Genomic DNA, 115,343 nt, shown 5'->3' on the forward strand with positions numbered 1-115,343 from the left:
TCGCCTGCTGCGACCGCCGCCAGCTCGTCCAGGGCGGCTTCGACTGCGGCCGAGTCGCGGCCTCGACGGTGGGCGGCGACCGCCGCTGCCTGCGCGTTCTCCAGCGACCGGTCCACGGACATGGCCGGGGTGTCGCCGCCGCCGTCGTCGGTGAACCGGTTCACTCCGACCACCACCGACTCCCCCGACTCCACCCGCCGCGCCTCGCGGTACGCCGAGTCCTCGATCATCCGTTGCACCACGCCCTCCTCCACGGCGGCCACCGCCCCGCCGGCGGCGTCGATCTCGGCCATCACTCGCCGGGCCCCCGCCTCGACGGCGTCGGTCAGCGACTCCACGAAGTAGGACCCGGCCAACGGATCGGCGGTGGCACCGACGCCCGACTCGAAGGCGATCACCTGCTGGGTCCGCAGGGCGAGGAGGGCGGCATGCTCGGTGGGAAGGCCCAGGGCCTCGTCGTAGGAGTTGGTGTGGAGCGACTGGGTCCCACCGAGCACGGCGGCGAGCGCCTGCAACGTGGTGCGCACCACGTTGTTGTCCGGCTGCTGGGCGGTGAGGCTGCTCCCGGCGGTCTGGGTGTGGAACCGCATCCGCCACGAGTCGGGGTTCGTGGCCCCGAAACGATTTCTCATCTCGGTCGCCCAGATGCGCCGGGCCGCCCTGAACTTGGCCACCTCCTCGAAGAACTCCCTGTGCGAGTTCCAGAAGAAGGAGATCCGCGGAGCCAGATCGTCGACGCCCAACCCGACCTGGCGGGCCGCTTCGACGTACGCCAGGCCGTTGCTGATCGTGATGCCGATCTCCTCGGCAGCGGTGGAGCCCGCCTCGCGCACGTGGTACCCGCTGACCGAGATCGTGTTCCAGGCCGGGAGCTCCGAGCGGCAGTAGGCGAACAGATCGGTGACCAGGCGCATCGAGGGACGCGGCGGGTAGATGTAGGTGCCCCGTGCGGCGTACTCCTTCAGGATGTCGTTCTGCACGGTTCCCCGGATGCGATCGGCCGGGACCCCGGACTCCTCGGCCACCAGCTGGTAGAGCAGCAACAAGATGGCGGCGGTGGCGTTGATCGTCATCGAAGTGGACACCTCGTCGAGCGGTATCCCGGCCAGAAGCACCCTCATGTCGTCGATCGAGTCGACGGCGACCCCTACCTTCCCCACCTCGCCTGCAGCCGCCGGGTCGTCGGAGTCGAGGCCCATCTGGGTGGGGAGGTCGAATGCGATCGAGAGCCCGGTCTGCCCGGCCTCGAGAAGACTGCGGAACCGAGCGTTGGTGGCGGCGGCGTCGCCGAATCCGGCGTACTGGCGCATCGTCCACAGCCGACCGCGGTACATGTCCCGGTGAGGACCGCGGGTGAAGGGGAACTCACCGGGCAGCCCGAGGGCGGTCGCCGGGTTCCAGTGTTCGAGATGGGAGGGCCCATAGACGGGCTCGATCTCGATGCCACTTGAGGTTTCGTATGGGTTGTCGGGGGGCATCGGTACACTCGCCGGGGTCGGGGGGATGCTACCCGGGGGAACCCCACCCGACCCCGGGACGTCTGTGAGGACGCGGTATGGGGACATCCATCCACGAAGCCGAGCATCTCGAACGGCAGGGTCGAAGGCTTCCCGCCGCCCTGATCCTGGTGGCGATCGCCGTCGTCGCCGGATCCTGGCTCTCGCTGTTCCTCTTTCTCGGAGCCAACACCGCCAACGGCACGCTCCAGGACCTGAAGCGTGCCTGGATCCCGGACGTCGCCTCGATGGACCTCGACCTGCCCGACCTCTCCCGGCTCTCCTCGGTGTACACCGCCGACGGGGTGCTCCTCGGCCAGCTCACCGAACGCAACAGCCAGCCGGTGACGCTCGACGAGATCCCCAACCTCGTCATCGGGGCGGTCCTCTCCGCCGAAGACGACGACTTCATGGAGCACGGGGGGATCGACTTCACCTCCGTGGCGCGGGCCCTGATACAGGACCTGGGCGGCGGCCCGACCCAGGGCGGCTCCACGATCACGCAACAGGTGGTCAAGCAGAACTTCGTGGGGTCCGAGCAGACGCTGGAGCGCAAGGTCGCCGAGGCGGCGATCGCCATCGAGATGGAGCGCCGCTACTCCAAGGAGCAGATCCTCGAGTACTACCTGAACTCGGTGTACTTCGGTTCCAACGCCTACGGGGTCAAGGCGGCTGCCCAGGAGTACTTCGGAAAGGAACTAGACGAGCTGACCATCGCCGAGGCCGCCGCCCTTCCGGTTCCGATCCGCAACCCATCCCTGTACGACCTCCGGCAGGAGGCGCTCCCGCTGAAGGCGCGCAACGCCGTGATCGACAACATGGTCGAGGAGGGGTACATCACGGCGGCCGAGGGTGAGGCCGCCCAGGCGGAGCCCTTGGTGACCATCGATCGCGTGGAGTTCCAGGATCCGGCCCCGCAGGTGCTGATCGCCGCCCGCGACGCCCTGCTCAACGACCCGAAGTACGGGCTCGGCGCCACCTACCTGCAGCGCAAGCGAGCCGTGTTCGGCTGCCCGGCCCACGACACCGAATGCTCCGGTGGGGGCGGCCTCAAGATCTACACGACCGTCGATCACGGCCTGCAGCAGGAGGCGCGCCGGATCCTGCAGGAGTGGTTCCCACCGGGGACCGACCTGCCGACCGGTGCCATCGCCATGGTGGACAATCGGACAGGGGCGATCGTGGTCATGGCATCCGGCCTCGACTTCGGCACCGACCTCGAGGCCGGACAGCGCCAGTACGACCTGGCGACCAAGGGACGCCGCAACCCAGGCTCCGCCTTCAAGCCTTTCGGCCTGGTGGCGGCCCTGGAACAGGGCATCACGCTGCGTTCATGGTGGGACTACACGACCCCGCAGGAGCTCGAGTTCGGCGGCGTCGAACCCTGGAACTGTTCCAACGCCGGCGACAACGAGCCGGGGATCCGGACCCTGGAGGAGGCCCTCTACCGCTCCACGAACACCGTGTTCTGCCAGGTGTCGATCGCCGTCGGGCCGGAGCAGATCGTCGAGGTGGCCCATCGCATGGGGATCCGGTCACCGCTCGGAGCCGTACCCGCCATCGTGCTCGGAGCCCAGGCGGTGAGCCCGCTGGAGATGGCGTCGGCGTACTCGACGATCGCCAACACCGGGCTGCGCGTGGACAACTTCCTGATCGAGCGGATCGAGGACGCCGACGGGAACGTGATCTACCAGCACCAGGTGGAGTCCGAGCAGGTGCTGGAACCGGCCCTCGCCGCGGCGGTGGTCAACACGATGGAGAAGGTGGTCACCTCGGGAACCGGCAGAGTCGCCGCTATCGGCCGGCCGGCGATCGGCAAGACCGGAACCCACGAGACCTACCGCGATGCCTGGTACGTGGGGGCCATCCCGCAGTACACCACCTCGGTATGGGTCGGCTACCCCGACGAGCAGCGGGAGATGCGGGGACTGGTGGTGAAGCCCAATCGAACGGACAAGGAGACGATCGCCCGCATGTTCGGATCGAGTGCCCCGGCGCCGATCTGGAAGGAGTTCATGCTCATCGTCACCGAAGACCTCCCGGTCGCCGACTTCCTGCCCGACCCGCCCGGGATCGATGCCTACTACGCCACCCCGCGGGTCGACATGCCCGAGGTCGTCGGCCTCGAGCTCGAGGAGGCCACCGAGGCGATCTACAAGTCGGGCCTCGACTTCGAGGTGGAGTTGGTGAACTCCGATGAGCCCATCGACATCGTCGTCGCCTCCGACCCCGAGGCCGGACAGAAGGTCCGACAGGGCACCACGATCAAGATCGAGGTCTCCAACGGGCTGTCTCCGACGACTCCGCTGCCCGATCTCGTGGGATCCACACAGGTCGTGGCGGAAAACACCCTCGCCGCATTGCGCGACACGACCCAGATCGCCTTCACCTGGGTGATCGAGGATGCAGTCACCGCGGTCGAGGCCGACGACGGGCTGGTGCGGGCCACGGCGCCGACGGCCGGTTCGGTGATCGATGCCGAGACCGTGATCGTGATCTCGGTGTGGCGCTACGAGGCGCCTGAACCCTGAGGAATTCTTCGCGATCTGATTGCATCCAATTGATCTCAACTGGGGCTTGCTGTATGTAGATCGCATGACCGCAGCGGTGCCCGGGAGTCTCCGTCGAGATGCCCGTCCTCCCATCGAGATGGATGCCGCGCCAGCCCCGGGCACCGATGCGGCCACTCGACCCACGGTGCGCCGTCGCCCCTGGATCACCGTCGTGAAGACGGCCGGCGACGCCGACGGCCACCACCCCACCGATCCCGCCGTGCGACGCTTCTGGACGGCCGTGGTCGGTCCCGGAGCGGTCGCCGACCTGCTGCGCCTGGTGGCCGCCGCTTCCAGTGGCAGACCCCTAAGGCGTCCCCTGCACCTCGACACCCTGATCGCCGAAGGTCTGGTCACCGCCGCCGCCGGTGTGGTCGCCGCTCCGACGACCATCCCGCTCCTCGATGCCGGACAGCGCCGCCGCCTGCATCCGGCGCTGCGCGCCGAGTACTGCGCTCTTCTCGCCGCCACCGGCACCGTCGGCTAAACCGCCGCCACTTCCCGCCGATGGGGAAGGTGATGCCCTCATCGCCTGCCCGTCGACCGCTTCTGGCACTCTCCGGACTCGCCCTGGCGCTCGCCCTGCTGCCCGCCTTGCCGGCCTCCGCCGGCGGCGAATGGACCTTCTCGGGCGGCGGGTTCGGCCACTCGGTGGGGATGAGCCAGTTCGGTGCCTACGGAATGGCGCGGGGCGGCGCCACCTGGCAGGAGATCACCGGCCACTACTACACCGGCTCCACGGCGGGCCCGGTTCGACCCGAGCTGGCGGAGAGTCCCCTGTGGGTCAACCTGGTCACCGAGAAGAGCACGCTGACCTTCACGGTGCGCACCACCGGGAGCGCGCCCGGCGTTCCGGCACGGTTCGCTTCGAGTGCAGGAGCGCTCGAAGCCGGGACCGGCGACTCGGTGACCATCGGTCGCAACCCCGACGGAACCTGCACCACCTCTGCTCCTTCGGGGTCGTTCACCGGCGACTGTGTCATCGACGCCGAGTGGGACGGCTGGTCGGGGGCGCCAACCACGGCATTGGTGCTGGCAGGATGCTCCCTGACCAACTGGAACCTGACCTCGGGGAGCCGTTCGCAGCCCTGCACCTACGCCCGCGGATCGCTGCGGCTGCGTCCCGACAACAACACCAACACGATCGATGCCTCGGTCGAGATCGGCATGGAGGACTATCTGCTCGGGATCTCCGAGATGCCCTACTACTGGGGGCAGACCGGAGGCATGGCCGCCCTGGAGGCCCAGGTGGTCGCCGCCCGCTCATACGCATACGCCCGGGTCATCTCGCGCGGAGCGCCCGAGAGACGGCCCTGGTGCTGGTGCCACCTCTACGACACGCCCGTCGACCAGAGCTACGTCGGCTGGGGTCACGGGACCCAGGAGTGGATCGACGCCGTGCGCAACACCGCAGATCAGGTGCTGTACCACCCGGCGATCACCCGTGACGGCGCCCCCACCCCTCTGAACGCCTTCTACTCGTCGAGCACCTTCGGGCGCACCGAGAACTCGGAAGACGCCTTCACCGCCACACTGCCCTACCTGAGGGGTGTCGACGATCACTACGCCGGCATCCCCGAGGTCTTCAACGGCAACTTCAGGTGGACGACGACCTTCACCTCATCCCAGCTGGCGGCGCGCCTGCCAGGAATGAGCACGGTCACCGGCGCCACGATCACGAGGTGCTCCGCTTCGGGCGCCGCACTCGAGGTGACGTTCGACGGCAGCGGTGGGCCCCGGACCTTCCACGCCCGCCAGCTTCGCTCCTACCTGGGACTGAGATCGCAGCAGATCTTCGCCATCGGCGGCTCCGTCCCGACCGCGTCCGGCTGCACCGAGGCACCGCCCTCCCCCACGACGACGACCACGACCGCACCCACCACCACCACCACCACCGTCCCCGACACCGCCACCACGACCACGGTCCCCGTCACGACAACGAGCACGACCACGACCACCGTCCCCGCCACCACGACCACCACCACCACCACCGTCCCCGCCACCACGACCACCACCACCACCACCGTCCCCGCCACCACGACCACCACCACCGTCCCCGCCACCACGACCACCACCACCGTCCCCGCCACCACGACCACGACCACCACGACCACACCCGGTCGGACCGGGGCGTGCTCCCTGCCGGAGACCCCGATCGACGCCCTGGTGACCGGCGGCCGGACGCTGCGGTTCGGCGCCACCGGAGGCGACGTGGCCGAGCTCCAGCAGGTGCTGGCGGCACTGGGGATCTATGCCGGGCCGATCGACGGGGCCTTTGGCAGTGCCACCCTGAGTGCGGTCAAGACCTTCCAGAGAGGGCGCGGCCTGGTCGCAGACGGAATCGTGGGTGGGGTCACCCGCAGCACCCTGGTCGCCCTCCGTGAGGCGATCGGCAACGGCCTGGCGCTGGGTGGCGACCCGAGCCTGCTGCGTCGCGGGTCCCGCGGCGACTCGGTGAAGGCCCTCCAGCACCTGCTGTCGTTCCTGGGCTACGGGCCGGGACCTGTCGATGGATCCTTCGGTCTGCGCACCGACCTGGCCGTCACCGCGTTCCAGCGGGCCCGGAGCCTCGCCGTCGACGGCGTGATCGGGGGAGCCACCCGGGCCGCAATCGCCAACGCTCTCGGGATCGGTGACTGCCGCTGACCGGCGGTCAGCGACCCGATGCGGATAGGACGGTCCAGATCGACCGCCCCAAGATCTCCAGGTCGAGCCACAACGACAGGTGCTTCACGTAGTACAGGTCGTAGGACAGCTTCTCCACCGTGTCGGCCTCGCTGTCGGCGTATCCGAAGTTGACCTGCGCCCATCCGGTGATTCCCGGGCGTACCAGGTGCCGCTGCGAGTAGAACGGGATCGTGGAGGCGAACACCTGGGCGAAAGCTCCCTGCTCCGGCCGGGGACCGACCAGGCTGAGATCGCCCTTGAGCACGTTCCACAACTGGGGCAGCTCGTCGAGTCGCAGACGCCTCAGCAGCCGGCCGACGCGGGTGAGCCGGCCGTCGTCGAGCGCGGCGAAGCGAGCCTCGCGGTCCGGCTCGGATCGCATCGTGCGGAACTTGTACAGGGTGAAGGCACGGCCGTTTCGTCCCACCCGGCTCTGCCGGAACACCACGGGGCCCCTCGAGTCGATGGCGATCGCCGCCGCGATCAACACTCCCAACACCAAGGCCACCGGGGACACCACCACGGTGAGAGCGGTGTCCAGCACCCGCTTCACCCGCACATACGACGAACGGTCCTCGAGCGGGACCGTGATCTCCCATCCCTCCTGGATGTGGACGATGGGGAGCTTTCCGGTGTGGTCCTCGTACGCCGACACCAGCGATCGCATCGGGTATCCGGCCAGGTTGCACGAGGAGACGAAGCGCGCCATCCCGTCGCTGAGGACGGACCGCAGGTCCACGGCGATCGTCGTCCCCGGGCGGACCAGATCGACCGGAGGCCGGCCGGAGGCGGGGAGCACGGCGACCACGTCGGCGTGGGGCGATGCCAGCAGGTCTTCCACCAGCAGCTTCTCGTCGGTTATCACCACGAGTGGCTCCGTCCACGGTCGCATCCTGCGCAGGAACCGCTGCACCAGACCGATCCCCAACCAGGCGAGCGTGGTCACCAGGACGTAGCGGCGGGACCAGAACACGCGGGAGAACACCAGGGTCACCGAGGTCACCGCCAGCATCACCGTCGACATGGTGAGGGCGCGCCCGTACGAGGGACGCCTGACCGAGGCCGCTCCTGGCCGGAAGGCGAGGAAGAGACCGGCGGCAGCGCCGAAGGCGATCGACCACAACATCGGCCAGGCCTGAGTTCGGGCCACCCAGGGCAGCGGGTGGCTGAACACCGTCAGGGAGGCGACCTCGAGGGCGAGCAGCAGCCCGAGGACGTCGAGCAGCACCGCACTCGCCAGCCTTCGGCGGGCCATGGGGTGATCAGGGTACCCGTGAGCGTTTCCCCTGGGTTTCACGCCATGCGCCGCGCCAGCTCGACGATGGTGCGCACCCCGAAACCGGTGCCGCCCTTGGGGAGGTAGTGCTCCGCCTCGGTGGACCTGGCGGTGCCGGCGATGTCGAGGTGGGCCCAGGGCACGTCGCCGACGAACTCCTTGAGGAGGATGGCGGCGTTGATGGCACCACCCTGGCGCGGTCCGGTGTTCTTCATGTCGGCCACGTCGGAGTCGATGTTCTTGCGGTAGTCGTCGGGCAGCGGCATCCGCCACACCCGCTCGCCGGCGGCCGCGGCCGCCGCCGCCACCTGCTCGGTGGCGCCGTCGCTGCCGAAGAGCCCGGCGATCTTGTTGCCCAGGGCGACGCCGATGGCCCCGGTCAACGTCGCCAGGTCGACGATCAGGTCGGGGCCGTGCTCGACGGCGAGGGAGAGGCCGTCGGCGAGTACCAGCCTCCCCTCGGCGTCGGTGTTGAGCACCTCAATGGTCTTTCCATTGCGGATCCGCAGCACGTCGCCCGGGCGCAGCGCAGAACCGCTGGGCATGTTCTCGGTGAGCGGAGTGATGCCCACCACCTTCACCGGCAGACCCAAGGCGGCTATCGCCTTCATGGCGGCGAACACGGCGGCCGCCCCCGACATGTCGGTCTTCATGGTCTCCATGCCATCCGACGGCTTGATGGAAAGCCCGCCCGAGTCGAAGACGATGCCCTTGCCCACCAGCGCCAGGAAGCCCTTCGCTCCCTCGGGGGCGTAGGTGAGCTCCACCATCCGAGGCGGGTTGGCGGCGCCGAGCGATACCCCGCGCAGGCCCCCGAATCCTTCGGCCTCGATCTGGTGCTCGTCGAAGACCCTCACCCCGAGACCCTGGGCTGCGGCGATCTCGCCGGCGATCGCCGCCAGTGCCTCGGGCGACTTCCCCATCGCCGGCTCGTTCACCAGGTCCCGCGCCAGGCACACGGCGTCGCCGATCACGGCGCCGGTTGCCGTGGCGGACAGGTCGTCATCCGAGGCCCCGAGCAACACCACCCGGGCGATACGCGACGGCTTCTTCTCGGTCTTGTGCCGGTCGAAGGTGTAGGCGCCGAGCACGAAGCCGAGACCCACCGCCTCGGCCGATCCCGAGCCGTTGGCGGTGTGCAGGCTGGTGGCCACCGTCTCCATCCGGCTGCACTTGCCTGCAGCGACGCCGGCGGCCCGCCGGACCTGCTCGATGTCGGATGGGTCGCCCAGGCCGACCATGACCACCCGCCGGTACGGGATCGACCCGCCACCGGGCACCGAGACCGACTGCCCCGCCTTCCCGGTGAACTCGGCGTCGTCGAGGTGGGAGCCCAGCCACGGGAGTCGCTCCATCACCCAGGCGGCGGCGTCGTCGAAGGATCGATCCGATCCCACTCCGACGACTATGGCATCCGCCTCGCCTCCGATCTCTCCGGTGACGAACTCGATCATCGATCCTCCTCGGTCTTGGTCGGCGTCCACGTGCCCTCGGAGGCGCGTGCCAGTGCGTACAGGTAGTCGGCGAGGCGGTTCAGGTACGGAACCACCAGAGATCCCTCGATGCCGGCGGCGGCCGTGTGGGTCACGGCACGCCGCTCCGCCCGCCGCACGATCGTCCTCGCCAGGTCGATCGCCGCCGCAACCGGGTCGCCGCCAGGCACCACGAACTCGTTGGGCAGGCCCCCTGCGGCCTCGATGGCGTCGATCTGCGACTCGAGGGCGGCCACCATCTCGGTGGTGACCAGAGTGGAGCCGGCCTGCAGCCGGTCCCGCTTGGCTGGTGCGGTCGCCAACTCGGCGGCGACCACGAAGAGGTCGCGCTGCACTGCGAGCAGGTCCTGCGCCAGGTCGGGGTCGGCGGCGGCCCGGGCGATCCCGATGGCGGAGACCGCCTCGTCGACGGTGCCGTACGCCTCGGGCCCGGTGTCGTCCTTGGCGACCCGTCCCCCGTGGAACAAGCCTGTGGAGCCGTCGTCGCCGCGGCGGGTGTAGATCTTCACGGCAGAAAGTGTAAGGCCGTCACCGCAGAGGCCGGAAGGCTCCCGTCAGGCGCCGAGGGTGAGGCGCCCGGCGACGACCGCCCCCGCCCCGGTGAGGACCGCCAGATAGGACAGCCCGGTTGCGGCCATGACCGCCGGGTAGCCCCGCTCCCCCAGCGCCAGCCACACGCCGGCCATGAGCAGCGCCGTGGTCGCCGAGAGCGCCGCCCATCCCGGGCCGATGAAACCTTCGCCGGCGAGCGAGGCGCCGGCCACCAGGAGCACGCCGAAGTCGGCGGCCGCCCCGACCAGCCCGACCAGCGCCAGTGTCCGCAGCGACCGCCGGGGCAGCGAAGGGTCGACCAGGTACCAGTGCCCGAGCATCATCTCGGAGGTCACCCCCCCGAGCAGCACCGCCCCGGTGATCACCGACCACGGCGCCTCGCCCGAGCCGAGAGCAGCCACGACCAGGGCCGCACCGGCGAGGCCGGCCGCACCGGCGCGCAGAAGCGGCCGCCGCACCCCGACGAGGCCGACGACCAGGAGCCCGACTCCCGCCCAGGCCGCGGCGCCGCCACCGGCGGCCGCCGACGGGGCCGCGAAGAGCAAGGAGGCGCCGAGTGCCAGCCATGCGTATCCGACCCCGCCGATCCCCCAGCGGAAGACGAGCACCGCACCGCCGGCGAGACCGGCCGCCCAGGTGGCGAGCAGTGCCGCCGGCTCCACGCCGTCAGCGCCCCGAGAGCCAGTGCTCGATCCGGGAGGCGACGGCGGGCGAGGTCAGGCCCATCTCTTCGGCGATCCGCTCCCAGGGGGCCGACGCCCCGAAACGGTCGATCCCGATGCGCAGCCCGTCGATGCCGACGAAACGCTCCCACCCGAACGGGGAGGCGGCCTCCAGAGACACCCGCGGGAGGCCGTCGCCGAGCACCGCCGTCCGGTACTCGTCGTCCTGTTCGAGGAACGCCTCCCAGCAGGGAAGGGAGACCACCTGCGCCGAGACGCCACCGGCGGCGAGCAGGTCGGCCGCTTCCAGCGCCACCCACACCTCGGAGCCGGTGGCGATCAGGACCAGGTCGGTGCCCGGGCGCAGCACGTAGCCGCCCCGATGGGCCGCCCCCTCCAGCCCGGTGCGATCGAGCACGGGGACTGCTTGCCTAGTGAGCACCAGGGCCGTCGGGCCCTCGGTGCGTTCCAGGGCCATCTCCCACGCCTCGGCGGTCTCGCCGGCGTCGGCGGGCCGCACCACGTGGAGCCCGGGGATCGCCCGGAGGGACGCCAGGTGCTCGATCGGCTGGTGTGTGGGACCGTCCTCGCCGAGGAACACCGAGTCGTGGGTGAACACGAAGATCGACGGCGCCCCCATGAGGGCGGCCAGGCGGATCGACGGCCTCATGTAGTCGCTGAAGACGAGAAAGGTCGCCCCGAAGGGCCTCAGGCCGCCGTGGATGGCGATCCCGTTGACGGCCGCTCCCATGGCGTGCTCCCGCACCCCGAACCGGAGATTGTGGCCCGAGGGGCTGTCCTGGAACTCTCCCGCCTCGGCGATCAAGGTGTTGGTGGAGGGGGCAAGGTCGGCGGAGCCACCGATCAACCCGGGCATCTCGGAGGAGATCCTGTTGATCGCCCTGCCCGAGGCCTTGCGGGTCTCCACCCGCTCCCCCGGTTGGTATCCCAGGTCGCCGATCTCGATGGTGGGCGCCTGGAAGTGCCGCTCCCAGGCGGCGCGCCGTTCGGGGTCAGCGAAGGCCTTCTGGCTCCTCTCCAGCCATGCCTGGCGGGCGGCGCGCCCCCGATCCATCGCCGCCGCGAAGAACTCACGCACCTCGTCGGGAACCTCGAATTGGGGCAGGTCCCATCCGATCGACTCCTTGTAGGCGGTGATCTCGGCCGCTCCGAGGGGACTGCCGTGGGATGCGGCGGTGCCTTCGAGGGTCGGAGCGCCGTAGGCGATCCTGGTGTGGCAGGCGATCAGCGAGGGCCGGGGGTCGGCGGCGGCAGCCGTGATCGCCTGATCCACCGCCTGGCGGTCGTGCCCGTCGACGTCCAGGGTGTGCCAGCCGAAGGAGGTGAAGCGGGCGAGGACGTCTTCGGTGAAGGCGAGGTCGGTGCTCCCTTCGATCGATATCTCGTTGTCGTCGTACAGGAAGGTGATCCTCCCCAGGACGAGCCGCCCGGCCAGGGACGCCGCCTCGGAGGAGATGCCCTCCATGAGATCGCCGTCGCCGACGAAGGCGTAGGTGCGATGGTCGACCAGGTCTTCGCCGAGCGTGGCCCGCAGGTGCGCCTCGGCGATGGCCATGCCCACAGCGGTACCGAGACCCTGGCCCAAGGGACCGGTGGTCGTCTCGATCCCGAGGTGTGGCTCCCGCTCCGGGTGGCCGGGCGTCGCCGAACCCCACTGCCGGAATGCGGTGATGTCGTCCATCGTCACCGGGAACCCGCTCAGGTGGAGCAGCGAGTAGAGCAGCATCGAGCCGTGACCGTTGGAGAGGACGAACCGATCGCGGTCGGGCCAGAGCGGGTCGGAGGGGTCGACCCGAAGGTGGCGGCCCCACAGGACCACGGCGATGTCGGCCATGCCCATCGGCATCCCGGGATGGCCACTGTCGGCCCTCTGGATGGCGTCGATGCTGAGGACGCGCAGGGTGTCGACCGCTCGTTGCTCCGGGCTCACGCCCGGCAGGCTAACGAAACCCCACCCGGAGACTCACTCCACGACCACCAGACCGCGCGGGGAACGGTTGAGCTCGTCGATCCCATCGGCGGTGCACACGACGATGTCCTCGATGCGCAGCCCGAACTCGCCGGGGACGTAGATGCCGGGTTCGATGGAGAAAGCCATTCCCGGTTCGAGGGGGATCCGGTTGCCGGCGACGATGAAGGGGTGCTCGTGCACCTCCAGGCCGATCCCGTGGCCGGTGCGATGGATGAACCGCTCACCGAGCCCGGCGGCGTCGATCACCTGGCGGGCGGCGGCGTCGATGCTCTCGGCGGTGACTCCGGGCCGCACCGCGGAGCGTGCCGCCTCCTGGGCCTCCTCGAGCACGGCGTGGGCGGCCGCCACCGGCTCCCGGGGCGGGCCCATCGCGAAGGTCCGGGTGGTGTCCGAGTGGTATCCCCCCACTGTGCCGCCGAAGTCGACCACCACGGCGTCGCCCTCCACGATGGGGCGGCCACCGGGCTCGTGGTGGGGCGACGCCCCGTTGGGGCCGGCGGCGACGATCGCCGACCAGGCATGATCGTGGCCCTCTTCGACCGCCATCGCCTCCACCTTCGCTGCCAGCTGCCTCTCGGTGAGGCCGGAGAACCGGGTGGTCGCCAGGCGGACCGCCACCCGGTCGGCGGCGGCTCCCGCAGCGCGCAGCAGGTCGATCTCGGCGGGCTCCTTGCGCATGCGGAGCTCGCGGGTCAGCGGCGACGCCGGGGCGAATCCGGTGGCGGGCATCGCCTCCTGCAGGGAGAGCAGGAACACCGACCAGGTGTTGTCTCCGACGAGTGCTCGCCCAGGCGTACCCGCCAGGTCGACGACGATCTCCACCGGGTCCTCGGTCTCGTCCCAGGGCCGCACGGCGAACGCATCGCCCGGCACCTCCACCCGGGGCGCCTCCAGCCGAGGCACGACCAGGGTCGCCGGGCCGTCGGCGGGCACCACGAGCATTGTGAGCCGCTCCAGCTGGGGAGCGCTGTACCCGCTGAAGTAAGGGAGGTCGGCGCCGACGGACAGCAACAACAGGTCGATGCTGCGCTCCCCCATCAGGGTCCGAGCACGGTCGAGGCGGGCGGCGTAATCCATGGGGAGAGGCTAGATGCGCGCTCCCGCTGGCGGTGTCACGGGGCGGGCGTCCCTGCCTGGGGAGGGGATTGCGAGGGTGGTCTGGGTTCTCGGTCCCCCACTCCTACCCCGCTGTCAGCACGCTGGCCGAGGCCAGTGCTCGCCAATGTCACCCGACAACCAGACCACGACGAAGGGAAGACGACGGCCTCCCGAGCAGTCGGGTACGACCTCACAAGGTAGGTGGTGGCCATGACCAGGAGCAGCAGAAGCGACAGTTCGAGCGCATGACCCGAGACGCTACGACGAGGGTGTGACAGAACCCGGTATTTCCGACCCCACCACCAGCACCGCCCCCGTGGGGTCACAGGGGCGGACGGCTGGCCGATCTACCTGGCGGCTGTCGGTATGCGCTCGCTCAGGTCGCTTACTCCTGGCGGCAACACCGACTCTACAACGACACCACGACACGACCAGGGATCACCATCACCGTCCTCGAGGAGTCGGTCAGCAGCACCCAACCGGCATCGAGCCGGTCGGCCGCAGTCCCCCCCCCCACTTGAATGGGGCGTTGACTCCCAGGATCGAGACGCACTCTCCGACTTGCACCCGGAGACAGCCCGCCGCTCGGAATCCTGATGGTCATCGGCAGACCGACGACCACTCCCAGAAGGTCGCCATCACAGCCCCATGACCTTCCGCCAGCACCGATCACAGACCCACCACAAACCATCATCGAGCAGAACCATCTCGCACCCGAGAGGCTGGAACCTCTCGCACAACTCGCACCGACGACGAGACCGCCGAGGGGAGGGCGCCGTCCCCCGCCTCCGGCGGATGGCCGGCACCCCCTCACCCTTCGGAGATCCCCGCCGACCCTTGCGCCTACTCATGCCGCCTCCCATGCCAGCCAACACGCATCACCACCCCGCTCAGAATCCCGCAGATCGAACGCCGACACCACCTCCACACCCGACGAGCCCGCCCACGACCTCGCCGCCTCCACAGCCGAGTTGTGAGGGTCTGGAACCTCCACCTCCACCCGGGCAGGCTGGAAGCCCTGAGCCACCGAGTACGCCTGCTCGCCACGACCAGCAGACCCCAGCCCCTTCGAGGCGTACGCATGAAGCGCCTTCGACGCATACCCCGAGGCCCCACGAGGGGAGTCCCACCGCTGCCAATCGAACCCCCGATAACCACCACCGCCGCCGAACGACCAGGAGTCCTTCAGAGCCAGGAGCACCGACCGGGGGAGCACCGGGACGAGCACCATCCCGTTGTAGACCTCGAAGCCCATCCGCTCCGACCTCCGAGGCTGAACCTCCGGCATGAACGCATACGGCACCGCATCACCCATCGCCCGCTTCAGCCGACGAGCGAGGTTCGCCAAGTCGCCCTTCACCGCACCCCGATCCGACGCCCGATCCAGGTAGTCGTCGGAGTAGGTAGGCGACAACAGCACCCGCAGATCGTTCGCCACCACGAACCTCCGAAGCCGCCCCACCGACCGCTTCACATTGTCACGCCGCCGGTCGTCGTGGTCGAGTTGTGAGGGTGTATCAAGAACAGGGGAGGCAGCCCGATCGGGTGTGCTTAGCGCACGCTGGCCGAGGGGACGGCGACGTCTTCAGTGCCTCAGCACCCCTGTCGGGACTTCGCCATCAGCTTCTGCCTCACGCTGTGACGACTCGGCCCCGCGCGATGTCGGAAATGCTGTGCACGCGCCATTACGAACGGACGGGACTTCCACTTCGACCCCGGTCGGAGGCCGTGGATCAGTGCGTCTCGGGTCCCGTCACGTGTTGTTTGCGACGGGTCGAAGACAGGCCCGCGGCTACCAGAACTCCGACCGCAGCGCCTACGCCTACGTTCGCTGCACTAATCACCACCGCGCTCACCCCGGTCCACAGACCCTCTCCCGCTTCGGCCGCGTAGTAGATGCCGGCCGCAGCGGCGACCATCGCCGTAGAGGCCCATAAGCCTCGCCTGTGGCGATGCAGGACTGCTCCCACCAGGACACCGACGATCAGGAGTGTGGGGTTCATGACTTCTTCCTCCGCTCGGTAACACTCAATAGGGGTCGTACCAGTGCCCTGTGGACAACAGCCAACTGCATCCACCCCACTTGTACAGAGCCCACGATGCCCACGAGGCAGGATCACCTGTTGCCTTGAACTCGACAGTATGTTCGGTCCACGCGTCGATGGACAGGCAGAAGGTGCCATTGCGATACAGCCCATATGTGTGGAGACCCCGGTCGCACGACCCTGTGAAGTAGTACGAGGATGAGTAGGTGGACCAACCGGAAGGGATGAACGGGGTCCACGACGACCACCGATTCCACGCCGTGGCGCAGGAGCCAGACCAACTCCATTGCTCATTGCTGTATGTCTTCGCGACGTAGATGCCCACGGGGTCAGTGGTGTGACCTCGCATGAACCCCCGGTACTCGTAAGACGTGGCCGCAGCCGGCCCGGCTAGTGACTCCGATGTAGATGAAGCGTGTTCATCTACCAGGCCGGCGTCGGTCGCTACTCCCACCGGCAGCCAAGCACCTTCGAGCGTCTGGGAGCACTTGTCGAAGAAGAATCCGATCTCGCGCTCAACGTAGATCACCCCATCGAGCTTTGGTGCCTGAGCCGAGTCCACTGATCCCGAGAACTCGCACCCCGCCTCGCCATCTCGCCACACTCGCTCTCCCAGGACCTCGGTCACCGAGTACTGGGGGTCGTAGTCGAGCAGGGCTGCTGACTGCGTGGCTGCGTCGAACATCGAATCGTGATACCGATATTCGACCCGTCCGTCCGCGAACTTGACCGCGTCGAACATGACGCCTGCGACGAACGTGTCTACGGTTCCTGCGACAGCGTCACCGCCCAGCGACTCGCTTCCACCTGCGACGCCTACCGCGGCCGTACCGAGCGCTGTCAGTATCAGCACCGCCCCAACCAACAGCTTCGGAGGAACCATGGCAACTCCTTTCCTCGGCATGGGTACCTCTCGGGTTCCTGGACTGCCCCCTCAGCCTTGGGTGATCCCAAGTTCTGCTAGGTTTGCCCAGAGTTTACCACACCGTTCGAATGTTGCCAGGGCAACTCTGACCCATCAGGTGTTGGCAGGGCCGCTTCGGGACCCCCGACCTCACCGTCGAGCCTCGGATGACGCTTTCGGACGCTTTCGCGGCGAGGGCGGCCCGCCGGAGTTCGACGACCTTCACGCATTCTCACCCACTGATTCCGAGAGAGGACACCCATCCGATCAACGCGACTGACGGCTTCGTCCGTGTGGTACCCGATGTGAATTCGTCGGCAACCGGTAGGTTCGAATCGGTGGTGACCAAGACACCGGTCCACGGTGGTCGTGCCGTCGCTGACGGCGCCAGACGGACGGTGACGGTCGCTCGGCCCTAGCCGGGGAACAGCGTGGCGGTGTCGGCGAGCTCACCGGTCGAGTACGACCAGTCGTAACGGAGCGAACTCTCGGATCGGATCAGGTGCACCAGGCCGTCGTCGGAGCAGATGTCCCCGGGGTTCACGATGATGGTCTCTCGGGCCGTGACCGACACTCCGTCGATCTCGAGGAGGGTCAGGGTGCCGGCACAGTCGTATCCGGGGTAGCTGATCTCGGCAAAGACTTCGCCGACGGAGGAACTGCCGTTGAAGGCGATCCGGACACCGTATGACCGGCTGTCGACCTGGGCAGCCGACCATTCGGATGCGAGGTCCTGGAAGAAGACTTCGGAGGAGACCTCGCTGGAATCCGGGGTGCTGACCGCCGGCGCATCATCGCCTCCGCAAGCTGAAACGGCGAGGATCACCGCGACGACCGACAAGAGCCTGGCGTACCTCACGCTCCCCCTCTCGGTGTTGCTGCCAGGACGATACTCCGCTCCCCGTCTCGGCGGCGACCGCCAAGAGGATCCGGTCGGTTGGGATCACCGCTTGTGGGGGTGATCGCCGGCCGGTGTCCTCGGGCAACCTCCCCATGCCGTGGCTGAGAGGCAGGACACCATCACTCCGCCGAGCGCCGCATCAGCGTGTGACTCGCCAACGCCTTGACCGCGTCGAAGCCGCGGGCGTCGTACATCGAGCGAGTGCCTCGGAAGTGACGCGCCTCTGCGGCCTGCACGGCGTCGGAGTGGGGGTAGGCCTCGATCCATGCCACGCCGCGCCGGGCGGCATCGGCGATCACGCGGTCGAGAAGCACCCCGGCGACACCGTGCCGACGGTACGGCGGTGCGACCACGTAACAGGAGACGCCGATCACGCTCTCCGGGACGGGACCCTCGGGATCGACGTGGCGCAACGCCAACGGCGAGTCGGAGCCGGGCAGATCCGCGTAGTTGGCGCGAATCGAGGCATTGACCCATCCTGCCGGCCTGCCGTCCACGTAGGCCAGGTAGCCGAAGGTGCCGCCGCTGCGGAGGCGCTCGATCATCACCTGCCTGGTGGTACGCCACGGCGCCTCAGGTTCCTCGTCGGTCGGCGGTCGGTGGGGTGACAGGCAGTAACAGGATGCCCAGTCGGGATCGCCGGCGAAGCCGTCGTGGTCGAAGAGCTGCAACCAGTCGTCGATCCGGTCGCTCGACACCGGATGGACGGTGATCTCCCCGATCGCCTCGAGGCGTTCGGTGCTTCCGGTGAGCCGCTCGGTCGCCTCGGCGTAGTTGCGTGCGAAGTTGCGCAGCGCCTCCTCGGGATACTGCGTCTGGTGATCGGCGCGCACATGGGCGACGAAGGCGTCGGCGATCGCCTCTACATCGTCCCCCTCGAATGTCCCGTCGCCGGCGTAACACACCACCTGCATCACGGACTCCTCGGCCGAGGGGCCGATGCTATTCGGATGAGCCGCTCGAATCTGGAGACGGAGGGCACCGCTCCAGTTTCGAAGTCCTCGGACGTCCACGACGCTCCCCGGGCGAGGGTGTGGCTCCCCAGTCCTCCTGCAGGGATCCGTCTCGACACGAAACACGCCACGTCGAAGACAAGGACCGGCCCACTTCGGGGTGGCTCGACGACGATGGCCCGAGCGCCTCCACGACGCGTCGAGGGACCGGACCGACTCGATCCGAGACAATCAGGGCAGCCCTCGTCGCTGGGGTATCGCGGTCCCATGACGCAGGGAGCATGCCGCTGAGGTCGCCCCATCACAGGCCGCCGACGGAGACGAACTGCTTGTCGCGTCGATCTGATCGAACGCCTTGGTGCACCGGGGTGAATTCTTCGAGCTCCGGTCAGGGGGTTCCGGCTACTGCGATTGCACCTAGCCGGTAGGACGCCTCTTGCCGCGCCTCTGTGGCTAGCCGTGAGGAAGCCCGAGGACACGATCCTTGCCTACCCGCACAGCGCGGCGAGTGCCGGCTCGCAGAAGGCGACCTGGCCGCCGACGATGGTCGCCAGCACATCGATCCCGAGCAGGCCGTCGGCCTCCACCTCGAGGGGGTTCTCCGACAGCACCACCAGGTCCGCCAACTTTCCGGGAGCGAGGCTGCCCTTGACGTCCTCGTCGAACGTTCCGTATGCGGCCTCGATGGTGATGAGGCGAAGTGCCTCTTCGACGGTGATCCGCTGATCGAGCATCCAGGGTGCAGGGGCCACACCGCTCTCGCCGATTCGGGTCGCCGCCTCGTACAACCCCCCGACCGAGGATGCGGGCGTCCATGGCATGTCCGTCCCTCCGATCACCTTGACGCCGGCGTCGAGCAAGTCTCGCCAGCGGCCGAGCCAAGCGACCCGGTCGGGTCCCACGGCTGCCGCAGCGCGGCCCCAGAACTCGTTGCCAAGCCAATCGGAGGTGAACCAGGTGAGCTGGATAGAAGCGATGATCCCGAGATCGCTCATCCGCTGGATCTGGTCGTCGCGCAGCACCATGGCGTGTTCGATTCGGTGACGGTGAGAGATGTTCGACTCGCCGTCGAGCGCGGACTCGAAGGCATTGAGGACCAGATCGTGGGCTCCGTCACCCGAGGTGTGGATCGCTATCTGCCACCCGGCGGCATGGAGGTCGCCCACCATCGCCGTCAGCTCTTCCTGGGTCCACGAGGCATGCCCGAAGTAGCCGGGCTCGTCGGAGTACTGCTCACCGAGGAGGAACATCGACGGGCTTGCCCGGTCGACGAACACCTTGGCCCCTGCGATCCGGAGGTGGGGGCTGTACTCGTCGCGCGGGGTGTAGCCGGCGAACCACATCCCGTAGTGATCGTCGTGGAAGTTGACCGGGAGGTAGGCGTTCACCCGTATCGGGAGTTCCCCCGCTTCGTCGAGTCGAACCAGCTCGTCGAGTCGCTCCTGGTTCACGAACATCTCGGAGATGCTCGTCCAGCCACCTTGCAGGACGGCTGCGATCGCCTCCTGGGGCTCTTCCAGGCCCTCCATCACCCGGTCGCCGATCCAGTGGGCGTGCGAGTCGATGAAGCCGGGGAGGAGGGCGCGGCCTTCGAGATCGATCATGACCGTGGAGGGCCCCTGGACGGCCAGCGCGTCGTCGACAGAGCCCACGACGGTGATCACTCCCCCGGTTACGGCGAGCGCCTCCGCCACGGGGATCTCCGCCTCCATCGTGATGACCGGACCGTTGATGAAGATCATGTCGGCCTCTGGGGGAGGCGGCGCAGTCGTGGACGATGAAGTCGAAGTCGTGGCGGGAGTCTGCGTCGGCTCCGGCGGAGGCGACGTCGTGGTCGCAGGTTTGGTGGTCGTGGTGTTCGAAGCCGTGGTCACGGCCGCGTCGTCCCCACAGCCGAAGGCGACCACCACCAGCAGTCCCGCGATCGCCACCAGCTTTCGCGTGGGCATGTCCATGAGGTCCTCCCCCGCCTCGAGTGCCGATCCACGCTCGCAGTCGTCGAGCGACGAGTCAAGCGGTGTCGCCAGTGAACCTAGAGGATCCCCCAGGCATGAGGACGACGCAGCGCAGACGGCCTCGGCTGACGGTTCCGCACCCTGACGGACGAAGTCGCTACTGCTCCCAGCCGTCCACCCGGGGCGCTGGTGGCATGGTCCGCTCCGCTCGACCGGGCATCATCACTTCTGCTGTGGCTGCCAGGAGCCGCAGGCAGCCGCCGTACCCAAGGGCAGTCGGACGGTATCGGCCCGAGGCCTCGGCCCATGTGACAACTGCGAGCCCTGGGGTTGCGCGTCGCAATCTCGTCCCTCCGGATGGCAACCCGGAACCGTTGAACCGGCCACCCCAATGCTGTATGTTCTGATGTATGTCGGCGACGCGGACCCAGATCTATCTCACGGAGGAGCAACGGCGGCGGGTAGACGCTCTCGTAGAGGCCGAGGGAGTCACGATGGCCGAGGTCGTCCGGAGAGCGCTCGACGCCTACCTCGAGGACGAGAACCCGGACCCCCGGCCTGCGCTGGCGGCCACCTACGGTGCCGATCCCACACTGGTCGCACCGAGCAGAGACGAGTGGAATCGTGGCTGATCTGCTCGTCGACACGGATGTGTTCGTCGATCACCTGAGGGGTGCTCGTGAGTTCGCCCCTCGCAATCACCGGATTCACTACTCCGTGATCACACGTGCCGAACTCCTCGCCGGCACCGCGGCGAGCGACTCCGTGAACATCCTCCTCGGGCCCTTCCGCGAGATCGCCGTCGACCGCGGAGTCGCTGAGCGTGCCGGGCGCATTCGACGCGAGACGGGCGTACGCCTTCCCGATGCACTGATCGCCGCCACGGCCATCGAAGGTGGTCTCGGACTGGTGACCCGCAACCGGGGCGACTTCGATCGAATCCGCGGACTCCGAGTTCGGACTCCGTAGGCCACTGACGGCCGACACCCCGGGCGAGGCCAACGCCACCTCAGTCGCGAGAATGAGGTTGACCTCATATCGGTTGAGGCTTATATCGTCCTAGTGGGGGAGGTCGGGTACACCGATGAGTTCGAGGGTTGGTGCAACAAGTTCTCCCCTGACCAACAGGAGGCACGGGCCTGATGCACGATGCCCGGGGGAGGCGGATACACGACCAGATTTCAAGAGGCGTACGATCAGGCGGGAACGACTCGGCAGATCCAGTACTTCCTAGAAGCCGCGAGTCAGAACGCGGGCGACAACCGATGGATCAAGCTGATCTACTTCAACGATCCCTACGTCATCGGACTGTACGGACCCAAGGTTCGCTCGTATTCGGGACACGACGACCACTTCCACGTGCTCTTCTGCGGTGCGTACTACCCAGGAGATGCAAGCTATGACTGTTAGCACACGACGGGGGCTTCTCTATTCAGGGCTTGCAGCACTCGCCGCGGTCGGATTGACCCTGACTGTCGTGCTGGCCTCGCTCGGCGAGAAGGTCGGTGGAGGGACCGACACGACACCGCCCGGCGACCTGTCCACTGCCTCGAGCTCAACCAGTACAGCACCCACGGCGGAGACGACTATGGCCGGTGGTCTGGTCGACTTGTTGGTGATCAGTGGGCATTCCGTCATCGACTCCGAGTTCAGGGTCGACTTCGTCTTGTCCTACTCGGGTGACTACTGGTTCAAGGACCCGCGTGGGATGGCGGCGTTCGACGCATCAACCCTTACTCTGCAGAGCTCGTCGGAGCTCGGCGACGTGATCGTCCAGGGCGTTTCGCCGGCGGGGCCTGATTTCGACCACGCACACCTTTCATACGTCCGGGCTGACACGATGGCTTGGTCCATCGAGGTGTTGACAAGCGGCTTGGGAACACCGACGGAATACCTGGGTGAGCATGAAACGCTTTGGGTGGCGCAGTCCCTCGGTGACAGCCCAGGAGCTGAGGTTACCGTGATCGCCGATTCGGAGACCGGCCTCCCCCTCCTCGTGTCGGAGGCCGGGGAGCACGGTTCCACCTGGGAGATGACCTACAACGGGACCGCTTTGGTTCCTAAGACCACGTTCGACCTCGGCATCCGCCCGGAAGGTGCAGACCACCGGCGTGACATGGGATTCCGCCTGGTGGGCCTGGAGTCGCTCGACGCATCGGCGGGATACCTGGTCCCGCTTCCGAAGTGGCTGCCTCCGGGATTCGAGGTCTCCAGTGTCGCCTTTGCCGAGGCACCGATCACTGGGGTCTCCATCTACAACCCGCCCTCGGAGAAGGTCGCCGTCGTCACCTACCGCAATGGGCTGCGCGCGTTGACAGTGACGACCCGGCTGGCCACCGAGGAGTACCTCTATGAGCCGACAGGGGAGAAGCTTGCCTGGACGGACCCCTACTGCACGTGGCCGCCATGTTCGGCCACACTCAGCGTGTCCACGGCCGGGACCGAGTTTCTTGTGAGCGCAGGCCCGTACCAGCCCACCCACGCCTGGGGATTGCTCAACGGGCTGATCGTGACCGTTGGCGGGGACGTGTCGATCGCTGACCTGGAGGCGATTCTGGCGAGCATGTAGCGAGTGGCCTCCTTTCTTCTCACATGCCATTCCCGCACCCTGGCCGGGGGAGTGCCCTCACACTCGAGCTGGTCAGGCGTACCCTGGCGATCCGAAGGATCCCACCGTGATACCGACCGTCTTGCTGATCGCGTTGGTCGGGGCGATCTTGATTCCTCGTCACTCGCTTTGGGTTGGGCTTGGAGCGACCATCGCCTGGGCCGTGATCGTTCTCTTCGAGGACTCGTCCGAGTCGCTGGTCGGGCTCCTCGGGATGGTCGCTCTCGGGGCAGCGAACGCTGCGGTGGCGGTGGCCGGTGTGTGGGTCGTTCGCAGGGCGGCCCTCACCAATTGAAATCACGTGGTGACATCCCCGGCGGCAGCCCGACAGGCCCGTCATCGCCCTTCGTGGAGCCAGCGGGCGGTCTCCAGATGGCGTGGCAGCAGGCGGCGACCTTCGAACGCCCAGGCCAGCGTCTGGCCCATTGCCCAGCCCCGGGCACGCTCCGGATCGAACCCGAACCGGTCGACCAGGAAGTCGAGACGGTGCCACACCTCCCGCCGGGAGTGCCCGAACTCGTAGGACCTCACCACCGGAGCCACGGCGAAGGCGGGATCTCCGACCAGCGGCTTGGGATCGATCGCCAGCCAGGGCCGGCGCTCGGCCGACAACACGTTGTCGCCATGGAGGTCCTGATGGAGCAGCACCGGCTCCGCAACCGGTGCCCGGGCCAACTCGAGCAGCACACCGACGGCGCCGTCGATGAGCATGACCTCGAACGGTCGTCCGGCGGCCTCCCACATCCCGCGGAGGCCGTTCGCCCAATCCAGCGCCTCGTCGGCCAGTGACCGGAACGGAACACCTGCCGGTATGGAGAGGCGCGCGATGAGACCGGCCATCACCTCCAATCCGGCCTGAGGGTCGATCGTGGAGAGGGCGACACCCGTCCGGCAGCGTTCCAGGAGGAGGGCGTGGCGTTCGGCGTCGTGATCCAGCAGGCGAACCGCCCCGTCACCGTCCCATGCCGCCAGTGCCGCCGCCTCGTGCTCGCTCTCCGGATGCGGCCACTGGATCTTGAGCACCGCCTCGTCGCCCCCGGGCAGGGACGCCGGAAGCACCAGCGACACGAAAGACCCCGGAAACGGTTCCCCCAGCGTCAGCGACCACCGTTCGGCACAGGCGGCGGCCACCGCCGGCACCGCCTCCCGCCACTCCCTGGCGGCGGGGTCCCGGGTCATCCAGTCGAGGGAGACGGGCACCTGCATGCCCCCAAGGATGACAGCCCGGCGAAGCCGTGGCCGCGGCGACACCCGGCCTTCGGGTAGCTTGCCGTCCCATGGAGCACTGGGCGCTCGCCATCGATCTGGGCACCGGCGGACCCAAGGTCGGCCTGGTGTCGAACACCGGCCGGATCCTGGGGGGCGAGTTCGAGCCGGTGCCGCTGCATCTGCTTCCCGACGGGGGCGCCGAGCAGGACCCGGACGACTGGTGGCGGGCCATCTCCATCGCCGCCACCCGGGTCACCGCAGCCCATCCGCGAGAGGCGGAGAGGGTCTCCGTTGTCGGGGTGACCGCCCAGTGGTCGGGCACGGTTCCGGTCGACGACCAAGGTGCCCCGGTGGGCAGGGCCATCCTGTGGCTCGATCACCGGGGCAGCCGCCACGTGGGGCGCATGATCCGGGGCCCGATCCGCGTGCAGGGGTACGGCATCGGCAAGCTGATGCGCTGGATCCGGCTCACCGGCGGCGCCCCCGGGAGGTCGGGAAAGGACCCTGTGGCCCACATCGCCTGGATGAAGGCGGAGCGTCCCGACCTCTACGCCGCCACCGCCACCTTCCTCGAGCCGAAGGACTACCTCAACCTGCGCCTCACAGGCCGGGCCGTCGCCACCCACGACTCGATCACGCTGCACTGGGTGACCGACAACCGCAACCCGGCTGCGGTCACCTACGACGACGGGCTGCTCAGGACCGCCGGCGTCGACCGGGGCAAGCTCCCAGACCTGATCGGCGCCCTCGACGTCGTCGGGCCACTCACCGCCGCGGCGGCGTCCGCCCTGGGCGTGCCCCCCGGAATCCCCGTCATCGGCGGCACACCGGACGTCCACTCGGCGGCGGTGGGCGCCGGGGCTGTGGCCGACTTCGCCGCCTTCCTCTACCTGGGCACCTCGGGGTGGATCTCGTGCCATGTCCCGTTCAAGAAGACCGACCTGATGCGGAACCTGGCCTCGATCCCTTCACCGGTCCCGGGCCGCTACCTGATCGCCGACGAGCAGGAGACCGCTGGGGCCTGCCTCGACCACCTGGCCGGCCTGCTCCACGGCGCCCCGACCCGCGACCCCGAGGTGTTCGCCCGTTTCGACGAGGCGGCGGCACGAGCGCCGGCCGGAGCCAACGGCCTGATCTTCACCCCCTGGCTCAACGGGGAGCGCTCCCCGGTTGAGGACTCCTCGCTTCGGGGTGGCTTCTTCAACCAGTCGCTGCGCCACGACCGCGACGACCTGATCCGCGCCGTGTTCGAAGGCGTGGCCCACAACGCCCGGTGGCTGCTCGGCGCCGTGGAGCGCTTCGCCGGGCGCAGGCTGGATCCGATCACCGTGGTCGGCGGCGGGGGGCGCAGCGACGTCTGGTGTCAGATCCACGCCGACGTCCTCGGCCGCACCGTGCGGCAGGTCGACCGGCCCGTCCTGGTGAACGTCGCCGGTGTCGGCTGGCTGGCGCTGGCCGCCCTCGGCCATCTCGACCTCGACGAAGTGGAGTCCCTGGTGCCGGTGACCGCCACCTCTCGGCCCGATCCTGAGGCCGCAGCGGTCCACGATGCCGATCACGCGACGTTTCGCGCCATCCACCGCCGCACCCGGCGCTTGTACGCCCGTCTCAACGCGCCCTAGCGTGCCCCAGGTGAAGCCCGATCCAGCAGAGCGCATCCTCCGCCGCCTGCCTTCCGGGTTCCGAGAGTGGCTGTATCGCCGGGCCCGCCGAAGCCGGCGACTGGCCGTGCGTCTCGACCGCAAGTACGAGGAGATGCTCGACGGACTGGGCGAAGGCCTGCCGGCCTCCACCGAGGCTGTGGCGGCGCGCCTCCCTTCGACCGGCCTCCCTGCCCAGGAGGTCCTCGCCCGGCTCGAAGCACTGCTCGGCGAACCGGAGAGGCGCGTCGAGGATGGCTACGCCTCGGGAGCCGTGTATCACGGGGGGCGGGAACACGTCGACCTCCTGAACCGGGCGTACTCCACCCACGCCCAGAGCAACCCGATGCACGCCGACCTCTGGCCGGGGACGGTCCGCATGGAGGCGGAGATCGTGGCCATGACCGCCAGGATGCTCAACGGGCCGAAGGCGGTGGGGACGGTCACCTCGGGAGGCACCGAGTCGATCCTCCTCGCCATGAAGGCGTACCGCGACCAGGCCCGGCAGGACCGGGGGATCGGCCGTCCCGAGATGGTCCTCCCGGTCACCGCCCATGCCGCCTTCCTCAAGGCGGCGGAGTACTTCGGCATCGAGCCGGTCCTGGTGCCCGTCGACTCCGGCTGCGCCGCCGATCCACAGGCGATGGCGAACGCCATCACCCGCCGCACGGCGGTGGTGGTCGGTTCGGCGCCGTCGTTCCCCCACGGGACCATCGATCCGATCCCGCAGCTCGCCGCCGCCGCCGCCCGGGCCGGGGTGGGCATGCACGTCGATGCCTGCCTCGGCGGGTTCCTCCTCCCCTGGGCCGAGCGTCTCGGCCACGAGATCCCACCGTTCGACTTCCGCGTGGAGGGCGTCACCTCGATGTCGGCCGACACCCACAAGTACGGCTACGCGGCGAAGGGAACCTCGGTGATCCTGTACCGGGAGCGGAGCCTGCGCCGGCACCAGTACTTCACCGCATCCGACTGGCCCGGCGGGCTATACGCCTCGCCGACGCTGGCGGGAAGCCGGCCCGGCGGGCTGAGCGCGGCGTGCTGGGCGGCGATGATGTCAACCGGGGAGCAGGGATACCTCGACGCCACCGCCAGCATCCTCGAGACGGCCGCCAGAGTTCGGCGAGGAATCGAGTCGATGCCCGGGGTGCGCCTGCTGGGCAACCCCCTGTGGGTGATCGCCTTCACCTGCGACGACGCCGACGTGTACCGGGTTCAGGAGGAGATGACCCGGCGCGGCTGGAGCCTCAACGGCCTGCAGAGGCCGCCTGCGGTGCACCTGGCGGTCACCCTTCGCCACACCGAGCCCGGCGTGGCGGAACGCTTTCTCGAGGACCTGGAGGCGGCTGTCGCCGCCGCAGGCGCCGCCGAGCGAGACCCCGACGCAAGCGTCCCGATGTACGGGGTGGCGGCCTCGTTCCCGGTGCGGGCCGCCGTCGACGACCTCCTGGAGCACTACCTGGATCGTCTCTACGACCTGCCAGACCGCCAGGAGGGCGAGCCGGCCTGAGACCCTCTCACCTGGCGCTGCCCGCCGCCTCCCTGGCGTGATAGGACGACCTCACCAACGGTCCGCTCTCCACGTGGCGGATCCCCAGACCCTCCCCGTGGGCCTTGTACTCGCCGAACTCGTCGGGGTGCACGTAGCGGTCGACCCGCCGGTGTCGGGTCGTCGGCCGCAGATACTGACCGATGGTCACCACATCCACCCCCACCGCCCTCAGATCGGCGAGGGCGCCGAGGACCTCCTCCCTGGTCTCCCCCATCCCCACGATGAGACCCGACTTCACCAGCGACGACGGGCGCATCCACCGGGCGCGGGCAAGCAGGGCGAGGGACCGCCCGTAGTTGGCCGCCGTCCGTACCTCACGCTGCAGGCGCAGGACGGTTTCGGTGTTGTGATTGAGCACGTCGGGGCCAGCCTCCATCACCGTCGCCAGGGCCTGGCGATCCCCCTTGAAGTCGGGGATGAGCACCTCGACGTCGCAGGAGCGCCGAGCTCGGATCTCGGCGATGGTGGCGGCGAAGACCGCCGCTCCCCCATCCCCCAGGTCGTCACGGTTGACCGAGGTGAGCACGGCATGGGTGAGGCGCATCTCGGTGACCGCCTCGGCGACGCGCTTCGGCTCGTCGGCGTCCACGGCACCGGGACGACCCGTGGCCACATCGCAGAACCCGCATGCCCGGGTGCAGACGTCACCGAGAAGCATGAAGGTGGCGGTGCCGCTCCCCCAGCACTCGTAGATGTTGGGGCAGCCCGCCTCCTCGCACACCGTGTTCAGGTCGAGCCCGTCGACGAGGCGCTTCAGATCCCGATACCCGGGCCCCAGGTCGAGGCGGACCCTCATCCACTCCGGCTTCTCGGGCTCCCCCTCCAGGCGGCCCCTCACCGTCGACGGTGGGGCCGATCTCGCCTCGGGAGAGAAGGTGCCGGTAGCCAGCAGCCGGTCGACGTCGAACTCCCCTGCCGACCGCCCGGAGCCCCGGGTGAACGCCGCCCGCTGTTCCTCGACCTGGTCGTACCCGAAGGCGGAAGCGAACCTGGGCACCAGCAGGTCGACCACCTCCTCGATCGACACCCGCCGGGCCAGGATGGATGAGATCGTCGTGACCGGCCGATCAGGGATCCCGCAGGGGACGATGTGCCCGAAGTAGGCGGGGTCGGGATCCACGTTGAGGGCGAACCCGTGCATGGTCACGCGACGCGAGGTGCGCACTCCGATGGCGGCCACCTTGCCGCCGGCGGTCCAGACACCGGGGAAGGCGTCCTCGCGCCAGGCCTCGATGCCGAGATCCCCCAGCGTGGCGATGATCGCCTGCTCCATGCGGCGGACGTGGCCGGTGACGTCGGGTCGCGAGCCCAGGTGCCGGATCGGGTATCCGACCAGCTGCCCCGGTCCGTGATAGGTGACGTCTCCGCCGCGATCCACCCGATGGATCTCGGCGCCCACGGCTGCGGCGAACTCCGGCGTGATCAGCACGTTGGCGCCGTCGGAGAACCTCCCCACCGTGTACACGTGGGGGTGCTCCAGCAGGAGCAGGTAGTCGTCCTCGGTGCGTCCGGCGACGCGGCCTTCGTGGAGGGCGCGCTGCAGGTCCCACGCCTCCTCATAGGGCAGCCGGCCGAGCCAGCGTGCCCGCAGCCGGGTCATGCCAGCTCCTGCTCCCAATCCCAGGTGTGCAGGTTGTTCCGGATCCGGTCCAGGAAGCGAACTGCCGTCGAGCCGTCGAACGCCCGGTGGTCCCAGGTGAGGCCCAGATAGCCGATGTGATGGATGGCGATGGCGTCGTTGCCGTCCCTGTCGGTCACCACCACGGGCCGCTTGACGACGGTCTCGGTGCTGAGAATGGCCACGTTGGGAACGTTGATGATCGGCACCGACATGAAGGAGCCGAAAGGCCCCGGGTTGGTGATGGTGAAGGTCGAACCGGTCACGTCGTCGGGCTCGATCTTCCCCGACCGGGCCTTCTCCGCCACCCGGCGCACCTCGCGCGCCAACCCCCTCATACGAAGACCGTCGGCTCCGCGAACCGTCATCACCAGCAGCCCGTCCTCGTCGAGATCCACTCCGTATCCGAGGTTCACCGAGGAATGCATCGTGCGCTGACGGTTCTCGAGATCGAAAGACGAGTTGACCACCGGGAACGCCCCGAGGGCGTCCACCGTCGCCCGGCTGATGAACGGCAGGTAGGTGAGAGAGAAACCCTCCCGCTCCTTGAAAGGCTGGCGATGCCTCTGTCGAACACGCTCCACGTGTTCGTAGTCGACCTCCACCGACGTGAACACATGGGCGGCGGTCTGCTTGGAATGGATCATGTTCTCGGCGATCCGAACCCGCAGGCGCGACAGGTCCTCCACGCGATCGCCGGTCGCCGGGACCGCCCGCTCGACGGGCCTCTCCGAAGCGAACAGGGCGTGATCGGCAGGCTCTTCGTGGATCAGGTCCTGGATGCCTCGTCCCAGAGCCGAGCGTGGCGTCTCGACCACCCGGGCGGCGACAGGAGCCTCGGCGACCGGTGCGGCAGGCGCCTCCTCGGTGGCCCCGCCACCCTCCACAAAGGCCTCCACGTCGCGTCGTGTGATCCGACCGCCGGAGCCGCTGCCGGAGACATGGGACAGGTCGATCCCGTGCTCGGCGGCGAGGCGCCTCACCACCGGCGAGAGCATGCCGATGGCGGCGGGAGCCCCCTGCTCGGCCCGGGCGGCAGGGGCCGACGGAACCGGTTCCGGCGGAGCCGGGGAAGGCGCTGCTTGGGTCGCCGGCGTGGCAGCCACACTCTCGGCCGGTGTCGCCTCGGTCTCGCGAGCGGGTGGTTGAACCTCGGCTTTCCCCGGAACCTCACCGGGCTCACCGATAACCACCAGCGGGGTGCCGACAGCGACCGTCGCCCCTTCGGCGACCAGGATCTCGAGGATCGTCCCGGCGGCCGGAGAAGGCACCTCGGTGTCCACCTTGTCGGTGGAGATCTCGAGGAGGACCTCGTCCTCCGAGATGGCGTCACCCGGCTGCTTGGCCCACCGGAGGATGGTTCCCTCGGTGACCGTCTCGCCCAGCTGGGGCATGGTGACCGTTAGCGACATTTGTCTGATTCTCCTACCCGGCGGCGAGTCTGCTCACCGCATCGACGACATCATCCACCTGCGGAACGAAAGCGTCCTCCAGCACGGCGGCGTAGGGGATGTGGGTGTGGGGCGGCGTGACCCGCACCACCGGCCCGTCCAGGTCCCAGAACGCCTCCTGGGCGACACGGGCCGCCACCTCCGAAGCCACCGAGGCGAAGGGTACGTCCTCTTGGAGCACCACGAGTCGGGAGGTCCTGGCGACCGATGCGAAGACGGCCTCCCAGTCGAGCGGAACGATCGACTGCAGATCGATGATCTCGACCAAAACGCCCGCCATCTGGTCGGCGGCGGCGATGGCGGTGTGCACCATGGCGCCCCAGGTGACGATGGTCACGTCGGTTCCGCTCCGCACCGTCCGTGCCTTTCCGAGCGGCACCTCGTAGTCGCCGGCAGGGAGGGATTCCTTGATGCTGCGGTACAGCTTCTTGTGCTCCAGGAACACCACCGGGTTGGGGTCGCGTATCGCCGCCAGCAGCAGCCCCTTGGCGGCGGTCGGAGTGCTCGGGACCACGACCTTGATCCCGGGATGATGGGACAGCAATCCCTCGGGACTGATGGAGTGGAAGGGCCCGGCCCGCAGCCCGGCGCCGCTCGGCCCCCGCAGCACCATCGGGACCGAGCGGCCACCCTTCCACAGGTACTTGGCCGCCTCGGTGACCAGCTGGTCCATCCCGGGGTAGATGAAGTCGGTGTACTGCAGCTCGGCCACCGGACGCCGCCCCATCAACGCCGCACCGACCGACGCCCCCACTATCGCCGACTCGGCGATCGGAGTGTCGATCACGCGCTCCGGGCCGTACTTCTCGAACAGCCCCTTGGTCACCTTGAAGGCTCCGCCGAAGCTCCCGATGTCCTCCCCGAGGAGGAACACCCGATCGTCGCGCTCCATCTCCTCGTCGAGGGCCTGGGTGATGGCGTCGAGCATCGTCACCGGCTCGCCCGATGCCGGCCCCGGCTCCGGCCCCGGGGCCTCCCTCACGGCGAAGAGGTCCGCCGTGACCGTCGACGGATCCGGATCCGGCTGTGCCTCGGCCCACACGATCACCGATCGAATGCGCTCGTCCACCCGATCGTGGACCTCGCTGCGTCCGGCCTCGTCGAGGAGCCCGCGCTCCTCGAGGAACTCCTCGAAACGAGGGATGGGGTCCTTGGCCATCCACTCGGCGCGATCGTCGGGGTCCACGTAGTCGGCCGGATCGTGTCCCGCATGGCCGAAGTGCCTGAAGGTGATCGCCTCGATGATCGTCGGACCCTCGCCGCGGCGGGCACGGTCCACCGCCTCGCGTGCGGCGGCGTAGCACTCGAGGACGTCGTTGCCGTCGACGACGACGCCGGGGATTCCGTAGCCGTCGGCGCGATGCCCGGCGTAGGCGAGGTTGAACTCGCGCTCGTTCGGCGTCGAGTAGGCCCACTGGTTGTTCTGGATCAGGAACACCACCGGAAGCCGCAGCACCGCAGCCGTGTTCACCGCCTCGTGCCAGGTGCCGGTGGCGGTGGCCCCCTCCCCGGAGTCGACCATCGCCACCCGGTCGCTCCCGGTCTGGCGGAAGGCGATGGCGGCGCCCACGGCCACGGGGTACGAGTCTGGCAGCGGGGAGACCACCATGAGCGTCCCCCTCTCGAAGACACCGAAGTGGGTGTTGCCGTCACGTCCCTTGGAGGGGCTATCGGCCTTGCCGTAGAAGTTGAGCAGCGCCTCCTCGAGCGTCACCCCCTTCATCAGCTGGGCGGTGAGATCGCGATGTGTGGGGCCGAAGACGTCGCCCTCCTCGAGAGCGGAGACGAACCCGACCTGGGCGGCCTCCTGCCCCACCCCGGGGTACACCGCCCCCGGGAGCCGCCCCGCCCGGTACATGTTGTGGAGACGGGTCTCCAGCAGTCGCCCGGTGACCATCACCTCGTACATGGCGAGCAGCCGCTCGTCGCTCAGTTCCTTGGCGTGCCCCTGCGCCTCGATCATCTGCTTCCTTCCCTCAATGGAGGCTCCGGCCGGAGGCCGCCAGCAGGCTCTCACCCACCGCCTCGGAGAGGGTGGGATGAGCATGCACGAACGCAGCCGCCTCGGCCGGGAGCGCCTCCCATCCGACTGCGTACATCAGCTCGTGGATCATCTCTCCGGCGGCGGGCCCGACCACGGTCGCCCCGAGTATGGGGCCGTTGCGCCGCACCACGAGCTTGACCAACCCCTGGGTCTGGCCCTTGATGATGGCCCGCCCCACACCGGCGATGCCATGGTCGTGGGTTTCCACGGGGTACCCGGCATCGATCGCCTGCCGCTCGGTGAGGCCAACCTGAGCGACCTCCGGCGAGGCGTACACCACCAGCGGGATCGCCCGGTACTCGACCGGCGCCGCGGTGCCGGTGGCGATGTGGGTGATCGCCGCGATCCCCTCGGCGAAGGCGGCGTGGGCCAGCTGCGGCGTACCGCCGACCACGTCACCTACTGCGTACACCCCGGGAGCATCGGTGAGCATCGTCGCCAGATCGGCCGCAATGAAACCGCCGTTCAGCTTCACCCCGGCCTCCTCCAACCCGATCCCGGCGGTGACCGGCGCCCGTCCCACCGCCACCAACACCGCGTCCACCTCGACCGAATCGCCTCCGAAGGGCACCACCACCGAATCGGTGCCCAACGAAGGCGGATCGACCGCAGTCCCGGCGTGCACCTTCACTCCTCGGCGCTCCAACAGCCGCTGCAGCAGCCGCGCCGCCTCGGGCTCGAACCCGGGCAGCACCTGTTCCATCACCTCGAACAGGTGGACCTCGGAGCCGAGGTCGGCAAGCATCCCGGCGAACTCGACGCCGATCGCTCCGGCACCGATGATCGCCACCCGACCGGGCATCCGATCCCAGTCGAGGGCGTGGTCGGAGGTGACGATCAGCCGCCCATCCGGTTCGTACCCCGGAATGGCCCTCGGCGCCGAGCCGGTGGCGACGATCACCTTGCGGGCCTCCAGCCTGGAGGCGGCGCCGTCGGCCCCGGTGACGTCCACGACCCCGGGTCCGGCGAGGCGGCCGGTGCCGGCGATGACCTCTACCTTGCGAGCCTTGAGCAGACCCTGCAGGCCCTTGTGCAGCTGGGACACCACGGCGTCCTTGCGCTCCCGCGCCCGATCCCAATCGACCTGCGGCGCCGAAGTGACGACGCCCACCTCTGCGGCGCCAGCGACCTCCTGGAACACCTCGGCGGTGTGCAACCATGCCTTGGCGGGTATGCACCCACGATGCAGGCAGGTGCCTCCGACCGCTCCCGATTCCACCAGGGCGACCGAGAGCCCGAAGTTGTGGGCGTACAGCGCAGCGGCGTATCCGCCAGGCCCACCCCCGATGATCGCGACGTCGTGCAAGTGCCCTCCAGTCGGTGCCGCCCGAGGTTAGCCCGGGGCCGTTTCCCATCCCAGGGGCGGTACCCTCCGCCTCCCGTGCAAACCCGGTACTTGATCCTCGCCGCCCTGGCCACCGCCCTGCTGATCCTCGGCGCATCGATGGTGTGGCTCCTCCGGCTGTTCTCGTGACCCGCATCACCACCTCGGACGGTGCGATCCTCGAGGCCGAGTGGACCCCGGCAACCGGAGAGCGACTCGGAGCGGCCGTCCTCTGTCACCCGCACCCACTCGACGGCGGGTCGATGCGAGCGCCCCTGATCGTGCGGGTGGCACGGGTCCTCGCCGACGCCGGGCTGGCGGTGCTGCGCTTCAACTTCCGAGGCGTCGGCGCCTCGACCGGTTCCTGGGGTGGCGGCATCTCCGAGAAGGAAGACGTCGCCGCTGCGGTGGCGACGGCAAGCGACGAGGGCGATTTGGTCGGTCTGGCGGGATGGTCGTTCGGGGCCACCACCTCGCTCCTCTGGCAGGCCGAGGCCGGGTCCACCCTGCCCTGGGCCGGGATCGCTCCCGGCATCACTCCGTATCGCGGGCACCAGGCCCCGGAGCCCGACGACCTTCGACCGGCCCGCCGGCTGGTGATCGCCGGCGACCGCGACCAGTTCGCCTCCGTCGCCGAGTTCACCGCCTTCTCCGAACGAATCGGAGCCGGCATCGAACTGCTCCCGGGATCAGATCATTTCTTCGTGTTCCGAGAGCGGAGGGTGGGCGCCCTGGTGGCGGAACACTTCGGGGGTCGCCCCCCACCGGAAGAGGCCGAACCTCAGCGCGGAGGGTGAAACCCCCGGTTGCGCGCCTCTTCGATGGTGTCGGGCCCGAACGTCCCCAGGTCCAGCCGTCGGAGCGCCTCGCCGCCTGCGGTCCGCTTCTCGATGGCCGCCAACTGCTTCGGATCGTCGCAGTCGTAGACGGTCATGGTCGACCTGATGCCGACGAAGCGGTTGTCCGGGAAGCGGCGCAGCCGGGCCATCACGCCGTGTTGATGGTCACCGCCACCTGCGATGCCGTTCCTTGCGGGCTCACCACCACCGTTCCCACCACCTCACCGCGGCGGAACCCGATCTCCCACCTCAACTCGTCGCCGTAGGAGCTCTCCAGCACATAACCGGCCGACACCAGGCTCAGGGTGAAGAACTGCACGGTGGTCACGAAGTCGGAACCGGTGCTCAGGTTCATCTCGCTCTTGTGGTTGGGCGGATCGATCAGGGTGAGGCCGATCACGGAGTTGCCCGGAATCGGGAAGTCGTCGGGGAATGTGGCCGGCACCTCGCCCTCCCCGAACACGACCGCCCCAGCCGTCGTCGAGGAGGATGCGTCGTCGTCGCCGCAGGCGGAGACGACCATGAGCGTTGCCAGCAGCAGAACGGGAAGACGGGAGGAGGTCATCGGGTGGGCGATGGTAGTGGGCTGGAAACGATGCCCTCTCTCGACCGGATGCCGATCATCGGATGCCCCACGGGAAGCACCGCGGCGGGAGGGGGGTCGATCGTCCACGGCAGGATCGATCCCGAGCCCAGGGAGAGTGTCGAGTAGAGGACGAACCGAGCGGTGGCGGCACGAAGCGATCCTCGATCAGACACGAGGGGGCTCCCGGTATCCGCCGAACACCTGCTTCATGGCGGCGGTGATCTCACCGACGGTGGCCCGGGCACGCGCCGCGTCGACCAGCACCGGCATCAGGTTGGATCCGTCGGAGGCGGCCTCGGCGAGCGCCGCCAGCGCCGCCGCCACCTTCGCCGGGTCCCGCCGTTCCCTGACAGATGCGATGCGATCCCGCTGGATGGACTCCACCTCGGAGCCGATCCGCAGGATGTCCAGCTCGTCCTCGTCGGTGCCGGCGTACTTGTTGACCCCGACGATCACCCGCTCACCCGAGCCCAGGGCCTTCTCGTACTGGTACGCCGAGTCTGCCAGCGCCCCCTGGAACCAGCCTTCCTCGATGCCACGAAGGACGCCATCGAGCATCGATCCGTTGCCCATGCGATCGATCTGAGCCAGCAGGGACTCGACCCGCTCCTCCATGCGGTCGGTCATCTCCTCCACGAACCATGAGCCGCCCAGCGGATCGATGACGTCCCCCACCCCGGTCTCCTCGGCAAGCACCTGCTGGGTGCGCAGGGCGATCTCGGCGGCGCGCTCGGTGGGCAGGGCGTACACCTCGTCGAGCGCATTGGTGTGAAGCGACTGGGTGCCGCCCAACACGGCGGCGAGCGCCTCGACCGTGGTGCGGACCACATTGTTGTCCGGCTGTTGGGCGGTGAGCGACACCCCGGCGGTCTGGGTGTGGAAGCGCAGCTTCCAGGAGCGCTCGTCTGCGGCCCGGTAGCGGTCGCGCATCCAACGGGCCCAGATCCGGCGCCCCGCTCGGAACTTGGCGATCTCCTCGAAGAAGTCGAGGTGTGAGTCGAAGAAGAACGACAGTCGCGGTGCGAAGTCGTCGATCGCCATGCCGGCACGGGTGGCGGCCTCCACGTAGGCGAATCCGTCGGCCAGAGTGAACGCCAGCTCCTGATGGGCGTTGGCCCCCGCCTCCCGAATGTGATATCCGCTCACGGAGATGGTGTTCCACTGAGGTACGACATCGGCACAGAACGACATCATGTCTGTGATCAGGCGCAGATGGGGCTGCGGCGGGTAGATCCACTCCTTCTGCGCGATGTACTCCTTCAGGATGTCGTTCTGCAGGGTGCCGCGCAGGTCGGCCCAGGCGACGCCCTGCTCCTCGGCGGCGACCAGGAAGAAGGCGAACAGCGCCTGCGCCGGACCGTTGATCGTCATCGACACCGAGACATCCCCCAGCGGAATCCCCTTGAAGAGGTCGGCCATGTCGTCGGCGGTGTCGATGGCGACCCCGCAGTGTCCCACCTCCCCCAAGGCCATCGGGCTGTCCGAGTCGAGGCCCATCAGGGTCGGCATGTCGAACGCCACCGAGAGGCCGTGCTGACCCTCGGCGAGCAGGTGACGGAAACGAGCATTGGTTTCGGCCACACCGGCAAACCCGGCGAACTGCCGGATGGTCCACTGCTTGCCGCGATACCCCGACACATGGATCCCCCGGGTGTACGGGAAGGCGCCCGGGTATCCGATGCGCTCGGGCGGCTCTCCCTCGGGAACGCCGATGGGTGGCAGATCCTCGAATGAAAGCGTGACCCACCGGTCGCGTCGCTTCGGTGCCGCCTGGTACGCCGCCTGCCATTCGTCGCGGTTCATCCATCCCCTCCGGAGCCGGAGGAGACCGTAACCGGTTCGCCGCAGTTGGGGCAGGGCGCCTCGCCGACGTCTCCCACGATGAAGGTGAAACCACATGAACCGCACGCGACCCGTGGCGAAGGTGCCGGCGGCTCGGGCGGCGGTGGAGGTACCGACAGCCCCGGGTCGGGCTGGCGTCCGCGCACCTCGTTGACCGTTCCGCAGGTGGGGCAACCGTGACGACCGGGGCCACTCACCTCGAACCCCGCCCCACACCGTCCGCACTTCACGATCACGATCCGTCCTCCTCCACAGGCTTGCCCACGGCGCCTATGGCTAGCAGGTATTCGACCTCGGCAGCCATCACCTCGGCTACGTCGAGCGGCTCCACGCCGTACCCGGCGGCCTCCGCCTTCTCGAGCACATACTCCAGCGCCTCGCCACTGCCTATCACCGCAGTGTGCCCGTGCGTGCGGGGTGCCTCCACCTGCTGGTACTCGATCTGCCACTCCAGCAGGCGCTTCACCTGATCGCGATCGAGGCGGCTGGCGGCACCTTCGGACAACGCACCGTGGACGAAGTGGGCGGCGTCCTCGAGGAAGTAGACGGCGGAGTCGCCGCCGGCGCGACCGCTCAGACCCTGCCAGGCGAGAGCGGCGAGTATGACCATGAACAGGGTCCCGAGAAGGACGACGGCGAGCACCGGGCTCATGGCATCATCGTACCGAAGGTGCCCAGGCACTCGTCCTCGAATCATCCGCCGCCGGTTAGCCTGCTTCCCACGATGACCGTCGATGCCGTATCCACCTTCCTCGCCGTGGGCTCGCTGCTCCTCCTCGCCTGCGTCGTGGCCGTCTGGGTGGTGCGCCTGTTGGCGCTGGCCTCGGAGCGCTCCCGGCGGGTGTGGGAGTCGGTGCTCGCCTCGATGTCGGGGCAGGGCGCCCGCCTCGCCCTGCTGATGGCCACCGTGGCGATGCTGGGAAGCCTCTACTTCTCGGAGATCGCCGGATTCATCCCCTGCGAGTACTGCTGGTACCAGCGCATCGCCATGTACCCGCTGGTGGTGATCCTCGCCGTCGGCCTGATCGGCAGGGACGAGAGGGTCCATCGCTACGTCTACCCCCTGGCCTCGATCGGCGCACTCATCGCCGCCTACCACTACTCCATCCAGCGGTTCCCCGATCTTGCCTCTGGCGCCTGCTCCACCCTGGTGCCGTGCACCACCGCCTATGTCTGGAAGTTCGACCTGGTGTCGATCCCGTTCATGGCGTTCGTATCGTTCGCGGTGATCATTACCGTGTTGCTGCTCGACAGGGGCGAGACCGTCCCGCAACCGGAGCCCGAGGAGGACCCCGTCACATGACAACGCGCAAGCCGGCGCAGGCCAAGAAGTTCCCGTTGCTCCCGGTCCTGGCCGGCCTGGGCACCGTGGCACTGATCGCCACAGTGCTCCTCACCATGAACACCGGGGTCACCGACGAGTACGGCGATCCCTCGATCATCGGCGACGCACTGCCCCGCGCCGGAGCGGCGGTGGACCCGGCGCTGGGCCTGGTGGCACCGGAGGTGGATGGCGCCGACTTCGAGGGCAACGCCGTGTCGATCAGCCACGACACCGGGGACGCCAAGATCCTGATCTTCCTCGCCCACTGGTGCCCCCACTGCCAGGCCGAGGTGCCGGTCGTCCAGCAGTGGCTGGAGGACGATCGCCTTCCGGCAAACGTCGAGCTGATCGGCATAGCCACCAACACCTCGTCGACGCGGCCCAACTATCCGCCCTCGGAGTGGCTGGATCGGGAGGGCTGGACGTCGCCTGTGATCGTCGACGACACCGGCTACTCGATCTCGGCCGCCTACGGGCTGGACGCCTTCCCGTTCTGGGTGTTCCTCGCTCCCGACGGGACCGTCGTGGCGCGCGACTCGGGCGAGCTGCCCGTTGAAACCCTCGACCAGATCGCCCAGACCCTGGCGGCGCTGGTCACCGAGTAGCGACCGGGACGCATCGGCGGCGGTCACGACCGCACGGGTGCTGCTCGGTGTCGTCCGTGGCCGACTCCTGTCGCTTCGCAGACCATCCGTGAACGGGGTCAGCTGCTGCGATCGGCGGCGAGCACCCGACGATGGATCACCGCGGCCAGCACGACGAACGCCAAGGCGAACCCGGTGAACAGAATCGAGTTCACCAGGGAGGCGGTCGGGTCGTCGTTGATCTGCATCACTATGGCCATGCCCGCCACCGCCGAGCCGAGCAGCGCTCCCCAACCCACCACGGCGTACATCACCTTGGTGGCCGAGGCGGTTCGGCGAACGAGGCCCAACCCGGTGGCGATCGCCGCCGGAACGACGATGCCCAGGTCCATCAGCTTGACCACCCAGTACACCGTCGGGCTGTCCACGTATGCAAGGTCGTACGGCTCGCCGCCGACGATGTCGATCAGACCGGGGAGGTGAAGCCCCAGGGCGAGGAACCCCGCCAGCACGAAGACCACTGTCACCACTATCCGGCGTACCAACCGTGAGGGCTCCGGCAGCATCGCTTCGCTCACCGCAGACCATGCCCGGACGAGTCCGAGCCCGGCGAGCAGGAACATCGCCAGGAACAGCGGGAAGAACCGCTCGCTGTTGCCTGGCTGCACCCCGAACTCGCCGCCGATCGCCAGCTGCACATAGGTGTAGACGCCGAAGGCTGTGGGCGCCAGCGCCACCACGGCGCCACTGTGCTGCCCGCCAAGCAGCAGCGTCCCGGCCAGCAGGGCGGTGGGAGCCACCAGGAACAGCGCCGCCACATCACCGCCGATGATCTGCCACTCGACCGACTCCACGACGTGGTAGCGAATGACATCGGTGGCGAGCGGGCCGAGCACAGCCACGGCCGCCACCCCGGCGCCGTAGACGATCAGAAGGATTCCCAGTCTTCGCATCGGCATCACCCCGTCGTATCCCGGGATCGTACCGCCATGGGTGGAAGCCCACCCGGGCCGGAGATCACGCCTCCGACCAGGGCGCCCTTCGACGCCGCCAAGCAACCGGTGGCGCCGACGGCGATCCTCGGCCCACCGGGTTGCCGCTCACCGGAGGATCACACGCAGCCCTCCGACAGGTGGATCATGTCCCAGAACCCGGCGTACACCCGGGTGACCGGGCCGGTGCTGTCGGCGAACTCGAACCGGTACCCGTGGGCCCCGGATTCGTAGTAGAGGTTGCGCTCGGTCTCCACGTACGCCCCGGCGAGGTCCTCCGTCGGAGTGCCGAGGGCCGCGATCACCTCGGCCGCAGTGGAACCCACCCCCAGGCCCTCGGGGGTCCGGATGGAGGAATCGACGCTGAAGACAACGGCGACCCACTCGAACAACTGGACGTCGACGCCGGTGTTCGGCCCCGCACCCTGGGCCCAGCCGCACTGGTATCCGTCATTGGCCGTGGTGAAGTCCCACGACGGCGCCGTGATCTCACCGGCGGCGGCCAGGGCGTTGTGGTCGGCTCCGGCAACCAGGTTGCCGAAGCCATCAGGCAAGAGGTAGAGGGCTGCCGTCGTGGTGGTGGTCGCCGGAACCGTCGTGGCAGGCGGAGCCGTTGTGGCCGCAGGCATGGTCGTGGAGGCTGACGCCGTCGTCTCCACCGGTGTAGTGGTGGGCGGCACCAGCGTCGAGTCTGACGCCGGAACGGTTGTGGCACCGGAACCCGCCGAGCCGTCCCCAGAGTCGCCTCCCACGAGAATCAAGATCAATACCAGCAACAGGGCGGCAATCAGCCCCAGCAGCCACGGAACCCAACGCAGCAACCTGCCATCCACCTTCGTCATCTCCTTACGGCGGCCGCAGCGACACTAGCCGCTGCCCCCCAGCCTGCGGATCAGAGCCCGAGGCGATCAGCGAGAACGGCGCGGTGTTGCGCCGGTGTGCCGAAGAGCAACTCGTCGGTCTTGGCACGCTTGAAGTAGAGATGGGCGTCGTGCTCCCATGTGAACCCGATGCCGCCGTGGATCTGGATGTTCTCGGCGGCGCAGAAGAAGTAGGCCTCCGAACAGTATGACTTGGCGAGTGGGGCCACCATCGGGACCTCGTCGCTGTCCTCGGCCACCGCCCACCCGGCGTAGTACGCAGCCGACTTGGCGGACTCGACCTTGACCAGCATGTCGGCACACTTGTGCTTGATCGCCTGAAAGGAGCCGATCGGGCGGCCGAACTGGACCCGCTCCTTGGCATAGGCGACCGACATCTCCAGACACTTCTGGGCGCCGCCCACCTGTTCGAACGCCAGCGCCACCACCGCCCGTGCGATGGTGCCCTCCAGGTCGCCCCATCCGGCCGACCCCAACACGGCGGACTCCGGCACCCTCACCCCGTCGAAGACGATCTCCGCCTGCTTGCGGGTCATGTCCATGGTCTCCAGGCGACGCCGGGTCACGCCGTCGGCGGCACCGTCCACCACCACCAGGGCCACGCCGTCGTCACCTCCGCCATTGGCGGTGCGCACCGCCACCAGGAGAGTGTCGGCGGTGTGTCCGTCCAACACGAACGACTTGATCCCGTTCAGGATCAGATCCGATCCGTCGCGCTTGGCCGGCATCGTGATCCCGGCGGCATCCCAGCGACCGGTCTCCTCGAGGTGGGCCAGGGCGACCCGTCGCTCCCCCGAGGCGATCCCGGGCAGGAGCTCCTGCTTCTGCTCCTCGGTCCCGGACCGGAGGATGAGGTCGGCGGCGAGAACGACCGACGACAGATAAGGGACTGGAAACAGGGCGCGCCCCATCTCCTCCATCAGGATGCCCTGCTCCAGGAAGGTGAAGCCGGCGCCCCCGTACTCCTCGGGTATGGCCATCGCCTGCCATCCCTGGGCGGCGATCTCCTGCCACAGTCCGGGATCGAATCCATCATCGGTTTCCATCAGCGACCGCACCACCGAAGAGGGCGCCTTCGTGTCGAGGAAGCGCCTCACGGTCTGGCGGAGCATCTCCTGCTCCTCGCTGAAGGCGAAGTCCATGGTTGCCTCCGTGCCGTATTCGGTGCCAGGGTAGTGAGACGCGCGAGTGGCACCGCCGACGGGACGGTGGCAGAGTCCCGCCGACGAACGGGAGGTGTCGTGGAGTTCGCCTTGATGACCGAGCCCCAACTGGGGATGAGCTACGACACGCAGAGAACCCTGGCCGCCTTCGCTGAGAGACGCCGGCTGGCCGCCTTCGCCCGCTCCGATCACTACTCGTTCCAGGGGGTGACGGCACCGCACGCCACCGACGCCTTCGCCTCCCTCGCCGGACTGGCAGCCGAAACCTCCTCGGTCGGCTTGGTGGTGCTGGTCAGCCCGATCACCTTCCGACATCCGGCGGTGATGGCCAAGAACGCCACCACGATCGACGAGATCTCGAACGGCCGGTTCTCGCTCGGTGTGGGGACCGGCTGGATGGAGCTGGAGCACTCGGAGTACGGGATCGAGTTCTTCGACACCGGCACCCGGTTCGATCGGTTCGAGGAGTCCCTGGCCTATTTGCATCATGCGTTTGGCCGCAGGAAAGGGCCGTTCGAAGGCAGGCACTACTCGCTGCTCGCCGAGGAGGTGCGCCCCCTGCCCACCGGACCCCTCCCGATCGTGGTCGGGGGTTCAGGCGAGCGGCGCACGCCGCGCCTGGCCGGCACCTTCGCCGACGAGTACAACCTCACGATCCGGCCCCGGGACGAGATCGTGAAGCGGATCGAACGCGCCCGGGAGGCGGCCGTCGCCGCCGGGAGGGAGCCATCGGACATCCGCGTCTCCGTGATGACGGCGGTCGTGGCCGGACACGATGGCGCCGCCTACGAGCGGAACCTGAAGCGGATCGCCGCCGCCGATCCCTTTCGACGCGACGCCGGCACCATCGCCGCGCGTTACCGAGAGCGAGGACTTCCCATCGGCGACTCCGACTCGGTGGGCGAGGCCGTGGCCCGGCTGGCCGAGATCGGGGTGGATCGGATCTACCTGCAGCACTTCGGCCCGCACGACGAGGATCTACTCGACGAGGCCTTCGACGCCCTGGGGGCCTGAGCCGACTCCGACAATCCTTTTCGGTAGGGGGATGGGCCCCGATATCCTCAGCCACCATGTCCGCCCCGCTCCTAGAGATCGACGACCTCCACGCCGCCGCCGGTGGCGTCGAGATCCTCAAGGGCGTCTCGCTAACCATCGCCGAGGGCGAGATGCACGCCCTCATGGGCCCCAACGGGTCGGGGAAGTCGACCCTGGGTAACGTCCTCATGGGTCATCCCGGCTACGAGGTGACGGCGGGCAGCATTCGCTTCAAGGGTGAGGACGTCACCGCCTGGGCGCCCGACGCCCGGGGCCGAGCGGGGATGTTCCTCGCCTTCCAGTATCCGGAGGAGATCCCGGGGGTGACCGTCGTCAACTTCCTGCGATCGGCCCTCAGCAATCGCACCGGGGTCGACTACACCGTCCTCGAGATGCGCCTCAAGGTCGCCGACGCCATGGCCGCCCTGGGCATGGATGCCTCATTCGCCGACCGATACCTGAACGAGGGATTCTCCGGAGGCGAGCGCAAGCGCAACGAGGTGTTGCAGATGGCAGTGCTGCAACCCGAACTGGCCATCATGGACGAGACCGACTCCGGACTCGACGTCGACGCCCTGACCATCGTGGCCGAAGGGGTGCAGCGGCTGCAGTCGCCGCATCGGGGCTTCCTCGTGATAACGCACTATCAGCGGTTGCTCGAGTACTTCTCACCCGATCGGGTGCACGTCTTCGTGGGTGGCCGTGTCGTGGAGAGCGGCGACGCCGACCTGGCCCGGCGAGTCGAGGTCGACGGCTACGACGCCTACCGCGCCGGCGTCGAAGCATGATGCTCTCCGGCCCTGGCCCCTGCGCGACGATCGCATGACCACCGACCTCTCACACCTCCGCAAGGACTTCCCCATCCTGGAGCGCGAGGTGAACGGCAAGCCGCTGGTCTACCTGGACAGTGCCGCCACCACCCAGAAGCCGGTGCAGATGCTCGACGCCGTGGACGAGTACTACCGCCGCCACAACGCCAACGTGCATCGCGGCGCCTACCGACTCGCCGAGGAGGCCACCGACCTCTACGAGGGCGCCCGCGGCAAGGTGGCGCAGTTCATCAACGCCTCCTCCCCGCGCGAGGTGGTCTTCACCCGGGGGACGACCTCGGCGATCAACGCCATCGCCTATGGATGGGGCCTCTATCACCTAGCGCCCGGCGACCGGGTGCTGCTCACGATGATGGAGCACCACGCCAACGTCGTTCCCTGGCAGCTGATCAGCCGCCACACCGGCGTCGAGCTGGTGTACCTCCCGCTCACCGGAGATCATCTCGTCGACCTCACCGGACTCGATCGGGTGATCGACGACAGGGTGAAGGTGGTGGCGTTCTCGGGGATGTCCAATGTGCTGGGGACGATCGGACCCCTCGCCGAGCTCGTGGCGGCAGCTGCGACTGTGGGAGCGATCACCGTCGTCGACGGCGCCCAACTGGTGCCGCACTCCCCCACCGACGTCCAGACGATGGGGGCCGACTTCCTCGCCTTCAGCGCACACAAGATGCTGGGACCGACCGGCATCGGCGCACTGTGGGGCCGCCTCGACCGCCTCGAGGAGATGGAGCCCGCCGAGGGTGGCGGGGAGATGATCCGCGACGTGATGCTCCACGAGTCCACCTGGGCTGACGTCCCCCACAAGTTCGAGGCCGGGACCCCACCCATCGCCCAGGCGGTCGGGTTCGGCGCCGCCGTCGACTATCTGAGCACCGTGGGAATGGACGTAGTACGCCGGCACGAAGCCGAGCTCACGCAGTACGCCCTGGATCGCCTGGCGGAGATCCCCGACCTCACCGTCTACGGCCCCGGCGACGTGACGCTTCGCGGGGGAGCCGTCTCCTTCACCCTGGCCGACATCCACCCCCACGATCTGGCCACCATCCTCGACCAGCAAGGGGTGGCGGTGCGCGCCGGGCACCACTGCGCCCGACCGCTGATGCGCCACCTGGACGTTCCCGCAACCGCCCGGGCCTCGTTCTACCTGTACAACGAGATGTCCGATGTGGACTCCCTGGTGGCGGCGCTGCACGAGGCGCGGAGGATTTTCGGTGTCGCTTGACGATCTGTACCGCCAGGTGATCCTCGACCACTACCGCAGCCCCCGTCGCGCCGGGCGATTGGACCACCCTGACGCCCACGCCGACGGCAGCAATCCCCTGTGCGGCGACGAGCTCAGCATCGACCTCGCAATCGACGGCGGGACCGTCACCGACGTCCGCTTCACCGGAAGGGGCTGTTCGATCAGCCAGGCTTCGGCATCGATGATGGCCGACCGGATCGTGGGCCAGACCCTGGAGGAGGTGACCGAACTCTCCCATCGCGTCAAGCGGCTGCTGGACATCGAGCCCGGTGAACCCGGGATCGACCCCGATCGGCCGGGCGCGGCCCTGGGGGACATCGAGGCACTGGCCGGGGTCCGCCGCTTCCCGGTTCGCATCAAGTGCGCCGATCTGCCGTGGACGACGCTGATGGAGGCCCTGGGCGGCGACGCCGGGACCGGCTAGGCACTGCCATGACGATCGCCGGGCGCCCCCGCCGCACCTCCGACCTGCCCGCCACCAGCCATGGGATCAGCAGGGATGCGTTCACCACCGGCGACTGGGGGCTCCTCACCGGGATAGCCGCCATCTGGGGCTCCTCGTTCCTTTTCATGGCCGAGGGCCTCGATGCTTTCGAACCGGGGGTGGTGACCCTCGCTCGGATCGGGCTGGGAACGCTGGCCCTGGCGCTGATTCCGCGGGCCCGGACACCGATCGCTCGGTCGGATCGGGCCCGGGTAGCGCTTCTCGGAGTGACCTGGTTCGCCCTGCCACTGATCCTGTTCCCCGTCGCCCAGCAGTGGATCGACTCGTCGGTGGCGGGGATGATCAACGGGGCGGTTCCCATCACCACCGCCGTGTGGGCAACCGCCCTGATGGGCGCCCTTCCCGGTCGCCGCCAGCTGCTCGGGATCGCCATCGGCTTCGCCGGCGTCGCCGCCGTATTCCTCCCCGAGATCCAGGACTCGTCGGCAACGGCGCTCGGCGCCGGCCTCATCCTGGTGGCGGTGACCCTCTACGGCCTGGCGGCCAACATGGCGGTCCCCCTCCAGCACCGGTACGGCGCACTCCCGGTTCTGTTGCGGGCCCAGTTGGTAGCCCTGGCCCTGGTCACACCACTCGGCCTGGCGCAGCTTCCCGGCTCGTCGTGGGCCTGGAGCTCGGCGCTGGCGATGTTGCCGCTGGGAATGCTGGGCACCGGACTTGCTTTCGTCCTGATGACCACCCTCGTCGGCCGGGTGGGCGGCACCCGAGGAGCGATCTCGATCTACTTCGTTCCGATCGTGGCCGTAGCTCTCGGCTTCCTGGTTCGCGGCGAGACGATCCATCCGCTGTCTCTGCTGGGCACTGCCCTGGTCCTCGTCGGTGCCTGGTTCACCAGCCGTCGGGAGGCGTGAGGCTCCCTAGCGGCGGGCCGCCGAACCACCCCGGTCAGCCGGCGATGCCGCCCTCGGTCATGTGGCGGAGGTCGAGCGCACGATCTAGCTCGTCCTCGGGAAGGACGCCCATCTCTAGAGCGACCTCCTTCACCCCGCGGCTGGTGGCGAACGACTTCTTGGCGATCTCGGCCGACTTGTCGTATCCGATCAAAGGCGCCAGGGCGGTGACGATGATGATGTTCTGCGAGAGCAGCCAGGCGGCACGCTCCTCGTTGGCCTCGAGACCGACCACGCACTTCTCCCGGAAGGCGTCACACACCGCCCCCAGCAGCTCGGCAGCCTCGATCAGGTTGTGGGCCAGCACCGGCATCATCACGTTGAGCTCGAAGTTGCCGTTGGCCCCCGCCCAGGTGATGGCGGCGTCGTTGCCGATCACATGCGCCGCCACCTGCATGACCGACTCGGCCATGACCGGATTCACCTTCCCGGGCATGATCGAGGACCCGGGCTGGGTCGCCGGCAGCACCAGTTCGCCGATGGCGGTACGCGGTCCCGACCCGAGCCAGCGAACGTCGTTGGCGATCTTGAAGAGTGAGACCGCCACGGTCTTGAGTGCTCCCGAGGCGAACACGGCTGCGTCCTTGGCCGCCTGGGCTTCGAAGTGGTCGTCGGCCTCCCGGAACGGGTGGCCCGTCCTCTCGGCGATTCTGGCGATCACGCCGGCGGCGAAGCCGGGCGGAGCGTTGATGCCGGTCCCCACGGCGGTTCCACCGAGTGCCAACTCCTCCAGTCCGGGAAGGGCCGCCCGCAGCCGCTCAACCCCCTTGGCGACCTGGGAGGCGTACCCGCCGAACTCCTGGCCGAGGCGAACCGGCGTGGCATCCATCAGGTGGGTCCGGCCCGACTTGACGATGTGGTCGAACTCCTCCGCCTTGGCTCGCAGCGCCGCCTCGAGGCGCTCGAGTGCCGGGATGGTCTCCTCCCGCAGCGCTCCCACGGCGGCGATGTGGATCGCCGTGGGGATCACGTCGTTGGATGACTGCGAGGCGTTGACGTGATCGTTGGGATGGACGGTCCGGCTGCCCCGGTCGACTCCGAGGATCTCGGCCGCCCGGTTGGCGATCACCTCGTTGGCGTTCATGTTCGACGAGGTCCCGGACCCGGTCTGGAAGAGGTCGACCACGAACTGGCCGTCGAGGGAGCCGGAGACCACCTCGTCGGCGGCCCGCCTGATGGCGGCAGCGACCTCCTCGGGCACGAGACCCAGGGAGGCGTTCTCCTCGGCGGCGGCACCCTTGACGAGTCCCAGGGCCGCCACCACACGCCGCGGCAGGCGCAGGTTCGAGATCGGGAAGTTCTCCACCGCCCGCTGGGTGGATGCTCCGTAGTAGGCGTCGTCGGGGACCTGCATCTCCCCCATCGAGTCTCTTTCGATGCGCATCGGTGCCTCCGGGTCAGGTCGGCTGATCGGCGTTCCCGCCAAGCGTAGGCGGCCGCTCGATCCCGCCGATCACCCGGGAGACGTATGCCTCCCAAGCATCGGAGTCGCGATGTGCCGAGTGGCTGGAGCCGGGGATGATCTGGTATCGGATCCGCGGGTTGGTCGCTGCGAGCCACTCACCGAGGGCGACCGGCAACAGCCCTCCGGTGGCGGGATCGGAGCCCAGGAGCAAAGTCGGTACCGGAATCGCCGCCGCCTCATCGATCAGGCGCCACGGCCAGTTCGCCCGGACGGCGTCCTCGATCGTCGCCGGGCCGGCGCTCACCAGTGCCCTCGCCTTGGCGGCGGCGTCCTCGGGCAGCCACCGCGGGTTGTCGGACGCCAGACGATCGGCGGTGATCGGGCCGGCGAACTCGGCGAGCAGCCACTCGAGGACCTGGTCCATCGACTCCGGCATCAGCAGGGCCGGGTCCTGGAGGATGAGCGATCTCGTCCAGCCGGGGTTGGAGACGGCGAGCAGGGTGGCCACCGCGCCGCCCATCGAGTGGCCGACCACCGCCTCCCACCCGTCACCGAGTGCCTCGACGTCGGCTGCCACGTCGACGAGCGCCATCGAGTCGCCCCTGGGACTGTCGCCATGGCCCCTCAGGTCGGGAGCCACCACCTCGAACCCGGCATCGGCCAGCGCCGAAGCCAGGCGCCACCAGCCCTCGGCCGAGGCTCCGAGGCCGTGGAGCAGCAGTACCCGGCGCCCGCCTCCTCCCCAGTGGAGATGTGCCAGAGGAACCGGCTCAGAGGCCACTGAGGAAGTCGTCGCCGGTGGCAGCACCCCCCGCCGCCACGCCGCGGTAGCCCTCTGCATCGAGGCGATCGGCGAGCGACCGATCGCCGGACTCCACTATGCGGCCCCCTACCATCACGTGCACCCGATCCACGGTGAGGTGGGCCAGGATTCGGGTGTAGTGGGTGATGACCAGGATCCCCATGTCGGGGCTCCGCATCCCCTCCACCGCGGCGGCCACGGTGCGGACGGCATCGACGTCGAGCCCGGAGTCGATCTCGTCGAGGATCGCCATCCTGGGCGCCAGGGCGAGCAGCTGGGTCATCTCGGAGAGTTTCTTCTCGCCGCCTGACAGGCCGGCGTTGATCGCACGCCCCAGGAACGGTGCCGCCCCCAGGAGCCGGGCTCCGGCGGCGGCACGCTCCCGTACCTCTTCACCGAGAGAGAACGCCATCTCGTCGATGAGATCGGCCAGGGTCACCCCGGGCACCTCCACGGGGTACTGGAAGACCTCGAAGAGACCGGCGCGGGCTCGACCGGCGGTGTCCAGCCCCAGGATGGGAATGCCGCCGACCTCGGCCGCGCCACGGGCTTCGTAGCCGGGACGCCCCATCAGGCCGTGACACAGGGTCGACTTGCCCGACCCGTTCGGGCCCATGAGAACATGTACCTCGCCGTACGGCACCTCGAGATCGACGCCGTCGACGATCGTCCTCTCCCCTAGGACCACATCGAAGCCTTTCAGCCGCAGGGCGCTCATTGCCCGTCCTCGACCGGCTCGAGATCGGTGAACACCTCGCCGTCCACGATCTCCAACTCGTAGACGGCGACCGGTCTTGTGGCGGGGAGGGTTCCGGGAACGCCGGTGACCAGATCGAACTCCGAACCGTGCCGCGGGCACTCGACGGTACGGTCGTACACCTCGCCTTCGGAGAGCGAGGCCTCGGCGTGACTGCAACGGTCACCTACGGCGTACACGGCATCGTCGATACGGAACAGGGCGATGCGATGCCCGGCGACCTCCACGCGATGCCCGCGCCCCATGGGCAGGTCGGCGAGAGCGGCGAGCCGGACCCGGACGCTCATCCCACCACCCCCTCGTACTTGGTCATGGCGGCCTCTCGCAGCATCGGCTCGAACCGGAGGTCGGGGAACCGCAGCAGGGCCTCCTCGAAGAAGCCCTTCACCTGGAGCCGATCCGCCCTGGGCCGCTCCAGGCCGCGGCTCATCAGGTAGTAGCGCTGGTCGTCGTCGAGCGGGCCCACCGCAGACCCGTGGCCGCAGCGCACGTCGTCGGCGAGGATCTCCAGGTTCGGGACGGAATGCGCCTCGGCGCCGTCGGAAAGCACAAGGTTGCGGTTGGTCTGATGGGCGCTCGTCTTCTGGCCTTCGATCTCGATGCGGATCAGGCCGGTGAACACGGATCGCGAGTCCCCGGCGACGGCCCCCTTCAAGAACATGTCCGAGGTGGTTCCCCGAGCCGCATGCCGCATGAAGTAGCGGTAGTCCAGAGTCTGCTCGCCGTCACCGAAGTAGGCGCCGACGACCTCGGCGGCGGAGCCGTCACCCTCCAGATCGGCGGTGAGATGCAGGCGCGAGTACCTTCCCCCCAGGCCGGCCTCGGCAAGTCGGACCGTGGCATCCCTTCCCAGCCGGTAGGCGTGTCGGGCGACCGCACGGGTGTCGCTCCCCCACTGCTGCACGACGGTGAGCGTCACCGTTGCACCGTCGCCGGCCTCCACTTCGACCCGCGGGACCACCAGGATCGGCAACCCATCGGGTGAACGCTGCACGAGCACGACGCCGACATGGGAGGAGCGGCCGGCAACGATGCGCACCCTCGGCGCCGATGCGGTCCCGCCAGTGGTCGCCTCGACGTCGATGACGACCGAGTCGGCAGGAGAGGCCCCGGGGTGAGCCGTGACCAGGACCCCGTCATGGCAGAAGGCCTCGTTAAAGGCTTCCAGCTTGTCCGCCGTCGACGGCGGCTGGCCGTGCCCGGCGGCCTCCCGCAAGGGAACCACTTCGACGCCATCGCCACCCGACGCTTCGACGGTGAACCCGTCGACGACACGCGCCCCGAGCCTCACCTCCACCGGATGAGACGCCCTCGATGCCGGCGATCCCGGTGCATCCCTGAACGAGTACTCCGCCATGTCGATCCCGGGATCGACGTATCGCCAGTTTTCCTCGACCTCGGCGGGCATGGGTAGGGCCGTAAACGCCTTCCAGCCTGCCTCGACGCGTCGGCGACCCTCCGGGGAGAATGCCCCGGCGGCGCGTCTGCTCGCCTCTTCGCCTATCGGGAACACCGGGACGGGACCTCGGTTCGACGACGGCGAATGCTAAAGCGGTGGGTGCGCCAACCCAAGGTCGACCGCCTGGGAGAGGATCGCCACCATCATCTCGGTGGTGAGCCTCCCGGTGAAGGTGTTCTGCTGGCTCGGGTGGAAGCATCCGATCACCGTGTAGCGACCCGCCGTGAACACGGCTCCGTGGCCGAAGGCCGGCCGGGGACGCGGCAGGGAAGAAACGGCGGCGGCGAGATGCCGAAGCACGGCGGCCCAGGCGAACCCTCCCAAGCACACCAGGACCCTCGCTTCCGGGAGGAGTTCCAGTTCCTCTGTCAGCCAGGGCAGGCAGCGGTCGCGTTCTTCGGGGGTCGGCCGGTTGGCCGGTGGGGCGCAGCGCACGGCAGCGGTCACCCAGGCGCCGGTGAGGGCGAGCCCGTCGTGGCGGTGGCGAGAGGCCGGAACCGATGCCAGACCCACCTCGTGCATGGCCCGGTAGAGGAAGTCGCCCGATCGGTCGCCGGTGAACATCCGCCCGGTTCGATTGGCGCCATGTGCTGCCGGGGCGAGACCGATGAGGACGACCCGGGCGGCGGGATCGCCCCAGCCGGGGACCGGCCTGCCCCAGTACTCCTCGCCTGCGAAGGCGCGTCGCTTCTCCCGGGCACACCGCTCTCGCCACTCCACCAGGCGCGGACAGGCGCGGCATGCGGCGATCCGGTCGGCGAGTGTCTCCATCTGCCCCCAGCCTCGCCGGACATCTGCCATCGGGCAACCGCCGCCGGTCAGAGAAGCGATTCCAGGTCGAACCCACTCGACGGGTGGCGCAGCTTGGCCAGGGCGCGGCCCTCGATCGATCGGACCTTCTCGCGTGTGAGCTCGAACACCTTGCCGACGTCGGAGAGGGTCCGAGGCGCCGCTCCGTCCAGGCCGTACCTCAGGGCGATGACCACCCGCTCCTCCTCTTCGAGCATCGCCATGGCACTGCCGATGTGGTCTCTGGCCGAAGCCTCGACCACCAGCTCGAAGGGATCGACGACTCCGCCATCCTCGACGAAGTCGCCCAGCTCGGCATCTCCGTCGGATCCCACCGGCCGCTCGAGAGAGACCGTCTCACCAGGGGCGGCCAGCGCCAGGTCCACCCGGTCCGGATCGAGCCCCGAAGCGTCGGCGATCTCCTCGCGTGTTGGAGAGCGCCGCAGTCGCTCGCCCAGTGAGAGGACGGTCTCCTGGACGGTTCGGACCACGTCGACCATGTGTACCGGAAGCCGAATCGTCCTCCCCTGGTTTCCGAGTCCCCGGGTGACGGCCTGTCTGATCCACCAGGTGGCGTAGGTGGAGAACTTGAACCCCTTGCGCCAGTCGAACTTCTCGACTGCCCGGATCAACCCGAGGTTGCCTTCCTGAACCAGGTCGAGAAGTTCGAGCCCGCGGCCGGTGTAGCGCTTGGCGATCGAGACCACGAGCCGGAGGTTGCAGCGGATGAACTCCGACCTGGCGTCTTCGCCCTCTCGTACCAACCGGTACAGACGAGCCCTCTCCGAGGAATCGAGGCCGGTGGCGGTGTCGAGGCGGGATCGTGCCCGCCTTCCCGCCTCCATGGACCGGGCCAGCCTGACCTCGTCCTCGGCGGTCAACAGCTCGTGACCCGAAACCGAATCCAGGTACATCCCGATGGCATCCGACACCGGAGCCGAGTCCTTGAGCCGCCTGGCCAAGCAGTACCCCCTTCGAGGAGAGGCGTCGCGACGCTATCACCACCGCCGATGGTCTCGCAACAGGTTCTCCACAGGTCCTGTGGACAACTGCTGGGGCCAGGCTGCGCCCAACCGGCAACAGGGAGGCGGCTCCGATCGGTCGCCCGGACCAGGTTGTCCACAGCGAGGACCGCGGATCAGAGCGCGGGGAGTTCCTGGAAGCGGTCACGTTCGCCCAGAAGGTTGGCCTCGGCCCACGAGCGCACCTCGTCCTCCTGGGAGAAGAGGATGATCTGGGTGTCGGCACTGAGGCGATGCATCAGTTCGAGCAGGGCGATGGTCCGCTCGGTGTCTGACTGGACGGTGAGGTCGTCGACCACCAGGAACGGCTTCTCTCCCTCCGCCACGAGCACCTCCGCCAGGGCCAAACGCAGAAGGAAATAGATCTGCTCCGTGGTTCCGTGGGACAGCAATCCGGCGTCCTTCCATGCGCCACCGGGTGTCCGGACCGTGATCGACAGCGTCCTGGCGTCGACCCCCACCTCTCGATAGCGGTCGGAGGTGATCGCCGGGAGGCGGGCCTCGATCGCACCCTTGAGGATCGGCGCCGCCGTGGCGAACACCGCCTTCTGCGCCTCCTCCAGCAGCGCTCGCGCCTTCTCGACGACACGCTGGCGGCGGAGGAGGCGCCCAAGTCGATCCTGGGCCACTGCCAGGTTCTCCTCGAGGGTGGGGACGTCCGGAGCCTTCTCCTCGAGCACACCGACCTCCCCGGCGAGACCATCGAGGCGGGATCGGGCCTCCTCGACACCCGCTTCCGCCGATCTCAGAGCCGCCTGAGGGTCGGCGGGTCGTTGCCCGGCAGGCCGACCGCCGAGATTCGCCACCGCCGCTTCTGCGACTGTTAGGCGACGCTGCCAAGAGGCGACGTCTTCGCCGGCGAGCAGGGTGCGCAGACGGGACCAGGCCTCCAGTTCCGCCTGGGCGGCCAGGCGCTGAGCATCGAGCTCGGCGGCGGCCCCTTCCACGGCCGCCACCAGGGTGCCTACGTCATCACCTGATGGCTCGATCCCGAGGGCGCGGGCGCTGCTGCGAAGGGTGTCCAACACCTCCCGGCGGCGCTGGGCCTCCGCCCGCCGCGCCCTTGCCGCACGAACGGCGCACTCCCCCCGGTACCTCTCCATCGCAACTTCGACCGGCTCCCCTGGTGTCGGTTCGAGGCGGCCCCGCAGCGCTTCGAGCAGCGCTTCCTCGGCTCGACCCACCGTCGCCACGGCCTCGGCCAACTGATCCTCCTCTGCGGCACCGGGCCTTCGACGATCGGAGTCGCCACCGGCGATCTCCCGGCGCACCAGCCAGAGCACACCGGCGGCAGCGAGAACGACGGCACCGAGCGCCACCAGCGCGATCCCGGTGGCGGCACTCCCGATGGCAAACGCCACTCCACCGCCGACCACAGCCGCGGCCCCGGCTCCGGCGAATCCTCCAAGCCTCGCTCGCCTTGCGGGAACACCGCCCGCAGCAGGGGCCACCGCCCGCACCCGCTGCTCCAGGCCGGCATGGATCCGGCGGGCGGCGCGCAGCTCGGCCTCGGCCTCGATCGCCGCTGGGTGAGGGGTGACATCCCCTTCGATCGGAACGCCGGCATCCTCTTCCGTCGGCAGGTCAGGCGCACCTTCGGGTTCGGCACCCAGACGCCTCCAATCCTGGAGCGCCTGCTTCGCGGCCAGAACCAGATCCTCGCGGCCGGATGTCGACAGTGGCCGCTCCAGGTCGGGGAACCTGTTCGCCAACTCGGTGATCTCGGCAACTGCCTCGCCCAGGCGCTCCGCCTCCTCGACGGCGACCCAGGCGCGCGCCTCCCGAAGTCGCCGGTTCGCCGCCGCCAGTTCGGCGTCGGCGGTGGCAAGCGCCTCGTGGCGGGCATCGATCTCGGCGTGTGCCTCCCGGGCGCGCGCCATCTCCGCGGTGGCCTCCTGCTCCTGGTCCATGGCGATCCGCAGCGGCTTGGTGTGGGCACGAACGGTGCCCACGTCATCGGCCAGGTGCCTGGCGAGTCGCTCGAGGGCACGGTTCACATTGGCGTCGCCGGACCGCGAGTCGAACGCCTGCTCCAGCGGTCCCTGGAGCAGGCTCCCGGCAAGCGGGACCCTCTCGGCTCCGGGCTTGCGCTCCACGAAGGCGGCGTACACATCGGCCTGCCGGATGAACAGGGTCGGCCACAGCAGCTCCCGCCTGAGCCCCAGGAGTACCGATCCGTCGGGACACCCTTCGTGCATGTGCTCTGCCGAGAGGTCCCTGGCAGTAGTCAGCTCGACGATGTGGCACCCGCGGTGACCTCCGAGGTCGTGCCGGATCTCATACTCGGTTCCGTCATCGGCCACCACCCGCACTGCGACTTCCCAGGGTGTGTCGTTCCAAGGACGATGTCGGCTCTCGAAGGCGGCGTCGAACGCCGTTGACCCCTGCGCTCGCCGCCGACCGCCCAGCCCTGCGTAGAGGGCGGCGTGCCAGGCGGACTTTCCTGCCTCGTTGGGACCTACGAGCACGTTGAAGCCCTCGGCGAACTCGAGCGACCGCCCGGAGATGGCACCGAATCCGGCCACATCGATTCTTCGGAACCTCACGGCTCCCCCAGCGGATGGCCTTCGAGCGCTCTGAGCCCGACCAGGAGCACCTCCCTCGACTCCGCCTCGTCGAGGCCTGCGTTCCTCACCCTGCGAACGAACTCCCCGCGGATGGACTGCTCTTCAGCAAGCGATTCCAGGTCATAGGAAGGGATGAGGGCGCCGGACACCACCTGTAGGGCGTCGAGATCGGGCCCGAGGGTTCCCAGCGCCGTCAGGTCGAGTTCCAGGGCCGGATCGATCTCGCCGACAACCGTGAGCCGAACCGACCCCTCGAGCGACGCCAACAGCTCCCTGCCCCTGTTCGCCAGGGCGGTGGCATCGGTCAGGCCGGTCACATCGAGCTCGACGTCGGCGACCCGCGAGGTGGCCACCGAGATCCTCGACACCGCCACCTTGCCGTCGCCACCGACTTCGGCGATCACCAGCCCGGCGTTCTCTCGCTCCCCGAACGACAGCGGATCGGGGTTTCCGGGGTACAGAAAGGTCGCCTCGTCCCGGGCCCGGTGATAGTGCCCGACAAAGGCGAACTTCAGCCCGCTCTCGGCGACCGCCTCCGGCCGGAATGGGGCATGGCCGGCCTTGGGACGACCGGCGTGGTCGCGGTCTTCGGTTGCGATCCCGCCCAACGCCGCCCCGTGGAACAGTCCGATGTGGACCCCCGAGTCCGGGGCCGAGAAGCCCTCGAGGAAGCCGGGGGTACCCGCAGGGGCGCGATGTGCCGCCCCCCACAAGGTGAGGCCGTCGGCGAGCTCGAAGGGGGTCAGCCGGGCCTCCTCGAACACGTGGACGTTCGGGCTCCACTCCCCGCGGGCGTAGAGGCTCGCCGGCCCGAACCAGTCGTGGTTGCCCGGAGCCACCAGCACCGGCACATCCACAGAGGCGAAGGTTCGCTCGAGGAACCGCAGGGTGTCCTGGCCGGACCGCTCGTGCTCGTAGAGGTCGCCGCCGCAAAGGATGGCGTCCACCCTTTCTGCCGCTGCCGTTTCGAGAATTCGGGTCAGGGTGGAGCGGATGTTGTCGCGACGCCGCCTGCCGGCATCGCCCAGGTTGGCGAAGGAGGCATCCAAATGGAGGTCGGCGAACATCGCCAGCTTCACGCTCACACCTCGATCGGTCGGATCCGTGGGACCGGATCACGCTACCAGCGGCATGTGACGGTTCCGCGAGACGGCCAGGACACCCGGACCCCGGGGAGGATCACACCTCGAACAGCCTCGGGGCCCGGCCCTCCAGCCCGCGCAGCAGGTCGTAATCGACCTCGACCCACCCGATCCCGCGATCCGCCGCCAGCACGCGCGCCTGGGGCACGACCACGGTGGCCGCCAGGATCCCTCGGACCGGAGCCAGCGTCTGATCCTTGTTGAGGGCGGCGAGATACCGGGTCAGCTGCTCGACGCCGTCGATCTCCCCCCTTCTCTTGATCTCGACCGCCACCACCTGGCCGTCGGGGTCACGACAAAGCAGATCCACAGGTCCCACCTCGGTCCGATACTCCCGCTCCAGGATCTCGAGGCCCTCTTCGATCACGGCGAGGCGCTCGGCGATCAGTGCCTGCAGGTTCCGCTCGACGCCGTCCTTCTCCAGACCGGGGTCCGGGCCCAGGTCGTGGGACAGGTCGACCAGTATCTCCTCCACGAGGATGGTGAGGGTCTCCCCCGACGGGTTGGTCACCACCCACCGATCCTCGCCCTCCTCCAGATGGTTCGGTGCGTTCATCCAGTTGAGCGGCTTGTAGGCGCCACCGTCGGCGTGAACGGCGACGCAGCCGTCGGCCTTGACCATGATCAGGCGTACCGCCGATGGGAGGTGGGCATCGAGTCGCCCGGAGTAGTCGACCGAGCAGCGGGCGACGAGGAGCCTCATGGACGGCGAGGCTAACGGGGTTCGCCGCCCGGCCCTCGCCGTCGGGTAGCGTGCCGTCATGAGCGCCGTGACCGTGGCGGTCGTCCCCTGTGCCGGAGCGGGAACGCGAATGCGCCCGGCCACCCGGGTGGTCGCCAAGCCGATGATTCCCGTGGTCGACCGCCCCGTCATCCAGTACGTCGTGGAGGAGGCCGTCGAGGCCGGGATCACCGAGGTGATCCTGGTGGTCGATGAACGACCGGGGAACCCCGTGCTCTCCCACTTCACCGAAGGACCGGCGATGGCCGGGCTGGAGCAGGTGTCGTTCGTGGCGGTAACACAGTCCCAGCCCATGGGCCTGGGCGACGCCGTGCTCACGGCGCGCTCGGCCGTCGGAGACCGGCCGTTCATGTGCCTGCTCTCGGACATGTTCCCGCGCCCCGGCCGTTCCTTCAGCGGCCGCCTGGCGAGCCAGTTCGACGGCAGGCCAGTGCTTGCGGTGCGCCGGGTTCCGCCCGACTTCTTCGATCGCTACGGGATCGTCACCCCTGCCGGGGAGGCACAGGACGGAGTGCTGGAGGTGGCTGCCGCCGTCGAGAAGCCCGGGGCCGGAGCCGCCTCCGACCTGGCGATCGTCGGAAGGTACGTGTTCTCCCCTGAGATCTTCGACGACCTGGAGGCGATCCCGGCCGGCCACGGAGGCGAGATCCAGCTGACCGACGCCATCGACCGCGCCGCCCGCCGCAGCGGGGCCCGCGCCGTGATCGTCGGCGACGACCTGCTCGACGTGGGGATGCCGTCGGGGCTGCTCGAGGCGACCGCCGCCGTCGGCCTCTCCCGACCCGAGCTGGCCGCAGACTTCCGCCAGGCTCTCCACCGTCTGCTCGACGAGGACCGACCCACCTGAGCCCGGACGGGCTCAAATGACCTTGTCGGACCGCCCTGCCAGCTGCCTGATGAGATCGGTCTGCCCGGTGTGATAGGTGTCGTGGAACAGGTAGAACATCAACTGGCTGAGCCGGGGCAGCACCTTGCCCTCCTCGGATGGGATCTCCTCGGCCAGGAAGTCGGCGTCGGCCGCCGCCAGCGCCGCCTCGATCCGGTCGGAGGACTCCGCCAGCATCTCGAGCAGACGCTCGAAGCGGATCACTCCCGGGCCGTCGCCCCGGATCGGGTCCGACTCCCGTTGGTAGCGCTCCTCGTCGGCGTCGGTCATCACCGGCTCCGCCCCAAGGACACGCAGCACCCGGCCGCGCCCTGCCACCAGATGCCCCAGCACCCAGTTGAAGCAGTTGACGTTGTAGGGCACGACCGTCAACGCCTCTTCGTGCGTGATGCCCTCGGCCTGCATGGCGACGATCCGCTCGTTGCGCCGGAAGGATCGCGACAGGAGGTCGGGCTGCATGGTGCCCAGGGTACCCCGGGTCGTCCCGGTCGTGACCCTGGCTACGATCCGAGGCCAGCGACCTCGGGAGTGGTTCCGATGCCCGGCATCCTCTACGGCCTGCTTGCCACGGCGCTGCTGGTGATCGCCATCACCCTGTTCGATCTCAGCCGCAACCGGGTCCGCCACCTCCCCAAATGGGCCTGGGCGATCATCATCGTGTGCAGCGTTCCCCTGGGCGCCATCGTCTACGCCACGGTCGGGCGGGTGTCGCCTCACGAGTTCGATCCACTGCGGGACGCATGACCCTGGCCATCGCCACCGAAGGCCTGAGCAAGGCTTACGGGCAGACCCTGGCCCTCGACCGCGTCGACCTCGCCGTTCCCGAGGGAAGCGTGTTCGGCCTCATCGGTCCCAACGGAGCCGGCAAGACGACGCTCCTCTCGATCCTCGCCGGGCTGCGCAGGCCGACTTCGGGTCGGTTCCGCCTCGCGGTGGAGCGGCGGCACCTGGCGGTGCTGGTGGACACACCCATGTTCGAACCGTGGCTGACCGCCGCCGAGGTGGTGGATCTGGCTCGTGGCCTCGTGGCCCCGGATCTCCCCCGACAGCGGGTGACCGACGCCCTGGAGGCCGCCGGACTCGCCGCGGTTGCCGACCGGCGTGTCGGTGGGTTCTCCCGCGGAATGACCCAGCGCCTGGGGATCGCCGCCGCCCTGGTGGGCGACCCGAAGGTGCTGATACTCGACGAGCCGTCGTCGGCGCTCGACCCGGCGGGACGAAAGGATGTCCTCGACCTGATCGGCGGCCTCGGCGGAGCGATCACCATCGTGCTCTCCACCCACATCCTCTCCGACGTCCAGCAGGTCTGCGACACGGTCGGGGTGATCGACCGGGGGGTACTCCGCTTCCAGGGCGACCTCGAGAGACTGCTGGAACGCACGTCGGGCGTGCTCTTGGTGCATGTCAGGCCACCAGTAGGCGAAGCCCGCCGGATGCTCGAAGCCGAGCCGTGGGTGACCTCCATAGTCGAGCCCGCCCCGGGGAGGATGCGGATCGCGGTGTCCTCACCCGACGCCGCCGAGCGCCGCATCGCCGGAGTGCTGGCGGAGGCCGGTGCGGCCGTGGTCTCGATCCAGCCGGCCACCGACCTCGAGACCGCCTTCCTGGAGCTCACCTCATGAACCTGTGGAGGGTGGAGCTCGCCCGCCTGCTTCGGACCAACCGCTGGATGCTGCTCGCCGGGGTGTTCGCAACCTTCGGCCTCCTGGGACCGCTCAGCGCTCGCTACCTGGGCGAGATCATCGCCCGATTCGGGGGCGAGATCGAGGTCACCTTCCCCGATCCGAAACCAATCGACGGGATCGCCCAGTTCGCCGCCAACTGGAGCCAGCTGGGCGTGCTGGCGGTTGTCATCGTTGCGGCGAGCGCCCTCGCCATCGACGCTCGCCCCGAGATCTCGGCGTTCTATCGCACCCGGGTCGAGAACGCCTGGCAGGTCGTCGCCCCCCGGTACTGGGTTCCACTTGCAGCTTCGGCTCTGTCGTTGATCGTCGGGACCTTCATGGCCGTGATCGCCACCGAGATCCTGATCGGGCCGCTCGACACGGTCGGGGTGGCGCTCGGCACGGGGCTGGCCGTGATCTACCTCGGGTTCCTGGTGGCGTTGGTGGCGGCGATCTCCACCTTCACCGCCGGCACGACCACCACGATCTTCGCCGCGCTCGCCACCGCCATCGCCATCCCGGCGGTGGGCTTGATCGCCGCCGTGGAGCCCTGGCTTCCCAGCGAGCTGGTCGGTGCCGCCATGGATCTTGCGAGCGACGCTGAGCCTTTGGACTTCTTGCGTTCCACGGTCAGCGCCCTCGCTTCCACAACCCTGCTGCTCCGGGTGGCGGTGCTGCGAATCGACCGACGCGAGATCTGATCGCTCCGGCGCCATGGGTACGGTTGTCCCTGTCGGCCGCTCCCCTTTGCGGCCGCGAACGGGCGGTGTCAGGTGCGCTGGTTCACCGAGAGGCTGGCGTCATGGGCCTCGACGATCGACGAGGCGACCGTGGCACAGGCCATGGAGACGGCCTCGCTCCCCTTCATCGCCGGCCACGTCGCCCTCATGCCCGATGCCCATCTCGGCAAGGGAGCCACCGTGGGCTCGGTGATCCCCACGATCGGGGCGATCGTTCCGGCCGCCGTGGGCGTGGACATCGGGTGCGGGATGATCGCCGTGGAGACCGACCTCGACCGCGACGATCTCCCCTCCGACCTGGAACCTCTGCTGCGACGGATCGGCGACCTGATCCCGGCGGGCGTGGGGCGAGGCCAGGCTGCAGTCCGGAGTGGCCAGGAGTGGTTCCGCTCCCACCCCAACCTCTCGGTGAGCACCCTCGGGTTGGAGCGACGCGCCGTCGAGCAGTTCGGCAGCCTCGGAGCCGGCAACCACTTCGTGGAGGTCTGCCGGGATCCATCGGGAACGGTGTGGACGGTGCTGCACTCCGGCAGCCGGGGGGCAGGCAACCGGCTCGCCGAGCACCACATCGCTATCGCCAAGCACCTGTGCCGAGGCGTCTCCCTCCCCAACGCCGACCTGGCCCACCTCGAGGAGGGGACCGAGGAGTTCGACCGCTACCTGGAGGATCTCCACTGGGCCCAGGACTACGCCTTCGCCAATCGGGCGCGGATGATGGACCTGCTCCTCGACGGCATCGGTGGGGTGGCGCGACGGACCCCGGGCGAGATCCGCAGGATCAACTGTCACCACAACTACACGGCCCTTGAGCGTCACTTCGGTCGAGACGTGTGGATCACCCGAAAAGGGGCGATCCGAGCCGGTGCCGGCGAGATGGGGGTGATTGCCGGATCGATGGGAAGCCCCAACTACATCGTGCGCGGCAAGGGGAGTCCGCTCAGCTTCGAGTCGTGCGCCCATGGCGCCGGGCGTCGGATGAGCCGCAGCAAGGCCCGCAAGACCCTCACCGTCGAGTCGCTCGACGAGGCCATGAAGGGCACCGTCTGGCTGGAGGCGCACGCCGCCACTCTGGTGGACGAGTCGCCCGAGGCCTACAAGGACATCGACCAGGCGATGCTCGACCAGGAGGATCTGGTGGAGGTGGACACGGTGCTCACCCAGTTGGTGAACTACAAGGGCACCTGATCGCCGCTCTCGCCGGGGGGCGTATCGTGTGCGTCCGGAGGAACCAATGAGCGCAGCCATCGAGATCCACGGGCTGGCCAAGAGCTACGGCCGGACTCGCGCCCTGGACGGCCTCGACCTGACGGTGCGCACCGGAGAGGTACACGGCTTTCTCGGCCCCAACGGGTCCGGAAAGACCACCACGATCCGGATCCTCCTCGGCCTGATCCGGGCCGATGCAGGATCTGCCCGCCTGCTGGGCGGCGACCCGTGGCGCGATGTGGTTGCCCTCCATCGGAGGCTCGCCTACGTCCCCGGTGACGTCAGTTTGTGGCCGTCCCTGTCCGGCGGCGAGGTGATCGACCTCCTCGGTCGCCTCCGCGGTGGCCTCGACCCACGCCGCAGGGCCGACTTCATCGAGCGCTTCGACCTCGATCCCACCAAGAAGTCACGCACCTACTCGAAGGGAAATCGTCAGAAGGTGGCCCTGGTGGCAGCGCTCTCGTCCGATGTGGAGCTGCTCATCCTCGACGAGCCCACCTCGGGACTCGACCCGCTGATGGAGGCCACCTTCCGGGAGGTGATCGGAAGCGAAGCCCGCAACGGCCGGACGGTGCTGCTCGCCAGCCACGTCCTGGCCGAGGTGGAGGCAATCGCCGACCGGGTGAGCATCATCCGGGATGGCCGCAACGTGGAGTCGGGCACCCTCGTCGAGCTCAGGCACCTGACCAGGACCTCGATCGACGTGACCGTCTCCGCTCCGCCTGAGTTCCTCGCCGGCATGGAGGGTGTGCACGACCTGGTGATCGACGGTCGTCGTGCCCGCTTCGAGGTGGACGGCGACGCCCTCGGCGAGGTGCTCTCCCGGCTGGCGCCGCTGGGGATCGTCTCGCTGGTGAGCAACCCTCCGACGTTGCAGGAGCTCTTCCTGCGCCACTACGCAAGTCCGGCGGAGAGCGGGTGATCGGGCTCACCGGTCTCGGCACCCTGGTCCGCCTGATCCTGCGACGTGATCGCTGGCTGTTGCCGATATGGATCCTGCTCCCGGCCGTGCTGGTCGGAGCGACGGCATCCGCACTCGGCGACCTCTACCCGACCGAAGAGGCGCGCCGGCAGTTCGCCACCATGATGTCGGCCAACCCCGGCATCACGGCGTTCCTCGGCCCCTTGTACGGATCATCCGTCGGAGCGCTGACCGCCTGGCGAACCGCCATGTTCGGCGTCGTCCTCGGAGGCCTGCCGGCGCTGTTCTCCGTGATCCGCCACACCCGCACGGAGGAGGAAGCGGGCCGCCGAGAGCTGATCGGCTCCGCCGTCGTCGGCAGGCACGCCCCCCTAACGGCGGCGCTCCTGGTCTTGTCCATCCAGGCGATGCTGATGGGCGGGGGCGTGGCGATGGCACTTGTCGTCGTCGGTGAGGCGACCGCAGGTGCGGTCGCCACCGGATCGGCATGGGCCGGGCTGGCGCTCTTCTGTGCCGGCCTGGGGGCCCTGATCGCCCAACTCGTGGAGAACCCCCGAACGGCACGCGGCATCGGCGGCGCCGCCATCGCCGCCGCCTACCTGATACGGATCGCGGGCGACCTCGGGGGCGACGACTGGTCGTGGCTGTCCTGGCTGACACCCGTCGGGTGGCTGCACGCCGTCCGGCCCTTCGCCGGCGAGCAGTGGGGAGTGCTTGCCCTGCTCGGTGCCGGGGCGGTGATCTTCGGGTTCCTCGGCTACTTCTTGTCGGGGCGCCGCGACCTGGACGCCGGCCTGATCGCTCCCCGGCTGGGACCGCCCCTGGCGTCGAGGCGGCTGCGCAGCCCGCTGGCACTGGCGGGTCGGCTCCACCGGATGTCGATCGCCGGATGGACCGCCGGGATCGCCGTCTACGGATTGATCGTTGGCGGGCTCGGGCCGAGCATCGTCGACGTCTTCGACGACAACCCTCAGCTACGCGAGATGTTCGAACGCCTGGGGGGCGAGGGTGCACTCATCGACATCTTCCTCTCGGCCGGACTGGGGATGCTCGGGCTGTTGGCGGCCTCGGCGGCGGTGCAGGCGGCGCTCCGACTGCGATCCGAGGAGCAGAGCGGACATGCCGAGGCCCTGCTCGCCACCTCGGTCGACCGCTCCCGGTTCATGGCCTCGCACGCCATCCTGGTCGCAGCCGGACCGTCGTTCGCCATGATCGTCGGCGGCCTGGTCACGGGGATCGCCTACGGCGCCACCACCGGTGATGTCCCATCACAGGCCGGCCGCCTCCTCGCCGCCGCCATGGCACAGATTCCGGCGGTGCTGGTCCTGGGCGGGATGACGCTTGCCCTGTTCGGATTGGTCCCCCGGTTCGCGATGGGAGCCTGGGGACTGCTCACCGGGTTCCTCGTCCTCGGCCAGCTCGGGGCGATCCTCGGTCTTCCCCGATGGGTGATGAACCTGTCGCCGTTCGCCCACGTGCCGGCGGCTCCCAGTGTGGCGGTGAGGATGACCCCTCTCCTCCTGCTCACCGCCGCCGCAGCCGCCCTCACGGTCGCCGGATTCCGCGGCTTCGAACGGCGGGACCTGACCGGGGTCTGAGCACCCGTCGGCCGGCGGCCCTACCGGGTGAGGTCCTGGGAGGCGAACCCCGTCAGAATCGCCTCCATCTCCTGCCGCTGATCGTCCGGGATCAAGGACAACATCCGCTCCGGCAGGGGCACGAACACGCCGGAGCCTTCTGCGAGAGTCGCCTCCGGGTCGGCGGCGGCCCACATCCTGGCGATCAGCCGCACCCGATCGGCCTCGAGATCGTCATCGAGCTCCGCCTCGGCCACCAGCGGGATACCGACCCGTACCGGCCGCCGCAACCGCTGCTCCATCGACACGGTCACATGGAACCGGCGGCGATAGCGAAGCAGGCACCACATCATCACCTCGTCGAACACCACGGCGACGATGCCACCGTGGAGGATCGATCCCATGCCGGCGTGATCCTCGGATGCGACGAACTCGGTGCGAACCCGATCGGGCCCGGGGACGGTGAAGGTGAGGCGCAGGCCGCCGTCATGCCCGGGAGAACAGCCAAAGCAGCGCCAGGTTTCCAACGGCGGAATGGCGCCCTCGGCCATCGGGCCGCTCCTCTCAGCCGACCGACCCCTCCATCTGCAGTTCGATGAGGCGGTTCAACTCCACAGCGTATTCCATGGGGAGCTCCTTGACGATCGGCTCGATGAACCCGGCCACCACCATCGCGGTCGCCTCGGCCTCGGAGAGCCCGCGGCTCATCAGGTAGAAGAGCTGATCGTCGCCCACCTTGGACACCGTGGCCTCATGGCCGATCTGAGCGTCGGCCTCCTCGATCTCCATGTAGGGGTAGGTGTCGGACCGGCTCTTGTCGTCGAGGATGAGGGCGTCGCAGCGCACGAAGGACTTGACGTTCTCGGCGCCGTGCTCCACCCGAACCAGGCCGCGGTAACCCGCCCGTCCGCCGCCACGCGACAGCGACTTGGAGGTGATCAGAGACGTCGTGTTGGGGGCGGCGTGGACCATCTTCGCCCCGGCGTCCTGGTGCTGCCCGGGTCCGGCGAAGGCGATCGACAGCACCTCGCCGTGCGCCCCCTCCTCCATGAGCCACACCGCCGGGTACTTCATGGTGAGCCGGCTCCCTATGTTGCCGTCCACCCACTCCATCGTGGCGTTGCGGTACGCAGCGGCCCGCTTGGTCACCAGGTTGTAGACGTTGTTCGACCAGTTCTGGATCGTCGTGTACCGGCAGCGTCCGCCCTCCTTGACCACGATCTCGACGACGGCCGAGTGGAGGGAGTCGGTGGAGTACACCGGTGCCGAGCAGCCCTCCACGTAGTGACAGAACGCCCCCTCGTCGATGATGATCAGCGTCCGCTCGAACTGGCCCATGTTCTCGGCGTTGATGCGGAAGTACGCCTGCAGCGGCTGATCCACGTGCACGCCAGGCGGCACGTATATGAACGATCCGCCCGACCACACCGCAGAGTTGAGGGCGGCGAACTTGTTGTCGTTCGGCGGGATGATGGTCCCGAAGTACTGCCGCACGATGTCGGGGTAGTCCCGCAGGGCGGTGTCCATGTCGCAGAAGAGGACCCCGAGGCCTTCGAGATCCTCGCGGTTGCGGTGGTATACGACCTCGCTCTCGTACTGGGCGGTGACTCCGGCCAGGTACTTGCGTTCCGCCTCGGGGATGCCCAGCTTCTCGTAGGTGTCCTTGATCGACTCCGGGACCATGTCCCAGTCCTTGGCCTGGCCATCCATCGGCTTGATGTAGTAGTAGATGTCGTCGAAGTCGATCTCGTCCAGCGCACCACCACCGCCCCACTTGGGCATCGGCTTGCGCAGGAACCGCTGGTACGCCTTGAGCCGGAACTCGAGCATCCACTCCGGCTCGCCCTTCATCCGCGACATCTCGCGGATGATCTCCTCGTTCAAGCCCTTCTTGGGCTTGAAGATGTAGTCCTCCTCGTCGTGCCAGCCGAGCTGATACTTTCCGAGGTCGATGTCGACGGTGGCCACGCGGTGTCCCCTCCGATGAGTGCCTGCGCCCGATTGTGGCAGGTGCCCGCACCGAGACAAGGGGAAAAGCAGCGAGCGGGCAGCGCCGGCACGGACTGGGGAGTGGGGGAAGACCGACCCGTGCCCGGCGCCGACCGCTCGTCGCCATTACAACATCTCTGGCGCGTTATGCATGCCATTCTTCGGACATGCCAACGATCGTCATCGGTGCCGACACGCCCGTGGGGGTGGCCACGATCGAGGCGATTCGACCACGCACGATCGAGCTGCGCGCCTTCGTATCGACCCAAGAGGCGGCAGCCGGCCTTCGTACCGGTGGCGTGATCGCCGCCGTGGGCGATGTAAGCGACGGTTCCCATGTTGCCGGGGCGGCGTTCGGTGCCTTCTGCGCAGTGTTGGTGAACGCCGCCGCCACCGACGGCCGAGAGACCCACTTCGCCCCTCCCGACGACGTCGTTGCCGTCTGGCTGAAGGCGATGGTGGACGCAGGAGTGACCCGGGTGATCCTCGTGAGTGATACCCCCGTCGATGTGCCCCCGGCCATCCCCGAGTCCGCCGTCGTCGCCACCGCAGGACGACTGCCCGAGGAGGTGGCAGAGGTGGTGGCGTTCCTGGAGGATGCGGCTGCCCTCCCGTTTGACCAGATGCCCACCGAGTGGGAGAGTTGACCCGTAGGGGCGTGCCGCGCCCCCCGGTTGGGAGCACCCCTTGCCCAAGCAGGACGATGTCGTACGCGTTCAGGGGACGGTCGTCGAGGCCCTCCCCAACGCCATGTTTCGAGTTGAGATCGAGGGCGGCCTCGAGGTACTGGCGCGCGCCTCGGGCAAGATGCGCCGCGGCCGCTACATCCGCATCCTCCCTGGGGACAAGGTGGACCTCGACCTGTCGGTGTACGACCCCAGCCGGGGCCGCATCGTCTGGCGCTACAAGAACTGATCACCGTTCCCGACCACCACCGGCGAAGCCAACGCCGGGGGCGGCTCTCAGGGTGATCGATCTGCGGCGGGCCTGCTCCTAGGCGGGATCACGCGACTCGACCAGGTGACGCTCCAACACCACGAGCGGCACCCGCTCCCCGTCGAATGACACCGTGGTCTCACCCACCTCGTCGAACCCGTGGGACCGGTAGAAACCGATGGCGGCGGCGTTGTCGACCTCGGTGTGCACCTCGATCCTGAGGCATCCCTCTTCGACGGCCTGGGCAACTGCCGCCTCGAGCAGCTGGGTGCCGATGCCGCCCCCGAGCATGCTCTGCAGGACGATGATCCCCGAGAGCTCGATGGAGCGACCTTCCATGAGGCGGGTGGCGGCGAAACCGACGGGCCTCCCGTCCGCTGTGGCCATGAACATACGCTGCTGCGGCCCTCCGATCCGGGAGAGCAGAGCCTCCGAGGTCGAGATCTCGGCGATGGTGGCGTCGTCGGCACCAGACCAGCCGGGAGCGCCGGGGCCGGCCTCGTCCCACGCCTCCCTGATCAGGCGTCCCAACCGCTCGACTTCACCGGGACCCACCTCGGCGACGTCGACCGACGAGATCTCAGACCTCCTGGAAGAGGTAGCGACGCAGCGACTCGAGACGATCACCGGGATCTCCGTGCAGGTACCAGAGGGTGGCGGCGATCGAGGACAGCAGGGCGTTTCCGTCCTGCGGCGTGAAGCAGAACCCGACCAGCTCGTTGCCGTTGCGCACCGTCAGGGTCTCCATCGGGACCACCGTCTGGCTGAGGATCCGCCCGTAGTACCCGTGGTCCCGGCCGAAGGAGAAGATCTGGTTGGCCGACCGCTTGTGGGTCAGGGCCACCCGGGGGTTGGCCGCCAGCAGGTCGATCGCCTCGCCGGTCGTCATCTCTCGATCGAGCTCGAGCGAGAAATGCAGTGCGTGCATGTACTGGGTGTTCAGCTTGACCGCCGATGAGAACACCGGCATGTCGTATCCGAGGGTCTCGAACAGGTGATGGGCGTCCCGAGCGTGGTGGGTACCGAAACGGGGATCGTCGTGGCGTCCGACGCTGGGACTCGGGATGAACGAGCCGTCCTGGCTGATGTCGTTGGCCCGCCGCATGCACAGGAACCGACCGCTCGAGAGGTGCGAGGTCCCGTCTTCGTCCATCGCCAGCGTCTTGATCAGCACCGAGATGTTGTGCGTGTTGCACGACACCACCTGTATGAACCGATCCTGGTCGTGAACCAGGGCGGCGTCGTTGATCCCACGGGCGTACATCTTGCCGAAGCCGAACTCGGAGCCCTGCGCCAGGAACCCCTTCGGACCCCGCGCCCGCTCGTAGTACTCCACCTTGTTGGCGTTGCCCGCAGGAGTGCAGTCGATCACCACGGCGGCCCGCTCGATCGCCTCGACGGATCCCAGCTTGGGCGAGTGGCCGATCTCCTCGAACGAGACACGGCGATCGTCGTCGACGGCGAGCACCGCCCCCCGGCTCACCAGGTCACGTACCTTGGCTCGCTCTTCGATCATCGGGGTCCGCTTGTGGAAGGTGACCTCGTCGATACCGAAGTCGGCAGAGTGATCGGCGAGAAGGCCTATCAAGGGCTCTCCGATCGTGCCGGTGCCGACCACATGGACGATGTTGGACATCTGGAGACTCCCGGGATTGGTGGGGGGCCAATGCTATCCGGAGAGTGGCAGCCTCATGCGAGCCGTGCCCGGTTCTGGGACACTTCCATCATGAGGGCTCTCAGGTTCCACGGACCGGGTGACCTGCGCCTCGAGTCGGTGCCCGAGCCCGAAGCCGGTGCGGGCGAGACCGTCGTCGAGGTTGACGCCTGCGGGGTCTGCGGGTCCGACCTCCACTTCCTGGACGGCACGGCGCGTACCGCCCGGCTCCCGATGACGCTGGGGCATGAGGTGGCCGGTCGTGTCCTCGGTGAGAACACCGCCGGGCTGAGTGCGGGGGCTCGCGTGGTGCTGCGTCCCGGCGCCTACTGCGGCCGCTGCCGACCCTGTCTCGAGGGCCGTCCCAACATCTGTGAGCGAACGGTCGTCCTGGGCATCGATTCCGACGGCGGCCTCGCCGAACGGGTGGTCGTGCCCGTCGAATCGATCATCCCGATGCCCGATGGCCTCGATCCAGCCGAAGCGGCCACGGCGGTGGACGCAGGGGCCACGGCGCGCCATGCCGTGATGAGAACCGGCGGAGTGCGCGCCGGGGACGCTGTCCTGATCCTCGGCGTCGGCGGGCTCGGCGGCTATGCGGTGCAGATCGCCCGCAACGCCGGTGCCGGGCCGGTGATCGCAGCCGACATCTCCCCGTCCGCTCTCGACAGGGCGACCCAACTGGGCGCTGATGAGACCATCCTTGTCGAGCCAGGCGTCTCGCTGGGCCGCCAGGTGAAGATGATCACCGATGGGGGTGCCGACGTGGCACTCGAGTTCGTCGGCCGGGCGGCAACGGTCGACGCCGCCGTCAAGTCGCTCCGACCCGGAGGCCGAGCCGTGGTGGTCGGGGTCGGTGTGGAACCGGTGGCGACGCTACCCGCAGTTCTGTGGTCGAACAACGAGTACACGCTCGCCGGGTCGTACGGAAGCCTTCCCGGCGACGTGGAACTGGTGCTGGCGGCTCTCGCCACCGGCGATCTGATCCCACCGCAGGTCGAAAGGGTCCCGCTCGACGAGGCGGTCTCCGTGATCGAGGCCGCCTCGCGCGGGGATCTGCACCTGGACGGACGCCGCCTGGTCGTGGTGCCCTAGGAGGGCCCCGAACCTCAGGCGGAGCGGCGGCCGGGCTCGGCGGTTCTCACCGTCAGCTCGCGTCCACCCATGGTGGATCCGTGCAACGCCTCGATGGCGGCGCCGGCGACCTCCCCGGGCATGAGCACGAACCCGAAGCCGCGGGACCGTCCGCTGCGACGATCGACGATGACCGTGGCCTCGTCGACCTCACCGAACGGCCTGAACAGCGAACGCAGGTCCTTGGATGTGGCGCCGTATGGCAGGTTGGCCACATAGATGCTCTCCCCGTCGACCGAAGGCCGCTGTGGCCGCCTCTCACGATGCGTGGCCTCCACCGAAGGCGCCGGGGTCGGAGAACGCCGCGGCGCCGCAGCCGGCGGGCGACCGTCGCGAAGTGCTCCAAGACGCGGCGCCTCGATCGGCACCTGCATCCCCAGGGCGCGCTGCATGCGCCGGACCAGGTTCTCCTGGCCCCCGGTGACCAGCGTCACGACGTCGCCGCCGGCGCCGGCACGAGCGGTACGCCCGGAGCGATGCAGGTAGTCCTTGTGGTCGGCGGGCACGTCGAAGTGGACCACCGCTTCCACGGCGTCCACGTGAATTCCGCGTGCCGCCACGTCGGTGGCGATCAGTGCCCGGGCCCGGTCTGCGGAGAACGCCTCGATCGCCCGGTTGCGCTGGCTCTGCGAACGGCCGCCATGGATGGCGGCGGCATCGATGCCCTCACCGGCGAGCTGCTTGGCGAGCCGGTCGGCGCCGTGGCGGGTCCGGGTGAAGACGATCGTCCTGCCGGCCTCGGCGATGAGGCCCGCCGTGTGGCGCACCCGATCGTGGTTGTTCACCTTCCAGAAGTGATGGCGGGCCGGAGTGGCATGAGGCTCGATCGATCCCGCCTCGAGACGAACCGGCTTGCGCTGGTGGTCCCGGATCAGGACCGCCACGTCGCCATCGAGCGTCGCCGAGAACAGCAGGGTCTGTCGGCGCTGCGGAGTCTGACCGAGGATGCGCTTCACTGCGGGGAGGAACCCCATGTCGGCCATGCGGTCTGCCTCGTCGATCACCACGACGTCGACCTCGGCCAGAGACAGCGCCTGCTGTTCGATCAGGTCTTCGAGGCGGCCCGGAGTGGCCACCAGGACATCGGCGCCGCCGCGCAGAGCGCCCTTCTGGGGTCCGTAGCCGACTCCCCCATAGACGGCGGTGACCCGTCGGTTGACGACGGATGCCAGCGGAGCCAGCTCTTCCTTGATCTGCTCGGCGAGCTCGCGCGTCGGGGCGAGGATCAGGGCCCGCGGTCGGCGCGGGCCTGCCTTCTCCAGACGAGCAAGCAGCGGAAGCCCGAATGCGAGCGTCTTGCCGGATCCGGTCGGAGCCCGCCCGGCGACATCATGGCCGGAGAGGATCTCGGGGATGGCGGAGGCCTGGATCGGGAATGGACTGGTTATCTGGCGCCGCCGCAGGACGGCGATCAGCGGTTCGGGAAGCCCGAGATGGGCGAAGTCGATGGTCATGGTTCTCCTCACCCCGCGAAGGGGCAGTCGGTTGGTTGCTTGGTCTCGCTCGAGACGCGACGACGAACGAAGCGGGTTCGAGAGTCGGTCGACGAGGCAATCCAACCGGTGAGAACTACGGGCCGTTGGTTCACCGGGGAAGCGACTTGGCGCTGGCCTCCACCCGGTGCGGTGAGGTCAAGTTAGCAGTCGTGTGCCTCGATGCGAATCGACCACGCTCAAGACTGGCTCTCACCACTCACGAGAGCGGCTCCGGCGAGGATCGCCACCGCTCCCAGGTAGAGCCAAGTCAGGATCACGGCGACGGTCCCGAGGGTTCCGGCGTAGACACCGAGCGACCCGACTCGCGAGAGGTACAGCCCGAAGCCGAGGCTGAGCGCCAACACCCCGACGGTCCCGATCGTGGCTGCCAGCGTCGCCCGGGGCATCGGCCGTGGTGGGCCGAAGCGGTAGCAGGCGATGAGGAACCCGAACAGCCCGGCCGTAGCGACGGGAACACTCAGCCAGGCCCACAGGCCCAACAGCCCGGGGATCCCACTCCATCCTTCCAGGAAGGCGAAGAAGGTCCGCCCTCCCACGAGCACGGTCCCGGTGATCAGCAGGACGACACCGCCCGCCGCGGTGAGCCCGATGGCCACCAGGCGGAGCCGGGCGCCCTGGCGAAGCTCCAGGGTCCCCTGCACCGCCGCCAGGGCGCGCTGGAGCGCAACGACGGCACGAGCGCCGAGAAACAGGGAGACACCGACCGACACCGCCACCACCCACCACTCTCCGGCGATCCGCCGTTCCGACTCGGCCAGCACCCCGGCGATGAACTCGACGAATGCCTCGGGGGCGATCGGAGACAGCGCCCCCAGGACACGCGCCACCGCCCCCTGATCCCTCCCGATCCAGGCGGCGAAGCCGAGCAGGGCGAAACCGAGCGGGATGATGGCGAAGAAGGTGTGGAAGGCGACCGCCGCACCGTTCAGCGTGAGATCGGCGCGCCTCAGCCGATTCCATGTCGCCTTCAGTATCTCCCGATCCACTCCCCCAGTATCGGCGTCGCCAGCCCCTCTCCGGAGGCAATGGCGGTTCGTTGCCTCGGGCCCGCCATACACTCGGCGCCTCGATGCCGAGGCCTCCCCACCGTCCGATCCACGTCGGCGCCGCCCTCGCTCTCCTCCTGGGGAGCATGAGCGTGCTGCTCTTCTGGCTGTTCGCCGGAGGAGGCGAAGGGACGGCAACCGTGGGTTCGACCGCGGTGGGCGACCCCTCGACCATGTCCGAAACGGCTGCCACCTCCACCACCGGTTCCACGCTGGTGGCCTCCACGGTGGTCGTGGTGACCGCTCCGACCACGACGGTCCCAGCCTCTCCGATGCACGCATGGAGTGACCGGAGGCAGGTCGGTGAGCCGTACGGCGACGCCGTCGAGGGTTTGCTCACCTTCCGCGGCAACCCGACGCGCACCTACTACGGGAAGGGCCCCTTGCCGAGCACTCCCGAGGTGAAGTGGAAGTACCCCAGCACCCCCATGTGCTCCACCTCCACCGACCTCGGGGTCACCTCCACGTGGTGCGGCAACGGCTGGACCGGGCAGCCGGTGATCTGGGAACGGCCCGACGGGACCACCGAGATGATCTTCGGAGCCTACGACCGGAAGCTGCACTTCGTGGACGCCGACACCGGCCGCCCGACCCGCTCCCCCATCCTCACGGGGGACATCATCAAGGGGACGCCGACCATCGACCCCGATGGCTATCCGCTGGTGTACTTCGGAAGCCGCGACAACAAGATCCGGGCGGTGGCGCTCGACCGCAACGAGCCGGTGGTGCTCTGGGAGTACGACGCCGCCGGCAAGGGCCGCTGGAACGACGATTGGGACGCCAGCCCCCTGATCATGAACGACTACATGTTCGAGGGCTCGGAGAACTCGATCTTCTACATCTTCGATCTCGACCGGAGCTACGACGACCTGGGGCTGGTCCAGGTCGATCCGCAGGTCGTGTACGAGCTGGAGACATGGAATCAGGAGCTCCTGGATGCGATCGGGCCCTCGTACCCGGCGGTGAGCGTGGAGAACTCCACCGCCATGTACGAGGGCAGGATCTACTTCGCCAACTCCGGGGGCAGGGTGATTGGGCTCGACATCACCGGAATCGACGACGGTCGGATCGAGATGGTGTTCGACTACTGGGTCGGCGACGACGTGGACGCCACGATCTTCGTCGACGACGAGGGGTACATCTACGTGTCGGCCGAGTACGAGCGGTACCTGACTCGGGCCCAGGAGGTGGGCCAGCTGGTCAAGCTGGACCCGTACACAGACGGTGACCCCGTGGTGTGGGGCATGTACTCGCTCACCGAGCCGCCCTACAAGGGTGGCCTGTGGTCGACGCCCGCCCTCGGCGACGGCGTGATCTACGCCGTCGTGAACAAGGGGTACCTGATCGCCGTCGACCAGGAGACCGGCGAGGAGCTGTGGGTGGTCGACATCGGAGCCGGGTCCTGGTCGTCCCCGGTGATCGTCGACGACCGCCTCCTGGTGGCGGCCAACACCGGCTACCTCCGCTCGTTCTCACTCGCCGACCCGCGTCAGCCGCGCCTGGAGTGGACCTTCAAGGTGGGTGAGAGCCACATCGAGGCCACGCCGGCGGTGTGGAAGGGGATGATCTTCGTGGGGAGCCGTGACGGGTACATGTACGGAATCGGCGAGGCGGACAACTGAGCGGCCAACCGTTCCCGACCGGGCGGTAACCTCCTCGACCGTGCTGCACGACTACACCACCACCACACCGGACTCCGTGCGCGGCGTCGTCGAGGACGCCATCACCCGCGGGGAGGATCTGGTCGCCGCCGCAGTCGGCTCCCGTCCCGACCCCTCATGGGAGTCGACGATGCTCCCCCTGGACCGGCTGGCAGCGAACCTCGTACAGGCCTATGGCCAGGGCCCTTTCATGGCGCGCGCCCATCCCGATCGGGAAGTGCGCAATGCCGCCCAGGAGGCCGAAGAGCGGCTCTCCAAGTGGCGATCCGATCTGGTCTTCCGACGCGACCTCTACGAGGCGGCAGAAGCATTTGCCGCCACCCAAGAGGCCGCCGGGCTGGCTGGCGAGGAACAGCGGTTCCTGGAGCACATCCGGAGGGACTTCCGCCGGGCCGGCCACGCCCTCTCGGACGAGGCGCGAGCGGCGGTGCAGGAGCGGCGGACCCGTCTCGTCGAACTGGATGTTGCCTTCAACCGCAATCTCGACGAGTTCGAGGACGGCCTCGACCTGACCAGGGAGCAACTCGACGGCCTCGACGATTCGGCCATCGAACGCTACTCCCCGGGAACGACCCCGGGCACCTTCCGGGTGAGTCTCGACTACCCCGACTACTACCCGTTCATGGACCAGGCGAACGATCGCGACCTGCGACGCGCCCTCCAGTTCAAGTTCTACAACAAGGCGGTGGAGGCCAACCGACCCATCCTCGAGGAGGCGGTGCGGCTGAGAGCCGAGATCGCCTCCATCTTCGGGATGCCTTCGTGGGCGCACTACGCCATGGAGGAGAAGATGGCCAAGCATCCGGGGGCGGTGGAGGACCTGTACGCCGGGATCGTCCCCGCCCTCACCGCCAAGGCGAGCGAAGAGTTGGACGACCTGCGGGCCGCCCTCGGCGACGACGACCTCCAGCCGTGGGATCACCGCTTCCTCCACACGGCGATCAAACGGGAGCGGTTCGGCGTCGACCCGACGACCGTGGCCGGCTACTTCCCGCTGCAACAGGTCGTGGACGGCATGTTCTCCATCACCGGCGAGGTCTTCGGACTGGCCTACGAGAGGATCGACGATCCGAAGGCGTGGCATCCGGATGTGACCGCCTACCAGATCCGCGACTCGGCCGACGGCAAGCTGCTCGCCACGTTCTACATGGACCTCTTCCCCCGAGAGGGGAAGTTCGGGCACGCCGCCGCATTCGACCTCATCGCCGCCCATCAGGGCGACGAGGGATATGTGCTCCCCCGCACCGCCATCTTGTGTAACTTCACCAAACCGACGGCCGATGCACCGTCACTGCTGCGCCACGACGAGGTGACCACGCTGTTCCACGAGTTCGGCCATGTCCTGCACAACAGCCTGGGCCACACCCGCCTCGCCCGATTCAGCGGCTACAACACCGAATGGGACTTCGTCGAGGCCCCGTCACAGATCATGGAGCACTGGTGCTGGAACGCCGACGTGCTGCGTCGCTTCGCTCGCCATCACGCCACCGGGGAGCCGATCCCCGATGCCCTGGTCGACGAGCTGGTGGCGGCGAGGAACCTGCACGTCGCCCTGGCCATGCTGCGCCAGGTGTCGTTCGGCATGCTCGACATGGAGTTCCACGGTGCCGGCCAACCCAAGGACTTGGACGAGATCACCCGACGCACCAGTGAGATCGCCGGATTTCCGTTCCACGAGGGAACCTTCTTCCCCGCCTCGTTCGGCCACCTCTTCGGATACGACGCCGGCTACTACGGGTACATGTGGGCCAAGGTGTTCGGTGACGACATGTTCAGCCGGTTCGAGTCGGAGGGGGTGCTCGATCCCAAGGTGGGAGCCGACTACCGCAACCTGGTGCTCACCCCCGGCGGCTCCAAGGACCCCATGGAACTGCTGCGGGATTTCCTGGGCAGGGAGCCGGACCAGCAGGCGTTCCTCAGGTATCTGGGGATCGAGGGCGCCTGAGCCGACCCGGCAGCGGCGGCGCCGAGATCAGGTTGTGCAGGGGTCGGGTCGGATCACTGGGGCGAGCACACCATTGATCGCCCCCCCGTCCATCAGGGCATGGAAGAAGTCCGGCTGCTCGAAGAGGTCCCAGGTCCAGAAGATCCAACCGTCGAACCCGAGCAGACACGACTCCACCTGCCAGTCGCGCATGGCGAGCGCCGCCGCCGACGTCGACGGGAACCGGGAAACCTCGCCCCCGAACTCGCCCATGACGATGGGCCGTTCCTCCATCCCGTCCACGCCGAAGTTCTCCACGTGTTCGGGGAGGTCGAGCTCGAAGCCGGTGTAGGCGTGCAGGTCGACGAAGTCCAGCGTCGACTCCCAGATGATCGGCCCGGACACGACGAGGCGGGGGTCGCCGACCCGCACCGAGTTGGGGCCGTGGGGTACGAACAGTCCGACGCTGACGAGCACGCTGGGATCGACCTCGCGGATGGCGGCCGCCACGGAGTCCACGAAGAAGATCGCACCCTCCCTGATCATCGCCTCGCGCTCCGCCGCAAGCGACATGTCATAGGAGCTCCCGTTGGCGGTGGTGAACACCCCCGCCGAGAAGGAGAGTGGCGGCTGGTCGGAGTCGAAGAACATCTCGTTGCGCACCTGATAGGCCATCACGTGCTCCACCGCCGCCCCGCGATCGATCAGCTCGGAGGCGAAGTCGCGGAAGAACGCCTGGTTGGCGGCCACTCCCGCCGGCGGCAGGAAGTTGGCGTTCATGAGGGCGAACTCGTCGCAGCAGTCGGCATTGAGGATCTCGCCGTACCGGCCACCGGGGAGCCAGTCGAGCGTGAAGATGACGTACATCTCCGTATCGCGGGAATGCCCGAGGAAGTCGACCACATTCTTCATGTACTCCGGCGAGAGCCCGCCACTTTCGGCTCCCAAGGTGTCCGGGCTCAGAAAGACACGCACCACGTTGTACCCGTCGACGTGCATGCGGGCCAGATCTGCGGCGACCGTCGCCGCGTCATACCGGCCAGGGTCGAAGAGGGCGTGGCCGAAAGTGCTGGACCCATCGGCGGTCGTCTGCTGGCCGAGGCGAACGTAGTTGTTGCCGCGGGGAACGAACTCCTCGCCGGTGAGTCGGTTGTAGAACCGGCCTGCACCGTCGACGGTACGCACACCGATGTGATGCTCGGGAGGAGCAGGAGCCGTGGTGGTGGCTGCGATCGCGGCGGAGGTCACCGTCGTGGGCGCGGTGATCGTCACCGAACTCGTGATACTCGAGGTGCCTGGAGCGGTCGTGGCGGTGCCACCGCCTTCCTCACAGCCGGAGAGGCCCAGCGCCAGGGCGAGCAGAAGGGCCGCCCCGACTCTGGGCCGGCGCATCAGGCAAGGACCGCCTTCTGCTCCAGCACGATCGGCGACCGCTCTATCGAGAAGTAGTCCATCGGCGCCTCGGTGTCCCACTCGTCCGGCTCCACACCGGTGAGGAACCGGGCCAGCATCGACCCGACGCCGGGCGACTCCTTGAAACCGTGGCCGCTGAAGCCGTTGGCCACGATGAAGCCATCCAGGGAGGTGGGCCCGATCACGGGGTGCACGTCCTCGAAGTTCATGGTGTACATGCCGGCCACCCCGGTGATCTGGCCCCGGTAGGGCAGGGAGGGGATGCGGTGGTGCAGGGCGTGGATCTTCACGTCGCGGAAGGCGGCGTCGATGTTCCCGTTGAAGACATCCGGGTCGGCGACGAGCTCCTGCTCGTCCTCCTCGCGGATCGAGCCGACCAGGATCTGCTGGCCGCTCGCCTCGGGACGGAAGTAAATGCCGCCCGAAGAGTCCGCCACCACGGGCAGCGGCCCGGGAACCACGTCGCGCGGCCACTCCCGATAGATCACCTGAGCCCGGATCGGGGCGATGGTCCACCCGTTCGTCTTGTAGTCGAACCCGGCAAGACCGGCGAGACGCGGCGCCCACGGCCCGGCAGCGTTGACCAGGACGGGGGCGTCTATCCGCGTGCCGTCGGCCAGATCGACACCCTTGATCGCACCGCCCGAAGAACGCACGCCGGTCACCTGGGCCCTGAACCGGACGTCGACGCCGTTGCCTCGCACGGCCTCGAGCAGGTCCTGGGCTGCGGATACCGGGTCGAAGAACCCGCTCTCGGTCTCGAAGAGGAAGGCGTCGTGGTCCTGGCATTCGTGCTCGGTCTCGAAGGTCAGGTCGAAGGGGCGGTTGCAGGCGCTCAGAGCCGGAAAGCGCTCCCGGACCCCGGCGGCGTCGAGAACCTCGACGCCGATACCCAGTCCGGCCATCTTCGCCCGGCCCTGCTCGATCGCCGCGGCCGACTCCCCCATCATCCACAGCACACCCGAGTGATGGAACCGGGCTCGGGGCTCGACAAGGCCGGTGTAAGCGGACCAGTTGCGATGGGCGCGCAGCCCGTCGCGAGCGACTGTGATCGCCTCGGGGTGGGTGTAGCGCTGACGGAGGATGGCGCACGAGGCGCCGGTGCTCCCCTCGGCAACGTTGAGCGCCTTCTCGAGCACGACGATACGGGCGTCGTGGCGGCGACTGATCTGGTGTGCCACGGACAGCCCGATGATCCCCGCCCCTACGATCACGATGTCTGCGGTTTGACGGCTCACACCTCTCCTTGTCCTCGTGCGGCGAGTCTACGACGGTGGCCCTGCGGGTCGAAAGGCCTGGTGAAGGCGGTGCCGCGTTTCGTAGACTCGGGGCAGAAGACGAGGGGAGGAACGATGTCCGGACACGAGATCACCTGGCTGGGGCACGCCGCCGTGCGAATCCGCCTCACCGACGGCACCACCTGCCTCATCGACCCCTGGCTGTCCGGAAACCCGGCGTGTCCCGCCGCGTTCCACCAGCCCGACAGGGCCGATGCCATCTTCATCACCCACGGTCACTTCGACCACATCGGCGACACCGGCGGCCTGGCGGAGGCTCACGACCCCAAGATCTTCGCCATCCACGAGGTCTCGGCGTACCTCGAGTCGAGAGGCGTCGGCAACTGCGTGGGTCTCAACAAGGGCGGGGCCGTCGAGGCGCCGGGAGGCATTCGCGGGCACCTGGTGGAAGCCGTGCACTCGTCGGGGATCTCGGGCGATGGAGGGATCGTCCCCGGCGGCGAAGCGGCGGGTTGGGTCCTGGAGCTGCCCGGTGGGCCCACCATCTATCACGCCGGCGACACGGCGGTCTTCTCCGACCTGGCCCTCATCGGCGAGCTGTACTCGCCCGAGGTGGCCTTTCTCCCCATTGGTGGTCACTACACGATGGGCCCGGACCACGCCGCTCGGGCCGCCCGCATGCTTGGAGTGAGCGCGGTGGTCCCCATCCACTTCGGCACCTTCCCCATCCTGGCGGGTACCCCGACGGCGCTCGCCACCGCCCTCGAGGGCTCGGGGATCCGCATGGTGGAGGCGACCCCTGGGGATCCGGTCGAGCTCTGAGGGGAAGGCGCCACCCGCTAGCGTCGCGGCCATGCACGAAGACCTCGCCCGCGCCGTAGACGACCTCTTCCCCTCGATCCGCGCCGACCTGGAGGCACTGGTGCGCATCCCGTCGGTGAGCGCCACCGGGTTCGATCCCTTGGAGGTACGCCGCAGTGCCGAGGCGGTCGCCGGCCTCCTCGAGGCGAGCGGGTACCAGGGAGTCCGCCTCCTCGAGCTCGAAGGTGCCCACCCGGCCGTGTTCGGCGAGATACCGGGGCCGCCGGGCGCCCCCACCGTCCTCTTATACGCTCACCACGACGTGCAGCCGCCGGGCGACGACGACGGATGGAGCGTCCCTCCGTTCCAGCCGGAAGAGCGCGACGGGCGTCTCTACGGACGTGGCGCAGCCGACGACAAGAGCGGGGTCGTGACCCACGTCGCCATGGGCCGGATCTTCGGAGCGAACCCCCCTGTGGGGGTCAAGGTGTTCGTGGAAGGCGAGGAGGAGGTCGGGTCCGCCCACCTCGCCGGGTTCCTCGAGGAGCACCTCGAGACCCTGCGGGCCGATGTGATCGTCATCGCCGACTCGGGGAACTGGAGGGTCGGGGTCCCCGCCATCACCACCTCGCTTCGCGGCCTGATCTCGGTCGTGCTCGAGGTGCAGGTCCTGGAGGCGGGCGTCCACTCCGGACAGTTCGGTGGGGCGATACCCGACGCCCTCACCGTCCTCGCCCGAATCCTCGCCTCCCTGCACGACGCTGCGGGAAATGTCACCGTTCCCGGGCTGCTCTCATACGAGTCGGAGGCGCTCGACCTCACCGAGGCCGAACTGCGCGCCCAGTCCGGCGTGCTGCCCGAGGTGGAACTGATCGGCAGCGGAAACCTCACGTCGCGGCTCTGGTCCCGTCCGGCCGCCGCCGTCCTCGCCGTCGACGCACCGCCGGTGGAACGAGCCATCAACCAGCTGCTCCCCAAGGCGCGGGCCAAGGTGAGTGTCCGCCTCGCCCCGGGGGACGACCCGGGCACCGCCATGGAGGCCCTGGTCCGCCACCTCGAATCACAGCCCGCCTGGGGGGCCAGGGTGACCGCCACCCCCCTCGAGTCGGGGTGGCCGTTCCAGCTGGGTGATGCCGATCCCCGGCTCGACGCCTTTCGCGCCGGGTTTGCCGCCGCCTGGGAGCACCCGGCGGTGGACGTCGGAATGGGCGGCTCGATCCCGTTCGTGGCCGTCTTCTCCGAGCTGCTGCCCGACGCTGCCATCGTGCTCACCGGCGCTGCCGATCCGGAGTGCCGAGCACACGGCCCCGACGAGAGCCTGGACCTCGACGAGCTGCGGCGCTTCGTGCTCGCCCAGGCGGTGTCGCTGCGGGAGCTGGCGGCACGATGAGGCTCGATGCCCCGGTGCCCGCCCTGGGGAAGGTGGGTGTGTGGTCCTGGTCGCTGGTCGACCGCCCGGCCCCCGAGGTGCGCTCCGCCGTCGTCGCCATCGAACAGATGGGCTTTCGCGCCGTGTGGTTCCCGGAGAGCCGCGGGCGAGAGGCCTTCACCACGGCGGCGATCGTGCTCTCCGCAACCGAACGGCTCGCCGCCGTCACCGGGATCGCCAACGTCTGGGCGCGCGATCCCGACGCCGCCACGGGGGCCGCCGTAGCCCTCGGCGAGGCGTGGCCGGGGCGCTTCGTGCTCGGCCTCGGCGTAAGCCACGCGCCATCGGTGGCGGCGCGGGGCGGTTCGTATCGCAGACCTATGGAGCAGATGATCGGCTACCTCGACGGGATGGAGAGGGCGCGCTTCGTGGGACCGGAGGCCGACCCGCCGGTGCCGGTGGTCCTCGCCGCCCTGGGGCCGAAGATGCTGCGGCTGGCCGCCGAGCGCACCGCCGGGGCCCATCCCTACTTCGTCCCGGTGGAGCACACCCGCTTCGCCCGCCAGGTCATGGGGCCCGGAGCCTGGCTGGCCCCGGAGCAGGCGGTGGTGCTCGAGACCGATCCCGGCCTCGCCCGTGCCCTGGCGCGCAACCACATGGAGCGCTATCTGCTCCTCGACAACTACCGGCGCAACCTGATTCGCCTCGGCTGGAGCGAGGCGCAGATCGACGCCGGGGGCTCCGACGACCTGGTCGACGCCATCGTCGCCTGGGGAGACGCCGACGCCATCGCCGACAGGGTGCGATCACACCTGGAGGCGGGCGCCGACCACGTCGGGATCCAGGTGCTCTCCGAAAAGGCCTTCCCTCTGGACGATCTGGCGACCCTCGCCAACCGGCTGCTCTAGAGGTCGCAGAACCGACCGCCCACCACCGCCCCGACCACCACATCGAGGTCGGTGGGAAGAGCGGCGGTCGGTGCCAGCGCTCTGAGCCAGGCATCGCTGCCCGGAGGCGACGATACGAACACGTCGATCCCACCCTGCAGCCCGACGGTGGCCACGGCGTGGGGATGGGCGTCGAGGAAAGCGCCGATCGTCGCCCCCGGCCCCGCACCGGAGGCGGTGGCGAGGGGGAAGGCGCCCGAGGTCGCCCGATACGCCACCAGGTGGCGCCCGCCTTCGGGTTTCCAGGTGCTCGGGCCGTCGGAGAAGTACAGCGTCAGGTTGTCGATCTCGACCACCCGCACCTCGGATGTTCCGGCGACACACGCTCCATAGGGATTGTCTTGCGGATCGACGGTCTGCCAGCCGGAGTCCACGCTCGGGGCGGCTCCGGGCATCGCCTGGCGCACGGCGGCGATCGCCGTGTCATCGGCGACCCCGAACTCGATCACGCCCAGCCCGTCGTTCTCCAGGACGATGGAGGTGGCGGCGCCACCGGTACAGGGCACGGCCGAGCGGAGGAAGTCGAACGAGATGGCGACCGCCTCATCGGCGATCCGCTGCGTCCCCAGGAGGAAGACCGGGGCCGATCCAATGACCCTTTCCCCCACCTCGACGGTCAGGTCCCGGGCGAACCCCACGTAGCCAGGCGATCCGTCCCGATAGACGAACTCGACGGGGGCGCCGATGCCACCCTGCGTGCCGGTGAACTCTCCAGGCGCACCGGTGGCGACGGCGAGAAAACCGGCAGCGGTCTCGGCCACGAACGCAGCCTCGCCTGTGGTGTCGACACACACCGACGACACCGCCGCTTCCGTCCCATCGACCAGCACGGTGCCCGGTGCGGCGGCCTTCATCGGAGGTCTCGCCTCAGGCCTGGTGGAGACGAACAGGCGGAAGGTGACGTCGCCGCCGATGGAAACCACTCGAACCGCTTGATCCTGGTCGGGTGCCACCGTCGCTGCCACCGCCGCCGATCCGCTGGCGATCACGGTTCCGTCGAGTGATGCGATCTCGATGGAAGCCACACCCCCCTGACCCGCCGCCACGACTGCCAGCCGCCCGCCTTGATCGGCGCGCACGAAGAACAGCTCCGGGTCATCAGAACCGGCGTTGCCAAATGAGACACCCAGACCATCGACCGTCTCCACGCGGCGTGAGTCGTCGCACTGGCGGGACAGGATGCGCAGCATGTCCTCGTCTGCGGCACCGGTGACCTCTCGCTCCATCGCCTCCTGTGCGGCCTCGACGGCGGCTCTCGTCGCCGGACCGAAGGCCCCGTCGACCTCGAGTGGGCCGAGACCGGCGCAGTTGAGCAGGAACTGGAAGGCGGCGGCCACCTCGTTGTCGTCTCCGGGGGAGGCGATCGGGGGGCCGTTGGGAGTGGGGGCCGGTGTCGTCGTCGTGGTCACCTCGATCGTCGTGCTCGCAGCCACGGTCCCTGAACCGGTGGTGCTGGTGGTTGCGGCGTCATCGTCCGAGCAGGCGGCGAGCACCAGCATCAAGCCTGCCGCCGGCAGGAGGCGGCATCGCCACCCGGTCATGGCCGGAGGCTAGTCAGGGGGTGGTGCCGGCGGCGGGGGCGGCTCGAGAGGCGGCGTCGTCGGCATCGCCAGACGCCTGCCGACGACGATTCCACCGGTGAAGGCGACCACCAGGCCCATGAGAACAGCCAGGGTGAGCACCAGCGCACGGTTGGAGCTCGACTCCTCGGCGTCGGCTGCATAGGGACCATCACCGGGAGCCACATCCGCCAGGGTGGTCGTCTTCTCCTCGGGTCCGCCGGCGGCGGTGGTCACGGCCTGTGCCTGAGTCGTGGTCGAAGCGAGCGGCTCGGCGGCAACGGGCGGGATGGTGGCTGCCCACCACATCGGGTACTCCCATCGGAAGTCGCCGAAAGGAGCCGCCAGCAGATCGACTGGTGCACCCCCACCGACCGGCACGATCCGGATCAGGGCGGTCTCGTCGGCGATCGCCTCATAGACGATTCTGGACCCGTCAGGCGAGAATCGCGGGGCGAAATCGTTGCTTCCGGTCTCGAACGGTGTCTGACCGGAGCCGTCCGGGTTCATCAGGTACATGGTGGCGATCGACTCCTCCCGGGAGGAGCGAAACACGATGCGGCTGCCATCGGGTGCCCAGGAGGGATCCGAGCCGTTCTCGGCCAGCAGGGTCACCGATCCATCGACAGACGAGACCAGGCTCACCCGTGTCAGGGTTCCAGTCGGATCACGGTGCTCCACGACGATGCTGGCACCGTCGGGAGAAACATCGGGGTACAACGCAGTTCCCTCCAACTCGGCCAGGAGGCGCGGCTCTCCCCCGAAACGGGACACTGCGAAGAGCTCAGAGCCCGAGGTGTAGACGATCTCCATGCCATCGGGTGTCCAGGTCGGGCTGTACACCGCCCCCTCGACCACGACCCTGGGGTTGCCCCCGTCGACGTCGATGAGGGTCAACTGACGCGTATAGCCCTCGCCGTACCGGATGAAGGCGATGGCGGTTCCATCAGGTGAGATCTCGGGGTCGGGGTATCGCCCTGCCCCACCGGTCAACACCCGACGGTCGGTCCCGTCGGGGCGCATCAGTTGGACCTCGTACTGCTCGGCCTCGAAATGGTCGTAGCCGAGCACGATCCACTCCAAGTCGAGGACGGGGGGTCCCTCCTGGCCGGCGACAGGCGGGGTCGCCGCAACCAGGATGGCCGCAACCAACAGCACCGCTCGGATGGGCGTCATCGTTCATCCTTGCCGTCGACCGGATATCCGAGTGGTATCGGAGCTCGGCCCGCCTGCCTTGACCCAGAACACCGACACCGTAGCCTGCCGGCCATGACCGTTGCCATCGCACCCGAAGTCTCGAGACGCCTCCGCCGCACCAACCTGATGCTGGGAGTGCTCCATCTGGTCCAGGGGATCGCCATCCTCCTGCTGGCCAACGGATTCGCCCTACCCGTGACCGGATCCTTTCTCGAGGGACCGCCCGGCTCGGGACCGGGCACGGTTCGGACCCTATTCGAGGTGTCGATGGCGGGCGGCGTCGCCGCGTTCCTGTTCGTCTCGGCCGCAGCCCACTTCCTGATCGCCTCACCCTGGTACTTCGATCGCTACCAGGAAGGTCTGGCTTCCGGCCACAACCACGCCCGCTGGGTGGAGTACTCGATCAGCGCCTCGATCATGCTGGTGCTGATCGCCCTTCTCACCGGGATCTACGACGTGGCCGCCCTCACCGCGATCGCCGCCGCCAACGCGGCCATGATCTTCTTCGGGTGGGTCCAGGAGAGGTACGAGTCCCCCGGCGGGAGCCTGGTCCCGTTCTGGCTGGGGTCGCTGATCGGTGCCATTCCGTGGGTGGCGATCGGCATCTACCTGATCACCCCGGGGAGCGATGCCTCGCCACCCGGTTTCGTCTACGGCATCTACATCTCACTGTTCCTCTTCTTCAACTCGTTCGCCATCAACATGTGGCTGCAGTACCGCAGGATCGGTGGCTGGTCCGACTACCTCCGCGGCGAGCGCGCCTACGCCACGCTCAGCCTGGTGGCGAAGTCGGCCCTCGCCTGGCAGGTGTTCGCCGGCACGCTGGCCGGCTGATCACATCGCCGCTCCAGCCGGTTCCGACACCTGCCGACATGGGGCAGGAGCGGCACGCAATACGATGCCAGGAACCGGGAAGGAGGCGGCGTGAAGCGAACCATTGCCTTCTTGGCGACGACCCTGCTCGCCCTGGCCGCATTCGTCCCGGCAGCGCCAGCCGAAGAGGGCCGCTTCACCCTCGCTCCGGTCAATGGCTACGAACCCCTGGTGCGCCTGTCGCCCGGGGATGCGGGAGACGACGTCGCCGCCCTGCAGAAGGCCATGACCGAGGCCGGTTTCTATCACCACGCCATCGACGGCGAGTACGGCCGTTCAACGGCTTCGGCGGTGATCGCATTCCACAAGTACCTGGACCTGGAGCGCAGCGACGTGTTCAACGCCCTCGACTGGATCCGCCTCTCCGGGCTCCCCGATCCCGGTCTGCCCGAACGGACAGACGAACCCGACCGCATCGAGATCGACCTGGGTCGGCAGTTGCTGTTCCTGTTTCGAGATGGGGTCCTCCACCAGGTGATCCCGGTGTCCAGCGGGGGCGGGTACACCTACCGCAGCGCCCGCACCGGGCGGGCGGTGACCGCCTCAACGCCCGAGGGCGACTTCCGGCTCAAGTGGCATCAGCGCACCTGGGTGTGTGACCCGACGACCGGATGGTGTGTGTACAAGTACTGGGCCTTCACCGACTACTACGGAATCCACGGATATAGGAGCGTTCCCACCTACCCGGCGTCGCACGGATGCGTGCGGGTGGAGACCTGGGATGCCGATTGGCTCGAGTCGCAACTGTTCGTCGGGATGCCCGTCCACATCTGGCGGGTTCCACCCGAGGCCGACCCTGTGCCCGAGTCCCCACCGGACCCCGAGACGGTGGCGGAACTGTTCGGCACCGGGCCCGGTTAGCCTCCCGGCCAACCCGGAGGCACTGTTGCGCCGCACCATCTTGCTCGTCTGCGTGCCCCTGTTGGCCGCCTCCTGTGGGGGCGGTGCCGGATCCACGACCCTGCCCTCGGGACCGCCGGCAACAGTGCCCGCCGGCCAGACCACGACCACCCTGGACCCAAGGCCCTGCCAGGGCACGACGGTGATCGCTCCGGAAGGAGGCAGCAGCACCGAGCCCGTGGTCGAACGGCTCCCAGCGGGCAATCCCCACGCCGCAGCCGTCGCCGCCTCACAGGCGATGTTCGACTGCGCCACCGACGTCGTCGTGGTGGGCACCGCCTCCCTCGACCTGGTGGCGATGGCGGCCACCCTGGCCGTCGCCCTGCAGGCGCCACTCCTCTTCGGCGACGAGGGGATGACGAGCCTGCTCGCCTATGAGCTCGACCGGCTGGCGCCTCAACGCCTCTGGCTGATCGGTGACTCCGCTGCCGAAGCGCCGGAGTGGACCGAGGTGACCCGTGTCGAAGGCGACATCGACACCATCGCCGCCGAGGTGGCCCGTCTCAGCGGGGCCGACGAGAAGATCTTCCTTCCCCCCGAAGGCGGAACGGCCACGGTCGCCGTCGCAGTCGAGGCCATGGTCACCGGCAAGTACCTCACTTCGCATACCACCGACGGCACGACCCAGGCGACTCCCACCACCGGGGACGACGTGGTCGCCGGGGCCGGCGAGTCGGGGATGCTGTGGTTGGTCGACGTCGAGGAACCCGAGGCGGCCCTGGTGGCGGCGGCCGGGGCGCTCACCTCGGGCGGTTTCATGGCACTGGTGAACGGTGACGATCTGCGCGCCGACACCGCGGTGAGCAGAGACCTGATGCCCATCGCCGACCTGGTGAGGGCGATCCAGATCGTCGGCGCCAATCCGGACGCCGGATGGCAGGCGCAGGTGCTGCTCAGGGGCGACCAGTTGCCCGGCGGCGGGTTCCTGATGTTCCCCGGTCGCCGTCTCATCGCCCTGTACGGCAACCCGGCGACGACCTCGCTCGGCGTACTCGGAGAGCAGGGACCGGAGGCCGGGCTGGATCGCATCGACACCCTCGCCGTCGGCTTCGACGCCGACGGGGCGCAGATCCTCCCCACGTTCGAGATCATCGCCACCGTGGCCGCAGGCAACCCCGGAAACGACGGCGACTACTCCAACGAAGTGCCGGTCGACCTGCTCCGCGCCTGGATCGAGGTCGCCGCCGCCGAGGGCGCCTACGTCCTGCTCGACCTGCAACCGGGCCGGGCGCGATTCATCGACCAGGCGGTTCTCTACGAGGAGCTCCTGTTGTACCCCCACGTGGGGCTGGCCCTGGATCCGGAGTGGAAGCTGGGTCCCGATCAGCTGCCGTTGCAGCAGATCGGCGGAGTGGGCGCCGAGGAGGTCAACGAGGTGGTCGACTGGCTGGCCGACCTGGTGCGGGAGAACGCCCTCCCCCAGAAGGTGCTGCTGCTGCACCAGTTCCGCGACGACATGCTGCGCGACCGGGACCTCATCCACCATCCGAAGGAGCTCGCCCTCGTGATCCAGATGGACGGGTTCGGTACCTATCCGGAGAAGCTGACCACCTGGAACAGAACCACCGCCGGTTGGGAGGAATCCGACTTCCTCTTCGGATGGAAGAGCTTCTTCGACGAGGACGTGCCCGGGCCGATGGCCCCTGAAGTGATTCTCGACCTCGAGCCGACCGTGGTCTACGTCTCCTTCCAGTGACGGCGGCGATAGCCTCCCTCTGCCGATGAACCCTTCCATCTGGAGCCTCGAGCCCGATCTCGTCTTCCTCAACCACGGGTCCTTCGGCGCCTGCCCCGACCCGGTGCTCGAGTTCCAGGCGGCGCTGCGGGCCCGGATGGAACGACAGCCGGTCCAGTTCCTGACCCGTGATCTCGAGGGTCTGATCGACGATGCCCGCCGGTCGCTGGGCGAGTTCATCGGTGGCGACCCCGAAGGGCTGGCACCGGTGTCGAATGCGACCGAGGCGGTGAACGCCGTCGTCGGGTCGCTCGACCTCCACCCCGGCGACGAGATCGTGGTGACCGATCACGGCTACAACGCCTGCGCCAACGTGGTGTCGCGCGCCGCCGAGCGATCCGGGGCCACGGTGCGCACGGTCTCCCTCCCCTTCTCCGGCATCGACCCGGACCTGGTGTTTCGACGGGTCGTCGATGCGGTCGGAGACCACACGGTGCTGGTCCTCGTCGACCACGTCACCAGCCCGACCGCACTGGTCCTCCCCGTCGAGCGGATCGTCGCCGAGCTGGAGGGACGCGGGGTTCCGGTGCTGGTGGACGGCGCCCATGCGCCCGGGATGCTCGAACTCGATGTAGACGCCCTGGGCTGCTCCTGGTACGCCGGCAACTGCCACAAGTGGATGTGTGCCCCCAAGGGCGCAGGTTTCCTCTACGCCCGGGCCGATCGCCGCCACCAGCTGGTGCCCGCCGTCTTGAGCCACGGGTACAACTCGCCGCGCACCGACCGCAGCCGCTACCACCTGCAGTTCGACTGGACCGGCACCGACGACCCCACTGCATTCCTGTGCGTTCCGGAGGCCATCCGCCAGGTGGGAGCGCTCCATGAGGATGGCTGGCCGGGGCTGCGCGCCGCCGGCCGGGCACTGGCGCTGGAGGGGCGGCGCCTGGTGGCGGAGGCCGTCGAGGCCGACGACCTGCCCCCCGAGGCGATGATCGGGTCGATGGCGACCCTTCCGGTGGACGCTCTGGTCGCACCCGCATCCCACACCGGACGATCCGATCCACTCAACGTCGCCCTCCTGGAGGAGGACCGCATCGAGGTGCCCGTAGTCTCCTGGCCGCGACCGCCGCACCGCATGCTCCGCATCTCGGCCGCCCCGTACAACACGGAGGCCGACATGCAGCGTCTCGCCGATGCTCTCAGGATGCGCGGCGTGAGGGCGTCGGGCGCGCCCGGCGCTCGGCCCGGTCGGTGAGCAGCACCCCGATCAGGATCAGCGCACCACCGAGGAGCAGCCCCGGCTGCAGGCGCTCGTCGAGGAACACCATCCCACCCACCAGGGCGATCGGCGGCACCAGGTATCCGGACAGCGACACCCAGGTGGCCGAGACGGAGCGCAGCATCCAGTAGTAGAGGACGAAGGGCAGGAAGGTCGAGAACACCCCCATGTAGGTCAGCAGGCTCCATGCCTTCACGGTGGGTGCCGCCGGCACCCCCTCGAAGAAGAGCATCGCCACCGCAATGAAGGCGGTGCCGCTGACGAAGTGGACCCCGGTCACCTCCAGTGATCGGTACCCGCCCGAGTGGTGCTTGGCGTAGATGCCACCCACTGCGATCGAGGCCACGGCGAGTACGGCGAGCAGCCCGGCTAGCAGCGGGCGGCCGCCTTCGGCCAGGCCGCTGTCCCCCCACCCGAGGAGGACGGCGACGCCCGAGAACCCCAGCACCAGTCCTGTGACGCGGATGCCGTCGAGCCGTTCGGCGGGTAGCAGGAAGTGGGCCAGCAGGGCGGTGAAGAGGGGGATCAGGGCGGTGGACAGCCCGAGGAAGCCTGCCGAGGCGTACTGGAGGGCGACGTTGGAGAGGATGTAGGGCACGGCCAGGTTGGTGACCCCCATGAAGACGCCGACCTTCCACGCCACCGCCGACCTGGGCATCCCCGATCGCCGCGCCATCAGGAAGCCGACCACCACCAGGGCCCCGACCATGGATCGAATCGCGGCGAGGGCGTAGGGGCCAACGCCCTCGGCGAGGACGGCGCGGCTGGCAACGCCCGCCGTGCCCCATCCCAGGGAAGCGATCACCAGTGCCAACCAGACCCGGCGCATCGGCCGACGATAGGGGCGCCGGCGAGGGCACCCGCCCGGTCCCGCGGCCTACGATCGATCATGGCCCGCACCTGGTCCGGTGCCCTCCTGGTCGTTCTCCTACTCGCGGCGTGTGCCGAAGGGCAGGTTGAGGACGCCGCACCGCCCGCCGACGGCGTCTGGGTGGTGCCGGATGGTTCCGATGCCGCATCGGGGGGGATGCTCGACCCGGTCGCCACCCTCCAGCGGGCAGTGGAGATCGCCGGCCCGGGGGGTACCGTCCGCTTGCTGCCGGGACGCCATCACGGATCGTTGCGCGCCGAGGGGCTGGCGACCATCACCATCAAGGGCGAGCCTGGGGCGATCCTCGACGGAGAAGGATCGGAACCGCTGGGCATCTTCTGCGAGGACTGTCCAGGGCTGATCGTGGAGGATCTGACCATCACCGGGTTCACCGACATCGGAGTGGGTGTGGTCGACAGTGACGGCGTCACCCTGCGGCGACTGGTCGTCCATGGCAACGGCACCGCTGCGCAGCTGACCGATTGGGAGATCGAGGGCTACGGGATCCACATCGAGGGCTGCACGGAGGTGGTCATCGAAGACACCGAGGCATGGGACAACGGCCCGCTGCCCGGAGGCCGCTTCATCCTCGGTACCGCCATCAACACCTACGGCAACCGCGGCGTTGTGATTCGCGGCAACTATGCCCACGACAACCGCGGGGCGGGGATCCTGGTCGAGGACTCGTTCGACGTCGTCGTGGAGGGCAACACCATCACCGCCAACGACCTCGACGCCACCGCCGAGGGGTGGTGGGACGGTGCCCTCTGGATCGACGGAGGCGGACAGGTCACCTTGAGGGGGAACATCCTCCGCCACAACCTCGGACCCGCCATCCAGATCAGCGACGAGGACGACCAGTCGCCCCTCGGGTACCGGCTGACAGACAACGTCGTGACCGACAACGACATCGGCCTGTATGTCTGGGGGTTCGAGGTCGAAGGATGGCCCCCCGAGGAGGTGCTGGAGGTCTCCGGCAACGAGATCTCGGGGAACCGAAAAGCCGACGTGGTCCTGACGCTGCTCCCCTGATCTGGTGCCTTGCACGGCCAGGCCCGATAGGGTGCACCGGTGACCGAGGGAGCGCGTTCGATCCAGCGCACCTACCTGCTGCTGACCTTGCTCAGCACTCTGGCCGCTTCATTCATATGGGGGATCAACACCCTCTTTCTGCTGGATGCCGGGCTCACCCCCACGAGTGCGTTCGCCGCCAACGCCTCGTTCACCCTGGGCATGGTCCTCTTCGAGATTCCCACCGGTGTGGTGGCCGACACTCGCGGCAGGAGGTCCTCCTTCCTCCTGGGCACCGGCACGCTGCTGGTTTCGACCCTCCTCTACCTGCTCATGTGGAGCATCGAGGCGCCGTTCTGGGGCTGGGCCATCGTCTCGGCCATGATCGGCCTCGGATTCTCCTTCTTCTCGGGTGCCGTAGAGGCGTGGTTGGTCGATGCTCTCACCGCCACCGGATTCACCGGGAGTCTCGAGACGGTCTTCGGCAAGGCCCAGAGTGTCGCCGGGGTGGCGATGCTCACCGGAACCGTGGCAGGCGGATTGATCGCCCAGGCGACCACGCTGGCAGTGCCCTACATCGTGCGGGCGGTGGTCCTCGGGATCACCCTGGCGGTCGCCTTTCGTGCAATGAAGGACCTCGGGTTCCGGCCCAACCGTGAGACCGGGCCGATCGCCGAGGTCAGACGGATCCTGCGCTCATCCGTCGACGGCGGCCTGCGCCTACCCCAGATCAGGTGGATGATGCTCACCTCGCCGTTCCTGATGGGAGTGGCGATCTACTCCTTCTACGCCCTCCAACCCCACCTGCTGGACCTCCATGGTGACGATACGGCGTACTGGGTGGCGGGACTTGCCGCCGCCCTGCTCGCCGCCGCCCAGATTGCAGGAGGACTGTTCGTCCCAGCGGTTCGCCGGATCTTCGCAAGGCGTTCGACTGCCATCGCATCGGCCGTGGCTCTGGGGTCCATCGCCCTGGCCGGAATCGGGGTCACCGAGCACCTGGGCGTCGCCCTCGTCCTGGTGGCGATGCTGGGGGTCGCCCTTGCTGCCGCCACACCACTCCGACAGGCGTACCTGAACGGTCTGATCGGATCCGACGCCAGGGCGACCGTCCTCTCGTTCGACGCCCTCCTGGGTTCGGCGGGGGGCGTGGTCACCCAGCCGGCGCTGGGACGATCGGCCGACGCGTTCGGGTACGGGACCTCCTACTTGATCTCGGCCGGAGTACTTCTGGCATCCATGCCGTTCCTCGTGCTTGCGCGCCGATCCGGGTCCCCGAGTGACGTTGCGACCTCCGCCAGGCGCCCGGCCTGATACTGGATCTGCCTACTCAGGCCTCGACCAGGGCACCGAGCGCATCGACCAGCCGCCGCCGTGCCTCCTCGGCAACCCCGGCCATGGCCGGATCGGCGACCAACTCGGCCATGATCGAAGGCTCGATCACCTCCACGCGGGTTCCCTCAGCCGTCTGGTGGATGATCACGTTGCACGGGAGAAGCAGCCCGACCTGCGGGTCGATCGCCAGCGCCCGGGACGCCAGATGCGGGTTGCAAGCCCCCAGGATGCGATAGGGCTCCCTGGCGACCCCCAACTTGGCCTCGAGGGTCGCGGCGACATCGATCTCCGTGAGTATCGAGAACCCCTGCTCGGACAGTGCCGCTCGAACGGCAGCCTCCGCCTCGTCGATACCGAGTCGGGTGGCCACTCCGATGCCATAGCGCGTGATGTCCATGGCGGCCACGGTAGCCACGGAACCGTCGATGGCCTCCGGCGAGGCGTCACGGCAGGATCCCGACGCCGATGCCCCGACGCCTGCCTTCACCAGCCGGCTGCACGACCACTGCCGGTTGGCCCTGCATCGCCCTGCTGCTCCGGTTAGGGTCCCGCCCGGGAAGATCGAACAACTGGGAGGAGGAAGCCCGATGGCAACCGTCACCGGGGAGAAGTCGTCGTTCTTGGACCGCTACTTCAAGATCTCGCAACGGGGATCGACGGTGGCGACGGAGGTGCGTGCCGGCCTGACCACGTTCCTGGCCATGGCCTACATCATCTTCGTCAACCCGGCGATCCTCTCCAACGCCATCGACTTCGATGGGGCGTTCCCGCAGCTGCTCACGGTGACCTGCATGGCGGCCGCCTTCGGGACGCTGATCATGGCGCTGTGGGCCAACCTGCCCTACGCCCTGGCGCCGGGGATGGGCCTCAACGCCTATTTCACATACACGGTGGTGCTGACGCTCGGCTACGAGTGGCAGACGGCACTCGGTGCCGTGTTCCTGTCCGGGGTGATGTTCCTGATCGTGTCTCTGACCGGTCTGCGCACCTTCATCCTCGACTCGATACCTCTGTATCTCAAGCACGCCATCACGGCCGGGATCGGAGCCTTCCTGGCGATCATCGGGTTCCAGGGTGCCGGGTTCATCGGTGACAGCCCGGCGACCCTGGTCACGCGTGGCGACTGGACCGATCCGATCCTGTGGCTGGCAGGGGGCGGGCTCCTGCTCACCGCGGCCCTGGTTGCCAAGCGGGTTCCCGGCGCCCTGATCATCGGGATCGGCGCGATGACGGTGGTGGCGATACTGACCGGTGCCGAGGTGTACCAGGGTGCCGAGTTCCCAGGCTTCACCGATGGGATCTTCGGGTTCACCTGGCCGAGCGACCTGATCGGCGCCCTCGACATCGGAGCCGCCCTCAAGACCGGCGTGCTGAGCGTGGTGTTCACCTTCCTGTTCGTCGACTTCTTCGACACCGCCGGGACCCTGATCGGACTCTCGGACAAGGCGGGGATGCTCTCCGAAGACGGGAAGATGGAGGCCCCGATGGCGGCGTTCACCGCAGACGGCGCCGCCACCACGGCGGGCGCCCTGCTCGGGACCTCGTCGACCACGACCTACATCGAGTCGGCGGCCGGGATCGAAGAGGGCGGCCGCACCGGGCTGACCTCACTGGTGACCGGCGTCCTCTTCCTGCTGGCGATCGGACTCTCGCCACTCGCCACTGTCATCCCGGCGGTGGCGACCGCCCCGGTGCTGATCGTCATCGGGGCGATGATGATGACCGGTGCGGCGAAGGTGGACTGGAACGACTACCGGACCTCCATTCCCGCATTCCTGGCGATCGTCGGAATGCCTTTCACCTACTCGATAACCGATGGCATCAGCCTCGGGATCATCGCCCACACGGTGATCCACGCAGCCACCGGAAAGCACCGCGAGGTGCATCCGGCGATGTACGTGCTGTCGGTGCTGCTGGTGTGGCGGTTCTTCGTGGTCGGCTGAGCACGCCGATGAAACCGTTTGGGGCGGTCCGGAAGGGCCGCCCCAAACGCGTGCGGGGAATCCCTGCGTCGCCGGTGGGGTTGGGGACCACGTGCCGGCAGTCACCGTTCCCGATGTCCTCGCCCTCCCCCGGATCGCCCCACCAGGCGACACCGTCGAGCGCCAGGTGGTCTCGGTCACCACGGCACCGCTGGGCTTCGAGGGCGAGGGCTTCCCGGTTCGACGGGCCTTCGCCGGAGTCGACCTCTCGCTGATCGATCCGTTCATCCACCTCGACCAGATGGGTGAGGTGGAGTACGCCCCCGGAGAGCCGAAGGGCACTCCGTGGCATCCTCATCGCGGGTTCGAGACGGTCACCTACATGCTCGACGGCATCCTCGAGCATCAGGACTCCGAGGGCGGCGGCGGAGTCATCACCGACGGCGACACGCAGTGGATGACCGCCGGATCCGGGATCCTTCACATCGAGCGACCGCCGGAGCACCTGGTGCTCTCGGGAGGCTTGTTCCACGGCTTCCAGCTGTGGGTCAACCTCCCGGCCAAGGACAAGTTCCTGCCTCCGCGCTACCAGGACATCCGTGGCGGCAGCGTCGGCCTCCTCACCACCCCGGACGGCGGCGCCCTCCTTCGGCTGATTGCCGGAACGCTCGACGGGCACTCCGGACCGGGCGAGACGCACACTCCGATCACGATGATCCACGCCACGATCGCCGCCGGGGCTCGGGTCCGGCTTCCATGGCGCGACGACTTCAACTCGCTCGCCTACGTTCTCGCCGGGCACGCCCTCGCCGGCGAGGAGCGACGCCCGGTCGCCGCCGGCCAGCTGGCGGTGCTGGCAGGGCGAGGAGCGGTGACGATCGCCGCCGAAGAGCGCCAGCAGACCTCGGGAAGCATCGACGTGCTGCTCCTTGGAGGTCGGCCGATCGGCGAACCGGTCGCCTGGTACGGCCCGTTCGTCATGAACACCCGAGCGGAGCTGGTCCAGGCCTTCGAGGACTACCAGGCGGGCCGGCTGGGCCGCATCCCCCACGCCGACCCGAGGGAGCCCCCGCCTGCCTGACGCAGGCTCCTCCCGCTAGCGTCGCCCCACATGGGACCGAAGCCGGGCGCCGGAGGATTCGCCGAAGTCGTGGTGGGTGTCGAGCACCTCGCCACCACGCTCGGCTCGGGCTCTGTGGAGGTGCTGGGAACTCCCGCCGTGGTTGCCCTCTGCGAGCAGGCCACGATGACCGCCCTGGAGGGCCTCCTTCGACCCGGCGAGACCACCGTGGGGATCAGGGTGGTGCTCGACCACCTGGCGGCCGTGGGCCCCGGCGCAACGGTCGAGGCCCGGGCCTCGCTGGAGAAGGTGTCGGGGCGCAGGTTCTCCTTCGGCGTCGAGGTGAGCTCCGGCGACCGGCTCCTCGCCGTCGGGGAGATCGTCCGACACCGGGTCGATCGGCAACGCTTCGAGAAGGGACTGGGGTGATGGTGCGGCGGAAGGCGCTATTCGTAGGCGTCGGGGCCGTGATCGCCTTCTTCGGCGTGATGTGGGCGCTGTCGCTCGGCGGCTACCCCGGAGGGCCCGACGAGTGCATCGCCCGCGGCGACTGCTACTGCGAAGCCATCGGACCCGGTGTCGACGCCCAGCCGGCCAACGCGTGGTCGAACCTGGGGTTCGTCGCCGTCGGACTGCTCGTGCTCGGTGCCTCCGGGCGCCGGCGCAGTGGCTCGGGCCGGATGTCGGTCGACGACCGGTACCCCGCTCTCTACGGCGCCATCGCCGTCTTTCTCGGGCTGGGATCGTTCGCCTTCCATGGCTCGATGCGGGCTTGGGGCGGGTTCCTCGACGTGCAGTCGATGCACGCCTTCCTCGCCTTCATCCTCGCCTACGACCTGGCCCGAATCCACGATGGTGCCTGGCGATGGTTCCTCGCCTGGTACGCCACTCTCCTCACCTTCTTCACCCTGCTCATCGCCCTGGTGCCACCCGAACACGGACGCACCCTGTTCGGCGTCTTCGTGATTGTCACCCTCGGCGTCGAAGCGGCGGTCTCATACCCCGCCCTTCGGCCCTGGGCGCCCCGGCGGCTCGACCCACGCCGCATGCCCTGGTTCTGGGCGGGCCTGGGATCGTTCGCCGTCGCCTTCGTCGTGTGGAACCTGTCGCGCGACGCCGGGCCCTGGTGTGAGCCCGACAGCCTGCTCCAGGGCCATGCCCTGTGGCATCTGCTCTCAGCCGTCTCGGTGGTGTGCTTCTACCGCTACTTCCTTGGTGAAGGAGAGCCGCCCGCCGCCGATCAGACGAGTGTGTCCCAGTCGACGGCGACATCCTGATCGTTCGAGCGGTTGACGGCCACATCCACCGTGGCACCCGGCCCGACCTTGCCGTAGATGGCGATCGGAACCCGATGTCCGACCTTGGCCGGGAAGGGCTCCCGACCGGGAAGCTTGACGTCCATCTCGATCAAGAACACCCGGTCGTCCTCGTTCGGCGAGCCCTCGGAGACGACACCGAGATCCGAGATGTCACCGAGGTCGGTCGCCGCCCTGATCGTCGCCGTGCCGCGACGCCCGGTTCGCAGCAGATCGGCGGCGCTGCTCACCTCGAAGGTGGGCTTGCTCGGCTGGGGTGTCTGTGGGGCGCCGGGCGCCTGAGAGAAGTCGATGGCGACGTTGCGCCTGGTCTCGGAGTCGGCGATCACCGAAACCGTGGCCCCCGGTACCACCGCCCCCATCACCAGACGCGGCAGGATCTGCTTGATCCCGACGGTGAATGGCTCTTCGCCCTCGAGGGTCACCTCCAGGTCGAAACGGACGACCGGGTTCTCGTTGATCGTCACCCCGGTGTCCCCCATGGCCTGCACCACCGCCGTTCCGCGAACACCGGTCGCTGCCAGGTCCTTGGAGACGCCGCTCACCTTGCCGATCGAGCGGGCGATCGAGGTGAGCACGAACCCCGGGATCACGAGGGAGAGGGCGATCACGCCGAGAGTCCCGCGAGCGTCACCCGAGGCGAACACTGCGCCGACGCCCGCACCCAGCGCCATCAGTAACAGCAGCCTCCCGACACCGCCCAGTCCGTTGAGAAAACCAGTCATCGGTACTCCCCTTTCGGTGATAAGACGGTACCGGCTCGGGAGCGGACGCGCCTACCCCGTTAGCCTGCCGGTCGTGGTCACCGAGCCCCTGGTCCGGGTGCAGGGCCTGGAGAAGTCGTACCGGCGCGGCAGGCGGATCGTTTCCGCTCTGAGCGGCGTCGACCTGATCGTCCCAAGAGGCGAGCTGCTGCTGGTGATGGGTCCGTCCGGAGGCGGCAAGTCGACCCTGCTCAACCTGATCGGTGGGCTGGACAGCCCCGACGGCGGCACGATTCGTGTCGCCGGCTGCGACGTCACCGGCGAGTCGGGCCGGGGCCTGGACCGCTACCGCAGGGATCACATCGGGTTCGTTTTCCAGTTCTTCAACCTGATCCCCACCCTCGACGCCCGCGACAACGTGGCGCTGGCACTGCTGGCCCGCGCAACGCCGTGGCGGGAGTCCAGAAGGAAGGCGGAGGAACTGCTCGAGTCCCTGGGACTCGGCGAACGACTCGGTCACACTCCGGCCGAGATGTCGGGTGGAGAACAGCAGCGGGTGGCAATCGCCCGGGCGATCGCCGGTGATCCCGTCCTGCTCCTCGCCGACGAGCCGACCGGCGACGTCGACGCGGTGACCACCGCCTCGATCATGGAGATGCTGGTCGGTCTCAACCGGAGTCGCGGGTTGACCATCGTCGCCGTCACCCACGATCCTGCGCTCATCGAGTATGCCCATCGAGTGGTGACCCTGCGCGACGGGAGGCTCGAGGGGTGACGCTGCTCCGCCTGGCCTGGGCCGACGCCGCCGCCGACCGGATGCGCAGCCTCCTCCACCTGGCCGCCCTCATCCCCATCGTCGTCGCCTACCTGATTCTGATGGCGGTAGCGGGTGGCCTGCGCGCCGAGGCGGTCACTGGCGGCAACCTGGTGTTGCTCTCCCCCAACGCCCTCGATCCTGCTGCCGGCCGCCTCGATCCGTCGGTCCTGACGATGGCCGAAGCGACGGTGGCCGGCGACGCCGCGGTGGCGCCCATGATCTTTCGCCCGATCCGGATCGATGATCGTGTGATGCAGCTGCGGGCGGCACCGTTCTCCACCTGGGAGACGGTGCACGGACTGGCCCTGCTCGATGGCCGGTGGCCGGGATCCGGCGACGAGATCGCCATCACCGAAGGGGCATCGATCGCAACAGGGTGGACGGTGGGCTCGACCGTGGAGGTGTTCGGGACCGAGTTTGCGGTGTCGGCCCTGGTGAGGGCGTCCGGCACCAAGTTCGCCTCGGTGTGGATGCGGTTCGACCGTGCCCAGGACCTGTTCGAGGGGATGTCGGGGGTCCAGATGATCACCGTCGCCCCCCGGCCCGGCGTCGACGTCGCCACCCTGCGATTGCGACTCGAGGCGGTCGCCGGCAGCGACTTCTCGGTGTACGAGGAGACGATCCTCGCCGAGGAGCAGGGCGCTCGCCAGGGTGCCGCATCCAGCCTGGCGATCGTGTCCACGATCATCGCCCTCGCCGCCCTCACCTTCGCCGCGTTCAACCTGGCCTCCCTGATGCTCACCGAGCGCCGTCGCGACCTCGGCATCGCCCAATCACTTGGATTCGACCCACGATCGCTGGCGGCGCTGACCACCGTTCGAGCATGTCTGCTCACGCTGATCGGCCTGTCCATCGGGGCGCTGGCGGCCTGGCCCGTCCTGGCGGCGGCAGGCACGACCACGATTCGATCGCTCGTATTCGAGCCCTCGGTGTCGTCCGGAGCCTGGATCGCAGGCTCGGTGCTCGCCCTGGCCGCAACGGCGGCGGGCACCCTGCTGGCACTACGCCGCCCGCTCCGCCTGCCGGTGCGGGCGCTCCTGGTTCAGCGATGATTCCGGCCCTTCGCCTCGCAGCCGCCGACTTCCGTTTCCGGGGTCCCGTACTCTTCGGCGCCACGATGCTGGCGGCGGTCCCCCTGACCGGCATGCTGCTCCTGCACGCCTTCGCCGCCGGGATCGATGCCGACTTCGCCGAGGTGGCCTCTGGGGACCTGATCGTCCAGGAGGCGAACAGCGTCGGCGAGATCACCGGGAGCCGGATCCCCGAGTCGGTCGGGGTGGACCTGATCGCCGCCGGCGCCGCCTTCGCCATTCCCGAGATCCACGCAGTGGCCGGATCCTCAGCCGGTGATGCCATCCTGGTTCGTGGCATCGATCCGGCACGCTATCGATCGGTCACCGGTTTCGAAATGGTGGCCGGGAGCGCCCTGGGGCCCGACGACCTCCCGGGCACTGCCATGCTGGGGGTGGACCTGGCCGAGGCCCGCCTGGTGACCGCCGGTGATGCCGTCTCGGTCAGGGGCCGCATCTACCCGATCGTGGGCGTGTTTCGGACCGGCACCTATGCGGACAACGAGATCTGGCTCTCGCTCGGCGACGCCCGAAGCCTCCTCGGCTGGGACGAAGGGGTGTCTCTCTTCGTGATCCCCGGCGACGGTCCGATCGAGGAAGGTGACTCGTTTCCCGGACCGCTGGGCGTCGCCCGGCGCGGTGACTTCGTGACCCTTGCCGGCGAGTGGGACCCGGTGTTCGCCCTGGCCGACCTGGCCAACGCTGCCCTTGCCGCAGCGTCCGGGACAGTGATCGCCGCCGTGCTCTGGCGAAATGCACGGATGCGGGGGCGGGACCTGGCGGTGCTGCGCTCCATCGGGATGGGCCGCTCGGTCACGGTCCTGTACCTGGTGCTGGAGGGCACCGCCATCGCCGCCCTCGGGCTCGCCACGGCGATCCTGGCAGCCAGGGCCATGGGGGCGGTGGTCGCCGTCGATGGTCTCGGCCTGACGATCGGCGCGGTCTTCGACTCCGGCGGTATCGTGCGGGCGGCGACCGTGACCGCGGCGGTCCTGGTAGTCGCCGTGGTGACGGCGGCCACCGGAGTCCTGCGGGCCCGGCCCGCCGACCTGCTACGTGTCGACTGAAGGAGTGTCCCGATGGCCCGGTCCGCGACGATCCTGCTGGTGCTGACCCTGGTGCTCGTTTCCTGTGGTGACGACATCGACGCTCCCCTCTTCTCGTCGAACCCACCACAGTCGACGCTCCCGGGCGAAACCTCGGGCACGACCTCCACCGGAGGCGAGGGATCCACCACCACCACCGACGGCAACGGAAGCATCGGTGACATCGGAGACCTGGCCGCTGCGCCGCTTCCGATCCAGGAAGGGCTGGGGACCTTCGACAACTACGAGTGGCACATGGAGCTCTCGACCATCGGCCCGAGCGCCGCCGAGACTTCGATCACGACCACGGACTGGGCGTTCAATCGTGACCCCGAGTCCCGGCTCTCACGCACCTCGATGACCCAGACGGGCCCCGACTTCGAAGGCGCCGAGGAGTCGATCACCGAGCTCTACCAGGTGGGCAACGAGTCCTGCCAGTGGGACGGCGAGTCCTGGACCTACGAGGCGGCCACCCCGCAGCAGCGCGAGGCCCTGGAGGCCATGCAACGCCTCTTCGACATCAGCATTGTCCCCGAGAATCCGGTCGTGGTCGGCGAGGAGCCGATCGCAGGAATCGACGCCGTCCACTACCGGTTCAGCGTGTCCGGGTTCGGATCGGAGTCGGGCGCTCTGGTGACCGACAATCAGGTGGACTACTGGATCGCCAAGGGCACGCGGGTGCTGCTCAAGTACGAGATCGTCCTCGACAGCCGCTCCGGTCCCAGCGACGATCCCGCCGCCGAGGTCTTCCGGATCGAAGCCTCGGCCGAGCTGCGCAGCGCCAACGTCCCGGTGGCGGTCACCCTCTCGCCTGACTGCCTGGCGCTGGCGACCGGCTGAGGTCCGCTGGCGCCGGAGCCGCATCAGAGGGTCCTGCGGGTGGCCTCCAGGTACCGCTTGATGGCGGCGAACTGCCCATCGCCGTCCAGTCCCGCCTCGTGCACCACCATCTCCCCGGAGCCGCTGCCCAGGTAGTGGCCGCCATGGAAGGGATGGAGGGTGTGGGCCCTTCCCAGGTCGCTGCGCACCCAGCGATACATCGTGGGAAGCGTGAAACCGGTGATCCCAATGGCCCGCTGCGAGATCTCTTCGGGGAACACCTCCCGGCGTTCCTCGGGAGGACGCCGATCGAACAGCTCGGCACTGGTCACCAGGAACACCTCGAGATCGATGCCGGCCGCCTCGAGCAGCGGCATCGTCTCCACGACGAATGCGTAGGCGACCTCCGAGCCCTGTATCACCAGATGGCCGTCAGGAGTACCGGCCGATGTGCGCAGCCGGTACAGACCGCCGGCGGCGGCGGCGGCCGGAGCCAGACCCAGGCCCTCACGATCGGGAACCCGCTCCGAGGGTCGGGTGACGAAGGGCACGATCACGGATGGGCGCGCCTCCAGGGCGGCTGCCAGCAGCGGCCACACCTCGGAGGGCTCCCACGGCGTCAGGGTGACCGCAGTCCCGGCTACGAAGTTCTCCTGATACAACTGCAACGCCTGCGGATCGGCATGGGTGGGGCCGTCCTCCCCGGTCTTCATCCCGGCGTGACCGCTCACCAGGATCACCGGATGCAGCGGACCGGGATCGGTCTGCTGGCGCATCTGGTCGGAGATGGCGTGCACCCTCGCCGCGATGTGGCCGAGAGGTGCGATGAAGGCCCCATAGGAGGCACCGGCACCCATGTGGTGACCGAAGCCCGAGACCCCGGTCATCACCGCCATCAGCCCGTCCTCGCAGATGCCGAACGGCAGCGTGCGCGACCCCGGATTGGAGATCATGTCGTATGGACCGGGATCAAAGCCGGCAGCGGCGTCGGCGATGGCCGTCGAACCGAGCAGGTCGGCGGCGGCGATGAGGATCGCCCCTCCCGACCTGGTGTTGAGGTATCCGAGCGCCTTCCCCAGCTGCTGCCGGAGCGCGATGGCGCTGCCCGATTCCAACATCAGCCCGGCGGGGGTGGCCGCAGGTTCGAGGCCCTCGAAGACGGCCTCCACCCGGGGGGCATCGGGGCGCGGCTTGCGTCCCCGATCGTCGAGGCGGCGTCCTGTCGCCTCGACCCGGCTCGCCACCTCCCCGGTCACCGGATCGTCGCCGAGCATCCGGCGGATATTCTGCAGGGTCGACCAGTAGGCAGCCTCGACGGCGACGGGGTCTTTCGGGTCATACCTGGGCAGTTCGATGTCGCCGAACAGGGGCCTCACCGACTCCTGGTAACCGTCGGATCCCATGGCGTGGCCACCCCCGTGGGATCGCCGCCCTTCGATCCCGTAGCGCCACCCCTTGACGGTCCGGTAGACGATGGCGGTCGGCTGCCCGGTCTCGATCCCGGCGACCAGACGCTGGGCGGCGATCACCTGTCCGAAGTCGAACCCGTCGGCGACCTCGATCACGTTCCAATCGTGGAGATGGAAGAACTCCATCGGATCCCACTGCACGTACTCCCCTGGCCGATCGCCCTCGCGGGTCACGAACTCGGAGTCGATCGACGCCTGATTCCAATCGAGGTGGATCACGGCGTTGCGCAGCCTGGCGGAGCCGGCGAAGGCCACGGTCTCGGTCACCCTGCCCGGCGTCAGCCCCCCCTCCCCCTCGAGGATGTGGACCATTGGCGAATCCGAGGGGTGGAGATCGGCTGCGGCCATCGCCAGGCCCAGAGCCGAACCGACCCCGACGCCCGACGGGCCGGTGGCGATCTTCACGAACGGTGTGGCCGGTGTGGGATGACCGTCGAGGGCCTTGGATCCGAACTCCCTGAACAGCGGCGTGGACTGAGTCGGATTGCGCCGGAACCCGAGCAGATCCTCGAGGCGAAGGCGCAGACGATCCTCGCCGGGGAGCAGGCAGGGGGCCTGGAGCCGCACCGCCTCGTCGCGTAACGCCAGCGTGGCGTATAGGCCGAGAGCCTTGTGGCCGGCGGCGAAGGCGATGATGTCGGCGTCGGAGCGAACCGGATCGCCGATCTGGTACTCCATGGAGTCGAGGAGCAGGGCGGTGATGATCCTCCCCGCCGAGATCGACCCTCCAGGATGGCCGGACTGGGTGAAGTTGAACATCACCGAGACCAGGGTCCGGTAGTAGAGGTCGTACCGCTCCAGGGTTGCGATCGCTGCCCGATCGACACCGTCGGCGGCGCCGTCGACCTTCAGCCAGACGGCGCGTCGCGGCCCGAACGAAGGGCTCATGATCGGCACCTCACAGCGTCAGACGCCTCGCCGAGCCCACGAACTCCTTGAAGCCGACGGCGTCCGAGGCGGCGGCGGCGATCCGCTCCATCGCCTCGGTGAGTTCCCGATCGCCGGTGGCGATGGAGATCCGCAGAAAGTGCTCCCCCTCGGAGCCGAGCACGCCGAACGAACGCCGATCCATGGTGGCCACCCGATGGTGATGGAGCAGGAAGAGCTGGAACAGAGTGGCCGGAGACGACCGACCTCGAACCTCGGCCGGCAACGAGGCGAAAAGGCCGGGTGCGTCCAGTGCGTCGAGTGCCCCGGCCACGTTGGGAAACACGTAGAAGGCCCCGCGCGGGTTCTGGCAGGTGATTCCCGGGATTTCGTTGAGCGCACCCACCACGAGGTCGCGGCGCCGTTGGAAGGCAGCGACCATGGCGGCGATCTCGGGGGCCGACTCAGGCGACTCCAGGGCCGCCTTGACGCCCAGCTGGTTGTAGGGAGGAATCGACGCGAAGTAGTTGATGTTCAGCGTCCGCTGCACCTTCGCCTCCTCCACGGTGGGGAAGACGCCCCACCCGATCCGGCCTCCCGTCCAGGAGTAGGTCTTGGAGGCGCCGGAGGCGATGATGGTGCGCCCCTCCATCCCGGGCAACGAGGAGATGGAGACGTGCTCGGCTCCGTCGAACACGATCGCCTCGTACGCCTCGTCCGAGTACACGCGCACCTCTGGCCCGGTGCGCTCCAGGATGACGGCGGCGATCTCGGCGAGGCGCTCTCTGGAGGCCACCCCGCCGGTCGGGTTGGAGGGGAAGTTGAGGAAGATCAGCTTGGTGCGAGGCGTTATCAGGGCCGCCAGGTCGTCGCCCGAGAAGTCGAACCCGGTCTCCTCACGCAGCCGCAGCGGGACCGGTACGGCGTCGAGGTACTCGACGAACGACTCGAAGAGCGGGTAGCCGGGCGAGGGATAGATGACCTCGTCTCCCGGCTCGACGTAGGCGTGTTGGGTCAGCCCGATCGGGGGGCGACCGCCGGCGTAGACCACGACCCGCTCCGGATCGACCTCGAGACCGCGATCCTCACCGACCCGCCGAGCGATCGCCGACCTCACCTCGGGGAGGCCCTGCGGATCGCAGTAGGTGGTGTGTCCCGCCCGGATGGCGGCGACCACGGCCTCGGCGATGTGGGCGGGAAGGGGGAAGTCGGGCTGGCCGAGATTGCACCTGATCACCGGTCCCGCCTCGGCCTCGACCTCGGCGATGCGGGCGCCGAGAGCGAACGCCGGCTCGGTCCCGATGCGCCCCACGCGCCCGGCAAAGAGCGAGTGTTCCATTGCTTCCTTTCCGGCACCCGACATCGGAGGGAACCGACCGATCAGGTTACCCGCCCGGGGCGCCCGCGGTCGGCGGCGCCAGGCCGGAGACGACGACCCCGATCACGGCCTCGATCAGTTCTGCCGGCTCGACCTGGATCACAGGTGACAGGCTCTCCGCCTGCATCAGGACCAGGACGGCTCCGTGTACCGCAGCCCACATGGCGACAGCCAGTGCCATGGCATCCTGGTCGCCGCGCACCGTGCCGGCGGCCATGCCCTCGATGATGGTCCCCACCACCAGGGTGAATGCGCGTACCCCCGGGTCGTCGGATCCGGCATCGTCGGGTGGCGCCACCCCGCCCCCGAACAGGACCCGGTACTCGGCGGGGTGGGAGAGGCCGAACTCGACGTAGGCCCGACCCATCTTCCGCAGGCGATCGATGGCATCCCCGCCGCCCTGGGCGGCCTGCCTCAGCGATGCCTCGAAGCGGGTGAAGCCGCGGGCGCACGTCTCGAAGAAGACCGACGCCTTGTCCGGAAAGTGGAGGTAGATCGAAGGGGGCGATACGTCGACGGCCTTGGCGAGCGCCCTGATCGAGACCGCCTCCACCGAGCCCTTCTCCAAGAGGAGCCGCTCGGCGGCGTCGAGGATCTCCTGACGCAGCAGGTCGCCTTCACCCTTGCGGGCGCGTCGGCGCGGGGTCACCGCTCACCCGCCGACTCGCTGATCCCGAACCTGGCGTGAACTCGCTTCATCCAGCGCGGCGCCCACCAGTTGGCCTCGCCGGCGAGCCTCATGAACGCCGGGACCAGGGTCGCCCGCACCACGAAGGCATCCACCAGGACCGCCAGGGTCATCCCCACGGCGAACATCTTCATGAACGCAACCGACGAGGTGGCGAAGGCGATGAACACGATCGAGATGAGCAGGGCTGCCGCCGTGACGATGCGCCCGGTGCGCTCCAGCCCGCGAGCCACCGCAGCTTCGTTGCCGACACCGCCGTCGTACTCCTCCTTTATCCGGGAGAGGAGGAACACCTCGTAGTCCATGGAGAGCCCGAAGGCGATGCAGAAGATCAGGATGGGCATGGTGATCTCCAGCGACCCGGTCGGTGTGAACCCGAGAAGCCCGGACAGGTTCCCGTCCTGGAACACCCACACCAGCGCCCCGAAGGTGGCCGACAAGGAGAGGACGTTCAGCACCAACGCCTTGGCCGGCACCACCACCGATCCGAACATGAGAAAGAGGAGCAGGAACGTGGCCAGGCCGATGAGCCCGAGGACCAGGGGGAGATCTCCGAACAGCGAGTCCTTGGTGTCGACCAGGAAGGCACTCACCCCGGTCACCTCGACTGGGACACCGGACTCCAGCGCCCGGATCTCACGCACCACGGCCTCCGCCTCCTGCGACGAAGGCGCAACGCCGAGGATGGCGGCGAAGTAGGTGCCCGCATCGGATGAGAACCGGGCGTGGGCGGGGGTCGCCGGTAGCACCAGGACGCCACCGAGGTAGGAACCGGTTGCCGTGTCCACCCGCGACACACCGTCGAGTCTCGACAGGGTGGCGGCGTATTCGCCTATCGCCTCCTCGTCGAAGACGCCGGCGGCGATCACGTCCACCGGGGACGACTCCGATCCGCTGAACTCGGAACGCAGGACGTCGCCGGCGATACGCGATGGTGAGGACTCCGGAAGCATTCGATCGTCGGCCTGGCCCAGCTCCACCCGAAGGAACGGCGATCCCAGGACCACGAGGAGTGTCAGGGCAGCGGCGGCGACCGGAATCGGCCGGCGCATCACGAAGGTGGCGATGCGGTGCCAGGTTCCGGTCTCGACGGCGGTCGATCTGACTCGGCGGACTCGCAGCCGCTCCACGCCAGGCCCGAGCAATGAGAGGATCGCCGGCAGCACGATGACGGCGCCGACCGCCGCCATGGTGACCACGGCGATGCCGGCGTATCCGAAAGACCGAAGGAAGGCGAGGTCGAAGACGATCATTGCTGCCAGCGAGACGGCGACGGTCCCTGCCGAGAACAGCACGGTCCTTCCGGCGGTCCGTACCGTCGCCACCACCGCATCCGGCGTCGACAGGCCCGCCGCCAGCTCCTCGCGGAATCGGGAGACGATGAACAGGGAGTAGTCGATCGCCAGACCGAGGCCGAGGGCGGTGGTGAGGTTGAGGGCGAAGATGGAGACCTCGGTCAAACCGCTCAGAATCTGCAGGATGAGGAAGGTGCCGACGATGGCAAGGCCGCCGATCGCAAGGGGCAGCGATGCGGCGACCACCCCCCCGAAGATGACGAGGAGGAGCAGCGCCGTCACCGGGAAGGCGATCAGCTCGGCTCGCGCCAGGTCGGATTCGGTGGTCTCCTGCACCTCTGCGAACAGGGGGCCGAACCCGCCCACGAGGACTTCGAACGAGCCCTGGGTGCCCCGATACTCCTCGGCGATGACTGCGGCGTGGTCGAGCACCTCACCCTGATCGCCCTCGATCGAGACCAGGATCAACGCTCGGTCGCGCCCGAAGGAGCGCAGCGGCGGCGGGCTGCCCATGGACCAGTAGGAGGAGGCCGCGGTCACCCCGTCCTCGGCTGCCAGGTGCTCGGTGAGAGCCAGGCCTTCGGCGACGAGAGCCGGATCGTCGACGTCGCTCCCCGGCGGGACGGTGAGGATCAAGATCGCAGCCGGGTCGGAGACACCGAACTCCTCGGCGAGTCGATCGGCTGCGATGCTCGACTCGGAGTCCGGATCTTCGAAACCACCGTTGGAGAGGGACGATGCCACTCCGCCCCCGATGGCTCCGGCGAGGGCCATGAAGACGATCGCCCCGAGCACCACCGCCCACCGAAACCGGACCACGAACCTGCCCAGCGCCGACATACGAGTCTCCCCTCACTTCATCGATTGATAGCGTCGCTAAGTTATCGGCGTTCGGTAACTCTGTCAAGCCCTGCCGTTCTGCCCTGTCGGAGTCGCCGTGGTCGGGCAAAATTGGGGCGAGGAGAGGAGCGGAGAGTGGACGATCGCTGGGAAGAGTTCTCGGTCAGGGGCGAGGAACTGCTCGCCAAGGTCAAGGAGTTGGTCCGCGAGGGCAACGTGCGAAGGCTGGTGATCGCCGACGCCGATGGGCGCACGCTGGTGGAGTTTCCGCTGACGATCGGCGTGGTCGGGGCACTGCTGCTGCCGATGGCGGCCGCCGTGGGCGCCATCGCCGCCGTGGTCACCGATTGCACGATCCGGGTCGAGCGACGCCACGATGCCGATGGGGGCGAGTCCTGACGAGCGAGTCGCAGGAACCGGGGGATCGCTCCGGCCGTCCAACCGAGGACGAAACGGAGGAGCGATGACCGCAACCCACCCGCTGACCGCCCTGCTGCTCGCCTCCACCCTGGCGCTGGCCGCCTGTTCCGGGGGCGGCGACGACGCGGCGAACACGACGATGGCGACGGCGGGCTCCTCCGGGCAAGTGACCGAACAACCATCCTCGGACAACGATTCGGAGGGTGACGCTCGCGAGCCAGCAGCGCCCGGAACCGACGCCATGGCCACCGTCCTGGTCAGCGGCATCGAACGGAGCATCGTCTACACCGCCGCCATCGAGGTCGAGGTCACCGATGTGGGCGCCGCCGTGGCCCAGGTCCAGGCGGCCGTCGCCGACCTGGGCGGAATCGTCTTCGGCCAGGAGACGACGACCGGAGACCAGCCTCGGTCGGTGCTCACGATCAAGGTCCCGCCGAACCGATTCTCCGAGGCCATGGAGAGGCTGGGAGGCGTCGGACGGCTGATCCGACAGTCGGTGACAGCCGACGACGTCACCGAGCGAGTCGTCGACCTGGAGAGCCGCATCGCCACCGCCGAGGCCAGCGTCGCCCGGCTGCGTGCCCTCTTCGAGACGGCGGCCACCGTCGAGGACGTCGTCGAGATCGAGGCGGAGCTGCTCACGCGCGAGACCGACCTGGAGCTGCTGCGGGGGCAGCTGCGTACCCTCGTCGATCAGGTGGCCCTAGCGACGATCGTGATCGTCCTCGGCGAACCCCAGCCGGCCCCGATGATCGAGGTCGTGGAGACCGTCTACCCCGGTCACGACGGTGGGACCGGGTGCCCGGGATCCCGGAACGAGATAACCCTGGAAGAGGGCGAGGAGGTCACCTTCTGCTTCACCGTGGTGAACACCGGCGACACCACCCTCGCCGAGATCGCCGTGTCCGACGACGGGCTCGACGCCGATCACTCCGACCTCATCGCCGTCTCCGGGGACCCCGAGGCTCCTCTGGCTCCGTCAGATCGCCTCATCCTCGCATTCGAGACCGAGGCCGATCCCCGGAACTGGACTGCGCCCCAGGTGTCCGCCACAGCCATCGACGAGGAGGGGGCTCCCCTCTATGTCGAGGTGGAGACCTCGACGACGCCGGCCTCGCCCCACGTCGTCGAGGACACCTCCCTGCCTGGCTTCACCGATGCCTTGAAGTCGGCCTGGGAGTCGCTGCAGTGGCTGGTGGGAGTGGCGGTCATCGGCGCCGGCGCCGCGGTGCCTTTCCTCTGGGTGCCACTGGTGCTCGCGGGTCTGTGGTGGTGGCGCAGGCGCCGTTCGACGGACGACGGATAGGAACCGTTACCAGGACTCGGTAGGCCACGCCGCCACATTCGCCGGGGTGCACTGAAGCGGCGCCGACTGGCCGTAGCGGTCGCCTGCCGAGGACGAGTGGTACATGGAGAACCACGCCCCATCCTGGGTGCTGGCGAACAAGCACACATCGAGATCCTCCCGGCCCACCTCGGACGCAACCACGATCGTCCCATTCGCTCCGTCGAGCGAGTACTGCAGGTTTGGTTCGAGAGCGGTCAAGGTGATGGCGTCGGAGCTGAAGGCACCGGTCTCGAGATGGAGAAGCGCCTGGACCTTGACCGCCGTGACCAGGTCGAGCTGCACGCCGCGCGCCTCGGCCTGCCGCTGCACGCCTCGGTAGGAGACGAGGCCGATGGTGAGTAGGACGGCGACTATCGCCACCACGACGACCATCTCGACCAGCGTGAACCCCGAGTCTTCTCTCCGACGCATGGCGTCGCCCTCCATCCGCAACGGCGTGAGCCACCGCATCGGCAGGGTGCCTCCACAACTTGAACCCTTGCCTGTGGGTAGCAATACTCCTCCGGTCGAACACCCCGCTCGCCCCGAGGACGGTGATGAGAGAACCGAGGTCGGCTCACGACGCCAGGCTGGTCGATCGCTTCCGCGTCGCCGCCTTCCTCGGCGTACTCGGAACCGGCGCCGCCGCCTTTGCCGGGCTGACCTTGATGGCAGCGGATCCGGCGACCGGGACTTCGGCACAACGAGTCCTGGACAGAGTGGTCACCGCAGGCGCGGCGATCGGAGCCGTCTCGCTGGCGGGTGCCGCCATCTACGCCGAGGTCCACAACCTGTGGCGCTTCACGTCCCCGTGGCTGCGCTGGACGGCCTGGGCCGTGCCGCTCGCTCTCCTCGGCGCGGCCCTGCTGCGCTGACCACGAACGGCGATACGCTGCGCGCATCAGCCGAGAGGAACACCCGGTGGGAGAGACGGCGCGACTGTTGATCGCCAGCCCCGACGACACGGGGCTCATCGCCGCCGTCTCCGGCTTCATCGCCGATCATGGCGGCAACATCGTCGATGCGGATCAGCACACCGACATCGAGGCCGGGAAGTTCTTCATGAGGGTCGAGGTGGAGGCGGCCGGCTTCGGTCTGACCGCGGAGGAGTTCGGGGCGGCATGGTCCCCGGTGGCCGATCGCCACTCCATGCGCTGGCGGGTGCGATGGACCGGGACCCGATCGCGGGTGGCGATCCTGGTCGGCCGCGAGGGCCACTGCCTGGCCGATCTGTTGTGGCGCTGGCGCACTGGAGAACTGGATGCGGACATTCCCTTGGTCGCCTCCAATCATCCCGATCTCTCCGGGTTCGTGGAACCCCACGGCATCCCCTATCACCACCTCCCGGTGACGCCCGGGAAACGCGACTCCCAGGAGGCTCATCTGGCCTCACTTCTCGACGAGGCGCGGATCGACCTGGTCGTGCTTGCCCGATACATGCAGGTTCTCGGGCCCGAACTCGTGGGGCGATGGCAGCATCGCATGATCAACATCCACCACGGCTTCCTTCCCGCCTTCGCCGGAGGACGCCCCTATCACCAGGCTCACGAACGGGGCGTGAAGCTGATCGGGGCGACCGGTCACTACGTGACCGAAGACCTCGACCAGGGGCCGATCATCGCCCAGGCGACCACCACCGTTCGGCATCACGACACCGTCGAGGACATGGTGCGCAAGGGCCGAGACCTGGAACGCGTCGTCCTCGCCGAGGCGGTCCGGCTGCACCTCGAGGATCGCATCCTGGTGTCGGGAAACCGGACCGTGGTGTTCGAGTAACCGGTCGGTGTTGGGGAGGCTCGCGACACAGGTCTCCCAGCGCTAACCGCCCGGGGTGAGCACCCGTGCGGTCAGGACCCCCTCGATGGAGCACACGCCGGCGAAGACGCCCTCGCCGAACGGACCGTCCACGTCGACGATCGTGTAGGCGAGATCACCGCGAGATGCGTTGAGCATCTCGCGAATGTTCAGCCCGGCGTTGGCCACCTCCTGAGAGATCTGGCTGACCATCCCGGGCACGTTGCTGTTGGCCACCACCATCCTCACCCCCCCGCCGAACGGAAGGTTGGCGTCGGGGAAGTTGACCGAGTGCCGCACGACGCCCTCCTCCAGGTAGGCGCGCAAGCTGTCGGCCACCATCGCCGCCGAGTTCTCCTCGGCCTCGGCCGTTGACGCCCCCAAGTGGGGAAGGGCGATCACACCGGAGTGGTCCTTCAATGCCCCGGTGGGAAAGTCGGTGACGTACGCTTGCAGGTCGCCCCTGTCGAGTGCCGCCGCGACCGCCGACTCGTCGACGATGCCCTCCCTCGCGAAGTTGAGCAAGACCGCCCCGCGCCTCATCCACGCCAGCAGCCGTTCATCGACCATGCCTTTCGTGCTCTCCATGAGCGGGACATGGAGGGTCACCACATCGGCATCGGCACACAGCGTGTTGAGGCTGGCCGCCTGTTGCACACCGGCCGACAGCTGCCAGGCCCGGGTGACCGAGATCGCCGGATCGAACCCGATCACCCTCATGCCCAGCGCCAGGGCGGCGTTGGCCACCTCGACCCCGACGGCGCCGAGCCCCACCACGCCCAGGGTCTTCCCGGGCAACTCGAACCCGACGAACCGCTTCTTGGCCGTTTCGACCTCTTCGGCGAGAGAAGGCGACGATGCGTCGAGCCCGCGAACGAACTCCCACGCCGGCAGGATCCGTCGCGCCGACATGAGCATTCCGGCGATCACCAACTCCTTGACCGCGTTGGCGTTGGCGCCGGGGGCGTAGAACACCGGCACCCCGCGGCGACTGAGGGCGGCGACGGGGATGTTGTTCACACCCACCCCGGCCCGGCCGACGGCCAGCACCGACTCGGGGATGTCCATGGTGGTCATGTCCGCAGACCGAACCAGGATGGCGTCGGGATGGGTGGCCGACCGGTCGACCGTGTAGCGATCTGCCGGCAGCCGCGCCAGACCGGCAGGGGAGATCTCGTTGAGGGTGAGGATGGTGAAGGGCATCGACTTCAGCCGTGGCGGTCCTGGAAGTCCCGCATGAACCCGACCAGGGCCTGCACCGACTCCTCGGTGACGGCATTGTACAGGCTGACCCTCACCCCCCCCACCGAGCGATGGCCCTTGAGGCCGATGAATCCCTCGGCGGCCGCTTCGGCCAGGAACACCGGCTCCAGGTCGGTTGGCGTCAGCAAGAACGGAACGTTCATCCACGACCGATACCTGGCATCCACACGGTTTGTGTAGATCGGGGAGGCATCGACGACCTCGTAGACCAGCGCCTGCTTTCGCCGGTTGCGTCGCTCCATCTCCTCGAGGCCACCCTGCGCGATCAACCACTCGAAGACCAGGCCGGCCAGATACCAGGCGAGAGTCGGCGGCGTGTTCAACATCGATCCCGACGCCGCCATCGCCGCGTAATCGAGGACTGTGGGGATCACACGGCCCGACCGGCCAAGCAGGTCGCGCGCCACCACCGCCACCGTCAGCCCGGCCGGGCCCAGGTTCTTCTGGGCACCCGCATAGAGGACTCCGAAGCGGGACACATCCAGAGGACGGGACAGCAGGTTCGAGGAGGCATCGGCCACCAGCGGAACCGGGAAAGCCGGTGGCTCGGTCATCTCGACGCCGTGAATCGTCTCGTTGGAAGCGTATGCGAGGTAGGCGGCGTCACCTGGAACCTCCCAGGTGGAGGGATCGGGTACGCCGATGAATCCGCCCGGCTCGGCATCGGCGACGATGTCGACCGGACAATGCCGCCCCGCCTCGTCGGCCGCCCGGCGCGACCAGTGGCCGGTCACGATGTGAGCGGCCCTGCCCCCGTCGGGGACCAGGTTGAGCGGGACGGCCGAGAACTGGCCCGTGGCGCCGCCCTGGAGGAAGAGGACGGCGTGGGTGTCACCGATGTCGAGCAGACGGCGAAGGTCTTGCTCCGCCTTCTCGGCGATGGCGACGAACTCGGGGCTGCGATGGGAGATCTCCATGACCGTGACCCCGCGACGCTCCCGCCCGGCCAGCTCGTCTGCGGCCAGCGCCACGACCTCTGCCGGCAGTGCCCCCGGACCTGCACTGAAGTTGTGTCTGCTCATGGCTCCCAACATAGGCCCGACCCGGCGGGACCCCGCCGCTTCCGGTCTCAGGAAGCAGGTGGTGGGTCGGTGTCGTCGCCGCGAAAAGGGCTCTGCTCGGCGGCGCGCCTCTTGGCGGCGATGACATTGGAAAGCCAGCGGGTCGACGACGCCGCAGCCTCGACCTCGGTCAGCTGGAGATCGGCGGCAAGGGCGAGGTCCTCCGAGGAGAGCCCGATCCCCTTTTCCGCTGCATAGAAGGCGCCGGAGCGGCTGTGACGGCGGGTGCGGGTCTCGGCTCGCTGCAGGTAGTAGTGGCTGACCGTGTGGAACACCTCCCCCAGGCCGTGGCGAAACACCACCGCCACAGGGTCTGCGCCGTAGTTGGTCTCCAACTCCCCGGATGTGATCAGCACCTCGACCTTGCCCGGGTCGAGGATGTCCATCGGGTAGGAGGAGCCCTCCAGCCACCACAGCGGATCGTCCTCGGGGTCGAGCACACCGCGCAGAAACGGGTTGTCGTGCCTGCCTACCGAAATCCGGACGATGTCGTTGCGGGTCGGTCTCCGGTTGAACCGGATCGTTCCCGGGAATCCGGGCTCGATCAGGTGGCGCAGAGCCCAGTCGGTGGTGAACAGCGACCCGCCGCCATCGACGAAGGCGCTCGCAGCCTCTATGCCATCCGGTCCAAGGCGACCGGGGCAGTTGACGATCAGGAGCTGGTCCGGCGCCAGCGGGAACGAGGCGACGTCGTCGGGCTTGATGATGTGGTGGGGCAGCCCGAGGGCCTCCAACACCCACTCCACCTTGTCATATGCCCCGGACACCACGATGATGTCGTCGTCGCCTACGGCATCGAGTGCTGCGGCGTCCTCGGGGGAGTCCTGCTCCATCCGGGCTCGAGAGATGCGAGCCCCGACCAGGTAGGATCGCCTTCGCCTTTCGCTCTCCATGCGTCCTTTCCGGCTTGCCGTCGGAAAACTACACGACGAGAGTGACGAAAAACGCCAAAGGTTGCCAATGGCTTCCGAGGTGACATCTACCTACGACGAGCGGAGAGTGCAATGCCGGCAGCAGACCAGGCAACAGAGGGCGGGTTCAACGCAGCCATGGGCCGCACCATCCAGGTGCTGCGCACCGACCGCGGTCTCGACCGCAAGGAGCTCGCAGCACGCTCCCGGATCTCGTATTCGTACCTCTCGGCCATCGAAGCCGGCAAGAAGCAGGCGTCCTCGGAAGTGCTGCTGCGTATCGCCGAGGCATTGGGAATGCGCAGCCACGAGCTCTTCGCCTCTGCCGAGCAGAGGGTGGATCGTGCCACCAACCTGTCGCTCGTCCCTCCTCCGCGTCGCCGCTGGTTCCACGGTGACCCGGAGGCCGAAGACTCTCCGGCGCCTGCGCAAGGGCCCGGCGCCGACGAGGCTCGCCTGCTGGACGCCTTCCGCAGCCTGGCACTCGAGGACCGGCGGCTGCTCCAGGAGATCGTCGACCGGATGGCCTCAGGAATCTGAGC

At 68.6% G+C, this 115,343-nt stretch carries 109 protein-coding genes (2 of these 109 cut by a window edge); 51 read left to right on the top strand and 58 right to left on the bottom strand.

Features of this window, described 5'->3' with window-relative positions; translation table 11 throughout:
* On the bottom strand, positions 1 to 1,478 hold the 5' portion of the coding sequence (locus tag QY307_03505; protein ID WKZ83317.1) for a methylmalonyl-CoA mutase family protein. 109 nt of this gene lie to the left of the window's left edge; 1,478 of the gene's 1,587 nt are visible here — the first part of the coding sequence; its start codon is at positions 1,476 to 1,478; its stop codon lies beyond the left edge, outside the window.
* Positions 1,479 to 1,555: 77 nt separating this feature from the next.
* On the opposite strand from QY307_03505, the gene QY307_03510 reads away from it, so the two are divergent.
* From QY307_03510 to QY307_03520, 3 genes are all read left to right on the top strand, one after another.
* Positions 1,556 to 4,027, top strand: a complete 2,472-nt coding sequence (locus QY307_03510) for a transglycosylase domain-containing protein (protein WKZ83318.1) — start codon at positions 1,556 to 1,558, stop codon at positions 4,025 to 4,027.
* Between the two features lie 118 nt (positions 4,028 to 4,145).
* A complete protein-coding gene (locus tag QY307_03515; protein ID WKZ83319.1) occupies positions 4,146 to 4,535 on the top strand; it encodes a hypothetical protein in 390 nt (129 codons plus the stop codon).
* Positions 4,536 to 4,567: 32 nt separating this feature from the next.
* Positions 4,568 to 6,694, top strand: a complete 2,127-nt coding sequence (locus QY307_03520) for a peptidoglycan-binding protein (protein ID WKZ83320.1) — start codon at positions 4,568 to 4,570, stop codon at positions 6,692 to 6,694.
* 7 nt (positions 6,695 to 6,701) lie between these two features.
* On the opposite strand, the gene QY307_03525 is transcribed toward QY307_03520, so the two are convergent.
* The 12 genes from QY307_03525 to QY307_03580 all read right to left on the bottom strand — a co-directional run bounded on the left by QY307_03525 (position 6,702) and on the right by QY307_03580 (position 20,541).
* A complete protein-coding gene (locus tag QY307_03525; protein ID WKZ83321.1) occupies positions 6,702 to 7,970 on the bottom strand; it encodes a sugar transferase in 1,269 nt (422 codons plus the stop codon).
* Positions 7,971 to 8,008: 38 nt separating this feature from the next.
* Positions 8,009 to 9,445 (bottom strand): leucyl aminopeptidase, encoded by a 1,437-nt coding sequence (locus QY307_03530; protein WKZ83322.1) that lies wholly within the window; start codon positions 9,443 to 9,445, stop codon positions 8,009 to 8,011.
* Positions 9,442 to 9,993 (bottom strand): cob(I)yrinic acid a,c-diamide adenosyltransferase, encoded by a 552-nt coding sequence (locus QY307_03535; protein WKZ83323.1) that lies wholly within the window; start codon positions 9,991 to 9,993, stop codon positions 9,442 to 9,444. The genes QY307_03530 and QY307_03535 overlap by 4 nt, the downstream gene beginning before the upstream one ends.
* A gap of 45 nt (positions 9,994 to 10,038) precedes the next feature.
* On the bottom strand, positions 10,039 to 10,698 hold the full coding sequence (locus tag QY307_03540) for a hypothetical protein (protein WKZ83324.1): 660 nt from the start codon (positions 10,696 to 10,698) through the stop codon (positions 10,039 to 10,041).
* Positions 10,699 to 10,702: 4 nt separating this feature from the next.
* Complete coding sequence (gene tkt, locus QY307_03545) at positions 10,703 to 12,649, bottom strand: transketolase (protein ID WKZ83325.1); 1,947 nt, start codon at positions 12,647 to 12,649, stop codon at positions 10,703 to 10,705.
* A gap of 33 nt (positions 12,650 to 12,682) precedes the next feature.
* The gene (locus QY307_03550) at positions 12,683 to 13,768 is read right to left on the bottom strand and encodes a Xaa-Pro peptidase family protein (protein WKZ83326.1); all 1,086 of its coding nucleotides are present in this window, start codon (positions 13,766 to 13,768) and stop codon (positions 12,683 to 12,685) included.
* A gap of 868 nt (positions 13,769 to 14,636) precedes the next feature.
* Complete coding sequence (locus QY307_03555) at positions 14,637 to 15,227, bottom strand: hypothetical protein (protein ID WKZ83327.1); 591 nt, start codon at positions 15,225 to 15,227, stop codon at positions 14,637 to 14,639.
* 295 nt (positions 15,228 to 15,522) lie between these two features.
* Positions 15,523 to 15,792, bottom strand: a complete 270-nt coding sequence (locus QY307_03560) for a hypothetical protein (GenBank protein WKZ83328.1) — start codon at positions 15,790 to 15,792, stop codon at positions 15,523 to 15,525.
* 25 nt (positions 15,793 to 15,817) lie between these two features.
* Entirely contained in the window at positions 15,818 to 16,717 is a 900-nt protein-coding gene (locus tag QY307_03565) for a hypothetical protein (GenBank protein ID WKZ83329.1), read from the bottom strand.
* Positions 16,718 to 17,153: 436 nt separating this feature from the next.
* Complete coding sequence (locus QY307_03570) at positions 17,154 to 17,597, bottom strand: hypothetical protein (protein WKZ83330.1); 444 nt, start codon at positions 17,595 to 17,597, stop codon at positions 17,154 to 17,156.
* Positions 17,598 to 17,758: 161 nt separating this feature from the next.
* Positions 17,759 to 18,553, bottom strand: a complete 795-nt coding sequence (locus QY307_03575) for a GNAT family N-acetyltransferase (protein ID WKZ83331.1) — start codon at positions 18,551 to 18,553, stop codon at positions 17,759 to 17,761.
* 527 nt (positions 18,554 to 19,080) lie between these two features.
* Complete coding sequence (locus QY307_03580) at positions 19,081 to 20,541, bottom strand: amidohydrolase family protein (protein ID WKZ83332.1); 1,461 nt, start codon at positions 20,539 to 20,541, stop codon at positions 19,081 to 19,083.
* 416 nt (positions 20,542 to 20,957) lie between these two features.
* Here QY307_03580 and QY307_03585 point away from each other — a divergent pair, with 416 nt between their 5' ends.
* The 4 genes from QY307_03585 (at position 20,958) to QY307_03600 (ending at position 23,450) form a co-directional block, all read left to right on the top strand.
* Positions 20,958 to 21,179 (top strand): CopG family transcriptional regulator, encoded by a 222-nt coding sequence (locus QY307_03585; protein ID WKZ83333.1) that lies wholly within the window; start codon positions 20,958 to 20,960, stop codon positions 21,177 to 21,179.
* Complete coding sequence (locus tag QY307_03590; protein ID WKZ83334.1) at positions 21,172 to 21,516, top strand: type II toxin-antitoxin system VapC family toxin; 345 nt, start codon at positions 21,172 to 21,174, stop codon at positions 21,514 to 21,516. The genes QY307_03585 and QY307_03590 overlap by 8 nt, the downstream gene beginning before the upstream one ends.
* A gap of 739 nt (positions 21,517 to 22,255) precedes the next feature.
* Entirely contained in the window at positions 22,256 to 23,116 is an 861-nt protein-coding gene (locus tag QY307_03595) for a hypothetical protein (protein WKZ83335.1), read from the top strand.
* A gap of 202 nt (positions 23,117 to 23,318) precedes the next feature.
* Entirely contained in the window at positions 23,319 to 23,450 is a 132-nt protein-coding gene (locus QY307_03600; GenBank protein WKZ83336.1) for a hypothetical protein, read from the top strand.
* Positions 23,451 to 23,491: 41 nt separating this feature from the next.
* Here QY307_03600 and QY307_03605 read toward each other — a convergent pair whose 3' ends face one another.
* Positions 23,492 to 24,361 (bottom strand): aminoglycoside phosphotransferase family protein, encoded by an 870-nt coding sequence (locus QY307_03605; GenBank protein ID WKZ83337.1) that lies wholly within the window; start codon positions 24,359 to 24,361, stop codon positions 23,492 to 23,494.
* Positions 24,362 to 24,432: 71 nt separating this feature from the next.
* Between QY307_03605 and QY307_03610 the strand changes: the two genes are divergently transcribed.
* Entirely contained in the window at positions 24,433 to 25,986 is a 1,554-nt protein-coding gene (locus QY307_03610; GenBank protein WKZ83338.1) for an FGGY-family carbohydrate kinase, read from the top strand.
* A 10-nt stretch (positions 25,987 to 25,996) separates the two neighbouring features.
* Positions 25,997 to 27,511, top strand: coding sequence for an aminotransferase class V-fold PLP-dependent enzyme (locus QY307_03615; GenBank protein WKZ83339.1), 1,515 nt, complete (start codon positions 25,997 to 25,999; stop codon positions 27,509 to 27,511).
* 7 nt (positions 27,512 to 27,518) lie between these two features.
* Here QY307_03615 and lipA read toward each other — a convergent pair whose 3' ends face one another.
* Genes lipA through lpdA form a run of 4 tightly spaced genes read right to left on the bottom strand, consistent with a single transcriptional unit; the run spans position 27,519 to position 33,972 of the window.
* Positions 27,519 to 29,153 (bottom strand): lipoyl synthase, encoded by a 1,635-nt coding sequence (lipA, locus tag QY307_03620; protein WKZ83340.1) that lies wholly within the window; start codon positions 29,151 to 29,153, stop codon positions 27,519 to 27,521.
* Complete coding sequence (locus tag QY307_03625; protein ID WKZ83341.1) at positions 29,150 to 30,583, bottom strand: dihydrolipoamide acetyltransferase family protein; 1,434 nt, start codon at positions 30,581 to 30,583, stop codon at positions 29,150 to 29,152. Before QY307_03625 ends, lipA begins: the two co-directional genes overlap by 4 nt.
* A 13-nt stretch (positions 30,584 to 30,596) precedes the next feature.
* Positions 30,597 to 32,585: a dehydrogenase E1 component subunit alpha/beta gene (locus QY307_03630; protein ID WKZ83342.1), complete on the bottom strand. Its 1,989-nt coding sequence runs from the start codon at positions 32,583 to 32,585 to the stop codon at positions 30,597 to 30,599.
* Positions 32,586 to 32,598: 13 nt separating this feature from the next.
* Positions 32,599 to 33,972, bottom strand: a complete 1,374-nt coding sequence (gene lpdA, locus QY307_03635) for a dihydrolipoyl dehydrogenase (GenBank protein ID WKZ83343.1) — start codon at positions 33,970 to 33,972, stop codon at positions 32,599 to 32,601.
* A gap of 164 nt (positions 33,973 to 34,136) precedes the next feature.
* On the opposite strand from lpdA, the gene QY307_03640 reads away from it, so the two are divergent.
* Positions 34,137 to 34,787, top strand: a complete 651-nt coding sequence (locus tag QY307_03640; protein ID WKZ83344.1) for a hypothetical protein — start codon at positions 34,137 to 34,139, stop codon at positions 34,785 to 34,787.
* Here QY307_03640 and QY307_03645 read toward each other — a convergent pair.
* From QY307_03645 to QY307_03660, 4 genes are all read right to left on the bottom strand, one after another.
* Positions 34,772 to 34,981 (bottom strand): hypothetical protein, encoded by a 210-nt coding sequence (locus QY307_03645; protein WKZ83345.1) that lies wholly within the window; start codon positions 34,979 to 34,981, stop codon positions 34,772 to 34,774. The genes QY307_03640 and QY307_03645 overlap by 16 nt on opposite strands.
* On the bottom strand, positions 34,978 to 35,394 hold the full coding sequence (locus tag QY307_03650; GenBank protein WKZ83346.1) for a hypothetical protein: 417 nt from the start codon (positions 35,392 to 35,394) through the stop codon (positions 34,978 to 34,980). Before QY307_03650 ends, QY307_03645 begins: the two co-directional genes overlap by 4 nt.
* Positions 35,395 to 35,580: 186 nt before the next feature.
* Positions 35,581 to 37,218, bottom strand: a complete 1,638-nt coding sequence (locus QY307_03655; protein WKZ83347.1) for a methylmalonyl-CoA mutase family protein — start codon at positions 37,216 to 37,218, stop codon at positions 35,581 to 35,583.
* Positions 37,219 to 37,489: 271 nt separating this feature from the next.
* Entirely contained in the window at positions 37,490 to 37,909 is a 420-nt protein-coding gene (locus QY307_03660) for a hypothetical protein (protein WKZ83348.1), read from the bottom strand.
* Between the two features lie 72 nt (positions 37,910 to 37,981).
* Here QY307_03660 and QY307_03665 point away from each other — a divergent pair, with 72 nt between their 5' ends.
* Together QY307_03665 and QY307_03670 are read left to right on the top strand one after the other, a co-directional pair.
* Complete coding sequence (locus tag QY307_03665) at positions 37,982 to 38,560, top strand: disulfide oxidoreductase (GenBank protein WKZ83349.1); 579 nt, start codon at positions 37,982 to 37,984, stop codon at positions 38,558 to 38,560.
* A complete protein-coding gene (locus tag QY307_03670) occupies positions 38,557 to 39,186 on the top strand; it encodes a TlpA disulfide reductase family protein (GenBank protein ID WKZ83350.1) in 630 nt (209 codons plus the stop codon). Before QY307_03665 ends, QY307_03670 begins: the two co-directional genes overlap by 4 nt.
* Positions 39,187 to 39,284: 98 nt before the next feature.
* On the opposite strand, the gene QY307_03675 is transcribed toward QY307_03670, so the two are convergent.
* From QY307_03675 to QY307_03685, 3 genes are all read right to left on the bottom strand, one after another.
* Complete coding sequence (locus QY307_03675) at positions 39,285 to 40,124, bottom strand: hypothetical protein (protein ID WKZ83351.1); 840 nt, start codon at positions 40,122 to 40,124, stop codon at positions 39,285 to 39,287.
* A 152-nt stretch (positions 40,125 to 40,276) separates the two neighbouring features.
* Positions 40,277 to 40,999, bottom strand: a complete 723-nt coding sequence (locus QY307_03680; protein ID WKZ83352.1) for a hypothetical protein — start codon at positions 40,997 to 40,999, stop codon at positions 40,277 to 40,279.
* Positions 41,000 to 41,049: 50 nt separating this feature from the next.
* A complete protein-coding gene (locus tag QY307_03685; GenBank protein WKZ83353.1) occupies positions 41,050 to 42,180 on the bottom strand; it encodes an acyl-CoA dehydrogenase family protein in 1,131 nt (376 codons plus the stop codon).
* Positions 42,181 to 42,294: 114 nt separating this feature from the next.
* On the opposite strand from QY307_03685, the gene QY307_03690 reads away from it, so the two are divergent.
* The 5 genes from QY307_03690 to QY307_03710 are packed head-to-tail and all read left to right on the top strand — an operon-like array spanning position 42,295 to position 46,668.
* On the top strand, positions 42,295 to 43,215 hold the full coding sequence (locus QY307_03690) for an LLM class flavin-dependent oxidoreductase (protein ID WKZ83354.1): 921 nt from the start codon (positions 42,295 to 42,297) through the stop codon (positions 43,213 to 43,215).
* 56 nt (positions 43,216 to 43,271) lie between these two features.
* Positions 43,272 to 44,024 carry a Fe-S cluster assembly ATPase SufC gene (gene sufC, locus QY307_03695; protein WKZ83355.1) on the top strand — a complete coding sequence of 251 codons (753 nt, stop codon included), beginning with the start codon at positions 43,272 to 43,274 and terminating at the stop codon, positions 44,022 to 44,024.
* A gap of 34 nt (positions 44,025 to 44,058) precedes the next feature.
* On the top strand, positions 44,059 to 45,291 hold the full coding sequence (locus tag QY307_03700) for a cysteine desulfurase (GenBank protein WKZ83356.1): 1,233 nt from the start codon (positions 44,059 to 44,061) through the stop codon (positions 45,289 to 45,291).
* On the top strand, positions 45,281 to 45,736 hold the full coding sequence (locus QY307_03705) for an SUF system NifU family Fe-S cluster assembly protein (protein ID WKZ83357.1): 456 nt from the start codon (positions 45,281 to 45,283) through the stop codon (positions 45,734 to 45,736). Before QY307_03700 ends, QY307_03705 begins: the two co-directional genes overlap by 11 nt.
* Before the next feature lie 8 nt (positions 45,737 to 45,744).
* Positions 45,745 to 46,668 (top strand): DMT family transporter, encoded by a 924-nt coding sequence (locus QY307_03710; GenBank protein WKZ83358.1) that lies wholly within the window; start codon positions 45,745 to 45,747, stop codon positions 46,666 to 46,668.
* A 34-nt stretch (positions 46,669 to 46,702) separates the two neighbouring features.
* Here QY307_03710 and QY307_03715 read toward each other — a convergent pair whose 3' ends face one another.
* The 10 genes from QY307_03715 to nucS form a co-directional block, all read right to left on the bottom strand.
* Entirely contained in the window at positions 46,703 to 48,091 is a 1,389-nt protein-coding gene (locus QY307_03715) for a class II fumarate hydratase (protein WKZ83359.1), read from the bottom strand.
* 13 nt (positions 48,092 to 48,104) lie between these two features.
* Complete coding sequence (locus tag QY307_03720; GenBank protein WKZ83360.1) at positions 48,105 to 48,893, bottom strand: alpha/beta hydrolase; 789 nt, start codon at positions 48,891 to 48,893, stop codon at positions 48,105 to 48,107.
* Positions 48,883 to 49,632 (bottom strand): Fe-S cluster assembly ATPase SufC, encoded by a 750-nt coding sequence (gene sufC, locus QY307_03725; GenBank protein ID WKZ83361.1) that lies wholly within the window; start codon positions 49,630 to 49,632, stop codon positions 48,883 to 48,885. Before sufC (QY307_03725) ends, QY307_03720 begins: the two co-directional genes overlap by 11 nt.
* Complete coding sequence (locus QY307_03730; protein ID WKZ83362.1) at positions 49,629 to 49,958, bottom strand: non-heme iron oxygenase ferredoxin subunit; 330 nt, start codon at positions 49,956 to 49,958, stop codon at positions 49,629 to 49,631. The genes sufC (QY307_03725) and QY307_03730 overlap by 4 nt, the downstream gene beginning before the upstream one ends.
* Positions 49,955 to 51,184, bottom strand: coding sequence for a Fe-S cluster assembly protein SufD (gene sufD / locus QY307_03735; GenBank protein ID WKZ83363.1), 1,230 nt, complete (start codon positions 51,182 to 51,184; stop codon positions 49,955 to 49,957). Before sufD ends, QY307_03730 begins: the two co-directional genes overlap by 4 nt.
* 33 nt (positions 51,185 to 51,217) lie before the next feature.
* Positions 51,218 to 51,901 (bottom strand): uracil-DNA glycosylase, encoded by a 684-nt coding sequence (locus QY307_03740; GenBank protein WKZ83364.1) that lies wholly within the window; start codon positions 51,899 to 51,901, stop codon positions 51,218 to 51,220.
* Between the two features lie 47 nt (positions 51,902 to 51,948).
* Positions 51,949 to 52,881, bottom strand: a complete 933-nt coding sequence (locus QY307_03745; protein ID WKZ83365.1) for a sigma-70 family RNA polymerase sigma factor — start codon at positions 52,879 to 52,881, stop codon at positions 51,949 to 51,951.
* 176 nt (positions 52,882 to 53,057) lie between these two features.
* Positions 53,058 to 55,487, bottom strand: a complete 2,430-nt coding sequence (locus QY307_03750; protein WKZ83366.1) for an AAA family ATPase — start codon at positions 55,485 to 55,487, stop codon at positions 53,058 to 53,060.
* A complete protein-coding gene (locus tag QY307_03755; GenBank protein WKZ83367.1) occupies positions 55,484 to 56,587 on the bottom strand; it encodes a metallophosphoesterase in 1,104 nt (367 codons plus the stop codon). The genes QY307_03750 and QY307_03755 overlap by 4 nt, the downstream gene beginning before the upstream one ends.
* 100 nt (positions 56,588 to 56,687) lie before the next feature.
* Complete coding sequence (gene nucS, locus QY307_03760; GenBank protein WKZ83368.1) at positions 56,688 to 57,353, bottom strand: endonuclease NucS; 666 nt, start codon at positions 57,351 to 57,353, stop codon at positions 56,688 to 56,690.
* Between the two features lie 58 nt (positions 57,354 to 57,411).
* On the opposite strand from nucS, the gene QY307_03765 reads away from it, so the two are divergent.
* Positions 57,412 to 58,239, top strand: a complete 828-nt coding sequence (locus QY307_03765) for a sugar phosphate nucleotidyltransferase (protein WKZ83369.1) — start codon at positions 57,412 to 57,414, stop codon at positions 58,237 to 58,239.
* A 12-nt stretch (positions 58,240 to 58,251) separates the two neighbouring features.
* On the opposite strand, the gene QY307_03770 is transcribed toward QY307_03765, so the two are convergent.
* On the bottom strand, positions 58,252 to 58,737 hold the full coding sequence (locus QY307_03770) for a DinB family protein (GenBank protein WKZ83370.1): 486 nt from the start codon (positions 58,735 to 58,737) through the stop codon (positions 58,252 to 58,254).
* Positions 58,738 to 58,815: 78 nt separating this feature from the next.
* Between QY307_03770 and QY307_03775 the strand changes: the two genes are divergently transcribed.
* The 6 genes from QY307_03775 (at position 58,816) to QY307_03800 (ending at position 64,408) form a co-directional block, all read left to right on the top strand.
* Complete coding sequence (locus tag QY307_03775) at positions 58,816 to 59,022, top strand: PLD nuclease N-terminal domain-containing protein (GenBank protein WKZ83371.1); 207 nt, start codon at positions 58,816 to 58,818, stop codon at positions 59,020 to 59,022.
* Positions 59,019 to 59,900, top strand: a complete 882-nt coding sequence (locus QY307_03780) for an ABC transporter ATP-binding protein (GenBank protein WKZ83372.1) — start codon at positions 59,019 to 59,021, stop codon at positions 59,898 to 59,900. The genes QY307_03775 and QY307_03780 overlap by 4 nt, the downstream gene beginning before the upstream one ends.
* Complete coding sequence (locus tag QY307_03785) at positions 59,897 to 60,643, top strand: hypothetical protein (GenBank protein ID WKZ83373.1); 747 nt, start codon at positions 59,897 to 59,899, stop codon at positions 60,641 to 60,643. Before QY307_03780 ends, QY307_03785 begins: the two co-directional genes overlap by 4 nt.
* A 72-nt stretch (positions 60,644 to 60,715) precedes the next feature.
* Positions 60,716 to 61,867 (top strand): RtcB family protein, encoded by a 1,152-nt coding sequence (locus tag QY307_03790; GenBank protein ID WKZ83374.1) that lies wholly within the window; start codon positions 60,716 to 60,718, stop codon positions 61,865 to 61,867.
* A gap of 46 nt (positions 61,868 to 61,913) precedes the next feature.
* Positions 61,914 to 62,810 carry an ABC transporter ATP-binding protein gene (locus QY307_03795; GenBank protein ID WKZ83375.1) on the top strand — a complete coding sequence of 299 codons (897 nt, stop codon included), beginning with the start codon at positions 61,914 to 61,916 and terminating at the stop codon, positions 62,808 to 62,810.
* Positions 62,807 to 64,408 carry an ABC transporter permease gene (locus QY307_03800; GenBank protein WKZ83376.1) on the top strand — a complete coding sequence of 534 codons (1,602 nt, stop codon included), beginning with the start codon at positions 62,807 to 62,809 and terminating at the stop codon, positions 64,406 to 64,408. The genes QY307_03795 and QY307_03800 overlap by 4 nt, the downstream gene beginning before the upstream one ends.
* A gap of 20 nt (positions 64,409 to 64,428) precedes the next feature.
* Here QY307_03800 and QY307_03805 read toward each other — a convergent pair whose 3' ends face one another.
* On the bottom strand, positions 64,429 to 64,938 hold the full coding sequence (locus QY307_03805) for a PaaI family thioesterase (GenBank protein ID WKZ83377.1): 510 nt from the start codon (positions 64,936 to 64,938) through the stop codon (positions 64,429 to 64,431).
* 13 nt (positions 64,939 to 64,951) lie between these two features.
* On the bottom strand, positions 64,952 to 66,355 hold the full coding sequence (sufB, locus tag QY307_03810) for a Fe-S cluster assembly protein SufB (GenBank protein ID WKZ83378.1): 1,404 nt from the start codon (positions 66,353 to 66,355) through the stop codon (positions 64,952 to 64,954).
* A 188-nt stretch (positions 66,356 to 66,543) separates the two neighbouring features.
* Between sufB and QY307_03815 the strand changes: the two genes are divergently transcribed.
* Both QY307_03815 and infA read left to right on the top strand, forming a co-directional pair.
* Positions 66,544 to 67,023 carry an NAD(P)H-binding protein gene (locus tag QY307_03815; GenBank protein ID WKZ83379.1) on the top strand — a complete coding sequence of 160 codons (480 nt, stop codon included), beginning with the start codon at positions 66,544 to 66,546 and terminating at the stop codon, positions 67,021 to 67,023.
* Positions 67,024 to 67,063: 40 nt separating this feature from the next.
* Positions 67,064 to 67,291 (top strand): translation initiation factor IF-1, encoded by a 228-nt coding sequence (gene infA, locus QY307_03820; GenBank protein ID WKZ83380.1) that lies wholly within the window; start codon positions 67,064 to 67,066, stop codon positions 67,289 to 67,291.
* 78 nt (positions 67,292 to 67,369) lie between these two features.
* Here the strand turns inward: infA and QY307_03825 are convergent, their stop codons facing one another.
* Both QY307_03825 and QY307_03830 read right to left on the bottom strand, forming a co-directional pair.
* Positions 67,370 to 67,939 carry a GNAT family N-acetyltransferase gene (locus QY307_03825; GenBank protein WKZ83381.1) on the bottom strand — a complete coding sequence of 190 codons (570 nt, stop codon included), beginning with the start codon at positions 67,937 to 67,939 and terminating at the stop codon, positions 67,370 to 67,372.
* Entirely contained in the window at positions 67,893 to 68,948 is a 1,056-nt protein-coding gene (locus QY307_03830) for a hypothetical protein (protein ID WKZ83382.1), read from the bottom strand. The genes QY307_03825 and QY307_03830 overlap by 47 nt, the downstream gene beginning before the upstream one ends.
* A 90-nt stretch (positions 68,949 to 69,038) precedes the next feature.
* On the opposite strand from QY307_03830, the gene QY307_03835 reads away from it, so the two are divergent.
* Positions 69,039 to 70,061: an alcohol dehydrogenase catalytic domain-containing protein gene (locus QY307_03835; protein ID WKZ83383.1), complete on the top strand. Its 1,023-nt coding sequence runs from the start codon at positions 69,039 to 69,041 to the stop codon at positions 70,059 to 70,061.
* Positions 70,062 to 70,075: 14 nt separating this feature from the next.
* On the opposite strand, the gene QY307_03840 is transcribed toward QY307_03835, so the two are convergent.
* Both QY307_03840 and QY307_03845 read right to left on the bottom strand, forming a co-directional pair.
* On the bottom strand, positions 70,076 to 71,554 hold the full coding sequence (locus tag QY307_03840; GenBank protein ID WKZ83384.1) for a DEAD/DEAH box helicase: 1,479 nt from the start codon (positions 71,552 to 71,554) through the stop codon (positions 70,076 to 70,078).
* 218 nt (positions 71,555 to 71,772) lie between these two features.
* A complete protein-coding gene (locus QY307_03845) occupies positions 71,773 to 72,582 on the bottom strand; it encodes a YihY/virulence factor BrkB family protein (GenBank protein WKZ83385.1) in 810 nt (269 codons plus the stop codon).
* Positions 72,583 to 72,665: 83 nt separating this feature from the next.
* Between QY307_03845 and QY307_03850 the strand changes: the two genes are divergently transcribed.
* Both QY307_03850 and QY307_03855 read left to right on the top strand, forming a co-directional pair.
* Positions 72,666 to 74,264 (top strand): PQQ-binding-like beta-propeller repeat protein, encoded by a 1,599-nt coding sequence (locus tag QY307_03850; GenBank protein ID WKZ83386.1) that lies wholly within the window; start codon positions 72,666 to 72,668, stop codon positions 74,262 to 74,264.
* Positions 74,265 to 74,304: 40 nt separating this feature from the next.
* A complete protein-coding gene (locus QY307_03855; GenBank protein ID WKZ83387.1) occupies positions 74,305 to 76,248 on the top strand; it encodes a M3 family metallopeptidase in 1,944 nt (647 codons plus the stop codon).
* Between the two features lie 27 nt (positions 76,249 to 76,275).
* On the opposite strand, the gene QY307_03860 is transcribed toward QY307_03855, so the two are convergent.
* Together QY307_03860 and QY307_03865 are read right to left on the bottom strand one after the other, a co-directional pair.
* Positions 76,276 to 77,619, bottom strand: a complete 1,344-nt coding sequence (locus tag QY307_03860) for a cellulase family glycosylhydrolase (GenBank protein ID WKZ83388.1) — start codon at positions 77,617 to 77,619, stop codon at positions 76,276 to 76,278.
* Complete coding sequence (locus QY307_03865) at positions 77,619 to 78,878, bottom strand: FAD-dependent oxidoreductase (GenBank protein ID WKZ83389.1); 1,260 nt, start codon at positions 78,876 to 78,878, stop codon at positions 77,619 to 77,621. The genes QY307_03860 and QY307_03865 overlap by 1 nt, the downstream gene beginning before the upstream one ends.
* Before the next feature lie 114 nt (positions 78,879 to 78,992).
* Here QY307_03865 and QY307_03870 point away from each other — a divergent pair, with 114 nt between their 5' ends.
* From QY307_03870 to QY307_03880, 3 genes are read left to right on the top strand one after another with little or no spacing between them, the layout of a single operon-like run.
* Positions 78,993 to 79,700: a metal-dependent hydrolase gene (locus QY307_03870; GenBank protein WKZ83390.1), complete on the top strand. Its 708-nt coding sequence runs from the start codon at positions 78,993 to 78,995 to the stop codon at positions 79,698 to 79,700.
* Between the two features lie 31 nt (positions 79,701 to 79,731).
* On the top strand, positions 79,732 to 81,069 hold the full coding sequence (locus QY307_03875) for a dipeptidase (GenBank protein ID WKZ83391.1): 1,338 nt from the start codon (positions 79,732 to 79,734) through the stop codon (positions 81,067 to 81,069).
* Complete coding sequence (locus QY307_03880) at positions 81,066 to 81,956, top strand: TIGR03620 family F420-dependent LLM class oxidoreductase (GenBank protein ID WKZ83392.1); 891 nt, start codon at positions 81,066 to 81,068, stop codon at positions 81,954 to 81,956. The genes QY307_03875 and QY307_03880 overlap by 4 nt, the downstream gene beginning before the upstream one ends.
* Here QY307_03880 and QY307_03885 read toward each other — a convergent pair.
* Positions 81,953 to 83,536 carry a peptidoglycan-binding domain-containing protein gene (locus QY307_03885; protein WKZ83393.1) on the bottom strand — a complete coding sequence of 528 codons (1,584 nt, stop codon included), beginning with the start codon at positions 83,534 to 83,536 and terminating at the stop codon, positions 81,953 to 81,955. The genes QY307_03880 and QY307_03885 overlap by 4 nt on opposite strands.
* Before the next feature lie 9 nt (positions 83,537 to 83,545).
* On the bottom strand, positions 83,546 to 84,730 hold the full coding sequence (locus QY307_03890) for a hypothetical protein (protein WKZ83394.1): 1,185 nt from the start codon (positions 84,728 to 84,730) through the stop codon (positions 83,546 to 83,548).
* Between the two features lie 93 nt (positions 84,731 to 84,823).
* Here QY307_03890 and heR point away from each other — a divergent pair, with 93 nt between their 5' ends.
* The 4 genes from heR to QY307_03910 all read left to right on the top strand — a co-directional run bounded on the left by heR (position 84,824) and on the right by QY307_03910 (position 89,454).
* On the top strand, positions 84,824 to 85,585 hold the full coding sequence (gene heR / locus QY307_03895) for a heliorhodopsin HeR (GenBank protein WKZ83395.1): 762 nt from the start codon (positions 84,824 to 84,826) through the stop codon (positions 85,583 to 85,585).
* A gap of 90 nt (positions 85,586 to 85,675) precedes the next feature.
* Complete coding sequence (locus QY307_03900) at positions 85,676 to 86,485, top strand: L,D-transpeptidase family protein (protein ID WKZ83396.1); 810 nt, start codon at positions 85,676 to 85,678, stop codon at positions 86,483 to 86,485.
* Between the two features lie 25 nt (positions 86,486 to 86,510).
* On the top strand, positions 86,511 to 88,220 hold the full coding sequence (locus QY307_03905; protein WKZ83397.1) for a hypothetical protein: 1,710 nt from the start codon (positions 86,511 to 86,513) through the stop codon (positions 88,218 to 88,220).
* Between the two features lie 25 nt (positions 88,221 to 88,245).
* Positions 88,246 to 89,454: an aminotransferase class V-fold PLP-dependent enzyme gene (locus tag QY307_03910; GenBank protein ID WKZ83398.1), complete on the top strand. Its 1,209-nt coding sequence runs from the start codon at positions 88,246 to 88,248 to the stop codon at positions 89,452 to 89,454.
* Here the strand turns inward: QY307_03910 and QY307_03915 are convergent.
* Positions 89,399 to 90,307 carry a DMT family transporter gene (locus tag QY307_03915; GenBank protein WKZ83399.1) on the bottom strand — a complete coding sequence of 303 codons (909 nt, stop codon included), beginning with the start codon at positions 90,305 to 90,307 and terminating at the stop codon, positions 89,399 to 89,401. The genes QY307_03910 and QY307_03915 overlap by 56 nt on opposite strands.
* 60 nt (positions 90,308 to 90,367) lie before the next feature.
* Here QY307_03915 and QY307_03920 point away from each other — a divergent pair, with 60 nt between their 5' ends.
* Positions 90,368 to 91,381, top strand: coding sequence for a right-handed parallel beta-helix repeat-containing protein (locus QY307_03920; GenBank protein ID WKZ83400.1), 1,014 nt, complete (start codon positions 90,368 to 90,370; stop codon positions 91,379 to 91,381).
* Between the two features lie 39 nt (positions 91,382 to 91,420).
* On the top strand, positions 91,421 to 92,674 hold the full coding sequence (locus QY307_03925; protein ID WKZ83401.1) for an MFS transporter: 1,254 nt from the start codon (positions 91,421 to 91,423) through the stop codon (positions 92,672 to 92,674).
* 16 nt (positions 92,675 to 92,690) lie between these two features.
* Here QY307_03925 and QY307_03930 read toward each other — a convergent pair whose 3' ends face one another.
* Positions 92,691 to 93,092, bottom strand: a complete 402-nt coding sequence (locus QY307_03930; protein WKZ83402.1) for a DUF302 domain-containing protein — start codon at positions 93,090 to 93,092, stop codon at positions 92,691 to 92,693.
* Between the two features lie 190 nt (positions 93,093 to 93,282).
* Between QY307_03930 and QY307_03935 the strand changes: the two genes are divergently transcribed.
* From QY307_03935 to QY307_03950, 4 genes are all read left to right on the top strand, one after another.
* On the top strand, positions 93,283 to 94,638 hold the full coding sequence (locus QY307_03935; protein ID WKZ83403.1) for an NCS2 family permease: 1,356 nt from the start codon (positions 93,283 to 93,285) through the stop codon (positions 94,636 to 94,638).
* Positions 94,639 to 94,729: 91 nt separating this feature from the next.
* The gene (locus tag QY307_03940) at positions 94,730 to 95,698 is read left to right on the top strand and encodes a pirin family protein (GenBank protein WKZ83404.1); all 969 of its coding nucleotides are present in this window, start codon (positions 94,730 to 94,732) and stop codon (positions 95,696 to 95,698) included.
* A gap of 30 nt (positions 95,699 to 95,728) precedes the next feature.
* On the top strand, positions 95,729 to 96,106 hold the full coding sequence (locus QY307_03945) for a hotdog domain-containing protein (GenBank protein ID WKZ83405.1): 378 nt from the start codon (positions 95,729 to 95,731) through the stop codon (positions 96,104 to 96,106).
* Complete coding sequence (locus tag QY307_03950; protein WKZ83406.1) at positions 96,106 to 96,954, top strand: ceramidase domain-containing protein; 849 nt, start codon at positions 96,106 to 96,108, stop codon at positions 96,952 to 96,954. Before QY307_03945 ends, QY307_03950 begins: the two co-directional genes overlap by 1 nt.
* Here the strand turns inward: QY307_03950 and QY307_03955 are convergent.
* Positions 96,918 to 97,718, bottom strand: a complete 801-nt coding sequence (locus tag QY307_03955; protein ID WKZ83407.1) for a hypothetical protein — start codon at positions 97,716 to 97,718, stop codon at positions 96,918 to 96,920. The two genes, QY307_03950 and QY307_03955, sit on opposite strands and share 37 nt — an antisense overlap.
* Before the next feature lie 88 nt (positions 97,719 to 97,806).
* Here QY307_03955 and QY307_03960 point away from each other — a divergent pair, with 88 nt between their 5' ends.
* From QY307_03960 to QY307_03975, 4 genes are read left to right on the top strand one after another with little or no spacing between them, the layout of a single operon-like run.
* The gene (locus QY307_03960) at positions 97,807 to 98,472 is read left to right on the top strand and encodes an ABC transporter ATP-binding protein (GenBank protein ID WKZ83754.1); all 666 of its coding nucleotides are present in this window, start codon (positions 97,807 to 97,809) and stop codon (positions 98,470 to 98,472) included.
* A complete protein-coding gene (locus tag QY307_03965; GenBank protein WKZ83408.1) occupies positions 98,469 to 99,566 on the top strand; it encodes a hypothetical protein in 1,098 nt (365 codons plus the stop codon). The genes QY307_03960 and QY307_03965 overlap by 4 nt, the downstream gene beginning before the upstream one ends.
* A complete protein-coding gene (locus QY307_03970; protein ID WKZ83409.1) occupies positions 99,563 to 100,651 on the top strand; it encodes a hypothetical protein in 1,089 nt (362 codons plus the stop codon). Before QY307_03965 ends, QY307_03970 begins: the two co-directional genes overlap by 4 nt.
* 12 nt (positions 100,652 to 100,663) lie before the next feature.
* The gene (locus tag QY307_03975; protein WKZ83410.1) at positions 100,664 to 101,509 is read left to right on the top strand and encodes a hypothetical protein; all 846 of its coding nucleotides are present in this window, start codon (positions 100,664 to 100,666) and stop codon (positions 101,507 to 101,509) included.
* A gap of 23 nt (positions 101,510 to 101,532) precedes the next feature.
* On the opposite strand, the gene QY307_03980 is transcribed toward QY307_03975, so the two are convergent.
* The 4 genes from QY307_03980 to QY307_03995 are packed head-to-tail and all read right to left on the bottom strand — an operon-like array spanning position 101,533 to position 108,025.
* The gene (locus QY307_03980) at positions 101,533 to 103,845 is read right to left on the bottom strand and encodes a hypothetical protein (GenBank protein ID WKZ83411.1); all 2,313 of its coding nucleotides are present in this window, start codon (positions 103,843 to 103,845) and stop codon (positions 101,533 to 101,535) included.
* Between the two features lie 10 nt (positions 103,846 to 103,855).
* Positions 103,856 to 105,163 (bottom strand): aminotransferase class I/II-fold pyridoxal phosphate-dependent enzyme, encoded by a 1,308-nt coding sequence (locus QY307_03985; protein ID WKZ83412.1) that lies wholly within the window; start codon positions 105,161 to 105,163, stop codon positions 103,856 to 103,858.
* A gap of 46 nt (positions 105,164 to 105,209) precedes the next feature.
* Positions 105,210 to 105,851: a TetR/AcrR family transcriptional regulator gene (locus QY307_03990; protein WKZ83413.1), complete on the bottom strand. Its 642-nt coding sequence runs from the start codon at positions 105,849 to 105,851 to the stop codon at positions 105,210 to 105,212.
* On the bottom strand, positions 105,848 to 108,025 hold the full coding sequence (locus QY307_03995) for an MMPL family transporter (GenBank protein WKZ83414.1): 2,178 nt from the start codon (positions 108,023 to 108,025) through the stop codon (positions 105,848 to 105,850). The genes QY307_03990 and QY307_03995 overlap by 4 nt, the downstream gene beginning before the upstream one ends.
* 135 nt (positions 108,026 to 108,160) lie before the next feature.
* Here QY307_03995 and QY307_04000 point away from each other — a divergent pair, with 135 nt between their 5' ends.
* Both QY307_04000 and QY307_04005 read left to right on the top strand, forming a co-directional pair.
* A complete protein-coding gene (locus QY307_04000) occupies positions 108,161 to 108,424 on the top strand; it encodes a DUF4342 domain-containing protein (protein ID WKZ83415.1) in 264 nt (87 codons plus the stop codon).
* Between the two features lie 64 nt (positions 108,425 to 108,488).
* On the top strand, positions 108,489 to 109,751 hold the full coding sequence (locus tag QY307_04005) for a DUF4349 domain-containing protein (protein WKZ83416.1): 1,263 nt from the start codon (positions 108,489 to 108,491) through the stop codon (positions 109,749 to 109,751).
* 6 nt (positions 109,752 to 109,757) lie between these two features.
* Here QY307_04005 and QY307_04010 read toward each other — a convergent pair whose 3' ends face one another.
* Positions 109,758 to 110,204 (bottom strand): prepilin-type N-terminal cleavage/methylation domain-containing protein, encoded by a 447-nt coding sequence (locus QY307_04010; protein ID WKZ83417.1) that lies wholly within the window; start codon positions 110,202 to 110,204, stop codon positions 109,758 to 109,760.
* A gap of 125 nt (positions 110,205 to 110,329) precedes the next feature.
* Between QY307_04010 and QY307_04015 the strand changes: the two genes are divergently transcribed.
* Positions 110,330 to 110,647, top strand: a complete 318-nt coding sequence (locus tag QY307_04015) for a hypothetical protein (GenBank protein ID WKZ83418.1) — start codon at positions 110,330 to 110,332, stop codon at positions 110,645 to 110,647.
* A 46-nt stretch (positions 110,648 to 110,693) separates the two neighbouring features.
* Positions 110,694 to 111,548, top strand: a complete 855-nt coding sequence (gene purU / locus QY307_04020; GenBank protein WKZ83419.1) for a formyltetrahydrofolate deformylase — start codon at positions 110,694 to 110,696, stop codon at positions 111,546 to 111,548.
* 42 nt (positions 111,549 to 111,590) lie between these two features.
* On the opposite strand, the gene QY307_04025 is transcribed toward purU, so the two are convergent.
* Genes QY307_04025 through QY307_04035 form a run of 3 tightly spaced genes read right to left on the bottom strand, consistent with a single transcriptional unit; the run spans position 111,591 to position 114,783 of the window.
* Positions 111,591 to 112,769 (bottom strand): 3-phosphoglycerate dehydrogenase family protein, encoded by a 1,179-nt coding sequence (locus QY307_04025; protein WKZ83420.1) that lies wholly within the window; start codon positions 112,767 to 112,769, stop codon positions 111,591 to 111,593.
* A gap of 5 nt (positions 112,770 to 112,774) precedes the next feature.
* The gene (gene serC, locus QY307_04030; GenBank protein ID WKZ83421.1) at positions 112,775 to 113,851 is read right to left on the bottom strand and encodes a 3-phosphoserine/phosphohydroxythreonine transaminase; all 1,077 of its coding nucleotides are present in this window, start codon (positions 113,849 to 113,851) and stop codon (positions 112,775 to 112,777) included.
* 47 nt (positions 113,852 to 113,898) lie between these two features.
* On the bottom strand, positions 113,899 to 114,783 hold the full coding sequence (locus tag QY307_04035) for a hypothetical protein (GenBank protein ID WKZ83422.1): 885 nt from the start codon (positions 114,781 to 114,783) through the stop codon (positions 113,899 to 113,901).
* A gap of 111 nt (positions 114,784 to 114,894) precedes the next feature.
* On the opposite strand from QY307_04035, the gene QY307_04040 reads away from it, so the two are divergent.
* Positions 114,895 to 115,341, top strand: coding sequence for a helix-turn-helix transcriptional regulator (locus QY307_04040; protein ID WKZ83423.1), 447 nt, complete (start codon positions 114,895 to 114,897; stop codon positions 115,339 to 115,341).
* Here the strand turns inward: QY307_04040 and QY307_04045 are convergent.
* Positions 115,330 to 115,343 carry the final stretch of a cytochrome c gene (locus QY307_04045; GenBank protein ID WKZ83424.1) on the bottom strand. 445 nt of this gene lie beyond the right edge of the window, so the window shows 14 of its 459 coding nt (coding positions 446-459); its start codon lies beyond the right edge, outside the window — the gene reads right to left on this strand; the stop codon is at positions 115,330 to 115,332. The two genes, QY307_04040 and QY307_04045, sit on opposite strands and share 12 nt — an antisense overlap.

Source organism: Acidimicrobiia bacterium, assembly GCA_030584185.1.
GTDB lineage: Bacteria > Actinomycetota > Acidimicrobiia > Spongiisociales > UBA11373.

Coding starts and splice junctions, on each gene's coding strand:
- QY307_03510 (WKZ83318.1), top strand. CDS start 1,556: ATGGGGACATCCATCCACGAAGCCGAGCATCTCGAACGGCAGGGTCGA.
- QY307_03515 (WKZ83319.1), top strand. CDS start 4,146: ATGGATGCCGCGCCAGCCCCGGGCACCGATGCGGCCACTCGACCCACG.
- QY307_03520 (WKZ83320.1), top strand. CDS start 4,568: ATGCCCTCATCGCCTGCCCGTCGACCGCTTCTGGCACTCTCCGGACTC.
- QY307_03525 (WKZ83321.1), bottom strand. CDS start 7,970: ATGGCCCGCCGAAGGCTGGCGAGTGCGGTGCTGCTCGACGTCCTCGGG.
- QY307_03530 (WKZ83322.1), bottom strand. CDS start 9,445: ATGATCGAGTTCGTCACCGGAGAGATCGGAGGCGAGGCGGATGCCATA.
- QY307_03550 (WKZ83326.1), bottom strand. CDS start 13,768: ATGGATTACGCCGCCCGCCTCGACCGTGCTCGGACCCTGATGGGGGAG.
- QY307_03560 (WKZ83328.1), bottom strand. CDS start 15,792: ATGAACCCCACACTCCTGATCGTCGGTGTCCTGGTGGGAGCAGTCCTG.
- QY307_03565 (WKZ83329.1), bottom strand. CDS start 16,717: ATGGTTCCTCCGAAGCTGTTGGTTGGGGCGGTGCTGATACTGACAGCG.
- QY307_03575 (WKZ83331.1), bottom strand. CDS start 18,553: ATGCAGGTGGTGTGTTACGCCGGCGACGGGACATTCGAGGGGGACGAT.
- QY307_03580 (WKZ83332.1), bottom strand. CDS start 20,541: ATGCCCACGCGAAAGCTGGTGGCGATCGCGGGACTGCTGGTGGTGGTC.
- QY307_03585 (WKZ83333.1), top strand. CDS start 20,958: ATGTCGGCGACGCGGACCCAGATCTATCTCACGGAGGAGCAACGGCGG.
- QY307_03595 (WKZ83335.1), top strand. CDS start 22,256: ATGGCGGCGTTCGACGCATCAACCCTTACTCTGCAGAGCTCGTCGGAG.
- QY307_03605 (WKZ83337.1), bottom strand. CDS start 24,361: ATGCAGGTGCCCGTCTCCCTCGACTGGATGACCCGGGACCCCGCCGCC.
- QY307_03610 (WKZ83338.1), top strand. CDS start 24,433: ATGGAGCACTGGGCGCTCGCCATCGATCTGGGCACCGGCGGACCCAAG.
- lipA (WKZ83340.1), bottom strand. CDS start 29,153: ATGACCCGGCTGCGGGCACGCTGGCTCGGCCGGCTGCCCTATGAGGAG.
- QY307_03625 (WKZ83341.1), bottom strand. CDS start 30,583: ATGTCGCTAACGGTCACCATGCCCCAGCTGGGCGAGACGGTCACCGAG.
- QY307_03630 (WKZ83342.1), bottom strand. CDS start 32,585: ATGATCGAGGCGCAGGGGCACGCCAAGGAACTGAGCGACGAGCGGCTG.
- QY307_03650 (WKZ83346.1), bottom strand. CDS start 35,394: ATGACCTCCTCCCGTCTTCCCGTTCTGCTGCTGGCAACGCTCATGGTC.
- QY307_03655 (WKZ83347.1), bottom strand. CDS start 37,218: ATGAACCGCGACGAATGGCAGGCGGCGTACCAGGCGGCACCGAAGCGA.
- QY307_03660 (WKZ83348.1), bottom strand. CDS start 37,909: ATGAGCCCGGTGCTCGCCGTCGTCCTTCTCGGGACCCTGTTCATGGTC.
- QY307_03665 (WKZ83349.1), top strand. CDS start 37,982: ATGACCGTCGATGCCGTATCCACCTTCCTCGCCGTGGGCTCGCTGCTC.
- QY307_03670 (WKZ83350.1), top strand. CDS start 38,557: ATGACAACGCGCAAGCCGGCGCAGGCCAAGAAGTTCCCGTTGCTCCCG.
- QY307_03675 (WKZ83351.1), bottom strand. CDS start 40,124: ATGCCGATGCGAAGACTGGGAATCCTTCTGATCGTCTACGGCGCCGGG.
- QY307_03680 (WKZ83352.1), bottom strand. CDS start 40,999: ATGACGAAGGTGGATGGCAGGTTGCTGCGTTGGGTTCCGTGGCTGCTG.
- QY307_03685 (WKZ83353.1), bottom strand. CDS start 42,180: ATGGACTTCGCCTTCAGCGAGGAGCAGGAGATGCTCCGCCAGACCGTG.
- QY307_03690 (WKZ83354.1), top strand. CDS start 42,295: ATGACCGAGCCCCAACTGGGGATGAGCTACGACACGCAGAGAACCCTG.
- sufC (WKZ83355.1), top strand. CDS start 43,272: ATGTCCGCCCCGCTCCTAGAGATCGACGACCTCCACGCCGCCGCCGGT.
- QY307_03700 (WKZ83356.1), top strand. CDS start 44,059: ATGACCACCGACCTCTCACACCTCCGCAAGGACTTCCCCATCCTGGAG.
- QY307_03710 (WKZ83358.1), top strand. CDS start 45,745: ATGACGATCGCCGGGCGCCCCCGCCGCACCTCCGACCTGCCCGCCACC.
- QY307_03715 (WKZ83359.1), bottom strand. CDS start 48,091: ATGCGCATCGAAAGAGACTCGATGGGGGAGATGCAGGTCCCCGACGAC.
- sufC (WKZ83361.1), bottom strand. CDS start 49,632: ATGAGCGCCCTGCGGCTGAAAGGCTTCGATGTGGTCCTAGGGGAGAGG.
- QY307_03730 (WKZ83362.1), bottom strand. CDS start 49,958: ATGAGCGTCCGGGTCCGGCTCGCCGCTCTCGCCGACCTGCCCATGGGG.
- QY307_03740 (WKZ83364.1), bottom strand. CDS start 51,901: ATGGAGACACTCGCCGACCGGATCGCCGCATGCCGCGCCTGTCCGCGC.
- nucS (WKZ83368.1), bottom strand. CDS start 57,353: ATGAGGCTCCTCGTCGCCCGCTGCTCGGTCGACTACTCCGGGCGACTC.
- QY307_03765 (WKZ83369.1), top strand. CDS start 57,412: ATGAGCGCCGTGACCGTGGCGGTCGTCCCCTGTGCCGGAGCGGGAACG.
- QY307_03770 (WKZ83370.1), bottom strand. CDS start 58,737: ATGCAGCCCGACCTCCTGTCGCGATCCTTCCGGCGCAACGAGCGGATC.
- QY307_03775 (WKZ83371.1), top strand. CDS start 58,816: ATGCCCGGCATCCTCTACGGCCTGCTTGCCACGGCGCTGCTGGTGATC.
- QY307_03780 (WKZ83372.1), top strand. CDS start 59,019: ATGACCCTGGCCATCGCCACCGAAGGCCTGAGCAAGGCTTACGGGCAG.
- QY307_03785 (WKZ83373.1), top strand. CDS start 59,897: ATGAACCTGTGGAGGGTGGAGCTCGCCCGCCTGCTTCGGACCAACCGC.
- QY307_03795 (WKZ83375.1), top strand. CDS start 61,914: ATGAGCGCAGCCATCGAGATCCACGGGCTGGCCAAGAGCTACGGCCGG.
- QY307_03805 (WKZ83377.1), bottom strand. CDS start 64,938: ATGGCCGAGGGCGCCATTCCGCCGTTGGAAACCTGGCGCTGCTTTGGC.
- QY307_03815 (WKZ83379.1), top strand. CDS start 66,544: ATGCCAACGATCGTCATCGGTGCCGACACGCCCGTGGGGGTGGCCACG.
- QY307_03830 (WKZ83382.1), bottom strand. CDS start 68,948: ATGTCCAACATCGTCCATGTGGTCGGCACCGGCACGATCGGAGAGCCC.
- QY307_03835 (WKZ83383.1), top strand. CDS start 69,039: ATGAGGGCTCTCAGGTTCCACGGACCGGGTGACCTGCGCCTCGAGTCG.
- QY307_03840 (WKZ83384.1), bottom strand. CDS start 71,554: ATGACCATCGACTTCGCCCATCTCGGGCTTCCCGAACCGCTGATCGCC.
- QY307_03850 (WKZ83386.1), top strand. CDS start 72,666: ATGCCGAGGCCTCCCCACCGTCCGATCCACGTCGGCGCCGCCCTCGCT.
- QY307_03860 (WKZ83388.1), bottom strand. CDS start 77,619: ATGCGCCGGCCCAGAGTCGGGGCGGCCCTTCTGCTCGCCCTGGCGCTG.
- QY307_03870 (WKZ83390.1), top strand. CDS start 78,993: ATGTCCGGACACGAGATCACCTGGCTGGGGCACGCCGCCGTGCGAATC.
- QY307_03875 (WKZ83391.1), top strand. CDS start 79,732: ATGCACGAAGACCTCGCCCGCGCCGTAGACGACCTCTTCCCCTCGATC.
- QY307_03880 (WKZ83392.1), top strand. CDS start 81,066: ATGAGGCTCGATGCCCCGGTGCCCGCCCTGGGGAAGGTGGGTGTGTGG.
- QY307_03885 (WKZ83393.1), bottom strand. CDS start 83,536: ATGACCGGGTGGCGATGCCGCCTCCTGCCGGCGGCAGGCTTGATGCTG.
- QY307_03890 (WKZ83394.1), bottom strand. CDS start 84,730: ATGACGCCCATCCGAGCGGTGCTGTTGGTTGCGGCCATCCTGGTTGCG.
- heR (WKZ83395.1), top strand. CDS start 84,824: ATGACCGTTGCCATCGCACCCGAAGTCTCGAGACGCCTCCGCCGCACC.
- QY307_03910 (WKZ83398.1), top strand. CDS start 88,246: ATGAACCCTTCCATCTGGAGCCTCGAGCCCGATCTCGTCTTCCTCAAC.
- QY307_03915 (WKZ83399.1), bottom strand. CDS start 90,307: ATGCGCCGGGTCTGGTTGGCACTGGTGATCGCTTCCCTGGGATGGGGC.
- QY307_03920 (WKZ83400.1), top strand. CDS start 90,368: ATGGCCCGCACCTGGTCCGGTGCCCTCCTGGTCGTTCTCCTACTCGCG.
- QY307_03930 (WKZ83402.1), bottom strand. CDS start 93,092: ATGGACATCACGCGCTATGGCATCGGAGTGGCCACCCGACTCGGTATC.
- QY307_03935 (WKZ83403.1), top strand. CDS start 93,283: ATGGCAACCGTCACCGGGGAGAAGTCGTCGTTCTTGGACCGCTACTTC.
- QY307_03945 (WKZ83405.1), top strand. CDS start 95,729: ATGGGACCGAAGCCGGGCGCCGGAGGATTCGCCGAAGTCGTGGTGGGT.
- QY307_03950 (WKZ83406.1), top strand. CDS start 96,106: ATGGTGCGGCGGAAGGCGCTATTCGTAGGCGTCGGGGCCGTGATCGCC.
- QY307_03955 (WKZ83407.1), bottom strand. CDS start 97,718: ATGACTGGTTTTCTCAACGGACTGGGCGGTGTCGGGAGGCTGCTGTTA.
- QY307_03970 (WKZ83409.1), top strand. CDS start 99,563: ATGATTCCGGCCCTTCGCCTCGCAGCCGCCGACTTCCGTTTCCGGGGT.
- QY307_03975 (WKZ83410.1), top strand. CDS start 100,664: ATGGCCCGGTCCGCGACGATCCTGCTGGTGCTGACCCTGGTGCTCGTT.
- QY307_03980 (WKZ83411.1), bottom strand. CDS start 103,845: ATGAGCCCTTCGTTCGGGCCGCGACGCGCCGTCTGGCTGAAGGTCGAC.
- QY307_03985 (WKZ83412.1), bottom strand. CDS start 105,163: ATGGAACACTCGCTCTTTGCCGGGCGCGTGGGGCGCATCGGGACCGAG.
- QY307_03995 (WKZ83414.1), bottom strand. CDS start 108,025: ATGTCGGCGCTGGGCAGGTTCGTGGTCCGGTTTCGGTGGGCGGTGGTG.
- QY307_04005 (WKZ83416.1), top strand. CDS start 108,489: ATGACCGCAACCCACCCGCTGACCGCCCTGCTGCTCGCCTCCACCCTG.
- QY307_04010 (WKZ83417.1), bottom strand. CDS start 110,204: ATGCGTCGGAGAGAAGACTCGGGGTTCACGCTGGTCGAGATGGTCGTC.
- QY307_04015 (WKZ83418.1), top strand. CDS start 110,330: ATGAGAGAACCGAGGTCGGCTCACGACGCCAGGCTGGTCGATCGCTTC.
- QY307_04025 (WKZ83420.1), bottom strand. CDS start 112,769: ATGCCCTTCACCATCCTCACCCTCAACGAGATCTCCCCTGCCGGTCTG.
- serC (WKZ83421.1), bottom strand. CDS start 113,851: ATGAGCAGACACAACTTCAGTGCAGGTCCGGGGGCACTGCCGGCAGAG.
- QY307_04035 (WKZ83422.1), bottom strand. CDS start 114,783: ATGGAGAGCGAAAGGCGAAGGCGATCCTACCTGGTCGGGGCTCGCATC.
- QY307_04040 (WKZ83423.1), top strand. CDS start 114,895: ATGCCGGCAGCAGACCAGGCAACAGAGGGCGGGTTCAACGCAGCCATG.